The sequence below is a fragment of the Winogradskyella aurantiaca genome (assembly GCF_003362725.1).
In the GTDB taxonomy this organism is placed as follows: Bacteria; Bacteroidota; Bacteroidia; order Flavobacteriales; family Flavobacteriaceae; genus Winogradskyella_A; species Winogradskyella_A aurantiaca.
This window is the reverse complement of sequence record NZ_QKTV01000001.1, coordinates 288,358-403,700: the sequence shown is the minus strand read 5'-3', so window position 1 is coordinate 403,700 and position 115,343 is coordinate 288,358. Positions and strand designations below refer to the sequence as shown.

Here is a 115,343-nt window from a genome sequence, read left to right as displayed (position 1 = left end):
AGAGTTATTAAAATACGCTCATAATCTTTAACTTCGTAAAAAAGAAGTTTGATTATGAGCGCGATTTTATTACAAAACACTTTCCGTAAGTCCCCATTATTCCTATTATTTCTATGTTTAAGCACCTTGAGTTTTTCTCAAGAAAAGGTTATTAAAACGTATTATGACAACTATGCTAGTATCAATCAGGAAGCTATTTATGTACACCTTAACAAGTCTACTTTTATCCAAGGAGAAGACTTAGGATTTACAGCCTATGTATTCGATAAAAAAACAAAAGCACTTACCTCCTTTTCATCCAATTTATATCTAAGTATTGAAGACGCTAATCAAAAGCCCATTAAGCAAATGTTGCTTCATGTGGTTGATGGTGTGGCCTCCAATTCTGTGCAAATTGATAGCGCATTTTCAACTGGGACATACATACTAAAAGCCTATACCAACTGGTCATTGAATTTTAATGAGCAGGCTATTTATTCAGAGGCCTTTGACGTACTCAACCCAGATGAACAGGATTATGTAGAGACAGAACTAGTAGAAACAGAGCCTGACGCTCAATTTCTTCCGGAAGGAGGGCATTTATTAGCAGATGTCATTAATAAAGTTGGTGTGATTATTAAAGATCATAAAGGCTACGGCATTCCTTATGCCACTGGAGTTGTTTACGATAGTAATAACAAGGCCTTAACCGATTTTAAAGTAGATCGCATGGGAATTGGGCAATTTAGCTTTGTCCCTCAATCACAATCCAGCTATACCGTAAAAGTTAATTGCCTCAATGAGACCTTTAGCTATCCCATTACAGAACTCGTAGAAACAAATGGGATGGTATTATCCCTAAATAAGGTTAGAAAACGATTGATTGCTCAAATAGCTACCAATACAGAAAGTCAGCAATCTTTAGGAAATCAAACATTTCATTTAGCCGTGCACAATGGTGAATTTATAAAATTAGTAGATTTTAGTTTTGGTGCAGAGGCTTCCATATCCAAAGGCTTTGATTTACAGAATCTGCCACCTGGGGTCCTTGTTTTTACCATATTAAATTCAAGAAGAAAACCTATTGCCGAACGTTTATTCTTTAACTACAATGGATTAAAAATTAGGAAAAGCAGCGATTTAGTGGCCGAAAAAAACAAAGATTCGCTCCAATTACAATTGACATACAACACTATTAAACCCAATTTCTTTAATCATGTGAGCGTTTCTGTCTTACCTCAAAACACGCAAACCTATAACCGCCATAATAACATCGTTTCCTCCGTTTATCTGAGACCCTATGTAAAAGGATCTATCGAACGTGCTGACTATTATTTTAGAGATGTCACCCCAGCAAAAGAAGCAGAATTAGACAACTTATTATTAACTCAGGGATGGAGCAGCTTTGATTGGCAGGATATTTTTAAAGAAGAGCACCTGTTTCTAAATCGATATGAACAAGGTCTTGAAATTAATGGTAATGTCAACAGTAGTTTGAACAAGGGAGAGAAAACCTTCTTACTACATTCGGTTTCAGGTGACGAACCGCAACTTTATACAGTATCGGCTAATGAGACTAAATTCGTGGCCGAGAATATTTTTCCGGTGGGTACCAATACCATTCATTTTTCAGAAATCACCTCAACAGGAAATAAATCCTCTAATTTGTATTTACAGTCCTTCCCTAACAGTATTCCTAATGCAAAGGTAGAGACCAGAATGTTAGGCCCTAAGCCTTTGTATCAACTTAAGGAAGCACTCAATGACAATACCGTTCAACTCAATAACCCAGAAGATCTTCAGGAATTGGATGCGGTTGTTATTACCAGTAGAATTGAACGCAAACGTGTTAGACTTAAGAAATTACAAAAAGGCCGCTATGGCAATGTTAAGATAATCGATGACAATGCCCGCATCACTTTCAATACCATTGGGGAGTTTCTGAGGTATTACGGCTTATATGTTGACGAAGCCAATGGTGGATTTAGAGTGTATAATGGCTATTCATATGGTCTTCGTGGTAATACCTCGGCCAATATCAATACTATAAGCACAGACGCCTTTTCGGCAGACAACAACATTGATACAGGTACCCAACCCATTAACCCAGGTGATCGGAATAAAATTATGGCCATCTACCTTGATGGGTCCTTTATGCCAGAACCCGATATGTTACACCAGTTCCCACTACTATATATCGATTATGTAGAAATTAACCGCCGTGGATTTGGTGAAGGGTTTAGAGGAGCTGCTGGAGTCATAAAGATTTACTCCAATTGGGGCTCATCTATTGGAAGTCCCTATGATAATTCGGCGTCAGCGTATCAATTACCGCTTTCTTTTGCCAAAGAAAAACGCTTCTATGTACCCAAATATCGAAGTGAACGCGATGATTTCTATCAAGAATATGGGGTAGTAGATTGGAAACCAGATGCGCGAATTGAGAATAGTCAATTGGTATTCAACATCAAGAAACCAAAGGTCCCCGTGAAGCTATTTATTGAAGGGTATTTGGGCGATGGTTCCTTCATTTCTGAAATTAAAGAAGTTTCTAATTAGAAGTGACTTGATGTTAAAAATTGCCTACCACCCCATTTACAGGCATCCCTTACCTGATGGGCATCGATTTCCAATGGAGAAATACGAGCTCCTTCCTGAACAATTATTGCACGAAGGAACCTGTACCCAGGATAACTTTTTTGAACCTGAACGCCCAAATGACAAGTACATTCTAGCCGTTCATGATCCCGAGTATTACTATGATCTGGTTAATATTACTTTAGATCAAAGGGCAGCCCGTAAAATTGGTTTTCCTTTGAGCGAGGTTTTGGTAGAACGAGAGGTCATTATTGCAGATGGCACCATCAAAGCTTGTGAAGCGGCGCTCCAAAATGGCATTGCCATGAATATTGCCGGAGGCACACACCACGCTTATACCAACCGAGGGGAAGCATTTTGCTTACTAAACGATCAGGCCATTGGAGCGCGATATCTTCAACACAAGGGTTTAGCTGAAAAAATACTGATCGTTGATCTGGATGTACATCAGGGAAATGGCACTGCCGAAATCTTTCAAAACGATGCTTCTGTCTTTACCTTTTCAATGCACGGCCGCAGTAATTATCCGTTTAAAAAAGAGAAAAGCGACCTGGATATTGCCCTGGATAATGATACCGATGACATTACCTATTTGACCCAATTAAATGCCATACTACCACAACTCATAGAAGAACAACAACCAGATTTTATATTCTATCTCTGTGGTGTGGACGTAGTGGCATCGGATAAACTTGGGAAACTGGGACTTAGTCTGGAAGGTTGCAAGGCCAGAGACCGTTTTGTTCTGGAACTTTGTCATGAGCACCATATACCAGTGATGTGTAGCATGGGTGGAGGTTATTCTCCCGATATTAAAGTTATAGTAGAGGCCCATGCCAATACCTTTAGGTTGGCTCAGGAAATATTTTTTTAAGCAGAATTTCTACTGGCATTAATATTCCCAAAAAGTGAACGTGTGACCATTTTTTCAAACACTGCTATCTGCTCCTCATCTCTCGGCTGCTGTTTCTCAAGCTCCTGAAGCTGTTTAAGAGCATATTGCTGAATTGTGAGTAAGGGTAAAACAATGGATTCCCGTACTTGTATAGAGGCCTTGCCTACAGGTTCATTCTCCATAAGCTCCTTATAGCCTGTCAATTTTAGAATCAGACGCTTGGATGTTTCATACTCTTTATGAATCAACTTCCAGAAGGCCCCATATTCGGGGTCTTCGGCCATATACCTGGTGAGGTCAAAAAATGATTTGGTTAATGACATCATACTGTTTTCTATGAGGGTCTTAAAAAACTTAGACTGCTCGTATAGATGGGTCACCTTATCAAACTCACCTCGATCTTCAAACACTTTAAGCGCAGAACCTACCCCAAAGAAGCCAGGCACGTTTTGCTTTAATTGACTCCAGCTACCCACAAATGGGATGGCTCTTAAGTCGGAAAAAACGAGCTCATTAGATTTACCACGTTTGGAGGGTCGGCTTCCAATATTGGTCTTGGCATAATATTTAAGAGTACTCATTTGCTGTAAATAACCTAAAAATTTGGGGTGCTTCTTAAAGTCTACATAGGTCTGATAACTTAAATCTGCCAGCTCGTTCATGACGGCCTTGTCTTCCTCGGACATAGCCAGATTCATCTCATTATAGCGATTATTAATACCGGCACTAATCAGCTGTTCCATGTTGTATTGCGAGGACTCCTCAGTTCCAAAATTAGAACTAATAGTTTGACCCTGAATAGTCAATTGGATTTCCTTATCTGATATTGTTGGTCCAAGAGAGGCATAGAACTGATGGGTTTTACCACCGCCTCTTGCTGGTGGTCCACCGCGACCATCAAAGAAAATAACTTCAATACCATAAGCCCTTGACATTTCAGTCAAGGCTTCCTTTGCTTTAAAAATAGCCCAATTTGCCATCAGATAACCCCCATCTTTAGTACCATCGCTAAAGCCTAGCATTATGGTCTGTTGGTCCCCTCTGTTTTTTAGATGCTCGCGATAATGCGGGTTCTCATACAATTCTTGCATCACTTTTGGGGAGGCCTCTAAATCAGTTACCGTTTCAAATAAGGGTACCACATCTGCAGTCAGTTGATCTCCAAAGGCCAAAGTCTTCAGCATGGCATATAATTGCAGGACATTTAAAGTAGTCTGATTGTTACTTATAATGTATCGATTACAAGCCACTTCCCCATTGGTTTCCTGAATCTGCTTCATGGCTCTAATGGTTTCAGAAATATTCACAGCCATCTCATCCTTAAATTGTATGTCCTGAAGTGATCCCTGGATCGAGGCCAAATGTTGGAGCTGAGCATCCAGCTCCATTTCTAAGAAATTTTGAGGGAATACCGCACTACCCTGAGCGATAGATTCAGTAACCACAGCACGAAACATCTGATCGTGGACGCGACTGTCCTGACGAATGTCCAGACTAGCAAAATGGTATCCAAACAAACACAATTTGTTAAGCAAAGACGTTACTTCCTCCACATAAAGCGATTGGTGCTCATCAATGAGTATCTGACGTATGATCTTTAACTCTGAAATAAACTCCTCAAGCGATATATGCGGTAAGCTGGAACGTTCCTGAACCGTATTTACCAAGCGGTGGTTCAAGTCAATGATGCGCTCTCTAATACCTCTAAAGGTCAGTCGACGGCGAAGATCCTTAACATTTTTTATATACTTTTTTAAAATACTTTGTTTGAGTTTCTTGGCTACATCCAAAGTGATCTGCGGAGTTACAAATGGATTACCGTCCCTATCACCTCCTGGCCAGAAGCCAATATTAACGATGGAATTGTTAAGCGGTTCTTCTTCGAAAATATTCTGCTGAATGTAATCGTAAATCTTTCCAAAGGAATAGTAGAAGACGTTCTTGAGATACCAGATCAAATTAACAGCCTCATCATAGGGAGTTGGTTTGCGGTCTTTGAAAAAAGGAGTCTTACCCAATTGGGCTAACAACTTGTTGATTTCAGATAGATTGTCTTGTTCAACAGCTTTGGCAAGATCGGTTATGATACCAAGCACCGCACCAGGATAAAACTGCGTAGGGTGTGCCGTAAGTACAATACGCACATTAAACCCCTCCAACAACTCCTGTAACTGAGGGATTTTATTTTCGGCAACCGCCCGCTCTTTCAAGTTTCTAAGCGTACCCAATCCTTCCATATTATTTACAATAGGAAACGCTGCATCTTCAATGGCATCAAACAATACCACCTGCCGCTCTATGTACTGTATAAAACGAAAGAGCAAATTAATTTGACTTTTAGCCGAACGTCTGGCCTGGTACTTCATGAAAAAAGTTTGCACAATCTCCGTAGGGTCATCCCCAACCTCAAAACCCTTTTTACAGGTTTCATAAAACAGAGGCAATAAGGCCACAGTCTTGGATAAGGTGGCAAATGGTAAGGTCATAAATATGCCATTATACACCTGGTATTTCTGAAGTACATTGGTATTAAATCGGGTGAGCTTAGGTTGTATAGCCATAGACTGTGAATGTTTTAGCCTCATAAAATTACTAAACTGTTATTAGATTAAATCTGAATTAGCCTATTTAAAAGCTTATGAGTGCAACAATTAGCCATTTTGTATTTTTATGTACGTAAATTTGCGAAAAACACAAGCTATGTTGTCAAAAACAATTGAATCTGCATTAAATAAACAAATACGAATAGAGGCCGAATCTTCACAGGTATATTTGGCCATGGCCGTCTGGGCTGAGGTTAAAGGATTAGAAGGTATATCTAACTTTATGTACGACCAATCCGATGAGGAGCGGGAACACATGTTAAAGTTGGTGAAATTTATTAACGAACGTGGTGGACACGCTCATGTATCAGAATTAAACGCACCAAATGTGACCTTTAATTCCTTCCGGGAAATGTTCGAAAAACTTCTACAGCATGAGATCTTCGTTTCTGAAAGTATTAATGAGCTCGTACACATCACACTTCAGGAAAAAGACTATGCCACTCATAACTTTTTACAATGGTATGTCTCTGAACAAATTGAAGAAGAAGCCACAGCACGCACCATTCTGGATAAGATTAATATGATTGGTGATGACAAAGGTGGGTTGTACCTATTTGATCGTGACATTCAGCAACTCTCAGTAGTCAGTAGCGCGGCACCTGACCCTCAGGTTTAAATGTTAAAGTTTAATTAGATTAATTATAAATAACTATTTTTGCCCGTGTTATTCAGGTAAAACATGGGCAAAAAAAAGTGCGCTAAACTCAAGGACAAACGTATCAAAAAATTGGAGCTAAAAGGCCCGGACAGTTTAGGAAAAGTTAAATCTAAGTGCTGTAAAAAATACACTAAGGCAGAAAGCAAGCGTTGCAAAAAATGCCCTTGCTTTGATCTTCTCCAAAAAGTAGCCTAACCCGTTAGCTGTTCTGTAACTCCTATTACTTGGAGATTCTCATCAAGATATTTATAAAATTTCTGCCACGGTATTTTAAGTGTCATATAAAAGGTGGGTTTTGTATTGGCGCCTAAATCCAGTCCTGAGGCTCATATTAAAACGGCCTATGTAACTAAAGTTGTAGAAAATAGCAGCAAGGAACGCTCCAATACAACTTCTCTGAAATAAGGTGAGTATGTGTTTTTTTGTTCACTCAATCCTACACCTCAATACACGCTAATTGTTAAGTAGTACAACTCAAATAACTACTGAAAACCCTCCCTTTTGGAGGGTTTTTTTATTCAACTAAAAATCTTAATTGTTTTGTGGACAAAATTGAAACCCCCTAACGCAATTTTAGCCATTATACGTTATCTTTGAAACGATTAGATACACTAAACCGAATAATTATGCTATACCAATACTCAAAAAAAGCACATATTAACACCTACTTTGGCGCACCCATAGTCAGCATATTAATGACTATTGCGCTCTTAATACCCCTACAAAATACAGCGCAGGAACGTGGAGTGATGCGTCAAAGCATCCATACCCCAGCTTGTGTTTATAAATTTGATCCTAGCAAAGAGTTACGGCCAAGACGTGATGTCCCTGAAGAAATCAAGGCTAAAATTGCTAATAACGAAACCCCTTGTGCCACGTTTATAGTCAATTATATTGGTTTTGGTGGAAATCCTGAGGCTCAGGCGGCTTTTCAGTATGCCGTAGACATCTGGTCACACACCATTGAGTCGTCATGGGAAATAAGAATCAATGCTACGTTTGAAGATCTTGGGGGATCCTCAGGTGGATCCATAACTCTTGGGCAGGCCGGAACCAATGGTGTTTTTACCGATGGTGTAACTGCCGGAGTCGATCCCAACTTATGGTATCCACAGGCGCTTTATGAAAAGCTAACCGGTGAGGATACCAATGGTTTAACCATGGATTCTGTGGATATAAGTGCCAGTTTTAATTCCAATGCCGCCGTAAATTGGTATTATGGTACTGATGCCAACCCACCGGGTGGCCAAAGAGATTTTGTAAGCGTGGTACTCCATGAAATTGGCCATGGTCTAGGCTTTATAGGGTTTGCTTCTGTAGACACCAACGTTAATCCGTTTACAGGATCGGTATTCCTTGGGGCCAGACCCGGAGTTTATTCAAGTTTTATTGAAACTGGGGGCGGAACCGCCATTACAGACATTGCAGATGATTCTAATGCTATGTACAATGAATTAACAGGGAACGACCTGTTTTGTAACTCCCCTGAGACCGTTCTTGCCAACGGGGGGACTCCTGCAAAAATATATGCGCCTGGAAGTTTTAGTGGTGGATCCAGTTACAGTCATTGGGATGAAGGCACCTACGAAGGAGATGACGATAATAACCTGATGACCCCAAGTTACGACGGCCCTAATCACAATCCTGGAGACATTACCATCGCCTTCTTTGGAGACATGGGCTGGGGTCTGTGTGCTTCGTTAAGCACCGAAGAGTTTGTAGCTGATAATTTTGGTGTGAGCCCAGTGCCATTTACTAATGAACTTAAAATTAGAGTTCCTGCTAATGCGCGATTCGATCAATTAAACCTAAGGATCTATGACATTATGGGAAAACTAATTTATGAAAAAACTGAAGCCGCGCTTGATGGTATTATTGATCTAACTAATCTTGATGGCTTAGAATCCAATATGTATTTCTTACAAATAGAAAACTCCAATACCAATCAAATCATTACAAAGAAAATCATTAAAGGCTAAGTCCTTTAAACCATATTAAGCACTAACTAAATCTATTATCCTATGAAAACTACTAGTAGGAATTCTTTGAATCGACTCTTATGTTTCTCCTTGGCATTTGTCATGACCACTGCTTTAGGCTGGTCGCAATCAATTACGGTTGAAGGCCCTTATGACGTGCCGCATGCGGTGAGTCAACATCAGCTAAAAATCATTTCCAATCCGGCATCTGTACCCAGAAGCCCAGAATTGGTAGCAACCATGTCTGGTGCCCGCAGTGCCTGCTCGGATTTGAAAGTTACTTTTACCACAGCGTTTCCAGCAGGTGCCGATACAGCGTTTAATTTTGCCATGGAGATTTGGGAAAACTCCATTGAATCCACAGTGCCCATTAATATAAGTGTGGAGTTCACAAATTTAGCGAGCAGTCTTGTGGCCTTTACAGAACCCAACGGTTACTTTACCATATCAGGATCTGGAGTACCGGATACTTTGTATGCCAGAGCTTTGGCTGAGCAGATAACAGGATCCGAAATTGGAGGTACAGACTCTGTAGATATCCTAATTAGTTTTAATGACTCAATGGATTTTTATTACGGTACAGATGCCAATCCGCCTGTTGATGAGATTGACTTTGTAACCTTGGTATTGCATGAAATTGGTCATGGTCTAGGTTTTATTGGATTTGGAATTACGGATGGTACGGAAGGTTCCATTCGCGATTCTGGAACAGGTTTCCCATCCATCTATGATCGTTTTATAGAGAATGGATCGGGTGCTGCTATTTTAAGTTTTGCAGACCCATCAACCGACTTGCACACACAGTTAACAAGTGATAATTTGTTTAGCAATGGCACCAATGCCACAGCTGAAAATTCTGGAACCAAACCCAAAACATACAATCCAGGTACCTTTGATTTCTTTAAAAGTTACGACCATTGGGATTCTGCGGTTTTTCCGTCTGTGAACATTAATTCCTTAATGACTGAAACGGTATCCCCTGGTGAGGCTAACCATAATCCCGGGCCAGTAACCCTTGGCTTTTTTGAAGATATGGGTTGGGCCTTGTGTTCTACCTTAAGTACAGGATCAAACAATGATTTAGACGTAGCTCTAATAGAAAATCCGGTAAGAAATCGTTTGCAATTGCAAATTGGTAACAACCTACAGGGACTTACATTGGACACGGCTATTATTAATATGGCAGGACAAAGCGTTATGGAAGCTAAACAAGTAGCTTCAGGAAATCAACTAACCATTTCCGGACTATCGCGTTTAGAAGATGGGGTATACTTTGTACAGCTTACATCACCTTCTGGTGACCAAAGCACCATTAAATTTGTAAAACAGTAACTCATTTATAACAGAAAAAAAGCGGCTTAAAGCCGCTTTTTTTATTTACCTAACATCAATAGTTCGTTGCACACTACCTCGGTGACGTAGCGTTTTTCACCCTCCTTGGTTTCGTAACTTCTGGAGGTGAGCTTGCCTTCAATAGCCACTTCTTTACCCTTACCTACATACTTCTCCACAATTTCGGCGGTCTTTCCCCAGGCCACAATATTGTGCCATTGGGTATCCGTGATACGTTCTCCTTTAGCATTCTTGTAGCTCTCATTGGTAGCAATGGCAAATTTTGCCAGCATTTTACCCGAGTCTAAGGTGATGATTTCTGGTTCGTTTCCAAGGTTTCCAATCAACTGTACTTTGTTTCTTAGCGTGTTCATAATTTAAAATTTTAATGCCCTTTACAGGCGGGTTAAACAGTTAATACTACCGGTAGTTTTTACCGACAAGGCAAAGATGCGTTGGGTCAAAAAGCACAGTCGGTAGGTAGCTGTTTAATTTCATTTGTAATTATTTGTTGTCGTTTGTTGTTGCTTGAAAGGGGTGACTAAAATCCACTGCATCCTATGGTTTAACTAGAATACCGTGAGTTTCCAGACCTAAAAAAAGAATGTATCTTAGTAGGAAAAATATAACGTATATAAACACAATTGTGTTTATCAAATTGTTGTAACCAATATTGAAAAACGCCTATGGGAACTTGGGGAACAGGAATTTCTTCAAATGACGTTTATGAAGACATCAATTATGAATTCTTTGAATTATACAATCAAGGAATGGAAGTTTCTGCCATAACCGAAAAGTTAATTAAAGAAAATAAAGAATTAATTAACTCTCACGAAGACGAAAATAATTTTTGGATTACTATAGCAAAATCTCAATGGGAATGTAAAGCTCTTGACCCGAAAATCTACAGTCGAATTAAAGACATTGTGGAATCCGAAAAGGACATTGAATTATGGAAAGAACTTGACGCTTCGAAATCGGATTTGACCAAGCGAAGAAAAGTTTTAGTAGACTTTCTAAAAAAAATATCAATCGAAAAGAAAACCGCTCGAAAAAGAAAAGTAAAAAAATTAAGAGATGCTATTTTCGAAAAAGGAGATTGTTTAGCCTTTAGATTAAGTGATGGCGATTATTGTGGAGCATTTGTACTTGAATCAGAAAAAGAGTCTGAATTCGGACTTAATTTAATTGCAGTTACTGATATAAAAATGTCGGATAAACCTACCGCACAGGACTTTGAAAAAGCAAATATTCTGTTTGCACTTGAACAGCAAATCAGCAAAGAGTTCAAACCGAAAGAACAAATAAGTTGGTACTACGCACAACACTACAAAAACTCTGAAATAAACTTCGAAAAAGTTGGAAATTTAAAGGTAATACCGACTTATCGTTCAGATAAAGACAATCAGAGTTTCTCGAATTGGGATAATCTAAAATTATACCAAGACGATTATTATTCAGATTCGTACGAGTATAGAAGTGAAAAAAAAGTGAAACTAAATAAATTGAGAAAAAAATACTGGTTACAACAATGGCTATAATTCATTGTGGTATTGTACCACGCCAAAATAAAAGTATAAATCTACGGCTGATTTGCGAGCGGAATAATCCTGCGGATGATTCCACAACGAAATCATAGCCGAGACCGTTGGCAATAATGTCAGAAATGCGCAAAGGAATCATAATCTTAGTTTATTTAATTGCCTACCCAATATTTGGACAGAATATGGATTTACCCAAAGACTTAACTGAATTTCTAAAAGCAAAATCGGAATTGATTTACGACCACAAAACTGTGGAACCTGACTTTGTCGGAATTGTTGACTTTGACAAATTGGAACTCGGAAAAATATGGATTGAAGGAAATATTAGCGGAAAATCTTATTACGAAATCCCCTCAATTAATCTGACTGACCAATGCGAACATTTCGACCCTGCATACATCCTACTCTACTTGCCGAATGAAAAACTGTATGGCACTTGGGATTCTGACCATTGGAAACTTTATGTTTTCCCAAACACTAACTGGACTGACATAACCAACAATCCAGCGGACTATATAAATCAACAATGGAATCCGAAAAAAGAAATCGGAATTGAATTTGACCCGAAAACGAATTATAAAATGATTAATGGATGGCCATTCTAAGAGATTATAACAACTTGACTTTTGACCAATTATTTGACTTCGTTGCGGAAAGTCAAACTGCAACTGAAGTCGACAAAAAGATTGCTCAAAAAATCCTTGAAGCGGAAAGAGATTGGCGAACATCTTTTGACACATTAGATAGCTTTATTTCCGCGTTAGAAAAAACCGTTGGTGGAATAATAACTAAATCAAGTTTAAATAAACTTTCAAGACATTATAAACAGAACGTTTTACAAAATGCTTGGGAATTAGAAAGTATAAGTTATTTAAATGACATTTTTGACTTGACAAAAGAAAAGGATTTGAGGAATATTGTTGCTGAATTAACTGAAAAAATAAAATAAAAACACTATTGCCAACAATGGCTATAATTCAGCGTGGCTGGAGAACTAATATGAATACTAAAACAATACAAACGGCTGATTTTACTGCGGAATAGTTCTTACGAACGATTCCACGCCGAAATCATAGCCGAACCGTTGTACGCAATTAAAATAATGATTGGAAAATCAACAAATACCAAGATTAAACATATTCTCAAAGAGATTTCTAAAGCGTTGAATGAGACCCTTCATTGTGAGATCATTGATAATTCTCGGTTCGTATTTAAGGAACACTGGAATCACAGGCAATTCCCGAATGCATATGACCTTAAGATATATACTATTCCAAGTATATATTATAAATATTTCGAGTCAAAATATCTTTTTGAAAAAGAAACAAAAGAGCGTATCAACAAATCCACGGATTACATGATTGATTCAATTGATTGGATTTTAGATATGTCAAAACTTGAAGTAAATCAAATCGACGTTGTATTGGTCAAAACACAATGGGACGAAATAAATGAACTTCAAAAAAAATTAGTTGATTCATTGAAAAAGAGTGTTGACTCAGTTGACTACCAAAATATTGGAAATACATCAAGAACAATAATGGACAAACTGGCTCGTGAGGTTTTTATTAAAGAGAAGCACGTTCCAAATGATCCGAAAATAGAAGTTTATGATGGCAAATTCAAAAATCAACTAAACACATATGTGGCGACAGAATTAAAGGGAAAATCCAACAAAGAATTACGTAAAGTGGCAGAATCAAGTATTAATCTAGTTTCTGACTCAGTAGACGTAATGAATAAAACAACCCATAAATTAGATGCAGATAAAAGATTTGCGGAATTGTGTGTTATTAGTACAATTAATGTAATTAATGTCGTCAAAATAGTCTCTGACTCAGTCGACTCTTAATAAAAACTGCGTACAACAACACCTATAATGCATTGCTACTTTTTAGGTGATTTGATATTTATTCCTACATTTAATCAATAAACTAAAGCATGAACATTTGCGTAATGCAACGCGCTTCGCTACCGGTTAGAAAAACCAATAGCTGCGCAATTGGCGCTACGCTGCGTTGCCAACCGCAACGTCATCATAGCTAAACCGTTGTGTGTAATTAAAAACTAAATACTATATTTCAATATGGTTAAAAAATTATTTCATACACAAGAAAGTCGAATCCATACTTTGACTGAACCAATTCCATGTACAAGAGATGATGCTTGGCTTGGTGAGGGAATATACTTTTGGTATGAGTTATTTGATGCAGAATATTGGGGAAATACGGCTAAAAAAGCAACTGGATTTTATGAAATATATGAAAGTGATATTGATTTAGAAAATGTTCTTGATACAGTTTTTAATGAAGAACATTATCGTTTTTGGTTAAGACAATTGGAAAAAGTTGCTATGACTTTCATAAAGAAGACAAATGAAAAACCGACTCTTAAAGAATTAAATGATTACTTTAAAGAAAGAGGTACTTGGAATGAAGTATGTGGTATCTTATTTCAAGATTTACCCACAAACGATAGGCATTTGTTAGTTAAGCCTATTCAATACAAAAATAAAAAATTTACATTTGCTTACAGAAAGCGTATTCAGTTAGTTGTTTATGAAAACCAAATAATACGTACCTTTGCACTCCTAACAACAGAAGAGTGTATAAATCTAAATTAAGATGTTAGACTTAAGAAAATTAGAAGAGAAACTTGACAAAGCTCTTTCATTAGAAACTGAAGAGAGCTTGACTAATTGGCTAAAAGAGAAAAGACTCAAAAAATTTCTTTCATCTTTTGGTGAAGGTGAGTTATGTCAAATTTCAAATGAAGAATCAATAAAAGTTACAGTATCCAATTCGTTTAACTTTGAAATAGAAGTTAACTCATTTGACACTTCCTATAATCCAAAATTGGCTGCCTAACTTAATGGATATTAATAAACAAATAAAATTAAAGTTTCACGGTGTAGACTTTCCTGTAGTTAATTTTCAATCCGATAAAGTAAATCCAACAACAGAAGGAATGGACATTAAAATGAATTTTAATCCTAAGGTTCATTATCCAAAAGAGCATCCTGATTTTTTTAGAATTGTCCAAGAAATTAATTTAGAATCCGAAAAGAATTTTAGTTTATTTATTGTAGCGGTTGGAACTTTTGAATTAGGAAAAGATACCGATGATGCAACAAAAAAATCATTTGTTAATCTAAATGCCCCAGCTATAATGTTTCCTTATGTTCGCTCGTTCATTTCTACATTAACTGGGAATTTAGGAAATGTAATTGGCACTTTGACAATTCCACCACAACTTTTTCAAGGTGATTTGGAGGAAATAATTGATATTCCTCAAAACTAAAATAACTACACACAACAACGGCTATAATGCATAGCTACTCCCCCTCTAAGTTGGAGATTATTTCCTACATTTAGTCTTAAATAAATGCATGAACGTTGAGAACATGCAGCGCGCTCCGCTACCGGTTAGAAAACCAAAGCAGACCGGATTGGCGCTACGCTGCGCTGCTAACCGCAACGCATCATAGCCAAACCGTTATCTGCAAGCCAAAACTACTCTGATGAAACAAAACTTATGGATTCTATTTATTTTGATTTCGCTAAAAAGTATCGCTTGCACTTGCGCTCTTAAAACTCTGAGCGAATTACAGAAATTGGAAATCGAAAATGCCGAACTGATTTTTATTGGAGAAGTTATAGAGGTTAACAAAAGCAATTCGACCTTTAAAATCAAGGTCACTGAATCTCTGAATGCCGAGGATAACGAAGAATTGATCTATGCTGGGAAAAACTGGGAATATTGTCATCCCGTCATTACCGAAAAAGGTCAATGGATTATTTACGGAAATATAAAGGACGGAATTTTAAAATTGAATAGATGCGGACTGAGTAGAAGTTTTGCCAAACCTACTATTCATGCTATCCCCCCACCCTCTCCTGAATTATTGAGCTCATTAAACGAAAAAGAAAAAAAAGCTCTCTGGGACAAACTCAGAAAGGATAACTTAAAAAAAGGATTGACTGAGCTTGAAGCAGAAATAAAAGCGTTGAGAAGAATAAGGGACGAAAAATAAAAAGCCAGCAGATAACACCACCTATAATGCATTGCTAATTGCCTACTTCATATGAAATTTATTCCTACATTTAATCTATAAACTTAAGCATGAATATTTGCGTAATGCAACGCACTTCGCTACCGGTTAGAAATAACAAAGCAGACCGGAGTGGCGCTACGCTGCGTTGCCAACCGCAACGACACCATAGCTAAACCGTTGTGCTTCATTATAACCAACCGCTAACCAATGATAAAATTCTTTAGAAAAATTAGGCATAATTTACTTTCAGAAGGAAAAACTGGAAAGTACTTTAAATATGCCATTGGTGAAATCCTTCTCGTTATGATAGGCATTCTATTGGCCTTACAGGTAAACAACTGGAATAACAGCAGAATTGAGGATAATCGTGAACAAACGATTTTAAGGAATTTACATTCCGATTTTCGTGAAAATATTACCGAATTGAATAGAATTTATGAAGGCACAGAGGAATCGTATAAATCATCTGTAAGACTTCTAGAAATTGTTAAAGATAGCAGTCAATTAAAGCCCAAAGAGATAGAAGCTCTTCTTAATTCTATTATTAATGGTTTTTATTCCTTAGATCTAAATTCTGCCTCAGTAGATGAAATTATAAATACTGGTTCACTTAATATTATTAAAGATGTCGAGCTAAGGAAACGTATTTCCAATTGGTCATTTATAGTAGCAGATTCGGAAGATGATATTGAAATTTTCTACGATTATATGTTCAATTTTTTTATTCCTTCGTTAAATGACAAAACAACTTTAAGAAATATAGGCATTCCAAATTTCTTAATGAAACGACTTGACATTCCACAAGTCTCTCCTTCTAATTTCAAATTAGATCAAAACACTACATTAAGGACAGTCGAATTTGAAAATGAACTTTACAATAATGCTTTGAACCTTGTTTATATTTTGGATAATTATAAAAAAATAGAGGATTACCTACATGACACATTAAACCTCATTGAAAAAAATATTAAATGATCAAGTTCTTTAGAAAAATTAGACAAAATTTACTTTCAGAAGGTAAAACTGGAAAATATCTAAAATATGCTATTGGAGAGATTATTCTTGTTGTCTTTGGAATTTTAATTGCTCTTCAAATCAATAATTGGAATGAATCTAGAATAGATCGAATATCAGAACAAGCCATATTAAAGCAACTACAATCAGAATTCAAAAGTAATCTTAAGCAATTGGATGAAAAAATTGGAATTAGAAGCTATATAATGAATTCTACTATTCAATTGCTAAGTAATATAGATCACCCAGCCATCAGAAATGTTGATAGTGTAGAAATGCACATAGCAAAAACTATCCCTTATACTACCTTCGACCCGATAATAAATGATCTGGCAACCTCAGGAAATTTGAGATTGATTAGAAATGATAGCTTAAAGGCATTACTCTCTTTATGGACCAGTGAAATTGTGCAAGTTACAGAAGGTGAACAAACCTGGGCTAAGTACAGAAATGAAATTTACATTCCATTTTTAATAAAAAATTATCAGGTAAGATCACTTCGAAATAAAGCTATGCAAACTAATCTACTATATACATTCTTGATTAATCAGGAAAACAGGGCATCTGAAATAAAAGAAATAGGAAATTCAAAACACTTTGCTGATATTAATGTTCTTCTCGACAACCCTGATTATGAAGATCATCTGGTAAGGTGTATTGTAACAAATAGAAATACGCAACAGCAAGCATTTATTCTAAGAGATAGAATAACGCAGATATTGGATATTATAAATGAAGAAATAAAATAACGAAAGCACAACAATGGCTATAATTCATTGTGGTTTTGTGCCACACCAAAATTTAGGTATTAATCAACGGCTGACTTACCAGCGGACTCATCCGGCGGATGATTCCACAACGAAATCATAGCCGAGACCGTTGGCAATAAATCTTGAAAAACTGAATTAAAAAAATTGAATAAAAAGAGAAATCAAATATAATACGATGGTGACTTTGGCCAATTTGAATTGAAATCCCAACTTCCTCTGTCTGTCAAATGCACAAACATTAAAATGCAAAAAAAGCTCTTTATTACCTTGACCACCGAACTACTTGATATTAGAATTCGTATACCGATACAAAATCAAATCACAATTCATTATGTCAGTCTTAAATGGCTCATTTTAATAGTTCTATCTTATTCTTCAGGGATTAGTGTAAATGCGCAAACCCAACTCGACTCATTGCACGCAATATGGCAAGATAAAGCTCAAGTCGACTCGGTTCGTGCAAAAGCTTACTATAAATATATCTGGGAAGGATTTCTATACTCTAATCCAGATTCTGCCCTAGTTTTAGCAAAAAATCTCGTGGAATATGGGGAGGATCATAAATATCCAAAAGCCAAAAATTTTGGCTATAACATCCAAGGTATTATATATAAGAATAAAAGTGAGTATTCCAAAGCAATGGAATTTCAAGAAAAGAGTTTAGAGCTTTATAAAAAGCAAAATGACAAAAAAAATATTGCCAGTACGCTTCACAATATGGCAATTATTTACAGAAGAACTGGTAATAACACAAAAGCACTGAAGTGTTACAAACAAAGTATTGAAATTAACGAGGAGATTAATAATCAAAAAGGTATTGCTAATTCTCTTGCGGGTACTGGTGTGATTTATTCTATTCAAGGCAATTACCCAAAAGCAATCAATTGTTATAATAAGGGACTACGGATTAACGAACAGCTTGGAGATCAAAGTGGTGTTGCGGATTTTCAAATCAATATTGGTACGGTCTATTTTGACCAAGGTGACGATACTAAAGCCTTGGAGTATTTCAACAAAGGATTGAATTTTTATAAAGACCAAGGCAACCAATATAGGCTATCTGAAATCCTAAATAATATTGGACTTATATCGCAAAATCAAGGGGATTATGACCAAGCTTTGAACTATTTTAAACAAAGTAAGGCCATTAATGAGCAACTCGATGATAAAGCTGGTGTTGCGAACGACCTTAACTGTATAGGACTTGTTTACAATAATCTTGGTGATCATAAAAAGGCATTGGAGTATTACACTCAAAGCTTAAACATTCAAAAGACGATCAATGACAAAAATGGCATGGCTAGATCCAAAATAAATATAGGAGTGGTTTATCTTGCCCAAGACAACTTCTCTAAATCCATAAAAAACTGCCAAAAAGGGTACCAATTGGCCTTATCAATCAATGATCTTTTAGCGCAAAGAGATGCTTGTAAATGTCTGTATGATGCTTACAAAAAGACAAGTCAAGTAAATGAAGCTTTATTTTATTTGGAAAAAAGAAGACTGTTAGATGAAAGTCTTAATCTCAAAGAAACCGCAACAAAACTTCAACAAATGGAGTTTAAAAAAGAACAATTAGCGGACAGCTTGGAATTCTCAAAAAAGCAAGCGATCGATAAAATAAAATTAGAAAAATCAGAAAGCACCAAGGACGCATTGATCATAGGTGCTATTTTACTTATGCTTTTAGTTGGTGTTATTTATTATGGGTACCGACAAAAGCAAACGGCCAACAGGTACTTAAAAGAGCGCAATGCCTTTGAAATAGAGAATAAGAAAAAAGCCATGACCTTGTTTAGTCAGCAAGTATCTCCAGAGGTAGCTAAGGAGCTATTATCTGATTCTTACAAATCTGGAGCTAATAAATTACGAGCCTGTATCATGTTTCTTGACATAAGAAATTTTACGCCATTTTCTGAATCAAGAGATGCTGTAGAAATAAACCAGTATCAAAATGACGTTTTTGGATTTATGATTGATATTATTAGCGAGCATAATGGCATCATCAACCAGTTTATGGGTGATGGATTTTTAGCATCCTTTGGAGCACCAGCCTCCCCAGGGAATCATAGCCAAAATGCGGTTAATGCATCCTTAAAAATACTCAAAGAACTCGAGGAGCGATGTTTATCTGGTCAATTAATTGATACCAAAATTGGAATTGGATTACATACAGGAGAAATCGTAACGGGAAATGTGGGTACTGCTAAAAGAAGGCAATATTCAGTTACCGGAAATACGGTCATATTAGCATCGCGCATCGAGCAATTGAATAAGCAGTTTAAATCGGAATTGCTTTTATCTAAAGAAGTGCTTAATGATCTTAACGATATTGAAAACTACATTTTTGAATCGGTTGGTCCAATACAACTCAAAGGCCGATCGGAGCCTGTTGAAGTCATTAAATTGGTATCAACTTAGTTTCAATTATAAAATTTGAAATTCATTAATTTAGAGGTTTGTCTATTAAGCTTCAAAATGAAAATAAAATACTATTGCCAACAATGTATATAGGTCATTGAAACGACCTATATACCAGACCGTTAGCCTTAATTGAGAAAAAAACGATAAACTAATGATTGGGAAATGGAAATAAGGCATTTGACAAGAGAAAGAATTGATGATTTCTTCATGTATCTCAATGACCACATCTCTGATAATGGCAAAAGGAATTCTCCTTTATTTCTGCCAATTTCTAGAGAAAACTTGAGTTTATCGAATGAACTAATTCAAAGCTTTAAACGAGGACAATTTGTTTCAGTTAATAAGTTAGGCTGGAGACGTGTTTTAATTGCTGAGAACAAAAAGAACGATATAATTGGTCATATCGACATAAAATCGCATAACCAAAGTTATACGAACCATAGAGCTGTTATGGGAATGGGCGTGCATCGTGATTATAGAAGAGATGGTTTAGGAAAATTATTAATAGAAACAATGATCGGTTGGGTTCGAACAGAAACGGAAATAGAACGAATTGACTTATGGGTACTTTCGGGAAATAATCCAGCAATTAGGTTATATGTCAAATTAGGATTTGAAAAGGTTGGAGAAGTTGAAGACATGTTTAGAATTGATGGTGCTTCGCATGACTATATAATGATGACTAAGAAAATAGAATAAACTAAGGCTAACAATGTGTTTAGGCAATAGCGGTTCGGGTGTATACTTGAGCCGTTTTTGCATTTTTATAAGTAACTTGCTATCAGATAGCATGGTGGTGTATAATCCGCTACTTTTCATATACAATACCGTTCACAATAGATCCTCTTGGCTAAGACTCGGCAAAATTAAATATTACATAAAGTACTATTCATTTGTCGTATGTAATTCGCAAAAAACAACTACATTCACCGCTTTTGCCATGGCTAAGATCACGCGATCATGAACAAACTTATCTACTACTTGCTACTAATGCCAATATCGCGCTTACCATTGTCTGTTTTATATGGTATTTCTAATGGCTTGTACTCCACCATCTATGGAGTATTTGGGTATCGAAAGGCTGTGGTGAGAGAGAATCTGACACATTCATTCCCTACAAAATCAGAAGTTGAGATACGTGAAATTGAAAAATCCTTTTACCGGCACCTTTGTGACATCATTGTAGAAAGCATAAAGAACTTTACCATTTCTGAAGCAGCTTCCAAGAAACGGATGAAAATCGTTAATCCAGAATTGTTGGAACGTTATTTTAACGAAGGACAGAGTGTTATTTTGGTAGGTGGACACTACAACAATTGGGAGTTATTTGCACTGGCCATTTCTGGGCAAATCAAACACACTCCTATGGCGCTTTATTCTCCCTTAAAAAATAAGTTTTGGAACGAAAAGATTACAGCTAGCCGCTCCAAATATGGACTACATATGCTGCGAATTGATCCGATTCTTAAAAAAATGAAAACGCAAAAAGGAGAACAGTTTGCAGTGATTTTTGGAAGTGATCAGTCTCCAACAAAAACACAATTAGTACATTTTACGAGCTTTTTAAATCAAGAAACAGCCGTAGCTTACGGTGCTGAAAGAATGGCAAGGGAATTTGATATACCCATCATTGCAGGCTCAAATATAAAGGTGTCTCGGGGGCACTATAAAATAGTTTTTAAGCTTGTCTCAGATGACCATAGCAAATTTAAAAAAGGAGAAATTACCAGCGCCTTTACAAAGCACTTGGAAAAGGATATCATGACCGCTCCGCAATATTGGTTGTGGACTCATAGACGTTGGAAACGCCATAAGTCTGAACACAAGACTGATCGGATCATATAGTGTCCAAATTTTATGCTCTGTATTAGCGCTTAGATTTTGAAGTCAATCTCTTTCTTATTACTAACAAGGATTTAGACCGATATATAAAAGAATGACATTTGCTATAATACCGGCCATACCCCATTAGGTCGACGAAGCAAGTTCAAATAATTTCTTAGCTTTAAACATCAACCCACTTATACAACCCACAATAACTCAACAGGGGTATAGCGATAACAGTTGGATGTCTTTATAAATCCTACAATTTGCTAAATCATAAATAAAATGAAATTGTTATTAAGAATTAATACAATCAAAATTATGAGAGACCTATTTTTCCTTACTTTTTTAGCATTGTTTGTGACAGGATGTGGACAATCCTCGGATAAGAAAAAATCAATAGCGACAGGTCAAATTGAACAAAAGCAACCCAATATTTTACTCTTGGTAGGCGACGATATTGCCTTTGGAGATTTAGGAGCGTTTGGATCTGAAATACCTACTCCTAATATGAATCGCCTAGCTGATGCTGGAGTTCGTTTTTCAAACTTTCACGCCTCACCTGTATGCAGCGTTACGCGAGCCATGTTAATGACGGGGTGCAATAATATAGAGGTTGGATTAGGATCTTTTGACTATTCCTTTTATCCACCAACTAAAGGTGTCTCTGGATATGAGGGATACTTGACAGATAATACAGTAACTATAGCGCAATTACTAGAAGATGCGGGTTATGAAACGTATAAATCTGGAAAGTGGCACTTAGGTGGTGAAGCTGCCGGAGGTGTAGGTCCTCTTTCCTGGGGGTTTACTAAAGAATTTGGAATACTCTCAGGAGGGTCTAATCATTGGAACGATTTAGCAATGACGCCAGACTTCAGCGACCCTAACGGTTTGAATGTTAAAAGAAAAGAACATTTTACATTAAATGGAGAGCATTTTGATAGACCTGAAGGAGTGTATTCTGGTGAGTTATACACCGAGCATATGCTGAATTTTATCAAGGAAGGACATGCTAATAACAAACCCTGGTTTGCTTATATGGCATTTACAACTGCCCACTTCCCCATTCAGGCACCTGCTGATATGATAGATAAACACTACCAAAAGTATTTGGATTTGGGCTATGCAGGCCTTAAAAAAGCGAGATACGAAAGTTTAAAAAGTAAAGGATTAATTACTGAAACCGCGATTGAACCAGAGTTTAACGAGATAACTCATAAATGGGAAAGCTTATCAGATGAAGAGCAAAAAATACAAGCAAAAGTAATGGCGACGTATGCCGCTATGATTGAAGATCAAGACAATAGAACAGGACAGATTTTAGATTATCTAAAAGAATCTGGTCAATTAGATAATACCTTGGTAATTTATGTAACAGATAATGGACCAGAAGGATTTGAGGCAACACACCCAAGAACTGGTAATCCAGAAATGGCAAAATGGATTGAAACACAATTTGATCAAAGTTTTGAGGCAATTGGAACCGGAGACTCCGAACATACAATCGGTGTTTCATGGGCTAATGCTGCAACAGGAGGATTGCAATGGTGGAAATGGTTTATTGGTGAAGGTGGGATTCGTGTTCCTATGATGATTGTACCGCCTGGCGCATTTTCAGAGAATTATGACCGCTCTGGACAGATTTCAAATGCGGTCATGTCCGTTAAAGATTTACCTATGACTATTTTGGATTATGCAGGGGTTTCTCATCCAGGAACAACATATGAAGACCGTAATGTTGTAAAACCATCTGGTGTTACCGCAAGACCATTTTTAGAAGGTGATTCTGATATAGTAAGGTCTAACGACCAATGGTATGCTTTCGAGTTATTTGGTAATGGCTATTTAATGAAAGGAAATTATAAATTGATGAAAGTACGTGAAGGAATGTTTGGAGATGGTGAATGGCATCTGTACGATGTAGTAGCCGATCCCTCTGAAATGAACGCTTTAGAAGAAGATATGTCAGAAATGTTTGAAGAAATGAAGCAATTATATGCTGGTTACGCTAAAGAGAATAATATTATGGAAGTTGATGCAGCATGGAATCCATTTAAAGCCGCTAGCGAATAAGATGAAAAAGATCACAACATTTTTTTGCCTGACATTTGTTCTCTTCTCCTGCCAAAATCAAAATAAAGAGGCTAAAAAAGAAGTAACAGTACAGACCATTTCGGAGAAGGTTACAGCCTTAAACACTAAGCTTAATAATACGCTTGATGAAGCGTATATCATCAATTTAGACCATCATAAAATGGCTGAGGAAGAAGGTGTGTATACACCTCCAGCAATCGCTACAATTTTTTCGGATCCTAAAATAAATACTGAGCTTGTTAAACAAAACCCCTTAATTGGACTTGATTTACCATTTAAAGTTCTTTGTTATTCTGAAGCAGATACTACTAAAGTATCCTTTGCTTATACGTCAACAGATTTCATTTCAAAAAGGCATGGATTAAATAATAGCCTACTTGAACCCTATGATAAGAAACTTTCAAAAATAGTTTCAAGTGTCGATTCTTTGTTGATCTCAAGAACAAATACGGACTCGGTTAGTCTCGACTTTGGAATCATCAAAATACAATCAGACTATGATTTTAAGACTACCGTTACTAATTTAAAAGCTATAGTCAACGCCCAAAATGATACAAGATGGTTTGGTGAAATTGATTTCCATAAGGACGCAGCGGCACTCAACCAAGAAGTCAATCAGTCTACACTTCTCCTTTTTGGCGGTCCTGCTCCAGGCGGAAAGGCAATGATGACTACCCCTAAAATTGGCTTGGATGCTTTTTGTCAAAAGTTACTGGTTTATGAAAACGATCAAGGAGACATCTACATCGCATTTAATGATATAGTAGTATTTTCAGAATTGTACTATGGTACATCCACCAAACCGCAAAACCTGATAAATCAAAGACTCACCAAAACTTTTAAATCCGCTGTAAAAGAAGAAAACTAATGCCTATTGTGAGTTCGGAGAATAGCAATGTTTAAATACTCAGGAACCAAAGACAAATACCTCAGCAACACTGCCTAAACCAATCAAGTTTAAAGTGCTATTAAATTATGTGTACAAATACCAATTGCCTAATTTCATCGTGAGATTGGTCTTGTTATGTCTCCTGTCATCTTGTACAACCTTAACAGCACAGGCCATGCAAACCTCTAACCCTCAACAACTCGCAGAAGATATAGTTTCAAAAATACAAACAGACATAGACCCTGAGTTTGTTTATGATTACGAGCAATCCAGGTTTGTTCCACCAGCTGGTAAAACACTACTAATTATGGGGCAGACCGTTGAACGTATAACAGAATACATGGATCATTTTCAAAACCGACCAATTCCTGGAGGTTGGTCTGCTTATTGGGGAATTACTGAGTTTTTAGGCATTAAGGAAACACATAAAAACGAAACGGGATCTTCTCAAAACCACCAAATGCTAATCGACAACTTTCCTAATACGGTGATTCAAAGTGCCATGTGGATGGTAGGCAAATGGGATGTGGCTAAAAAAGCTGGCAATGGAGATTTTGACCGTGTTATAAAGAAATTTTGTGCCTGGGCTAAATCTACCAACAGACCCATTTACTTAAGAATTGGTTACGAATTTGACGGGCCCCATAACGAACTTGATCCCGAAGAGTATGTTAGGGCATACAGGCACATTGTAGATCTCATGCGTGCCAAAGGGGTAGAAAACGTGGCATTTGTATGGCATTCCTATGCCTCCAAACCATACAAGGACCATCCCGTATCAGCCTGGTATCCCGGGGATGATTATGTAGACTGGGTGGCTATTTCTGTATTCGGACATGCCTACGGTGGAGAAGATTTTGGCCCCTATTGTGACGATGTCCTAAAGTTTGCCAAGCAACACAAAAAACCTGTTATGATTGCTGAGTCCAATCCGATACACGGTATCGATAAAGAACAAAATGAGGTTTGGGACCAATGGTTTGTCAATTTTTTCACTTTTGCTTACCGCAAGAATATTAAAGCTATTAGCTTTATTAACGAAAACTGGCAACAAACAAAAATTCCCGGGATATCAGAGTGGAAAGACGGACGTCTCTATAACAACAAACAAGTTTCCGAAGCCTGGTTTAAAGAGACCAATAAAGAGCGTTATTTAAAGCAATCAGCAACGCTCTATCAACAGTTGGGATATGTGGAAGAATAATGGTCTTGCATCGCAAAGTACGAGTGATATTCCATTCAACAAGCTAAAATTGTTGATTCAAGTTTCAATTTGGTTGAATACCGCTTTTTGCATTTTTCAAATCCAACTTGCTCTATTTTGGACTTAAATTTAAAATCATGAAATTATATTTAAAAGGAAAAGGAAGCCTAGTCTATTTTGCCATTTTACTGTTTATCTCAGGGTTATTATGTGTTTCCTGCAAAGACGCTCCGGTTACTCCTTCAAACACGGAAACTGATTTGATACTGAAAATCAATGCCGTCCAGGAACAAATAATGGCCCAGGGAAATATAAGCCAACAAGAAGAACAGGCCCTGTTAGGATTGTGCAGTATTGTATCACATAATGACGGTTTGGCCAATCATTTAAATGATGAAAAACTATTGTTTAAAGATGTGGATCTTGTTCCCGTTTTTAAGGGTTGCAGAAACCTATCTAAAGAAGAAACAAAGACTTGCTTTATCAATGAAGTTTCAAGTTTTATCAATCAAGAGTTTAACCTGGAACTTATTAAAGAACTCAACCTTCCGGATCCAAAAGAAGTGGATGCCTTTTTTATCATTGATGCCACCGGAACCCTAGCTGGGATGAAAGTTAGGAATACAGAAGTAAGCATTCAAGGCGAAATCCTAAGGGTACTGCGAAAAATGCCGAGAATGGCCCCAGCCGTTAACAACGGCACCAACGTGTCTGTTTTATGTTCCTTTAAATTGTACTATAAAGATGCTATTGACCTTGAATTTGTTCATATTCCTGAATACCCCGAAGAATAAAGGCTTCATCATTAAAAGGAATTATTTTATCTTTAATTTAGATAGAAATTAGTGTAGACTCCATTCTACTTTTTGGTTAGTAGCTGTTATACACGAACATGTTATCCAATCCTTAGAATGACCTCATGAAAAAAAGAAAAATTACGGCAATGGTTTTTTTACTTATTGCAATTGCTTTAAGCCTTGCCTTTCTATTAAAGATTGAATTCTCTCAAGGGTATACAGCCTATTTTAAAAGAGCTTATTATAACCAATTTGGTCCCTTAGCTATAAGTATTGAATTGTTGTTTGCCGGGTATTACCTATTTGTTGGGCATCAAAAGACGAATTTTGCCCTGGCTCTTTTTGGGTTTACAGCCCTGCTAGATCCACTTTTTAATTTCATAGGTCTTTTTGATAGCCTTGTGCCCTTATACGCAACCATTCTATTAGCACTTTGTGGGATCCTATGTTTATGGTTGGCATTTACTAACACCTTTAAATTAGAGCGTCTATCTACTTTGGCCGCTATTCTTAGTGTTGTCTTAGGGGTGTTTATTGAATTGTTCTTCAATTACTTATAAGGAGCCTCTTCCAATAAGTTGAGCAACCTTATCCTAGAACTGCAGAACCAACACGTGGACCAAAAACCTTATCTTTAATGAAACCAAGCTCTAATGATCAAATTCTTTGGTTATCAAAACAGAATTTTGCAAAAGCAAAATCAAAGGTCTGGTAGACCTTTGGTTGAGATAGCCGCTCGCGGGCTTAACTTATTGACCAAACAGATTACATGCTAAAATTTTTTAGACGTATCCGCTACAATCTTATGAGTGAAAATAAAATAGGCAAGTACCTTAAATACGCCATCGGCGAAATCATACTCGTAGTTATTGGGATTCTAATTGCACTACAAATTAATACCTGGAACGAACAACAGAAAGATCTGGATCAGGAACAACTCATTTTAAAACAATTGAGAAGTGAATATATAAGTAACCTAGCCCAATTAGATGAGAAGATTCTCATGAGAAATGAAGGCACCGAAGCTTGTAATATTATCTTAAATCAAATTGATAATCCCGAGTCGATTAATGCTGAAGACTTTTATAAAGCTTATTGGCAAATAATCAGAGATCCCACATTTGACCCCATTAAAAATGATATTGTTGGATCAGAAAAATTGCGCCTCATTACTAATCAACAGTTAGTTAGATTATTATCAAATTGGTCTTCTGAAGTGTATCAAGTACAAGAACTGGAATTGGAATATAAAAAATACCGTACCGAGATCATTTTACCCTGTGCCAATAGGCTTGGCATTTCAAGAAATATTAATAATACACTGTGGAAAGACGGGTATACCCCTACGGAAGCTCTTGACAAAAAGTACAACTATAAGTTCACTATAAAACCCACCAAAAAGAACTTAAATTTGAAAGATGTCCTTGCAGATGTCGAGTTAGAAGGCATCATAAGTCAGATCATTACCTTTAATCAAGTGACCAATCTGCAATCTCAAACCTTACGAGGTAGAATAGAACGTATGCTCGAAATCATTGAACAAGAGATTAAATGACAAGGTTTAACAGATAAATTAGGTTTATTCTCATGAGTAGAAACAAATACGGTAATTACCTTCTCTATGCAATTGGGAAGTTACTACCCGTAGTAATTGGAATTTTCATGGTATCCATGTTGTTTTGTTCTTGCCATCAAAAACATGATGATTTCGAGTGGGTCTTTGTTAAAGGAGGTTCCTTTGAACAGGGGAAACACCAGTTTATTATAAGCCCCAAAGGAGATACCATATATGGATTCACAAGTCCCAATCGCATAGTAGAGCTAAGTGATTTTTACATTAGTAAATACGAAATTACCGTAGCACAGTTTCGGGCTTTTTGTGAGGCTACAGGTCGCAACATGCCAGACCCTCCCTTAGTCGACGCCTATGGAGAACCTGGCAATTAAATTTGGGAAGATGATAAACCCATGCTGGCCAATTGGGATGAAGCCAATGCCTTTGCCCAGTGGATGGGCGGTCGCCTGCCCACTGAGGCCAACAATGGTTATAATTACTCTAAAATCTGATTTACTTCCCTTGATTCAAAAACTAAAATATGGTCTAATTAAACTAAATTCTTGCCTGAATACCTGTTACTACTCCTGAGACTCTAACTCCACCTAAGGATGTATGGTGATAACCCAGATAAAAAGCCCATCTTTTCAAATGGTATTTGAGTTGATACTTGACCGTATTGATTTGGCTTGAATTTATAAATGACTGTTTATAAGCGAAAGATGCACTTATTGGATTTATAAGGTATACATCCAACCCAAGATTATAAGCAAAACCAAAGGTTTTTACCTCATTGCCAACATAAGTAGCGCCCATACCAAACCACCCCGTAAAAGATCGTTCCCTAAAACGATAATAATTCAACATTAATGAAGTGACGTCTAAATAATCAGTGCCACCCAGTTCATGTTCAAAAAAGCTTTGGTGACTCAAGTCAACACCTAAAATTGGGATGAAACGGTAGTTAAGACCTACCTCTAAAGAATTGGAAAAATTATCTAAAAGGTAATTAACATCAAGATTCACCAGGCTCCTTTTATCACCTTTCTCAAAGCCAAAATCATATTCTCCTTTCACATTATCAAAATAATAAGGATAAGGAGAAAAATAACGTGCTTTCATATCACCAAGGACAATCTTAAACGAAATTAGTAACAGTATTTCTGTAACAGCCTCCTTAAGAATATTCTCAGAATTACTCTCCGCCTCGGTTGCGCTATCATTTGTACTATTAGAATTACTATTACTAGATCTTGAAGATAGTTGTCCTTTTGCTTGACTTAATTTCCCTTGAGAAAAACCAATGGTAGGTATAACAATAATTAAGAAGATTAATTTTCTCATGGATACGTGTTTAGTAGTCTTTCTGTTGAAACAACTACCATGCCGAAAAATCCAATCCAACACGGTTCATGTATTTACATGAAAATATTAAAGTGTTCTTCTTCCTATCTATTTGCAAGAATACAAAGTGGCTAAACCGCTAATTACATAAAGAAAAGTCTTGAATAACTATCAAATTGCTATCCTTGACACTTTATCTTCAAAAATATTTGACTTTTATCCTTAATTTTAAGAGGGTTAAACTGCTCATCTCGATCATTAATTCTAATGCATATGAAAGTTACCGCTGAAAAAAACGAAAAAGTGGGAAATATGATCTTTGCCTCTATTTACCCGCATTATTGGAACAGGCTTGAAAAGAATGGCCGCACCAAGGAAGAATTTCATCAGGTATTGGAATGGTTTACTGGCTATGACGAGGCGACCATACAGAAACTTATGGATAACAAAGTCACCTTTAGAGAGTTTTTTGAAGGAGCCAAGATTCATCCTAACGAGTACATGATTAAAGGAGTCGTTTGTGGCTATCGCATAGAGGAAATTGAACCTGAATTTAAACTCTACAAACAATGCCGCCAAATGGAAAAGCTTATCGACGAATTGGCCAAGGGGCGTAAAATGGAAAAAATTTTACGTATAGAAAAATAACGCGGATAAAGCTATACTGAGCTAAAAATCGATGTGTTTAGAAAAGAACCGTAAACAGCTGCAACTATGAGTTACAGTATTCATCACGATCTGGAAATAAATGCCCATATCCGAGAAGTCTATGAGGCCGTTTGTGACCCAATTCATCTGATCAACTGGTGGCCCGAAAGGTGTACGGGCATTCCACGAACTGGTGAAGTCTATAATTTCCAGTTTACAGAAGCCTATAACTGGTTTGGAAAGGTCATAAGAGCCATTCCAAATGAAGCCTTTCACATTAAAATGACACAGTCTGATGAGTATTGGAATCCAACCTCTTTTGGGTTTGATCTAGAATCACATCAGAACAAGGTGCTTGTTAAATTCTGGCATGTGGGTTGGCCTGATTGTAATGCACATTTTAGGCGATCCTCGTTTTGCTGGGCCATCTTACTTCAAGGACTCAAAAACTATGTGGAAAAGGATTTAATTATACCTTTCAAAGAGCGGGAATGACGCAACCATCTGGTTTTCTCAGCATCTTTTAAGTACAACTAAATCATTATCAAAATGAAATATCTCATATTCGTCTTGGTTCTTACCTTCAGCGTTCTCTCATGTAATAATACCGTTCAATCGAGTCAAGAACCGGTTACAACCACACTCATTTCAAAAGGCGAACTCTATGGTAATGGCGCTGAAGGCATTTTAAGCAGTCAAAGAGTTATTAATGACACCAGCGCCTGGAATAGTCTACTGGATCAAATGAATTCGGTGAATACAGTATCCGATTCGTTCTCTGAAATCGACATAAACTTTTCTGAATTTACAGTCATCGCGGTGTTTGATGACATTAAGGGGAATGGAGGTTATGGCATTGACTTGGCGGTAAGTTCTACAAATGAAACTATTATAGTTGACGTTACCCATTTAAGTCCAGAGGGGAATGCCATTACCGTTATGACCCAACCCTATCATATAATCAAAATCCCTAAGGCCCTTCTACCGGTTGTGTTTAATTAAGGCCGTTTCTTTTAGGATAAATTCATATTGTATTAACTTTAGCTAAGGACAATAATTGCATTCTCATAACTATGCCAAGATTTGATCTTTTCAAGGGTCTAAGACTAATTGTAGTATTCTTTATAAGTACAACAGGAAACGCTCAGGACCGTTATTTTGATGCTCCGAAGGCCGAAAATGATGGCTGGGAAATAGCAGATGTTAGATCAATGGATCTTGACACTACAAGACTTTACCATTTCTTTTCCCAGGCCAAAGCCGGACCCAATAAATTACATAGTGCGCTTTTAGTTAAAGAGGGTACTCTGGTCATTGAAGAATATTTTAATGGACAGCAAGCCTCGGAACCTCATGACATGAGATCCGTATCTAAAAGTATAAGATCGCTTTTGTTAGGAATAGCAATTGATAAGGGTTATATAGACTCCATTGACGATCCCATCTCTGATTATTTGGGACCCTTACAAGCCCGTAAAAATCTGGACCCAAGAAAAAAAGAGATTACGATTAGACATTTAATTACCATGTCTACCGGCTGGGATTGCAATGACTGGGATCAATCCTCAAAAGGTCAGGAGGATCGCGTTTACAAAAAATCCAATTGGTTGCAATATACCTTAGATCTCCCCATGATCAACGATCCTGGAACTGTGTCTAACTACTGTTCTATGGGAGTCATTCTTATGAGTGAAATTATTAGTCAGGCTTCAGGCATGTCTATTGATACCTTCGCTCAAAAATACCTATTTAATCCTCTGGGAATCAATAACGTTCAATGGGGTCACACTAATGACAAACCCGTCATCGATTCTGGAAAGCGATTGTACATGACGTCGAGAGATCTTGCAAAAATTGGCCTCTTAGTACTACAAAATGGTCAATGGGATGGCCAACAGATAGTTTCTAGAGAATGGATTGAAGCATCGACTAGTTCGAAAACTAAAATCACAAATATGAACTACGGCTTTTTATGGTGGCAAATACCATTTAAACATGGAGACGCATTGTATTCATCCGTAGTAGCCACTGGAAATGGAGGGCAATACATTATGATTATCCCAAAGTTAGAGTTAGTGGCCGTATTTACAGGTAACGCTTACAATTCGCAGGAAGACAAATTACCATTCGCCATTGTGAAGGATGTCTTTATTCCAACATTTATGGAATAATACAATATACCAGCGAAAACTGGACACAAGGCATTCGTTATAAATTAGTACCTTAGAACTGCTAACATCCCAATAATTCTAAATTACCTTCAATGCCCTTAAAATATCTGTTCAGATTATTGCTATGCATTGTCTTTAGTATTAGTCTTTCAGCACAGGAAAAAGAAAGCTGGTTTAAGGAAAATTTTATAAGTAAAGAAGATGGTGCTGTAGATTTGAGTGTGTATCTGGATAATGCTGTGGGCATTATTCCTATGCCCATCATTATCACAGAACCCGCCGTGGGATTTGGGGGAGGACTATCACTCGTGTATTTTCACAGGCGTAAAAAAAATGCGCAAGGCGAGGTTCAAAAAGGACTCCCCCCAAGTTTATCTACTATAGCTGGAGCCTATACCGCCAATGGGACTTATGCTATATTAGGGGCCCATCAGGGGTCCTATCTCAATGATTTTTTACGCTACACCGGGGCTATTGGACATCCTAGTGTCAACCTTAAGTTTTTTGGAGATGCCTCCTTAGGTGCCAGAGCAGGACTGGACTTTAATTTGCAAGGTTTTTTAGTGTTTCAGGAATTTTTAACGCGTGTTAAGAAAGACTTGCCGCTATTTTTAGGATTCAACTATATCTACTTTGGCAATAAGGTAAAGTTTAATGTTGGCGATCGAGAAATCGATCCCGACCTGATTACCGATACCAATACTGCTGGAATTAATTTTGTGGCCGCCTTCGATCGTCGTGATAATATCTTTACCCCCAACCGCGGAGGCTTTGCGGCTATAGATTTTGGTATCCACGATCAAGCGCTAGGTGGGAGTAGAAACTATAATAACTTTGCCTTTAGAGGGTATTACTATCTCGATTTTATAAACCGGGTGGTTCTCGGGTTACGCTATAATTTTCATTACAAATGGGGAGATGTCCCCTTCTTTGAGTTGCCTTTTATAAATTTAAGAGGTATTCCCGCATTAAGATATCAGGGTAATATGGTCAATACTGCCGAAGTAGAAGCGCGGATTAATGTCTACAAACGTTGGAGTGTTATGGGGTTTGCTGGAACTGGAACGGCTACTGATAATTTTGCCGCTATTAATGCCGATTCTTTTAAAAGCATTATTGGTACTGGGTTTAGGTATGAGCTCGCCCGTGATTATGGCTTGCATATGGGGGTTGATTTTGCTTTTGGCCCTGAACAGTTTGCGTGGTACCTCACCTTTGGAAGTAATTGGTTCAGATGATACAAAAGCCCTTTAATTTGATTACACACAAAACTAGCAGAGCTTCATTCTCTCATGTTTTAACCTTAGTACTGCTTACTATAGTTTTTACAAGTCATAGTCAAGGCTTATTAGGAGGTGGAGGTGGCGAAGGTGACCGAATTGATGGCAAATTTAAGTTTCTACCACTCCCCTATGTGGATTATAACAGAGCTGTTGGAGTAACCCTTGGGGCCATACCAATGGCTATGATGAACCTATCTGAAAAAGACACCATTTCACCTTCGTCAACCGTGGGTCTGGTAGGGACTTACAGTGAAAATAAAACCTGGTTCCTCATGGGGTTTGGGGTGTTTTATTTGGATGAAGACAACTGGCGAATCAAAGCAGCCGGGGGGTATGGAGATGTGAACTACCAGTTTTATGCTGCCAATCCTATAGACCAGTGGTTCAACTATAATACCAATGCCGACTTTCTATATGTAAGTGTTCAAAAGCAGATTATACCAGATCTTTATGCTGGTTTAGGCTACATCTACACCACCTTTAAAACATCGACCGATTTTTTCGAACGTGAATTTACAACCCAATTACATGGAATTGTTATTGACGCTACATATGATAGACGTTCATCAGTTACCTATCCCAGAGATGGTTACTTTCTGCAGGGCCGATTCAGGACGTATCCCCAATTTGCGAATGATCAATACGATTCCAATCAAATGACTCTAGCCTATAACCATTATTTTCCTATGGTTGGTCGACGAGATGTCCTGGCTGCAAGGCTTTATTCAGGTTTGTCCTTTGGAGACGTTAGCTTTAATCAACAGTTTATTGTGGGTGGTACGGACATACGTGGCTATTCATTTGGGCAGTTTAGGGGTAAATCAGTAATTGCCGCACAAGGAGAATACCGTTGGAATTTTCACAAGCGTTTTGGTGCCGTTGGGTTTGCAGGATTAGCAACTGTTCTCGGATCCTTAAATGAATCAGACGAAGGACGACTACTGCCTGGAATTGGTACAGGTGTACGTTATGTGTTCCTTAAGGAAACACATTCAACTGTCGGGTTTGATGTAGCCGTTGGAGATGGAGACTGGGGTTTTTATTTTAGACTTTCAGAAGCATTTTAAATATGAAAAATACGCAAGCGAAAGAATGGAGGGACCGTTTACGATTTTTAGCTGATATTATTTTTGCAACCGCCATGACCTTGATGGTGCTCAATATTGAGGTTCCTCAATTTGGTCATATCGACAAAACCGGGGAACTGGCTAAGTTTCTTATTCAGCAATTGATGAGTATGGGATCATTTTTCATTATTTTTCTTGTAATAGCTGTTTATTGGATTAAACACTTAGAACATTTTAGTATGATTCCGTTTGTTAACCAGAATTTTATCTGGTTACAATTGATTTTTCTGGCGAGTATCTTACTCTTACCTTTCTGGAACGCCTATATAGAAGTGTTTTCAGAGAACGTTGCCATTAGGTTTTTTCTAAGTGTCAATATGCTCCTAGTTGGCGTTTTTTCCTATCTAAGCCTCAACTATGCCTCTAATACCAAACATCGACTATTACACTCAGAAGTAACAACTGAGGAATTGAAAGAGGCCAAAATGCAAATTCTAACCGAACCAATTATTGCTGCTTTAGCTGCAGGACTAGCCTTTATTGATGTGCTGTATTGGGATCTGGCCTTTATTCTAGTCCCTATATTATTTGCTTTAAGACGCCGATTGATCCCTATCAAATACTTTAGAAAAACCAAGTCTTGATTTTTTAATAGCTTTATAAAAGAGGAAACCAGTAATTCTATGCAGACATCAGCAGACAAATTATGCCCGGAATGTGGAGACAAGATTATAGGTCGCGTTGATAAGAAATTCTGTAGTGATGGCTGCCGAAACACCTACAATAATCGTCTAAACAAAGACAATCGCAATCTGGTTAGAAATACCAATAACCGTCTTCGCAAGAATTATAGAATCCTGGAAGCCTTAAATCCAGATCAAAAAACCAAGGTTTCGAGAGGAAGACTCATTGAGAAAGGATTTGATTTTAATTATATCACAAGTATCTACACTACCAAAGCTGGTACCGTCTATTATTTTGTATACAATCAAGGTTATCTACCCTTGGAAAATGATTATTATGCGCTAGTAAAGCGAGAAGATTAACTGCTCTTGGTACTGCTATTCCAATTAACTCCTTTGAGGTTCAAGGCCGCTTTTAAAATATCTTTTTGACTAATCTGTCCTACCAATTTTCCGCGCTCAACAATTGGAAATCGTCTTCGTTTGGAGTTAAGGAATTTATTGGCGGCATCAAATATGTCCATATTACCATCTATGGTTTCAACATCTCTAGCCATACGTTTTTCCACGTTATCGTATTCCAGAGGCATGTTGTAGTATCGACTTTCACTTAATTGTTTAAGGCAATCCCCCTCGGAGATAACCCCAATTAACTCTTTGTTCTCATTAACTACTGGCCCACCCGAAATTTTATATTTGATGATGGCTTGCACCACCTCTTGAATGGGCTGGTCTGGTTTAAAGGTAATTAGATTGGTAGTCATATAATCCCTCACCTTAAGTGGGGTAGCCGTCGTTACAGTCTGCTGCTGCTTTCTTGATCCCTGAAAACTCTTAATACCCATGATTTAGTTAATTTTGCGTGAACTTAAATTTAGATAAAATATTGCGCCTGAGCAAGTAAGGCTCCGGTACAAGCTTCAATTCCATAGAATTTGACGATGTCGGAGAAACAAATTAGCATCATAGGTTGTGGTTGGTTGGGATTACCATTAGCTAAAAAACTAGCATCCCATGGCTATAAGATAAAAGGTTCAACCACTTCTGTTTCTAAGCTTAAAAATCTTAAGGAGGCAGGTATCGAGCCCTACCATGTTCAACTGCATGCATCTAAAATAACTGGTGACATTGATGGGTTTTTACGGGATAGTACAATCGTCATTATTAACATACCACCAGGACTTAGAAAAAACCCCAATAAGGATCATGTATCCGAAATAAGTCGTTTACTTAAGGCTATTCAGAAGGCTTCCGTGAAACATATCCTTTATGTAAGTTCAATTTCAGTGTTTGAAGATGATACGGATTTTCCAGTGATAACAAATACTTCTACCCCCAATGGAACCTCCAATAGCGCCCAACAACTAATAGCTATAGAAAAGTCGGTCTTGGCGCTTTCCAGAACTAATACTTCTGTGCTTCGCTTTGCTGGGTTAATTGATGACCAGCGGCATCCAGGAAACCAGCTTGCGGGTAGGACTGGCCTTCTGAATCCCAAAGCCCCCTTAAACCTTATTCATAAAGAGGATTGTATAAACATAATTTTAAAAATTCTTGAAAAGAAGATTTGGGGGAAGGTATTAAATGCCTCATACCCATACCATCCAGCTAAAAAAGACTATTATACTGCTTACAGCGAGTCTAAAAACTTACCCCTTCCTTCCTATGACTATTCGCAGCCTTCAAAAGGTAAGGTGATTGACAGTTCAAAATTGGAACAGTTATTGCTTTTAAACATGCGCTATAGACCCTAGAAATTAACAGGTATTAGGACGCATATCTAATTAATTTTTATAGTTTTGGCCATTAAATTTTACGATCCATGAAAAAGCTATTTGTCGTCTTAGGAATCTTATTTTGTGCAGGACTTTCAGCACAAACCAATGCAGAATTAAAAGCGCATTACGAAAAGTATTATGAACTCATGAAAAGCCATGGGGATGTTCAAGGGGTTATTAATGCTCTCACGCATTTAGAAGCCCTAACCCCTAATCAAGCTACAAGGGACACCCTTGGTTATCTATATGTTACCGAAGGCCGTTTTATGCAGGCACTTAATGTGGTAGGTGTTGACAAAAACGCTACTGATTCTGACATCAATGTTGAAGTAAAAGCTTTGGCATTAAAAAATCTGAATCAAATTCAAATGGCGGTAGAGCAATATGAAATTCTGTTTGGAAGAACTCCAAATCCACAGCTGGCTTATGAAGTGGCTGACCTTATGGCTCAGACCGATAATCTTGGTGGTGCTAAAGCTAAAATAGACTACGGTTTATCTAATGTCACTGATGAAATGAAGCGTACCTTCTACGAAAGTCAGCAACCGTATCAGACGTCTTTAAAAGCTGCTTTTCTTTATTTAAAAGGTATTGTCTTATTTAAAGAAAATCCTAAATCAAATTTAGACCAGTCTCTTAAGCTTATCAATGAAGCTTTAACTATTGATCCAAATTTTAATCTCGCCAAACTATCACGTGAGGCCCTTGAAAATCAAAAAGCCCAGCAGGCGCAGCAAGGACAGAATTAAAAAAACCAATATTCATAAAAAAAGGCAACCCAAGGGTTGCCTTTTTTATTTCGTAAACTATTACCAAATTCTCACACGCTCTTCTGGCGGTAAGAACATGGCGTCCCCTTCTTTAATATCAAAAGCCTCATAGAAGGCATCCACATTTTTAAGAGGTTGCACCGCTCTTACCTGACCTGGTGAGTGCGGATCTGTCATGATCTGATTTCTTAAGGCATCATCGCGAGTCAAGGTTCTCCAAATGGTAGCCCAAGACATAAAGAAACGCTGCTCTGGCGTAAATCCATCGATATTCTCTGGACGTCCGTGTTCTTCAAAATACAATTGCAAACCATCATAGGCACCTAGAACACCACCAAGATCTCCAATATTTTCTCCTAAGGTAAATGGTCCGTTTACATAAACACTATCTAAAACTTCTATAGCAGAGTATTGATCCGCTAATGCTTTACCTCTTGCTTCAAATTCTTTTAAGTCTTCATCAGTCCACCAGTTTTTGACATTACCATTGGCATCAAAGCGCGCACCAGAATCGTCAAAAGCGTGGGAGATTTCATGACCAATAACGGCACCTATACCCCCATAATTAACCGCTTCATCCGCTGTATAATTGTAGAATGGTGGTTGTAAAATAGCTGCTGGAAAGACTATCTCGTTATTAATTGGATTAAAATACGCATTGACCGTTTGTGGAGACATTCCCCAGCGTTTTTTGTCAATTGGCTCGTTGATTTCACTTAAGTTTTCTTTCTCTGCCCAGGCTTGTACAGCAAGCATATTTTCAGCATAAGAATTGCCCTCTTTCACCATCATTTCTGAATAGTCTCTCCACTCATCTGGGTAAGCAATCTTTACAGTAAACTTATCCAGCTTTTCAATGGCCTTCAACTTAGTTTCAGGGCTCATCCAATCGAGTTTTTCAATACGGATCTGGAACGCTTTAATTACATTAGCAATCATTTCTTCCGCTTTTTCCTTGGCTTCTGGTGGAAACTTGGCCTGAACGTATAATTGTCCAATTGCTTCACCAACCGTACCATTGACAGTGCCTAAAGCACGTTCCTCAGCAGGTCTCATGGCCTTAGAACCATTAAGCGTTTTTCCATAAAACTCCCAGTTGGCCTTTTCAATCTCAGGAGTTAAATAAGCAGCAGCATCGTCTAAAGTTCTCCACGTCATTAAAGTTTTAATGTCTTCAATTGAGGTGGTGTTTAAAAACTCATTCATTGCCACCATATACTTTGGTTGCATAACCATAATGGTATCAATATCTTTCTCAATACCCATGTCATCCATCATTTTGGTCCAATTAATCGATGGTGCCATCTCCTGTAATTCAGAAACCTTCTTAGGGTTATTCATATTTCTAATATCCCTACTTTCAACCTTAGTAAAACGTGGTTCAGCTAATTGTGTTTCTAATTTCAAAACAACATCTGCGGCAGCTTTAGCATCAGCCTCCGAGTAATCAATAAACTGAAGCATTCTGGTAATATGCTCTTTGTATTTTTCACGGATTTCTTTGTTCTTATCATCCTGTTCCAAGTAATAATCTCTTTGAAGACCAAGTCCGCCTGGGGCTACCCAACAGGTATTCATAGTACTATTATTTAAATCCGGTCCTGCTCCGATACCAGCAAATGGTGCTGATACTGCCAAGTTGGTTGCTACAACAGTTTGCATATCCTCCACGGATTTAATACTGTTAATAGCCTCTAAATACGGCTTTAAAGGTGCAACTCCCGCTTCAGCGCGTGCCACCGTATCTAATTCAGATTCGAAAATGAGTAGTGCCTTCTTTTGATCGGAACCCTCAGTGTAGGTACCCAACTCTTTAGACGTATTAATAATTTCTAAAACATCGGCTCGTGTAGACTTACGCAATACTCCAAATCCACCCCAACGCGATTCGTCATCAGGAATGGTATTGGTCTTCATCCAAGTACCATTTACGTAATTGTAAAAATCATCCTTTGGACTCACAGAGTCGTCCATATTTTCCAGAATAATTCCTGGGATCTTTTCGGCCATAGCCGTTTCTGTTTTGGCTTCTTCCTTACAAGCGAGCAAGGTAAATACTGCCAATCCAGATAGCGCTAAAAAGCGACTGATATTGGTTTTCATCATGACTAATTGATTATTTCGAATTAATTCGGTTTTGTTATATGAAGACTCAGGTAACAAAAAGTTACAAGAATCCGGTTTTTTAACGTTTCTACTCAGGTCTTGAGACATCGTTAGCCTCAAACTCAAACTTCTTATTGATAACATAAATGAAATTAGACCAGGCAATAAAGACCTCTTTAATGGAAGTCAGTTGTTCGTTCTTGGGGATATTATCCAACGTTAAGTCATTCTGAAGCTTTAAAAACTTAGTCTCTACTACCACCAGGCGGGCCATGATGGCATCGGTAAAAAAAGGCTTGGTGACATTGAACTCACATTTTTGTAACGCATCCTTTACTTCCTGAATATCACTTTTAAAGAAAGTAAGATCCGCAGTTTTTAAATAGTCAACTGAGGAGGCCAATTCCTGAAAGCCAGTCCATTGCGAGATGGCCTGCTGAATTTCTGGATCCAGGGCATAATCTACATAGTCCAGACTATCAATATCCTTTTGAGTGATTCTAATTTCTTCCACTATTAAAACCTGCTCAACAGGTACTTCAACTTCCGCCTTTTCCCCGCAGGCCAAACAGATTAAGATTAATCCCAAAATACCAAAACTATTAACGGTTAACTGCCTCATAGACCTGTAAAGATAGTAGAATGAAGTGTTTAGAACAATGCCATTTATTAAGGTTACTAATATACAGCGGAATTAGTGCTAAATTCTTATTAAAAGCCTAGAAAATCGAATATTTTGTAATAATCTATGGAGATATTCTTAGTATTTTTGGAAATCCTTAAAATAGCAGAATGGCTTCAAAGATTTTAATTATTGGTGCTGGTGGTCAGATAGGTTCGGAATTAACCGCAGCCTTACGTGCCAAACACGGAGTGTCTAATGTAATTACCTCCGATATTAACGATCAAAATCAGGAAATGGTGCAATCCGGTCCCTTTGAGGTTGTTGATGCCAAGGATTATGATGCTATTAAAGCCTGTATTGATAAGTATGATATTGATACTGTCTATTTAATGGCAGCCTTATTGAGCGCCAGAGGGGAGAAATATCCTGAAAAAGCATGGAACCTAAATACAGAATCTTTGTTTCACGTGCTCAACCTTGCCAAAGCTGGAGTAATCAAACAGATTTTCTGGCCGTCGAGTATTGCCGTTTTTGGACCAAGTACCCCAAAAACCAATACCCCACAACATACAGTATGCGAGCCTACAACAGTGTACGGTATTACCAAACAAGTTGGAGAACGCTGGTGCCAATACTACCATGATCAATACGGCGTGGATGTGCGTAGCATTCGCTACCCAGGTATTATAAGCCATAAAACCATGCCTGGTGGTGGTACCACGGATTATGCAGTTGAGATCTACCATAAGGCTATCACGGAACGGGCTTATACCTCATTTTTATCGGAAGACACGATGTTGCCCATGATGTTTATGGATGATGCTATAAAGGCCACTATCCAAATCATGGAAGCCCCTGCAGCGTCCATTAAAGAGCGATCCTCTTACAATTTAGCTGCCTTAAGCTTTAATCCTAAGGATATTTACGAGTCCATTAAAAAGCACATCCCTGATTTTAAAATCTCTTATGCTCCTGATTTTAGACAAAGTATTGCTGATAGCTGGCCGTCGTCCATTGATGACTCTGTTGCAAGAGAAGATTGGGCTTGGCAACATGATTACGACCTGGAAGCTACTACCGAAGAAATGCTAAAACACCTAAGTCTTAAGTACGGAGTAGAAGTTGTCTAGTCTTAATGCAGTTTAGAGGACACTATAATATTCTTAAACACCTCGTCCGGTGCTTTTCCATTAGTTAGATTATGAAGCTTGCTATAGCAGCTGTAACTACGTTTGTTTAGTATGACCTTGGCATCACCAGAAAGGTACTTATTAATTAGCTCTTGTTCATTAATTCTTATCTCAAGAGCTATGATATTATTGATGAGCTGGAACTGTTCCACACTTAAATGAGGAACACCGCTGGCCTTTATTAGAGAGCTATAATATCTGGTGAATTTCATCAAAACAAAATTATCCACTAATATTATAGGTGGTTGCCAACATCTGTAGCAACTTAAAATAAGTCCCAAGTTTATATCAAAATTCACTTATTTTGTTGTGAATTTATAATCTATTTCTTACTTAATTTTGAGTGTAAATAATTTAGAGTTCAGAGGTTACATTTTCAATCCAGACAATAGAAAGCCTCGTATGGTGAATACAGAACAAAACTATTGGATAGGTATCGTTGGTCTTCTCTTCTGTTTTGCAATTCTTCAATTGAACAAAGACTATTGGGACATTTACTTGATTAGGATACTTTTTACTACTGTTGCTATTTTCTTCGTGATTTTCACGCTCTGGAATAAACTGGCTGGTATCAATAAAAAGAAACCAATGAAAGGGATACTTAAAGGTGTTCTCAAAATCAACTCAGAGCGAATCGAAATTGATAATCAGTCATACTCCCTCAAGGAAGTGCATGACTTAACTATTCAAATTAAAAGCTTTTCTGGACAATTACTGAACAAAGGTCATTCCCCTGGTCCAAAAAGGTCCAATGGAACTAGCAACAGCATTTCATTTAGAAGTAATGATATTAATATAGATAAGAGATTTTCCATTCAATCAGAACAAGACTATTATTTACTAAAGGATTTGAAGGATGAAATTCAAAAGAAAATCAGGTAACTAATTGAATTAAATGAAACTAACCGTTCTCACCTCAGCAATGCTGGTCTTATTTGCATATTGTGTTTTTGTGTTAGTGAGTAACTACAATCAACTTGCCGACAATGGTGGTTGGGGTTTAATATCTGTTGGTGGTTTAATTTTTATTTCTTTTGTTGGAATAGGACTGGATGTAATAATTGGTTTTATTGTAAAGAACAAAATGATGCAGAATATCTTTGGAGCTGTCATTGCTTTGGTCTTCTTGTATTGGCTTTGGCCACAACTCTAATTTTCTCTATTTTCCTAAATATGGTCACCTATTGAAAAATACGCCAGAAATAGACCGAAAATTGCAATTCGTGTTCTTTTCGTGTTCCTGTAAAAATATAAGACACTGATTAACAGTGTCTTATACTTACTTTCTGTCGGGATGACAGGATTTGAACCTGCGACCCCTAGCACCCCATGCTAGTACGCTACCGGACTGCGCCACATCCCGAAATAAGGGTTTCTGAAACAACAGTATCCCTAAAAGAGGTTGCAAATATAGAACAGTTTTTACAATCCTTTTCGTCTTTTATTAAAAGCAAAACCAAAAAAATAAACTCTAATATTAAGGTCTCTACCAGGTCCACCATTCAGCGCGGACTCCAAAATAATGACCAACACTTCGCGGACCCACTAATTCTAGAAATGGGGAATATTGGTTATCTCGAGCAAAATCATTATAAATTCCCATCGAATATATAAAGCGAAGATGGGGTCTGGACCAAACAGATCGTTCCTTTCTTAATGCCAATGTCGGCACAATAGAAATTTTACCCATACGATACCAGGGCTGTTCTCCATCCTGACGTTGAGAATAATGCACTTCTGTTTGGAGATGGAACAAATCTGAGAGATAGGTCACCCCTTTAAACCCCAACGTAAAATCCTGTTTAAAATTAAAGACCTCTCGCCCCAAATACGTTTCGGACAAGCCACGGCCATCTGCAGCGCCCTTACTGCGGTTATAAACTGCATATCCGTTTAGGCTAAACCGTCTAGAAAAATTAAAAAGAAAATGATCTGTAATGTGCCAGGAATAGGCGTTATTAAAATTTAAGGTTTCAAGATTCACAGCACCAAAGGTTTCCCATGTCCGCGATGATCCACCGTCACCACCATTGGCAATGCCACTACCGTATCTAACCGCAAATTGGTTAAAGGACCCCTCCTCAAATCCATTAAAGTTGTTTTGAAACCTTGCTCCAATAACAAATCCATTATCCCCCGGAGCTGATAAAATAATATTGTCAGGGTCTGTTGTCATTGTAGGGTCACCAATGTGGTGATACTCAGCAAGCAGTGACAATAACTGCCCATCTTTAAACCTAAAATCATGTTCCAGAATATAAACCTGACGGTTGCGTATTTCAAGACTTGGAGTACCAGACTTTATATTTAAATAGAAATAGGGAGGTACCGTTGCTGTGGTGTCAGTTGAGGCAATGTATAGAACAGCTGCTCTTGAATTCTTATACTCCACGCCAAATCCCTGCCCAGAATGATCATTGAATACCCAATAGTCTGCCATGTGAATGTCGGGGCCACGATATAATCGTGACCCAACCCAAATGTTAAGATCTTTGGTGATGACATTTTTGGCCTCGACATACATTTCTGGTAAGGCAATGGCCAACCCTTGCTCACCGCTCGTATTTGAATTTCCAAAAAGCGATCCACTTCGTGAAAAAACAGAGGCTCGAAGTTGAACATTTATTTGAAGGGAATCGGGTCCAGGATCCTTTGGAGTCATATGAAATGCCATTCCAGCCTCCAGATAATCTTGTTCTTCCATACGCCCACCAATACTACCCATATTGTTCAGATTTAAGCGCCTTCCGTCAATACCAGCCGCATCGGTTGTTCCACTAACACCAATACGCCCATAGGAACCAAATCCCACACCAAACCAGTCACGGTTAATAATATCTTGATATAAAATGTTTTCCTGAGCAATCCCAAAAAGAGATAGTAGACAAATAAGGTAGAAAAGGTGTTGTCTTTTTAAGATCAACGCAATGGAGTTTGATTCCTTTTAAAATTAGAAATAATAGTGCTATTTCCAAAATAGAATACCTCAGCCTCATATACCTAGTGCTGCAAATAGAACTATTATTTCTAATTTTAAAATGTCATCTGTCTGTCTTAAGAGAGGGTCTTAGCGATAGCCGTGCATTTCTGAAGGGTTTCTTTAATATCATTTATGGTAGTACGTGGATTAATCAAGCACATACGTAAGACCACCTGATTCTGCAAAACAGTTGTCACCAATAGTGCTTCTTTTGAAGCAATGATCCCTTCAGATATTTTTTGATTTAAGGCGTCCAATTCCTTTTCTGTATACTGCTTGTCTATGGGGTTGTATCTAAAATTAATGATTGCTAAAGTTGCTGGTGAAATCACTTCCCAGTTGGTACTAGCACGCAAAATAGTCTCCGTTTCTTCCGCCAAATCGATATTATAGGCTACAGCTTTTCTAAAAGCGTTTAGTCCAAAAGTCTTCATCGACATATAGAACTTTAATGCTCTAAAACGTCGGGTAAGCTGGATTCCGTGATCGTAAAAATTAATTTCTGATGTGTTGCCTTCTATATCCCTGAGGTACTCAGGTTTTTCGGTAAAGGTCTGGCTTAACCATTTGTGATTCCTTACTAAAAGACACCCCATTTCATATGGCTGATACAACCATTTATGAGGATCAATAGTTAAAGAATCGGCTTTTTCAATACCCTTTAAAGCCAAGGCGCCTGCCTTAGACAAAATAGCAGCACCGCCATAAGCCCCATCGATATGAAACCATAACTTCTCAGATTTACAAATTCGTGCTATATCATTTAATGGGTCTACTGTTCCGGTATTTGTGGTTCCTGCAGAGGCAATGATACAGAATGGTTGTAGTCCAGCCAAACGATCTCTGGCAATAGCATTCTTAAGTTTATTAATGGCCATTTTAAACTCCAGGTCTGTTGGTATAATGCGCACCTGTTCTTTTCTGAAGCCCAATACACGAATGGCCTTTATGTTGGAGGAATGCGCTTGATCTGACATATAAATCACAGCCTTTGAAAAGTCATCCCCACACATTTGACGCCGTGCCGTTACTAAAGCCGTTAAATTGGCCATAGAGCCACCACTTGTAAATAAGCCACCACCCTTCTTTGAAGGAAACTTAAAGAGTTTTAATAACCAGTTTAAGGTGACAATTTCTAATTCAGCCGCCGCTGGAGAGGCGGCCCAGCCTCCTGAAAAAATATTAAACCCTGTTGCTAACGTATCGGCCATAACACTCACATAATTACTAGGGCCCGGTACAAACGAATACGACTTTGGATGCGATACGATACTGGAATTTGGTAGTACCTTGTCCACCACAAAATCCATCACCTCCTTATAATTCATGGGCTCTTCTGGAGCCTCCGTTTTAAACAACGAATCCATTTCTTCCCGGGTTCCAAAGACTACAGGTTGTTTTTTAGTCTCTTCAATAAAATGTTCTACAATGGCGTCAATTACTTGATAACCATAGTCTTTCATTTCCTGGGCGTTAAGTTGGAGTTTATGTGAATTGTCCATAACATTGGGTTTAAAAACAAAAAACCCAGCGACATAGCTGGGTTTTTTTGCTCCCCCTCTTGGGCTCGAACCAAGGACCCTTTGATTAACAGTCAAATGCTCTAACCAACTGAGCTAAGGAGGAATTTTCGCGTTAGCGAGCGCAAATATAGGTTATTTTTTTATTCTCCACAATTTTAAAACTTGAATTTCTTCTAACTCCGTATGACTTTGTAGAGCCGTTAAATAGCAAAAAATAAAGGGTGCTTAAAAAACACCCCTTACTCCAATTAACACTTAGTTTGTAGTTAAGTCACTATCCCTCACAGCTCGTACACTCTTTCTTTTGCTTGAATTTCTGGGCTGCATTCATGCTGTGCTGATAGTATAGGGATTTTAGTCCCAACTTCCAGGCTGTGATGTGTATCTTATTGATATCCTTAACAGGCATGTCTGGATGAACAATTATGTTTACAGACTGTCCCTGATCAATGTGGTTTTGTCTGTTTGCTGCCTGATAAATGATATCCAATTGGTCAATTTCTGAATAGGTTTTGAAGACGTCCTTCTCAAGATCGGTTAAGAAGTCTAAATGTTGTACAGAACCATCGTGCTCGCGTATGCTTCTCCATACCTCTTGATTATTCTGGCCTTTTTCTTCTAATAAGTCTTCTAAATAAGAGTTCTTAATTGTTGTCTTTATCTTGGCAATATCCTTCACATAGATGTTGGACCAGATGGGCTCTATACCTTGAGACACCTGTCCTAAGATAAAAGCAGACGATGTAGTTGGAGCAATAGCATTTAAAGTAGCGTTGCGTCTCCCATAACCTTCCAATACTTTTGGCTCACCATAATCCTCAGCTAAGGATTCTGAAGCCTTATAAGAACGCTCTTTTATTGTTTTAAAAATTTCACTATTTAAATTAAATGCCTCTTGACTGTTGAAGGGTAGCATTTTAGATTGTAATAGCGAGTGCCATCCCAATACGCCCATACCCAAAGCTCTGTTCTCTTTAGCGAAATTATAGGCGCGTTCCATGAACATAAAGGTCTGACGATCTTCTCGGTCTGAAGAGTCTCTATAAGATTCTAGTTTCTCTAAGAATTCTGTTATTACGGCATCTAAGAAACAAACCATGGTTTCAACTGCATCTGTTTCCTTCCACTTATCATAATGTAATAAGTTGATGGACGATAAGACGCATACAAAAGACCACTCATCATTAGATGGCAGCATAATCTCTGTACATAAATTACTAGCGTGGATTGGTAATTTTTTATCTTGATATACATCCGCTGCATTGTTATTAGCATTGTCTCTAAAGAAAATGTAAGGATAACCCATTTCTCCACGGCTCTGTAGCACTTTAGCCCAAACAGAACGCTTTTCAACATCACCAGCTATCATTTCTTCCATCCAATCATTCGATACAGAGACCCCATGAGTAAGAGACTGGATTGGATTTCCTTCCGTTCCAATTTCTAGGAACTCTTCAATATCCGGATGATCAACAGGTAGATAAGGCGAAAAACGACCACGTCTCACAGAACCTTGACTCACCACATCTACCATAGATTCAAACAATTGCATGATATGCACAGCTCCAGAAGCTTGTCCGTTATTTTTAACAGGAGCACCACGATGACGTATTTTTCCGAAATAACCTGAAGTACCACCTCCAAGTTTGGACATCATGCCTACTTCAGATTGGGTATATAAAATATTACCCATATCATCATCAATATGCGATCCAAAGCAACTGATAGGTAAGCCACGTTCCTTTCCAAAATTAGACCAAACAGGAGATGCCAGGGAATAGAAGCCTCTGGACATGTAATCGTAAAACTTATCTGAAAATCCAGGCTTGTTTAATATAGCTTCGGCTCTGTCCGCTATCTCTCTTATACGCCCTTCTGGAGTGACCCCATCAACAAGATAGCCTGAGGCCAGAAACTGGCGACTGTACTCTGTTAACCAGGCGAACGGTTGATCCTTTAGGGCTTGTCTCTCTTGTAGTGTTTTTTTTCTAGCAGTTAGTAAATCTGATTGTGTACTACTTTGTTGTTCTTTGGATGTAATTAAGTTGGTTTCGCTCATAATTTAAAATAGGTCGTCACTGGTTATACTTTGGGTTCTTTTACTATAGTTAATGGATCGCTTAACGAAGAAATCACCATGCTTGGTGGCGATGATTTCATCATCAAACCACTCGGTTTGGGCCACAAGGGATTCGTCTATATCAAAAACTTTATCAATATCTATGCTTTCTAAAGAATTGTTGAATCTGTTCTTAATGAATTCATTGACAACGGCTTTAGGAAGAAAATCGATTTCACCAGCTTCAAAGATCCAATCTACCAATTGGCTTTCGGCCTCAAATGCTTCCTTACAGATGTTCTGAATCATCACCTCATAATTGGCATCAAACCAATCTGGGTTTTCATCTTTAATAATCTTGATAATGTCGATACCAAAATCACCGTGAATTTGCTCTTCTTTAGATGTCGCTTCTACGACATTAGAGATACCTTTAAGTACATTCTTATGCTTGTTAAAGGCCATGATAATTAGGAACTGAGAAAATAACGATACGTGCTCAATGAATAATGAGAATAATAAAATGGATTCAGCATATTCCTTGTTATCATCACTTTTGGCATTCTTTAATGCTGTTTCTAAATACTGCACCCGTTTCATGATAACAGGCTTCTTCTTTAATGCCTTGAATTCTCCATTCAATCCTAAGATTTCTAATAAGTGTGAATAAGCATCGTGATGTCTTACTTCGCTTTCGGCAAAGGTGGCACCTACAGATCCAATCTCTGGCTTTGGCATACGTCCATAAATGTCTCCCCAGAACGATTTTACGGCCACTTCTATTTGAGAAATAGCCAGCATGGTATTTTTAATAGCACTACGCTCTACTTCCGATAACCCTGTCTTAAAATCCTGAATATCGCTAGTAAAATTAAACTCCGTATGAATCCAATACGAATGTCTTATAGCTGGTACATATTCATAAAGTTGTGGATACTCATATGGCTTCAAATTCACACGTTTTTCAAAGATATTGGTCTGACGCTTCCGCGCTTGCTCATCTCTGTAAAGAATGTATGCTTTGGCAACGTCGAGAAAGGAACTTGCCATCAATGCATTTTCAACTTCATCCTGAACAAATTCAACAGTTGGAACGAAGCTATTATCTTTCTCTTTTTGAGCTAATAAAGCCTTATAAACTTGATTAGAAATTTTTTCTGCATCCTCGAGTCCACCATGCTCAAGAGCCGTCATCGCCTTCAATACAGCGTTAGTTATCTTGCTGATTTCAAAGGGTTTAGTCGTAAAATCGCGTTTTACTATATATTGTACATCCATAAAAAAGGTAGAATTTTTTCTATCTAAGAGAGTTATAAAAATCCCATTTTCTTTAACTCAATTTTAAGGAGTAGGAGCATCTTTGTTCACAAAATTATCAACAGGACTTAGGCCTTTTAAACACAGGAAATTTTGATATTCTAGCGCCAAAAACAGGTGATTTGTTGTTAATTGACATTAAAAATTAATGTAACCAAAACGTTAATTCAACATCAAATTGGAGAAAAAAAGACCGATTTTGAATTCAAAATCGGCCCCCGTTATTGAGAATATTTTATGTCCTAGATTCTAATTGGACAAAGCTTTAAAAATATCATTCCCATTGGCAAAAAGTACCAAGGCTATCAGGATGAAAAAGCCAATGATTTGAGCCCGTTCCAAAAACTGCTCACTAGGTTTTTTACCAGAAACTATTTCAAAGAGCAGGAACATCACATGGCCACCATCCAGAGCAGGAATTGGTAACAAATTGAGAACTGCTAACATAATGGACAGAAACGCTGTTAACCTCCAGAACGACTCCCAGCTCCAATAATCTGGAAACACATCATAAATAGCTTTAAATCCTCCCAGACCTTTGTAAGCCCCTGTACTCGGATTAAAAATAGCTTTTAACTGATCGAAATAACCAACAACCTCATCCACAAACTTTTCTGCTCCGCCTGCAAAACTGCCAAAAAAAGTATACTCTTTGCGGGTCACCCCAATATAGCCCAGCTCCTCAAAACGTTTTTCGGAAACAGCAGGGTAGACTCCAATTTTACCTTCGGCATCTACTTTAAGATCACGAACGATTTTCTCATTGTCTCTTAAAAGTGATACACTTACCGTCTGATTTTTATAACCCTCAAGGGTAGGTGCTACCTGATCGTAATACCGCACAGGCTGCCCATTAACAGCTAATAACACATCGCCTTGTTTAAGATCTACAGAACTATTCTGTAGGGTATCATTAGCACTGTCTACCATAAATGGAAAACGCATTAGAAAAAGGCTTTTTCTGTTTTTTCTAGATGATAATTGACCTAAAAAATCTTCAGGTAAATCAATATTCACTTCCTCATTATTACGTTCGACCGTGAACTGCTCAGCAGATATCAAACTGCGGATTACCTGAGAGTGGGTTTCTAAAGGCTCACCATTAACAGCAAGCACTTTATCTCCTGTTTGAAAGCCCAACTCCTGCATTAATGGATTCTCTATAAGATAGCCATCTTTAAAGCCTTCAAGGGTATAATCTTTATCCCCGTAGGTAAATGAAATACCGACAAAAATGAAATAGGCCAGAATAAAATTAACCGTTACGCCCCCAAGCATAATAATAAGCCGTTGCCAAGCTGGTTTCGACCTAAATTCCCAGGGTTGTGGGGGCTGTGCCATTTGCTCTTTATCCATACTCTCATCAATCATTCCTGCAATTTTCACATAGCCTCCAAGAGGCAACCACCCTATTCCATATACGGTCTCACCTATTTTCTTTTTAAAGAGTGAAAATTTGACATCAAAAAAGAGGTAAAACTTTTCAACTTTTGTTTTAAAAAGCTTGGCCGGAATAAAATGACCCAACTCATGTAAAACAATAAGTAATGATAAACTCAGTAAAAACTGAGATATTTTTATAACAAATTCCATTGGATAGTTTTCAATTTTTCAAACCACAAAAGTAACCTTTTAAAGACATTGAAAAAATATTTGTCCTAGGCTTAGGGGTTTATTTAACATGCAATTATAATTCCAGATAGTGCTACCCGAGTTATTAAACTCTTTTAACGGATTTTCCTTCCAAAAAAGAGCACTCCACCGTAACTTTGCAAACGATAGTTTAAGTGGAAATCTTATGTCGCTTCTCAGCTTTTTTAAGGGGTACAAAAAATTTGGAATTGCCTTTGGTATTCTGTGTGTCATCATCATTCTGGTTATCTTCAATGTGCTGAATGTTCAAAAGCCCTTACCTATTTATCAACCTACGATGGTAAGTGAAGAACTTGTTGATTCAAGCATTCAGTACCAACGTAAATATCATAAGATTGCCGACTTCTCGTTAGTCAATCAAAACGGTGAAATTGTTACACAAGACACCTATAAAAACAAAATCTATGTGGCAGACTTCTTCTTTACCACCTGCCAAACCATATGTCCTATTATGACGGATCATATGTATGAGATCCAAAAAGAAATAGTTGGCGATGATGAGGTTATGTTGTTATCCCATTCAGTCACACCAAAAATTGATAGTGTGGCTAGGCTCAAACAATATGCTCGGGAAAAGGGAGTAATCGACCGAAAATGGAATTTAGTAACGGGAGATAAAAAACAAATTTATAATCTGGCTAGAAAGAGCTATCTGGCGGTAAAAAGCGATGGCAATGGAGATGCTTTTGATATGATTCACACCGAAAATTTCATGCTTATTGATAAGCAACGGCAGATACGAGGGTTTTATGACGGCACTAATCCTGAAGAAATTCAAAGACTCTTAAAGGATATTGCCATTCTTAAAAAAGAATCTTAAAATTCGAGCTTAAGTTTTTAGCACTGAAGGTTTTCAACTATTTTTACTTCTTTAAATCTATTCTAAATAAGCTTTTGACCTTAGCAGACCTAAAACGTGGACAAGTGGCCATTATTAAAGATGTGTCATCCCCATATATTCCTTTAAAATTACTCGAAATGGGTTGTCTGCCCGGTAATCAAGCTCGACTCATGATGGTGGCACCTTTTTCCGATCCACTTTACCTTAATATCAACGATACACACCTGGCAATACGAAAGGAAACCGCTGTGCATATTCAAATTGAACTATCCAATGAGTAAACAAATAAAGGTAGCACTTATTGGAAATCCCAATACTGGAAAAACGTCCGTATTTAATTCCTTAACTGGACTTAATCAGCAGGTTGGAAACTATCCTGGAATAACTGTTGAACGCAAAGCCGGTGTTTGCAAATTACCAAAAGGAGTTAAAGCACACATTTTAGATCTTCCTGGTACTTACAGCCTTAACGCATCCTCCCTGGACGAAAGTGTGGTCATTGAACTTTTGCTAAATGCCAATGACAAAGATTATCCGGACGTGGCTGTCGTAGTTACGGATGTAGAGAATCTGAAACGAAACTTGCTGTTATTTACCCAGATTAAAGACCTGAATATCCCTAGTATACTGGTTATAAACATGTCTGACAGAATGCGCAAAAAAGGAATTTCTCTTGATATTGAGCATTTAGAAGCTGAGTTAAAAACAAAAGTCGCTTTAACTAGCACACGCAAGAATGAAGGGATAGATCTGCTGAAGAACCTTATAAGTAATTATAAATCATTGTCAACGGATGCCTGTTTAGACATTAGTCAAATTGAATCCTCTTATTTTGGTAATCTACAGCGCATTTTCCCTAATCAACAACTGTACAAATTATGGTTGGTGATCACACAGGATGTCAACTTTGGTCAGGTCACCAAGAAAAAAATTGATGCGCTTTCAGATTTTAAAGTCAAATCTGATACCAAGTTGAAGCGCCTTCAACAAAAAGAAACTATTAAGCGCTATCAGTTTATAAATGCGGTACTCAAAAAAGGAAAAACGGTTGATCTCAATGCTGCGACTGATTTACGAATTAAATTGGATCGCATTCTTACACATAAGGTTTGGGGCTATGTGATTTTCTTCAGCTTGTTAATGCTCATATTTCAGGCCATTTATGATTGGGCGCAATATCCTATGGACTTTATTGACGAGACCTTTGCTGCCCTGAGTGAACTTGTTAAAACGACGCTACCTGCAGGAGTTTTTACAGACCTTATAGCGGAAGGTATTATTCCTGGATTAGGTGGGGTAGTTATCTTTATTCCTCAAATTGCTTTCTTATTCTTATTTATTGCCATTCTGGAAGAGAGTGGTTATATGAGTCGGGTGGTGTTCTTAATGGACAAACTCATGCGCCGTTTTGGACTCAGTGGAAAAAGTGTGGTTCCATTAATTTCAGGAACCGCTTGTGCTATTCCAGCCGTCATGGCTACAAGAAATATTGAAGGTTGGAAAGAACGTCTTATCACGATTCTGGTAACCCCGTTTACCACTTGCTCCGCCCGTTTACCGGTATACCTCATTATTATTGCTCTGGTGATACCAGAGGGCAGTTTTTTAGGATTAAGTTATCAGGCTTTAATGTTAATGTTCTTGTATCTTTTAGGATTTGGAATGGCAGTCGGATCTGCTTACATCTTACATAAAGTCCTAAAGATTAGAAGTAAAAGTTTCTTTTTAATTGAAATGCCGGACTACAAAGTTCCGCAGTTTAAGAATGTTGGCATTACCGTTGTAGAAAAAACCAAAGCCTTTGTTTTTGGAGCAGGACAGATTATCCTGGCAATTTCAATTATTCTGTGGTTTCTAGCTTCTTATGGGCCTGGAGACGACTTTAATAAAGCAGAGGAGATCGTTACAGAAAATTTATCCTCCTTAGAATTATCCGAAGAAGAACTTAATCAAAGAATTGCCTCTTACCAATTAGAACACTCTTACATAGGTATCGCCGGACGCAGTATTGAACCGGTGATACAACCATTAGGATACGATTGGAAAATTGGCATAGCAATCATCACCTCCTTTGCTGCGCGAGAAGTTTTCGTCGGAACTCTAGCTACCATTTACAGTGTGGAAAGCGAGGAAGGCGAACCCATTAAAGAAAAAATGCGTGGTGAACGTAATGCGAAACTTGGAGTGCCCCGATACAATCTGGCTTCTGGAATGTCTCTATTGTTATTTTATGCCTTTGCTATGCAATGTATGAGTACTCTAGCTATAGTTAAGCGTGAAACCAACTCATGGAAGTGGCCTATGTATCAATTAGTGGTCATGACTTCAATTGCGTATCTTGCAGCACTAATAGCTTATCAAACGCTGATCTAAATGAATGATATAATTCAAAATATTCTGGTTTTTACAAGCGTAGGTATTGCTGTTTACTTCCTACTTAAAAAATTTGTAATACCAGCTAAGGCTACTAAATCATGTGGTCACGATGATTGTGGATGTCATTAAATTTCTAACCCAGACCTACATCCAAAGTCATCATAATAATAAATCCCCCGATAAAGCCTAAGGTAGCTATATCTGTATATTTATCGCGTTGAGTTTCGGGTATCACCTCTTCAACCACTACAAAAATCATAGCACCAGCTGCGAAAGCGAGAGCATAAGGTAACATAGGTTCAAAGAAGGTTACCGCCACTGCGCCCAAAACCGCTGCAATGGGTTCAACAATAGCCGATAATTGACCATACCAGAAGCATTTGAATTTATTGACACCTTGCCGTCTAAGGGGCATAGAAACAGCAAGACCTTCAGGAAAGTTCTGAATACCAATTCCTAAGGCAAGTGCCACAGCACCGCCAATAGTAGCTTCGGGAATACCTGCTGCTACTCCCCCAAAAAGTACACCTACCGCCAAACCTTCCGGTATATTATGTAACGTAATAGCCAGGACCAAAAGGGTCGTACGATGCCAGGGGGTTTTAACACCTTCTTTTTCGGATTCTTTGAAGTTTATATGCAAATGAGGAAGTACTTTATCCAGACCAAATATGAAAAGTGCGCCCAATGCAAAGCCTATAACAGAGGGTACCACTTTAGCAAAACCTTCACCTTCACTCATTTCAATTCCAGGAGATAGCAAACTCCAAAAGCTAGCAGCCACCATAACGCCTCCTGTAAAACCAAGCATTCCATCAAGAAGTGCTCTGTTCATTCCCTTGAAGAAGAACACCAAAGATGCACCTGCAGCGGTTAATACCCAGGTAAATAATGATGCGTATAAAGCCCCTAAAATGGGGTCGATGGACTCAAAATAACTAATAATGCTATCCATTAGTATTTGGTATTATAAATCAATAAATATTTTGACAAATATAATTATATTTTTAGTACTGTCTAAACCTTTAAAAACTATAATAAAATCAAGGTATTTAGAAATTGTTTTTTATTTTTAAGTTCAAAACAAACGAGTCTTATGAAAAAATTAATTATTCCCGTATTTGCAGTTCTTTTATTAACTCTTACAGGATGCTCCAGTGTTAAAGTTCTTGATGCCTGGAAAAGCGATAACATCACTGATATGAAGAGTAACAAATTTCTGATTGTTGCTAGAACTGAAAACAAACAAGCACGAATTGCCCTAGAAAATGAAATTGTTGACGTGATGACCGCCTCAGGTTATAACGCTGAAGCAAGTTTTACATCATTTACGTCATTTAGTCCAGACGACAAATCGGATCAGGACAGTGCCAAGTTGCAACAACTTTTAGATTCTAAAGGATATAATGGAGTTGTTTTAACTGCAGTAAAAGACTATAGAGAAGAGCAACGTACTACTACTTCTGGAGGTTATTATGCAGGTGGTAGTTATATGGGCTATTATCCAAGATATTATGGTGGTTTTTATGACTATTATTACCATCCTTATGCTTACTCAAGTTATGGAACATATGTACCTTCATCATCAACCACATCTATCGCCCAGATTTATGTGCTTGAAACTACAATTTATGATTTAACTAAATCTGGTGACGAGCAATTAGTGGCCGTTGTAACCTCTGAATTAGATAATCCTTCAAATGTTTCTAACGTTTCTAAAGATTTGGTAAAGAAAATTGGGAAAGCACTTGACTAAATGTAAGTCAAACTATTGTATAACAAAAAGCAGCTTAAACAGCTGCTTTTTTTATTTAAATCCACGTTTGTTTTGAATGTATTCGTAGGCCTCTTGAACCCGTCGAAACTTCTCCTCTGCTCCTTTTTGATGTTCTGGTCCCAAGTGTGATACGCGATCTGGGTGGTATTTCTTTACCATTACCCTATAGGCCCTTTTCACCTCTGAATCTGAAGCGGATTCTTCAATTTCCAAAATCTTATAGGCATTGCGTTTCTCGCTGTAAAACATGGCCTTGATACTCTCAAAGTCTTTTTGACCAATGCCTAAATAACCTGAAATGGTATTAATGGTTTTCAATTCATCTTCAGACACATGACCGTCAGCCTTAGCAATTCCAAACAGGAAGTGAAGCAATTGCAAGCGCGAGGCGTGATCCATCATTTGTTTGATCTGCAAGCTTACTTGCCGCTTAGATACCTTTTGTTTACTAACTTGCTTAAAAAGTTCAAATGCATGATTAGCACGTTCTTTCCCGTACATGTTTAGAAACTGTTGGCGTACAAATTCCAGTTCACGTTCATCCTGCTGCCCATCTGCCTTTATAACAATTGACGCCAGAATTAATAGACTTACTTCAAAATCTCCTGATTGTGTTTTAGGCCGTTGCTCTTGATAAGGATGTGGTCGCCGTTTGGATCTGGATGATCGTCGTTGCGATGGCCTGGGCCCTATTTTAGGCTGACTATCAGAAAAACCATCCACAAGACTCCCTAAAGCCATACCAATAATAGCACCAATTGGTCCACCAAACGACCAGCCTAAAGCTGCCCCAATCCACTTTGTAAAACTCATTACTATCTATAGATTTTTTGAATGCTTAAATATACTATTAGTTAGTGTATGGCTGCGGGCATTTGTTACACAATTGGTATCTTTGCAGCAGTTTAAAAATTAAAAAAATAAACATATGTATCCAGCAGAATTAGTAAAACCAATGCGTGAAGATTTGACCAATGTTGGTTTTGAAGAATTACATTCAGCAGATGCCGTTGATTCTGCCATTTCTAAAGAAGGAACAACACTTGTGGTTGTTAATTCGGTATGTGGTTGCGCCGCAAGAAATGCCAGACCGGGAGCGAGTATGAGCCTTCAGAATGCTAAAACACCAGATAATCTGGTCACTGTTTTTGCAGGTGTAGATAGAGAAGCAACTGATAAAGCCAGAGAATATATGATCCCATTTCCTCCAAGCTCACCAAGTATGGCCTTGTTTAAAGATGGAGAGTTAGTTCATATGTTAGAACGTCATCATATTGAAGGACGTCCGGCAGAAATGATTGCTGAGAATCTTATGGATGCTTACAACGAGCATTGCTAAATCTTAAAGCGGATTTGACTTTATAAAACCACGATTTTTATCGTGGTTTTTTAATTTTGCCCCATGCTTAAATTACTGTCTTATCCACTGACGCTTTTATACTTTATAAGCTTTGGCTTATCTCTTGTGGTATTTCACCCCATTCAATGGGTTTGTTTTAACGTTTTTGGATATAAAGCTCATAAGATTAGTGTGGACTGGTTGCAGTTCTTTATTATGCGCAGTCTAAATATTCTTGGCACACGTTTCAGTTTTAATAATCCTCATGACATTCCAGTGGGGGTCCCCTTAATATTGGTAGCCAATCATCAAAGTATGTATGATATTCCCCCAATTATTTGGCACCTTAGAAAACATCATGTCAAGTTTATCAGCAAGAAAGAACTTGGAAAAGGCATCCCCAGTGTATCCTACAATCTTAGGCATGGAGGATCCGTTATGATTGATCGTAAAGACGCCGTAGGGTCTATAAAAGCTATTGAAGAATTCGCGCATACCATTAGCGCTAAAAACTGGGCAGCTGTTATTTTCCCCGAGGGAACCCGGAGCAGAGACGGAAAGCCCAAAGCCTTTAAAACCAAAGGTTTGAAAACCATGATCCAAAATGTTCCGGATGGTCTAATCGTTCCCATAACAATTAATAATTCGTGGAGACTTCTGCAATACGGACAATTCCCTTTGGGATTAGGTGCACATTTGAAATTTGAAGTGCACATGCCCATTGCTATTTCAAGTATCAGTGATATTGATGCAACCGTTGAAGAAGTAGAGACAACGGTGACTTCCAAACTCATTGCCAATGAATAATTTGATAGCGGAAACATCAATCTTTGTAAAATCGGTGTTACGCGATGCGGAAGGGGGACATGATTGGTTTCATACAGAACGTGTTTATAAAAATGCGCTGTTAATCGCCCAATCCGAACCTGTTGACCAAACTATCGTAGAATTGGCGGCCTTGCTTCATGACATTGCCGATTCTAAATTTCATAATGGGGATGAGACTATTGGGCCCCGTATGGCCAGGGAATTTCTGTTCAGTAAAAATGTAGATTCTGTAATTATAGAACATGTCGTCAACATTGTGGAGCACATGTCTTTTAAAAACAGTCTTGATTCTAATCAGCGGTTTACCAGTAAGGAAATGGAAGTTGTTCAGGATGCGGACCGACTGGATGCCATTGGTGCTATTGGTATTGCCCGTTGTTTTAATTTTGGCGGTTTTAAAAACAGAGCTCTTTACAATCCAGAGGTTCCGCCCCACCTCAACATGAGTAAAGAGGAATACAAAACAGCTAAGGGACCTACCATTAACCATTTCTACGAAAAGCTCTTACTACTTAAGGACCAAATGAATACCAAAACTGCTCAGCGATTGGCAGCCTCAAGACATCAGTTTATGTTGGACTATCTAGATCAGTTTTATAAGGAATGGGAGGGTTTACGCTAAAACGACCTTATTGCACAATCATCTTTAATTCCGAGCGGTACTTAGAGGCGCTCTTTCCAGTAAACTCTTTAAATAGTTTATTAAAATGTGAGAAGTTATTAAAACCGCACTCAAAGGCCACATCGGCAATACTCATGTTGCTTTCCGATAAAAGCTTTGTGGCGTGTACAACGCGGTATTCATTCACTAATTTAGTAAAGGTTTTTCCAGTGGTCTTCTTAAAGTAACGACAAAAGGCCGGTACCGTCATATTAGCTTTATCTGATATTTCTTCTAAGGAAATCTGACGTTGGAAATTATCGTTGATATGCCTGTATACAACCTCCATTTTAGAACTGTCTTGCTGCTCCGTTTCCACCACATAACCATCTACATTTAATAAAATATAATCTTTTGTTTTAGCTAGATCCTCTAATATTTCGAGGAGGAGGAGGATGCGTTCCAATCCTTTTAGCTCAGGTAGTTTTTGAATTTTGGGTCCTACACTTTTTTTGACGGCGACTCCAAACAGAATTCCTTTTTTCGCCCGTTCAAGCAATTTGTTGATATTCTTCATTTCAGGGATATTGAAAAAAATATCACCTAAAAAGTCTGGTAGAAACTGCACCAGGGTTTCAGAACCATTAACGGTTAAACGGTCGGTAAACCCATTGTGCGGAAGATTGGATCCTAACAAGAGTAACTGACTGTTATTAAAATACGACAAATGATTACCAATATGCCGCTTGCCGCGGCCCTTGTCTACATAAACCAATTCTATTTCCGGGTGAAAATGCCAGAAGGGCTTCACCGGCCCTGGGTAGGCCTTATTCTTTCTTACAAAGATAGAACTACCAAACTCCGGACTTATCTTTTCTAAAGTCGGTCTTTTTTGATTCATAGCATTTTATCTTATGCAAAATTACTCCTATTGGTCGTAACAATCTATATAAAATTACCCCGTTTATATGCTATTTTAACTTTACATTAATTTAACATGGCTTATTAAGGTAATTTAGCATATAAATTGGTCAAATCTGATGTTTTCCATGGTAAATACCTGATATACTTTTGTATCGTAATCATTAAACACGTATGTACAATGAAAACACTTAACAAAACAACCCTAGTAGTAGCACTAATGTTTGGAACTTTAGCCAGCTACGCCGTTAGTAATGTAGAAACTGCCCCAACAGCACTTTCTAACGATGCCACTCTAATTAAAGAGGTAAAAAGAGGTTATCTACTATCAATTAAAGATTATACTGGAACAACTATATATACAGAAACTGTTAGCACTTTTAACACCAGTTATGATCTTACCAAATTAGAAGATGGCCTTTATACGCTCGAATTAGCCAAGGATTTTGAAATTAAATCACAGCAATTTGTTGTAGCATCAGAGGAAGTGACCTTTTTAAAGAACACTAAAAAGTCTGTTTACAAACCTGTATTTAGATTCGAAAATTCCCGAATGCTTATTTCTCAATTGGCACTCGATAAAGAGAGTACGCTAGACATTAAAATTTTCTTTGAGAATGATTTGATTCACCACGAATCGGTGAGCGGAAATGCGATCTTAAACAGAGTTTACAATTTAAAAGAAAACCTTCCTGGTCGTTACAAGGTAGTAATGAAGGCTAATGGAAGAACATACAAAAGAAATTTTAAGATCTAAGTTTAGTTAATTTAGTTAATTTTATTTGCGATGGATGATGTGGGCCTTCGGGCCCACTTTCCAATTAAGCCAATCGTTGTAGGCTATTTTGATACCCCAATTATGTTTATAACAACATCAATTATCATGAAAACACAAGAACAAAAGTCACGTTTTTCATTAGAATTACTGAAGTATCCACTTTTTGTATTCCTAATGATTATCGGAAGTCCTTTTTATCTGGTTCATAAACTAGTTCAGTGGACTTCTGTTAAAACAGATAAAGCGACTAACACAGTAGAAGTTGCTTTAAATTAACAACTAACTCAAATTGTATAAATTGAAAGAGGTGGACCAAAAAGGTTCGCCTTTTTCTTTTCAGAACAGTCTCAATTGACCACTTGGACAGGGATCAAATAAATCTTTACTGAGAGTGGGAAGCGATTTGTTTTTGAAATAACGGGCCTTGGCAATGGTCATCAAATTATTAATTTGCTCAGCTACAGGACCTTCACCACGCATACGAACTTTAAATCGCGACTCATTTAAGGAGTTACCATGACAGGCCTTTATTTGGTTGAGTACCTTATTGGCCTTATCTGGCATTGCTTTATAGATCCAATCCGTAAAAATTTCACCAACAGCACCATTTAATCTAACAATGGTATGCCCTACTCCCAATGCACCATGTTCGGACACCGCTTTAGCCATCTTGAGAATCTCATGACTGTTAATACCAGGAATGATGGGTGCTAGCATAACACGAACAGGAATACCGTGCTCACTTAAGGTTTTAATGGTCTTTAGTCTCCTGTTCACACTTGCAGTTCGAGGCTCTAATACGCGTCTGGTTTTTTCATCTATGGTGGTTACCGAGAAGTTCACAACCACGAGATTGTGCTTGGCCAATTCCTTGAGTATGTCTAAATCACGTAAAATAAGAGCATTCTTAGTAATAATACCCACTGGATGCTTGTACTTCAACATCATTTCTAAACAACGCCGCGTAAGTTTGAATTTGCGTTCGGCAGGCTGGTAACAATCTGTATTCCCAGAAAGTACAATCGTTCGAGGCGACCAATTTTTTCTAGTAATAAAGGTCTCAAGAAGCTTATGGGCATTCTGTTTTATCATAATTTGCCGCTCAAAATCAACACCTGCTGAAAAACCCCAGTATTCATGACTATTACGGGCATAACAGTAAATACAACCATGTTCACAACCCTGATAAGGATTAAGAGAATACGCCATCCCAACATCGGGGCTAGTAATCTTGTTAACTATGGATTTTGGATATACAGTGAGATAATTGGTCTTCTGATCGTCGACCTCCTCTTCAGATTTAGCGCAGTGTTCCAAGAAGTCAGCACGCCGTTCATGAATCAGTTTATCAAACCGGTTCCTGGTGTTAATTTGGGCACCTCTTCCTTTTAAATTTAGGGCATCATTCACTATCACAAGGTACGATCTTACCTGTAGTAATGATAGCTACAGAATGTAGTATTTATTTTCCTGGGAAATCTGCTTTGCGCTTTTCAAGAAAGGCTGTAGTGCCCTCCTTAAAGTCTTCGGTACCAAAGCAGGCACCAAAGGCTTCCACTTCTACCTCAAAACCATTAACACCATCTGTGTAGTTAGCATTAACAGCCTCAATAGCCTTTGCAATAGCTACTGACGAATTACGCATAATTTTCTGAGCAATTTCCTTACAAGCATCTAGTAATTCTTCTTGAGCCTTAACATGATTAACCAAACCGTATTGTAAGGCCTGATTGGCGTCTATCATCCCAGCGGTCATTATCATTTCCATGGCCCGTCCTTTACCAACTAATTGAGGCAGTCTTTGAGTACCACCATAACCAGGTATAACCCCTAAAGACACCTCTGGCAGTCCCATCTTGGCATTATTGCTTGCCACTCTAAAATGGCAAGCCATGGCCAATTCCAATCCACCACCCAAGGCAAAGCCATTGACAGCTGCAATAGTAGGAGTGCCTAAATTCTGGATATAATCAAATAATAGTTCTTGTCCTTTTGCCGCAAGCCTAGACCCCTGAGATACATCAAAATCCGAGAACTCACTAATATCTGCACCGGCTACAAAGGCTTTTTCACCAGAACCCGTGACAATGATCACCTTGGTCTCATGCTCTTCATCAGCTATAGTCAAGGCTGTATGCAGCTCCTGAATGGTATCTCTGTTAAGTGCATTTAACTTTTTTGGTCTGTTGATGGTGATAGTTGTAACTCCGTTATCAAACTCTGATAAGATATTTTGGTAAGACATAGTAAGGTGTTATTGCGACGATTGTTCCATTGGAAAGGACACCACAAATTCGGTTCCTTTCCCTAATTCTGAAGTAAAGGTAATACTTCCATCAAAGGTTTCCACAATATTTTTAACCATGGCCAGCCCTAATCCCATACCACTGGTTTTTGTTGTGAATTTTGGTTCAAAAATCATATCCCTGGTGTCTTCGTCGATACCTGAACCATTATCTTTTACACTGATAAAGACCTGTTGGTCCTTGTTAGACACACTAACTTTTATCCACGGCATGTGCGATCCACCTGGCATGGACTGAATACTGTTTTTTACAAGATTCGTCACCACACGTATCAACTGGGTCCTATCAAATTTGGCAATTATGGAAGTGCTATCAGACTCAAAACTTATATAGGCCTCATTAAAAATATCAAGTGCTAGTTTAACAATCTTGACCACATTTAGCTCTTCACTCTTCTGAGCTGGCATCTTTGCAAAGTTTGAAAAAGCAGAAGCAATAGAGCTCATGGTATCAATTTGCTGAATTAGTGTATTGCTATACTCTTTTACCTTTTGATCCACATCAGGATCCTTAGCATCGAATTTTCTCTGAAAGCTTTGAACGCTAAGGCGCATAGGGGTTAGTGGGTTTTTTATCTCATGAGCCACTTGCTTAGCCATCTCTCTCCAAGCCTGTTCACGTTCACTCGTAGCAAGTTTTACAGCGCTAGCTTCCAATTCTTCTATCATACCATTATAGGATTTAACCAATGACATAATTTCTGAACTGGCAGAGTCTATATCGATTTTAGTATTGCGTTTCTCCAGCTGAAATTCATCCATTTTATCACCAATGGTTTTTAGGGATCTGGTGATGTATTTAGAAATGAAATAGGCCAGTACAATGGCGGCCAGAATCATGATAATGTAGGCATAACTTAGGCGCAACATGAACTGATTTAGTTCCTTATTAAAGAAATCATCATTTTCTAGATAAGGTAAATTCAAGATAGCTAGGTTCTTGAATTTCTCATCTGTAATATAGGAGTAGGACGATTGGAATACCTGTCCATTCAAACTGTTTTTCTCAACATAGCGGTGATCCACTGTGTTGGCAATCTTCTCAAGAATATTTGGGTCAAGTGGTTTTTGAGACCTCCGTCTTGCCAACTGGGCTTTGGAAGATTTTAATAAGTTTCCGTCTAGATCGTACAGGTTAATTTGAAGCCTGTGAATGGCCGCTATTTCAAAGATCTCATCTTTAAAGATAAGCGGAATATTCTCAGTGGTTACGGGATAAGTAGTCTCCTTAATGGTGTAATTAATACTTTCCTTTATGTTGCTTTCCTTTCTACCTAAACGCTCACGATGATAATCCTGAGCTTGTTCATTGTATTGATAAATAGTTACCGCCGCTATTAATACCGATGCAAGCAGCACCAATACAATCATGGCGACAAAAATTCTAGCTCTTAAAGAAAGTTTTTTTAACTGCATGTGGCTAGTTTAGGCTCAAGACCGCATAAAAATCAGACCATTTTAGGCATCGGGGTTTTTAGCCCTAATATTTTTATAAACGCGGTAACCTAGCATGATTAAAATTCCAAGTACCACTAGACCAATGATACCGAAAATCCAATTTAGACTACTCTTTAAAATTACTAAGAAGACAACAGCAAATAAAATGAAAGTAGCCCCTTCATTCCACAAACGCATAAAACTTGAAGACTTTTTCACGATATCATTCTGCAACTGTTTATAATACACATGCGTCTGATATTGATAAGCATACAAGAGCAAAACAAATAATAGTTTGACGTGCATCCATCCAAAAGACAACCAACTAGGCATGAGTACCAACAACCATATTGCAAAAATAGTGGCCAAAATAGAAGAAGGCCAGGTGATAATGTACCAAAGTCGCTTTGCCATAAGTTTCAATTGTCTTCCTAGTATTTCCTTCTCTGGAGAAGGCTTCTGCGAGGCTTCAATTTGGTAAACAAAGAGACGAGGAATGTAAAACAACCCAGCGAACCAGGTTGTTACAAATATCAAATGCAATGCTTTTATGTAGTTGTATAATTCCATTCTACTCTTCTACAAAGAGGTAATTCAGTTGTTTTGAATTGAAGGCGGCATTAAATACTTTTACCTCATCATTCAAGATGCGATTAAAGTCATCTAGTTCTTTTCTAATTTTTCCAGTGAGTTCATTTTTTACTGCTATATCTTGATCCGTTGGTGGAAAATCCCCCATACTTACTAATGAATTTAGATGACCCAATTTATTAGTAAGGCGGATTGGGAAATTCAATGGATCCTGTCCACTTCTGTTTTGAGTCTGGTACAAGGCTTTTTCAATTTCTGAGAGTTGTTCCTGAAGCCCTTTAGCTTTTTCAACCAAATCCTTCACGCTCTCATCGTCTTTATATTGTGCTTGAAATGCCTTTAACTGTTTATTTATGGCTCTTATCTTTTTGATAGATTTATGAGCTTCGTCCATTGTTGCATTAACGTCCTTGATAAAGTCAAACTGCTTTTGCATATCTGCTAAAGAACTTTCAGCCCTAGGATCAGCTAGAACAGTAAAAGGCTGTGACACCTCATCATCATTAACTTTTAAACTCACCTTATATGTCCCTGGAATGGCTCTTGGGCCCTCTAAACTTGCCCACCAAAGAATCATTCCTGGTAATCGTTCAGCCCCATCATAAGTCATGTTCCAAACAAACATATTGGCCCCCTCAGAAACCTTTAGCATGTTCTTTTTATCCGTATTAGAGAAAGTCTTAATTGTATCCCCCTTAGTATCAAAATACGTCAGCGACACTTTATCTCCTTCTTCTATCTTATTAATATTAAAATAGGTCATAACACCATTTGGATGGTTAGTCCCTGTAGTTTTACTTCCCTTTCTGCTACCACCACGCATACGATAGGTATCCTTTGGCTTAAATAAGATCATATCTGATTTCTCAGCATCGAATAACTGATGTATAACCGTCAAATCGTCAATCATCCAAAGGCTACGTCCCTGAGTTGCTACAATAAGGTTATTATCTTTAATCGTCAAATCTGTAATTGGAACAATAGGTAAGTTCAATTGAAAGGGTTTCCAATTCTTACCATCATCAAAAGAAATGTACATTCCTGTTTCTGTTCCCGCATAAAGCAATCCTTGGCGTTTAGGATCTTCTCTTACAACCCTTGTAAAGTGCTCTTCAGGAATTCCATTGGTAATTTTGGTCCAGGATTTTCCATAATTGGTAGTCTTATACAAATACGGAGCAAAATCCCCCGTTTTATAAAGGGTTCCTGCTATGTAACAGGTGCCTTCATCAAAAGCACTTGGTTCAATACTATTGATCATCATCCATTCCGGCATCCCTTTTGGAGTAACATTCTCCCAGCTGGCGCCACCATTTTGAGAGACATGTACCAATCCATCATCGCTACCCACCCATAGTAGGCCCTCTTTTAAAGAAGACTCTTGAGCCGCAAAAATGGTACAGTAATACTCAACCGAGGTGTTGTCTTGTGTAATTGGTCCTCCAGATGATTTTAATTTTTCGGGATCGTTGCGCGTTAAATCAGGACTGATGATTTCCCAGGATTGCCCTTCGTTTTCAGTAACATGAACATGTTGTGAAAAGGTATACAAACGATCTGGGTTGTGTTTTGAAAAAATAATTGGGAAGTTCCACTGGAAACGGTATTTCATTCCTTCGGCCCCATGCCCCATAGGATTATCGGGCCATACATTAACAGCTCTTACCGTTCCCGTTTTATGATTGACACGCGTCAGGAAACCATCATAACTGCCCCCATAAACTATATCATTATTCTCAGGGTCTACAGCAATATGGGCCGACTCCCCTCCTGCTGTACTCTCCCAGTCGTCTTCAGATATGGAATACCCATCTGTTCTATGAGGAATTCTAATTGTTGAATTGTCTTGCTGTGCTACATAAATACGGTATGGGAATGCATTGTCTGTGGTTACACGATAAAACTGTGATGTTGGCTGATTGTGATAGGTACTCCAGGTTTGCGCACCATCATAAGTCACCTGCGCACCACCGTCGTCTCCAATAATCATTCGATTTGGATCTTCTGGGGCAATCCATAAATCGTGATGGTCTCCATGCGGAGCTCTGTAATTACCAAAGGTTTTTCCACCATCCGTACTCTTGTGATAACTCACATTTAACACGTAAACTGTATTGACGTCCTTCGTATCTGCATAAACGCGAGTATAGTACCAGGCACGCTGGCGCAACTTTCGTTCACTATTAACTTGACTCCAACTCTCTCCTCCATCATTACTGCGATAGAGACCTCCTTGATCCTTATTTTCTACAATGGCCCAAACTCGCTGATTGTTAACTGGGGATACTGAAACCCCAATAATTCCCAATATTCCTTTTGGAAAGCCTTTATTTGTTGAAATTTCAGTCCAGGTTTCACCACTATCGGTACTTTTCCATAGGGCAGAACCCTCGCCACCAGAACTTAAACTATATGGAGTTCTTTGAACGCGCCAAGTGGAAGCGTAAAGCACTCTTGGGTTGCTTGGATCCAATTGTAAATCCACAACACCGGACTGGTCGTTGACAAAAAGTGTCTGCTTCCAGGTTTTTCCACCATCGGTACTTTTATAAATGCCACGTTCATTGGATGCTTTATATATATTCCCCATTACCCCAGCATAAACAATGTTATGGTCATTAGGATCAATGGCTATTCTTGGAATATGTCTGGAAGTTTTAAGTCCTGCTTCAGTCCAGGACTTACCAGCATCAACACTTTTCCAAACACCATATCCTGAGGATACATTTCCTCGGACTGTCTTTTCTCCTCCGCCCACATAAATAACATTCGGATCATTTTTTGAAACCGTTATAGACCCTATACTGCCGCCAAAAAATCCATCAGAAATATTCTCCCATTGACGGCCTCCATTTGTGGTTTTCCATATGCCGCCACCAGCAGCCCCAAAATAATAGAGATTTGGTTGGTTAGGTACACCGGTTACTGCAGCAGATCTCCCCCCTCTAAAGGGACCTACCAATCGGTATTCCAATGCAGCATAATCAGATTCATCAATAGATTGTGCATACAAGTTGGTATTGAATAATGACAGAAAAGCCATCATTATCAAGGAATAAGCATATTTCATTTGAAAAATTGTTGGTTAAAGAGCCTTAAAAATAAGGATAAATCATGATTCCTGCTCTTTAGGCAGCAGTTTTAACTTTACTTCACGATGTAAGAAATAGGCAGTCACAATAGTCGCAAGAACATCGGCAACAGGAAAGGACATCCAAACCCCAAGTTCGCCATAAAATAAGGGAAGAATAAAAATTAGCGGAATAAAAAAGAAGCCTTGTCTGGTTAAGGTTAATAAAAGAGCAGGGGTAGCTTTTCCAACCGCTTGAAAATAAGCTGCTCCAATAAGTTGTGTGGCTATTATAGGAGTTGCTGCGAAGACCCACCGCATGGCTTTTGGTGTTTCCCGCATGACATCAGCATCAGTTGTAAAGACGCTTGTTATCGTCTCAGGAAATACCATTAAAAAAACAAAAACAACAGCGGCAAGAACTGATGAATAGATTATAGCTGTACTGATACTTTTACGAACTCTTAAATATTTTTCGGCCCCATAATTATAGCTAGCGATTGGCAAAAACCCTTGTGTTATTCCATATACTGGGAACAATGCAAACATGAGCATTCGCCCAACAATAGCATAGGCGGTTACAGAAGTTTCTCCACCAAAATCAAATAAAATATTGTTCATTAAGAGATAGGTGATACTCACTGTGGCCTGACGAGCCAGAGTTACAAAACCAAGTGCGCCAATTTCCTTCACGATAGGTAATCGTAATTTAAATAAGCAGTCTTTTAGCTGCATCTCGGAGTTCTTTGATACAAAAAACCAAATGATGTATGCCAAACAGAGGAAGTACGACCCAGTTGTAGCCCAAGCTGCCCCATACATTCCAAAATCTAATAGATTGATGAAAACATAATCAAGAACCAGATTTCCTACAGAAGGAATCATCATGGCATACATGGCAAATTTAGGCTTCCCTTCAGCCCTTATTACAGTATTTCCCATCATACAGAGTGCCAGAAAGGGCACTCCATAAAGAACAATTAAATAGTAAATTCTTGCCGGTTCATAAATAGCCCCCTTACCCCCAAAAGCTGGGATGATAGCATCGGAAAAGATAATTCCCGGTACAATCATAGAGAAGGTGAGCAGAAGGGTAAGCGAGATTTGGTTTCCAAAGGTTTTTAATGCCTTTGTACGATCATTGGCACCTAAGGCTCTCGAAATAATAGACGATCCACCTATACCAATAGCCATACCTAGACCAGCAATAAAAAAGGATACTGGAAGCACTACATTGATGGCAGCTATGGCTACCGGACCAATCCAATTACCCACAAAGATGGTATCCACCAGTATGTTAAGAGACATGACCAGTATACCGATAGAAGCTGGTACGGCCTGTTTCACCAATAATTTTCCGATGGGTTGCTCTCCTAACTCTTGGGAGGATACTTTGGCCATTAAGTGCTACATTTCTTCAACCGTCGCAGCTTGACTACTTGGGCTTTGTTTGGGATTTAGGGCCCATTCATTAATCATATTAGCCAGAACTTGTGCAAAGTCTTTTCGATCATTCAAACAAGGAATCACGGTAAATTCTTTACCACCAACTTCATGGAAAATTTCTTCACCTTCCATGGCTATTTCTTCCAAGGTTTCCAAACAATCGCTAACAAAAGCCGGGGTTACTATAGTCATTTTTTTAATGCCTTCTTTACCCATACGTTCAATGGTTCTGTCCGTATATGGTTTTAACCAGGGATCAAATCCTAATCGGGATTGAAAGGTGGTTGAATACGTACCATTTTTTAAACCGAGTTGTTTCGCCACATTGACAGTGGTGATTTCACATTGATGACGGTAGCAAAATTCATGCTGAGGACTTCTTTTTTTGAAGCAGCATTTACCATTCATTTTGCAATTACCATTGGATATATCACTCTTTCTAATATGACGTTCTGGAACCCCATGATAGCTAAACAGTATGTGCTCATAATCCAATCCTTCGAGCTTTTCGGCAATACTTCTGGATAATACTTCAATGTAATCTGGTCTTTTATAAAAGGCAGGAGTGCGTTCAATACTTAATTTCGGGAAAAACTCTGCTACCAGTTCATCTACCTTCACATCAATCGTCTCTGTAGTGGCCATTGCAAATTGCGGATATAATGGAATGGTTTTTACATGCGTACAGCCTTGATCTACCAATTCCTGGAGGCCTTGTTTAATGGTCATACTTCCATAACGCATAGCTAAGGCCACTGGATAATTAACCTGCTCACGGACCTTATCAAGCAATCGTTCAGATAAAACAATCAAAGGAGATCCCTCTTTCCACCAAATCTTTTTGTAAGCCTTTGCCGAGGCTTTCGGACGGGTGTTTAGTATAATTCCTTTTACCAATAAGGTACGTGCCCAAAGAGGAACATCAATAACACGCGGGTCCATCAAAAATTCATCAAGATAGGTTTTAACATCCTTAGGCTCTGGACTATCAGGGGATCCTAAATTAACAAGTAATACTCCTTTTTTCATTTTCTTTATGAGACTATGCCTCTCTTTTCTTTTAGCAATTTTTCAAAAAACAAAAATACAACCTATCCCTCATTAAGTTAGTCCTGTTTTAATGACATTTAACAATAGCCCTATAGCTTTTAACTAGTTGAAGCCATAATGTACTTCTTTGGCGTCGTGCCGTATTTCTTTTTAAAGGCCGCTATAAAATGGCTAGCCGTGCTGTAGCCCACTTTAAAACCCACCTCATTCACATTATATTCACCAGAATCCAACAACTTACGCGCCACCTCCATTTTATAATCGAGCAAAAAACCGTAAACCGTATCTCCATAAATTTGTTTAAACCCTTCCTTGAGTTTCTTTAAACTTAACCCTATCGAATCTGAAAGCTCTTGTAATGATGGTGGTTCTGCCATACGCGCTATTATGATATCCTTAGCTTTTTTAAGTTTGGCAACATTCTCTTCGTCCACTAAGAAAGGACATTGTTCGATATTAGCGTCCTTGTCGCGATTAAAGAATAAGCTTAGAAGTTCATAGGCCTTCCCTTTAAAATACAGTGGTTTTATAGATTCGTTCAGATTAAAACTTAGTAGTTGGTTTAAGACAACAGCCATAGAGGGATTAATAAGATCATCCTTGTAGTATTTCTTAGATCGGTTCTCAGCTGTTAAAAACGAGACATAATTGGCATCCTGTGAAAACAAGCTATGGAATTTATCAATTGAAATAATAAGAGAAACCAACCATGATTGCGGCTGCACTTCTAGATGAATAGGCAAATCGCGTTGTGGGTTATACAGTAATAACGATCTATCTTCAACGATTTTCAGGACATAATTACCGTTGTTAAATATAAAATCTGCCGAGCCTTTAACACAAAAATGAAATTGAATATAACTGCTGTCAATGTCCCGTTCAATTACCCCAATGGAGTTTAAATCGTTTTTGTAGGTTAGCACTGAAAAGCCATTTTCCAGTGATATTTCATCAAAAGACCCTTTAGCGACACTTTTTTCCATATTTATTTCTTTTTCAAAATTGCTTTTATTTAGAATGGTTCTAAACAAATAGTCTTGAAACACCTAATTTCACTTCAAAAATATGACATTTGTCATCTTTTTTGAAAAAAGAAATCTCAAAAACCACAAACGACACTAAAAGTTCTTTTAGCGTTATTTTTTTATTATCAACAAAATTACTTTTGCCTTGTTAATTTCTCCGTCAGGTAAACGAGTAAATGCAACACCTAAGCACACATTTTTATGCTATTGGCTTGAGCTATAAAAAAGCTGATGCCGAAATAAGAGGTCATTTTAGTTTGGATGATTCCAGAAAAGAAGCACTTCTTTCTCATGCCAAGACCAATGGTATTGAAAGTCTTATTATTATTTCAACTTGCAATCGCACTGAGCTTTATGGATTTGCCGAACACCCTTACCAACTGATTCATTTATTGTGTGAACATACCAAAGGAACGGTAGAGGAGTTTCAGGAAGTGGCCTACATTTACAAAAACAGAGAGGCCATTGCCCATATGTTTAAAGTTGGATCGGGACTTGACAGTCAAATTCTAGGTGACTTTGAAATTATTAGTCAGATAAAAGCTAGTGCTCGAAGATCCAAATCTCATGGTCTTTTGAACTCTTATGGCGAGCGTCTTGTAAATTCAGTAATTCGTGCTAGCAAGCGTATTAAAACTGAGACTGAACTTTCTTCTGGAGCCACATCAGTTTCTTTTGCTTCTGTGCAGTATATCATGAATAAGGTTGAGAACATTTCTGAAAAGAACATACTGTTATTTGGTACTGGAAAAATCGGGCGGAATACTTGTGAGAACCTTGTAAAACACACTAAGAACTCTCATATTACTTTAATTAACCGTACCAAAGACAAAGCCTTAGAAGTAGCTGGTAAGTTTAACCTGATTGTTAAAGATTTTGACGAACTGGAAGAAGAAATATCTAAAACAGATATTCTTATTGTTGCCACAGGTGCTTTAAATCCAACGGTGCACAAGGCAATTTTGAACATAAGCCGCCCTTTGTTGATTTTGGACCTATCCATCCCAAAGAATGTTAACACCAACGTCACTGATCATGCAGATGTGAGTTTGGTACACATGGATGATTTAGCAAAAATCACGGACGATACTCTGGAAAAGCGAAAGGAGTTTATTCCTGCAGCAGAGCAAATTATTGCTGAAATTACTGATGAGTTTGTTGCATGGTTAGATACTTTAAAATTTGTCCCCACCATTCAGGCCATTAAGCACAAGCTGAACGACCTTAAAAATTCTGAGCTGAATACACTTCGTAAGAAGAATCCAGATTTTAATGAAGACCAGGCCGAATTAGTAACGTCCAATATTATTCAAAAAATCACCAACCAGTTTGCGCATCATCTTAAAGAAGATAGCAATACTGTTGACGAAAGTCTGGAATTGATCAAGAAGATTTTCCAGCTAGAAGAATCCCTATAACATGTCAAAAATTATTCGCATTGGCACCAGAGACAGCCAGTTGGCTATGTGGCAGGCCAAAACGGTACAATCTCAGCTTGAACATTTAGGCTATAAAACCCAATTGGTACCTGTAAAATCTACTGGAGATATTGTTCTCGATAAACCGCTTTATGAATTAGGCATCACTGGTATTTTTACAAAGACATTGGACATTGCCATGCTCAATGAAGATATTGATATTGCTGTTCATTCTTTAAAAGACGTTCCAACGGCCTTACCTAAAGGTATTGTTCAGGCTGCAGTCCTTAAGCGCGGAAACGTTAATGACACATTGGTGTTTAAAGACAATGAAGAATTTATGTCTGCCAAGAGTGCCGTTATTGCTACAGGTAGTTTAAGACGAAGAGCGCAGTGGTTAAATCGCTATCCCACACATTCAGTTGTAGGACTTAGAGGCAATGTTAATTCTCGCCTACAAAAATTGGAAGACAACAATTGGAATGGAGCCATCTTTGCAGCTGCAGGCATTGGGCGCTTAGGTCTTACACCTAAAAACAGTATTAAGCTGGATTGGATGATTCCTGCCCCAGCTCAAGGCGCGGTTATGATAGCAGCATTAGAAAAAGATCAAGACATCCTGGATATTTGCTCTGAAATTAATGATGCTGATACCGAATTGTGCACAAGCATAGAACGGGAATTCCTCCGTTTATTAGAAGGAGGCTGCACAGCTCCAATTGGTGCCTTAGCAAAAATCAAGAATGAGGAGGTTCACTTTAAAGGCATCTTATTAAGTAAAGACGGCAGTAAAAAGATTGAGGTGTCACGTGTTAAAGCATTAGGCAAGCACGATGATATAGCTGCATTTTGTTCTGAGTTTATAATTAATCGTGGAGGTAAAACTTTGATTGATCAAACAGAACGAAAGAATAAACAACCCAACATCTACTCTACCAAAAAGTTGACTCAGGACCAATTAGGTCTCTTTTGGAATGACGCCGTTGTTAAAAGTAATGATGCTATTCAAATAAAGCTGAATCGTCTACCAAAAACCATTATCGCTAACCCCCTTGAGCATGTCATCATCACGAGCAAAAACGCCGTTGAATCTTTGATGCAGAGTTTCGATCCAGATGAGCTAAACTTCAAAAATATTTATTGTGTTGGTAGACGTACCAGGCGCCTTGTAGAAGCTAAAATTGGTCCTGTAGTTCATACCGAGCCAAATGCCAAAGCTCTTGCTGATTATCTTATTTCAAATTTAAAAGGACAATCAGCTACATATTTCTGTAGTGATTTACGATTGGATACCTTGCCTGATCAACTTAAGAAAAACAGTGTTGAACTGTCCGAAATTGTGGCGTACGAAACCAAATATAATTCAGATGCACTTGAGGCACCTGTTAAAGGAATACTGTTTTACAGCCCTTCGACCGTAGATAGTTATTTGAAGCAAAATAAAGCTCACGGAGTTGCTTTTTGTATTGGTGAAACCACAGCAAAAACAGCGAGGCAACATTTTGAGAATGTGTTAGTCGCCAAAGTTCCAACTGTGGAGAGCGTTATAGAATTGGTAAATGATTACATGATAACAGCATGATTAAAAACGATTTATATCTAAGAGCTTTAAAAGGAGACACCGCTGAACGCCCACCAGTATGGATGATGCGTCAAGCCGGTCGATACTTACCAGAATTTATGGCCATTAAAGAAAAGTACGACTTCTTTACAAGATGTCGTACCCCAGAATTGGCAAGTGAGATCACCGTACAACCGATTAGAAGGTATGGAATGGATGCTGCCATATTATTTTCTGATATTCTGGTAATTCCTCAAGCCATGAACATCGAGGTAGAGATGAAACCTAACTTTGGTCCATATTTACCCAGTCCTATTAGATCCTCTGAAGATGTAAAAAACGTCATCATTCCAGATATTGATGATAGTTTAGGTTACGTTATGGATGCTATTAAAGCCACTAAAGAACTGCTTAATAATGACATCCCGTTAATAGGATTCGCTGGCTCACCATGGACCATCCTCTGTTATTGTGTTCAAGGTCAAGGCAGTAAAAACTTTGACAAGGCTAAGCAGTTTTGTTTTACCAATCCTGTAGCGGCCCACGAACTCCTACAAAAAATAACCGATACGACCATTGCCTATTTAAAAGCTAAAGTTGCTGCAGGGTGTAATGCGGTCCAGATTTTTGATTCTTGGGGAGGAATGTTGTCACCTGTAGATTATCAGGAATTCTCTTGGCAGTATATCAATCAGATCATAGAAGCCTTAAAAGATGAGGCCCCAGTGATAGCTTTTGGGAAAGGATGTTGGTTTGCCTTAGAAGATATGTCTAGATCCAATGCTGCTGCATTGGGAATTGACTGGACTTGTTCCCCAGAATTTGCACGTCAGTTAACCGGAGGTAAGATTACCTTACAGGGGAATTTTGATCCTTCCAGACTACTATCCCCGCCAAAAGTAATCAAGCAAATGGTTACTGAAATGATTGATGCCTTTGGAAAAGACAAATACATTGTAAATTTAGGTCACGGTATATTACCAAATATCCCATTAGATAACGCCAAGGCTTTTATTGACGCTGTAAAGGAATACAATGTTTAAAGGACTTCAAGAATACACAGAAAGTCTCACTCTTATATCAAAACTTGGATTGTGGAAATATTTTACAATCCCCATAATAATTAGTGTCTTCATTGCTACCACAATTGCAATTTCAGCCTATGGCCTATCAGATAATTTAGGTTCTTGGATTTCTGAGATTTGGGGGTGGGATTGGGGTAAATCTGCTTTTACTACCTTTTCTACAATCATGAGTGCCATCATTATTCTAGCCATTGGGCTTATAATTTTCAAGCACGTTGTCATGGCCCTGTCGGCACCTTTTATGAGTCCTGTGTCCGAAAAAATTGAATCGCACCTAACTGGTAGATCTAATAGCACCAGCAGACAAACCAATTTCATGTCGCAACTTTGGCGAGGTATTAGAATAAATGGACGCAACTTGATTTTAGAGCTCTTAATCACAATTCCTATTCTATTACTTAAACTAATACCTATAGTCAATATTTTTTCTACAGCACTATTGTTTCTAGTCCAAGCATATTACGCTGGCTTTGGAAATATGGACTACACCTTAGAACGGCATCTGACCTACCGTGATAGTATTAAATTTGTACGTAAAAACAGAGCTGTTGCGGTTGGAAATGGCATTGGCTTTCTTTTGCTACTATTAGTGCCTTTTGTCGGGGTTTTAATGGTTCTTCCCTTTTCGGTTACTGCTGCTTCAGTGTCTACAGTTCGATTACTGAATAATAAGCCCGTCGATGCAAGATAATCCAGACATAGAAATAGCCCTCCTTAAGGATACTGATGCTTGGAAAATTTGCAACTTCATTGTTTCAAATGAAGAGCGATTTAGAAAGTACTTGCCTGTGACTGTGGCACAGAATTTAGACCCCACTCTCTCTCGTATTTTTGTAGACGCCAAACTCAAAGGCATTCAAAAACAAGAGGAGTTTTTATATACAATTAAAACAAACCCTTCGAGATTACTGATAGGTCTGGTATATCTAAAGAATATTGATCTGGATAAAAAACAAGCCGAATTTGCCTATGCCATGGACTACCGTTATACAGGCAAGGGTATTATTAGCTTCACTATCAAAAGATTAATTAAGGATTTCCAAAAAGAAATCGGTATTAAAACGTTTCAGATTATAGTCAACGAGGAGAATAAAGGGAGTATAAGAGTTGCAGAAAAATGCCAGTTCAAATGGATAAAAACCCTCCCAAAGGTATTTGAACCCCCTGGTAAGCCTGCAATGGATATGGAATTATACGAACTAGAATTACCTTAAGAAACATGTTAAAAGATCAATTTTACAATTACATTCAAGATCTTCAAGATCGTATAACCAGCTCTCTAGAAACATTAGATGGAACTGCCAGGTTTAAAGAAGATATCTGGAAACGTGCAGAAGGGGGTGGTGGTCGCACACGTGTTATAGAAAATGGAGGTGTATTTGAAAAAGGAGGCGTTAATATATCGGCAGTTCATGGAGAATTACCTAAATCCATGCAACAGCATTTTGGAGTGTCTGAAGCTGATTTTTTTGCCTGTGGGTTAAGTTTGGTGCTGCATCCCAAGAACCCAATGGTACCAACGGTTCATGCGAATTGGCGCTATTTTGAAATGTACAATAAAGACGGGGAAATAGTTGACCAGTGGTTCGGTGGGGGACAAGATTTAACCCCGTATTACTTGTTTGACGAAGATGCGATCCACTTTCACAGTATCTGTAAAAATGCCTGTGACCTTCATGATAAAGACTTCTATTCTAAATATAAGTCGCGCTGCGATGCGTATTTCTGGAATGCACACCGAAATGAAGCCCGGGGTGTAGGCGGCTTGTTTTTTGATTATTGTAAAGCATCTGAACACATGTCCATGAATCAATGGTACGACTTTGTTACCGAAGTTGGCAATAGTTTCTTAGATGCCTACGTACCCATTGTGGAGCAGCGTAAAGATCTCGAGTATTCTAAAGAACAACGTGACTGGCAGGAAATTAGACGTGGAAGGTACGTGGAATTTAATTTGGTTCATGATAAGGGTACCTTGTTTGGCCTTAAAACAAACGGGCGTATTGAAAGTATTTTAATGAGTCTACCTCCTCATGCACAATGGGTGTATGACCATTACCCAAAGGCTGGCAGTGAGGAAGAAAGACTGATTGAAGTTCTAAAAAAACCAAAGAATTGGGTTTAAGGATTAAAATATCATTAATCCTTTTAGGCTTCAGCTTTTTTTTGAGTTTTGGACAAGTTGAAGTTAAAGGTGCTTCTGAAAACGATAGTTTGGTTCGTAAAATTTATTTCCCCAATAAAATTACACTAAGAGCCTATTTTATAAGCACCTCCAACACGTTCAATTTTTCAGATAAAAATCAAGGCATTGATTTTACACTTATTCCTAACAAACAGAATCAACTGGGTTTTTCCGCTGCGTTCAGATCGATTATTATTTCGTATTCATTTGCTCCAAAATTTCTCACTGAAAACAGGGACAACCAAAACTCAGAATTGCAAAATCTTAATTTGCGCACCTTTTTAGGGCAGTGGATGGTGAACTTCCAACTTTATAAAGAGAAAGGCTTTTTTATTGATGTTCCAGAACTAGATATAAATGAGTATTTCCCCAATTTTAAAACACGAAAAACAGGTGGAACGCTTTCTTATATTCTGAATAAGGATTTCTCATTTCGGGCTATTGTATCGCAGGATGAAAAACAGTTGGTGAGTGCGGGGAGTTTTATCCCTAATTTTTTCTTTTATTACACCGACTATGAGTTAAAAAGTGAAGGTATCAATGAGGATATTTATTCCTATGACATGGCTCTGGCACCAGCTTACTACTATAATTTTGTGCCTTCAAAAAACATTCTTCTTTCCGCTGGAGGCTCTGCAGGATTAGGACTTAACATTACTAAATCTGATGATGAATCTCTAAGTTCTTTATTAACTGAATTGAACTTTAGAGCCTCTGTTGTTTACGACAAAAACAATTTTTACCTAGGAGCCCATTACAGCTACTTAATATTAAACCATAATTTCGATCGTAGCACGTATGTTCAGGACGATATTCCGTATCTTCAGGTTTTTATTGGCTATCGTTTTAAAGCTCCAAGATTTATGGTAAAAACAGGCGATGACTTCAACAAAAAATTAGGTTTATAAATACATCTTATATGTTTCCGATTCGACGAAATAGACGATTACGATCCAATTCAGTTATTCGCGGTCTTGTTAGAGAGACCATTATTACAGCCAATGATTTTCTAGTCCCCTTATTCATTGTAGAAGGCTCTGGTGTAAAAGATGAAATCCCATCCATGCCTAACTACTACCGATACTCTTTGGACCTTTTAAAAACCGAAGTTCTGGATCTTTGGAATCTTGGCCTTCGTTCTGTATTACTCTTTGTGAAGGTGGACGATAATTTAAAAGATAACAAGGGAACTGAGGCTTTAAACCCTAATGGTCTAATGCAGCGCGCTGTTAAGTTAATTAAGGATACCTGTCCTGATATGTTGGTCATGACTGATGTTGCCCTGGACCCTTTTTCTTCTTTTGGTCATGATGGTATTGTTGAAAATGGTAAAATTATCAACGATGCAACAGTTGAGGTACTTGCAGAAATGAGTATTTCTCATGCTGAAGCTGGAGCGAATTTTGTAGCACCAAGCGATATGATGGACGGTAGAATCCTTGCCATAAGAGAGGTTTTGGACCAGTCCAATTTTGTTGACACTGGAATTATGAGTTATTCGGCCAAATACGCATCTGCCTATTATGGACCATTTAGAGATGCCTTAGATTCCGCCCCTGTTAACGTAACAGATGTTCCAAAAGACAAGAAGACCTACCAAATGGATTTTGCCAATAGAGATGAGGCCTTAAGAGAAACTGAAATGGATATTGATGAAGGAGCAGATATAGTAATGGTAAAACCGGGCTTGTGTTATCTTGACATCGTTTCATCAATTAAACAAAGTTTTGACGTTCCAGTTAGCGTTTATCAGGTGTCTGGCGAGTATGCTATGCTAAAGGCTGCAGCTGAAAAAGGCTGGTTAGAACACGATGCTGTTATGATGGAACAGTTAATTGCTATTAAAAGAGCTGGGGCGGATATCATCGCTTCTTACTTCGCTAAAGATGCAGTTCGATTATTACATTCTTAATAGAATTCGTTAAATTTTTAAGAGTCCTCTGTAAGGAAACCATTGTTTTTAGACTATTCCTAAAAGCAAAAAGCAATGATGATCAAATTTTCAAGGGTTCTTTTCCTATTACTTATCGTCACTTCCTGCATCGGGGAAGACGTGATTGACGACTTTATAGAAGCTGAGCTTCGTATCCTAAATCCAGTAGAAGAAGTTAGTCTATCAGAAGACTACCAATTTAATGTTACTTATTTCAATAATGTTGGGGAGCCTGATAATACTGTAAACGTTAGTTGGTCATCATCTGACCTAAGTATTGCAACCATTTCATCTTCTGGTTTGCTGACGCCGCTCGCGGTTGGTCAAGTTTCTATCACTGCAGCGGTAAGCACACAAAATGATAATATTCAAGAGACGTTTAATATTAATATAGTAGAAGGTGAGACCACTTCAATGCCAGTAACAGAACAGAAATCGGGTACTATTAGAACTACAAGCAGCTACCTTCTTGAAGGTTCGTTTACACTAATTGAAACTCAAAGTGGAGAAGATCTGATTCTTGAAATCGATGATGATTATCGGGCATCAACAGCGCTTCCTGGGCTTTATTTATACTTGTCTAATAATCCAAATTCCATTGGAAGTGCCTATGAAGTTGGCGCTGTAGAAACCTTTAATGGTTCGCACAATTACAGTATTCCAAATACCGGAATAAATGATTATAGTTATTTGCTTTACTGGTGCAAACCTTTTAATGTGAAGGTTGGTGACGGTGAAATATTAGACGACTAAATCCAATTCAATTTATTACTATGAGAAAGCAACATACATTCGTATACATAGCATTCCTATGCCTTAGTCTTAACTCTAGCTATGGGCAATGGACCAAGCCTAAGGGTAAAGGCTATTATAAACTATCCGCCTGGTATTTAAAAACCGATCAACATTTTACAGATACTGGAAATATTGATCCTAATGCCACTCGTACCTATTTTAATACCAATTTTTTTGGGGAATATGGTATCACCGACAAGCTCAATGTCATGGCTTATGTCCCATTCTTTGCCCGTACTGCACAAAACGCTATCGTTTCTGGAACAACAGGAGAAGTTATTAGACCTGGTGAGGCAGTGAATTCAATTGGGGATATTGATGTTGGCTTCATCTACAGACTCTGGAGACAGAAAAGTTGGTCACTGTCAGCTACCTTGAAACTTGGGCTTCCAACTGGTGAAGATGCTGGCGGTTCTGATGGAAGTTTCCAGACAGGTGATGGCGAATTCAATCAATTATTGCAACTAAATATTGGTACGTCATTTAAAATTGGAAACCTCAACTCCTACGGTAAAGCGTATGCCGGATTTAACAATAGAACCAATGGTTTTTCAGATGAATTTAAAACAGGGGCAGAAATTGGATCCAATATTATAAAGCAAAAATTATGGCTGATTGTTAAAACAGATCTGAACTCTTCCTTAAGAAATGGTACAAGATCCGCTGAAAACGCTCAAGGGAATATCTTTGCTAATAATGTAGAATACCTCAACTTAGGCGGTGAGCTAGCCTATTACATTTCTAATAAGGTTGGGATTTCTTTTAACTATACGTCAGCCTTATTTGGTAGAATCATAGCAGCGAATCCATCAATTACAGGAGGGGTGTTCTTAGTGGTGCGATAACACAAGATTATTTGCCCATTTTTTTAACTTAGCTGAAACATATTCCGAGTTAATGGGCTTATTAATCTTTTATGCAGTTATTTCAATTTTCTTTTCCTTCTTATGTTCCATTCTCGAAGCGGTTCTTCTGAGTGTTACACCAACCTTTATCAACTTAAAAAAGAGTGAGGGAAAGGCTTATGCCGCAGATCTTGAAGTCTTAAAAAATGATGTAGACCGTCCCTTAATTGCCATTCTCACTCTTAACACCATAGCCCATACGGTTGGTGCTATTCTTGTGGGAGTTCAGGCAAAAGTAGCCTATGCAGAGTTATATGGGGCAACCCCAAGGAATTTGTTTGGAATAAAATTTACCGAAGATGTCATGGTGGGTTTGGTTTCAACGGTTATGACCATTTTAATACTGGTGGCTTCAGAAATAATTCCTAAAACCATAGGAGCCACTTACTGGAAACAGCTAGCTAATTTTACTACTAAGGCACTGAAGATTCTTATCTTTCCATTACGAATAACCGGTGTTTTATGGTTACTGCAGCTGACCACTAAATTAATTGGTGGCAAAGGTCATGGGTCCGTTTTATCGCGAGAGAGTTTTGTAGCCATGGCGGAAATAGCTCAGGAAGAAGGAGTGGTTGAGGCCAGTGAAAGTAAAGTGATCAAGAACTTGTTAACCTTTAAAGAGGTGGAGGCTAAGGACGTTATGACTCCTAGAACCGTAATGAAGACGGAAAACGAAACCATGGATATCGAATCCTTTTTTAAGGCCAATTCTAACATTCGTTTTTCCAGAATTCCTATATATAACGAGGATCCTGACAATATTACGGGACTGGTTCTTAAAGATGATGTTTTTAAAGAAATGGCCTTTGGCAACGGAAAGAAGCTATTGGCTGACGTCAAGAGACCCATTATTATAGTTAATCGCAGTTTATCTATTCCTGTTTTATTTGAAAAACTCGTGGAAAGTCGCAATCATATGGCATTAGTTGTTGACGAATACGGCTCGGTTAGTGGTTTGGTAACCATGGAAGACGTTATTGAAACACTCCTTGGCATGGAAATAATGGACGAGAGTGATAATGTTTCTGACCTTCAGGTTCTGGCGCGCAAAAGCTGGGAAGAACGTGCTAAACGCCTTGGAATATTAGATCAAGATTCAACTGAATAACATGGATTATTGGGCTATTGAAACCCCTATAGGTTGGGCAGAGCTCCATGGGGATACCAATGGACTTAGTGTCATTAAAATAGTGGATGAGCAACCTGAGGTCTCAGGTTCAATACCCGAGGCCTTGATTGAAGTAAGCATTCAGTTAAAAGATTATTTTAATAACAATAGAACCAGCTTCGATCTTTCCATCAATCCTGATGGCACCTCATTTGAGAAGCGTGTTTGGCAAGAGCTCTCTAAAATTCCTTTTGGTAAAACACTGTCCTATTTAGAGCTATCAAAAAAATTAGGGAATTCAAAAGCCATCAGAGCGGTAGCAAGGGCTAATGGGAAAAATCCCTTGTGGGTTGTGATTCCTTGTCATAGAGTCATTGGAAGTGATGGCAGTCTTACAGGATATGCTGGAGGATTACACAGAAAGGAATGGTTACTAAGACATGAAGGAGCAATAAAGCAACAATCCTTATTTTAGTAGAACTAATTTTCAGTAAACCCATCAATACAGATTATGAAAGTACTTAAGTCAATTGTTAAATGGTTAATTGGAATTATCGCAGTTGTGGTAATTCTGGCTTATATGTTTGATTATGATTACATTTTAAAAGGGGTTAGAGTGGTCTACTTTACAGGACACTCTTCTGCCTTTATTGATGACTATCCCTATTTTGAAAATGACACAATATATAAAGGAACAGAAACTGATGTTTGGCCTTTAGATCCCGATTATAATAAGGCTACTCTTACTAACAGGCTAATAGATACGAATAGTGAATTTGGAACAGTAGCCTACATGATTATTAAAAACGATAGTATTTATTATGAGTGGTACGCCGAAGGGTATAGCAAAGGATCAAAGACCAATTCCTTTTCGATGGCCAAGAGTATTACCTCCTCCTTAATGGCTAAAGCTGTTATGGATGGCTATATTAAGGGGTTGGACCAGCCCATCAGTGATTTTATTCCACAATACGAAGGTGCTAAAACCACCGTTGGTGATCTAGCGTCTATGGCTTCTGGTCTGGACTGGGTAGAACATTATACCAGTCCTTTTTCAATTACCGCAAGGGCCAATTATGATGACGACCTTGCTGAAGTCATCTTAAATCAGGAAGTAGTTAATGAGCCTGGTCAAGAATTTGAATACTTAAGCGGCAGCACCCAACTCTTGGGAATGGTTATCCAGGAAGCCACTGGTAAATCGCTAGCCAGCTACCTATCTGAAAGTTTCTGGCAACCCATGGGAGCCTCACAGAATGCTCTCTGGCAATTGGATGATAAAGAGAATCGTCTGGCCAAGGCCTTTTGTTGTATTTCAAGCAATGCCAGGGATTTTGCCAGGTTTGGCAAACTGTATAAAGATAATGGTGTCTGGGATGGGAAGCGAATACTTGATTCAAGTTATGTAGCCAAGGCCACAACCTCAAGATTTGAAGGTGAGCCCTACGGTTATGGCTTTTGGATTAGTGACTATATGGACAAGCACATTTTTGCCATGCGTGGTATTTTGGGGCAGTATGTTATTACGATTCCCGAGGACAACCTCATCGTTGTAAGGTTGGGGCACCATCGCAGTACAAATGTTGTTAATTCCTTTCCTGAAGACTTTTATATCTACATCGATGAGGCCTATAAAATGATAGAATAATGCTGAAAAACCTCAAACTTGAAAACATTCTTTTTCTGGATATCGAAACTGTTCCAGAAGCCGAATTTTTTTCTGAATTGGATGAGGTTACACAAGAACTGTGGGAGACAAAATCACGGTTTCAGCGCAAAGAAGCGTTTACGGCTGAAGAGTTTTACGATCGTGCCGGCATATGGGCAGAATTTGGCAAGATCATTTGTATTTCTGTGGGCTATTTTCATTTTTCTGGGGATATTAGATCCTTTCGTGTTACATCCTTCTATGGTGATGAAGTGAAGCTTCTAAAAGAATTTAAAAATCTAGTGATTTCCCATTTTAGTCAGGCAAGACACCTGTTATGCGCTCATAACGGGAAAGAATTCGATTTCCCCTATATCGCCAGACGTATGATTATCCACGGGATAGAATTACCCTATAAGCTTAATTTATTTGGGAAAAAACCATGGGAAGTACCTCATTTAGACACTTTGGAACTTTGGAAGTTTGGTGATTATAAAAACTACACCTCATTAAAACTTCTGACCAATGTTCTAGGAATTCCGTCTCCAAAAGAAGATATCGACGGAAGTGAAGTCTACGGAACTTTCTACAAAGAAAAAGACTTGGATCGTATCATTAAATATTGCGAGCGTGATACTGTCGCTGTAGCCCAGATTATACTTAAGTTTAAAGGTGATGTGCTTTTGAATGAGGATGAGATAAAAATCCAATAAAAAAAAGCTCAGATTAATTAATCTGAGCTTTTTTTTGCAGATTATTTATTGTTTTAATTAACGATTATCTTCTTGAATTCTTTCATCCCGTTTGAGGACTCAATAGACATTATATAGACACCAGAACTGAGTTGTGATATATCCATATTCTTTTCAAAGATTGAATTAGTCAACTTATTCCACTTCTGGATAATCATGGCCTTTCCACTTAAATCAAAAATACTGATAGAAACATCTACCGGTTCTTCTTCTATATCGATACCTAAACTTACAGTAATATCGGTTTTTGCAGGTTGTGGATAGATACTTAAATCACCTTCAAATGCAAAATCATCTCCTTCCTCAAGCGTTCCCGTTTCAATTATTGGACCCTTAACATTGGTCGAGCTATTAGCATCAGCCGTTATAACCACAGCATCAATATAAATCTGATCACCATTACCAGATGCGTCACACTGGAACCTAAATTGAGCATTTGACGGGAAATTGTATGTGTTACTATCAAGAGTCACTGTGGCCGTATAAAAGGTGTTGTTATTTATATTGACACCTCTTGCATAAGTAGCGACAGTTGTCCAGGACGATCCATCATAATACCTTAACCAGAAGTCCTCATTATTCTCCATACTATACACGTAAAACTCAAATTTCACATCAACAGTTGAATATGAGCTTAAGTCAAACACTTCTGAAGTCATAGAAGATCTTACACCTGAATTGTCTCGAATTCTAATGGAAAAATTCCCTTCAGCAGAGCGTGACCCCGAATATCTTGCGCAATCTCCACCGCCATCGGCCCAATTGTCCCATCCAGTTTCAAAGTAACCCTCGTGCAATACTACTGGGCCTGACGAAGCATCCTCAACATTTACCACACGGCTTACCGTAGTGGCTGCATTACCAGCAGCGTCGCTGACATCATAGTTCAGTATATAGGTACCCGCAGTAGACGTGTCTACTGACCCTGTTACCACGATACTAGAGGTTAAATCACCATCAATATTATCTATTGCTGTAGCACCAGCATCTGTATACGCGTCACCTACCTGAATAGTTACTGGAGATACTCCACTTAGGGTTATGACTGGCGGTACAGTATCCGCCAATACCTCAACAGTTCTTACAACTTGATTCGCTGCATTACCACTACTATCACTTACGTTATAGCTAATGTTATAGGTGCCTGCAACATTTTCATTTACAGATCCACTAATTTGAATACTTGAGGATAGATCACCATCGAAATTATCTGTAGCAGTAGCCCCTAATTCTATATACGCTTCACCTAAATTCAGTGTTATGCTCGCTGGGCCGTTTAAACTTATCACAGGTTTAGTTGTATCTGGCAATACATTAACAGTCCGTGATGTTTGTGCTTGATTTCCTGCTGCATCGGAGACCGAATAGGTTAAATCATAAGAACCAACTGCACTCGTATTAACGGTTCCTGTAATCTGTATGGCCCCCGATAAGTCCCCATCAATATTATCTGTGGCTGTAGCACCGAATTCTGTATAAGATTCTCCTAGTTCTAAATCTATGGTGCTAGGACCGTTTAACGTAATTACTGGAGCTTCCGTGTCTGGACCTGATCCTTCAATAATAACTGTATAGTCTTCTACTTCACCATACGTAAATTGCTGACATGCCGATGGGATCGCATTATAACTCATACTTACCCTCATAGTTGTAGCGACTTCACTGGCTGATTCAGGAACTATAAAACTTCCTGAAACAGGGGTGGCTTGAGTAGGAGATTGCGAAAATACCTGTTCATTGGCATCCGTAAAATCACCATCTTTATTAAAATCAATCCAAACAGAATAGCCTTCATTATACAAAGTTCCTGTCCAAGTAGGGGTAATAGATATGGTATATTGAGTTCCCTTAGTCAACACCGTAGAAACAGAGGTGAAATCTGAATAAAATTGGGCGCCGGAGTTGTTATTTATGGTGTTTAACTGCACATTACTAATATATTCATCATTCACATTTGAACTCTGTGATGTACAATACACGATTGGAGTGTCTTCCGTAGTTATAGTTACCTCATTACTGGACTCAGAAGTATTGTCCTCTGCATCTAAAGCCACTACATAAAAAGTGTATTGGGTATTGGCATTAAGCCCTGTAACAGAAGTGCTTGTATTTGAAGTAGTCTCAATTTCCACAGAATTATTAAAGACTTTGTAGCTAACCACCCCAACATTATCAGTGGAAGCAGTCCAATTTAAATCAACCGAAGTATCTGTGATATTTGAAGCTGCCAGGCTCGTAGGTGCAGTAGGAGCGGTGGTATCAGGCGCATCGGTTGTAATCGTTTCAACGTTACTTGGTGTGGATTCATTTCCAGAAGCATCTCTAGCCACAATAGTATAGTCATAGGACGTATTTGGGCTTAGGCCAGTCACGTTGTAGGTATTGATTTGTCCATTAACAACAGCTATCTCAGTGCCATCTTGACGAACACCATATTCTGCCACGGCTACGTTATCTGTTGACGGAGACCAATCTAAAGTAGCTGTGGATTGTGTAATCTCTGAAGCTACTAAGCTAGTTGGTGCCGTAGGTGCCTCCGTATCTGGTACAGTTGTATCTGTAAATTTACCAGTAAACACACCCCTCCCATAGGTAGATGCAATAACCTTATTGTCGCTGTCGTCTCCACTAACATCCCAATAATCAAAGGCAGTAACACTAACATCAGACATTCCGTTATAAGCCTGGGCCCAACTTGGCTCACTATCATTAAAGTTTGAAGTAGACCAAACGCCTAATTGTGTTGCTAAAATGGCCTCATTGTTATTCAATGGATTTAATAAGAAATCCCTAACAGGGATATCGGGAAGGTTACCTTCCTTATTATTCCAAGTAGAACCACCGTTGGAGGAAGACCAAACGCTAGTTACACCATAATTGTGAATTGTCACAATAATATCGTTAGCTGTAGCTCCAAATCGGACAGATGAAACCGACCCCAAGAATGGAGTATTAATGGTTGTCCATGTTGCTGAATTGTTAGAAACATTAGTCAATCTAAGTAATCCACCAGTTGCTGTTCCGACATACCAAGTATTTTGTTGAAATGGCGAAGCCCTAAATGCTGTGGGCTTGGATGAAAGGGCATTATTACTTAAAGTTCCACTGCTATTAGAGGCCACATTTATACTTCTAATGGATATCGAGGATCCCGAACTATTGTTGGATAATAATCGGTTGGCATCACTATCATATCCCATTTGATTAACAAAATCCCCCGTACTCTGACTACTAGATAAGGTAGTTGCACCGCCATCTATGCGTCCCTGACCATTCCAAGGAAGGTTAAACCTATAAATAACATTATAAACATAGGTGGCAATCATGTAATCACCATCCTTATCAACGAAGGTATAGAAGCCGTCACCATCACTTAACTCCTCTGAGCTATTAATTCCAGGTGACGTATTACCATCTCTAAACGCTTGAGTCCCATTATCCTGAGCACCAGCAGAGAAAATACCGTTGGTATCTCCATTTCCATCTGGTCCTATGCCAGCTTTTACAAACTGTGTAACATTATAACCGTTATTACGTGCTCCAATCACACCTCCTGCGTTTCCAGAATAATAGATACCCCCATCGTTTCCTATGACCATTCGAGAAGACGAATTGTTGCCAAATGCAATAGCATGCTGGTCTGCATGAACGTATTGATAACCAAATCCTCCGTACCAATGAGACAGTTGACTCCATGAAGAACCACTATTTGTGGATTTAAACAAGTCGATACCTCCAACATAGACAATGTCATCATTAAAAGGATCAGCCTCTATGACTAAATCGTAAAAAGCCTGTCCTCTACAGAAATCGTTGGCCGCAATATTAGGGTCTGCATCATTAGGAAGACTTGTTGATGAGATACTTCCAAAAGCATTGTTAGTTACATAAATATGTAAAGGGCTGCTGACTCCTTGAGTAAGGGCATACAATTTATTTGGATCAGAAGCAGAAGCTTCCAGTTCTACTCTATTGGAATCTGTTAAGGGTGAGGCCGCTGCTTCGGTCCAATTAGATCCATTATTAGTGCTATAAACCTTACCGCCAGCCCCACCAATTCCTGGTGTGGAAATGGATCCCATCCAAAGCGTGTTGTTAGCCGAAATTTCAAAATCGTTAGGAATAATATAGTAAGTGCTTCCACTGAAACTATACTGCATGTTACTAGTTTCTATTCTGCTCCAACTAGAACCCCCATTTGTGGAACGGTAAAGCCCTGCGGTCTGAAGTCCTAGCCAATTTGTAGGGCTAGAAGAATCTCCATATACATGAGCACCAACCCCAACGAATATTTCTGTGGTCCCATTATTATCCCAAGCAATGATATCGTTTACATAGAAAATTCCATCCAAAAACAAGTTGGCACTATTGAAATTGATGTCACCTGAGGCAGCAGATGGAATATTTACTGAAGTCCAGCTATTTCCCCCATCGGTTGATTTATAAACCCCATTACCTACAACATCACCAGCAGTGTACTGCTCTCCTGTCCCTAAATACCAAATGTTAGAATTATTTGGATCTACTGTTAAAGAAGTAACTGCTAGGTTCCCTGGTACATTTTGAACTCGGGTCCATGAAGAATTTGAATTACTAATATTGCTATTCTTCCATAATCCCCCACTGACACCACCAGCAAACACTGTATTATTGCTAGGGTCATTGGGGTCAAAGAACACTACTCTTGATCGACCTCCTACATTATTCGGTCCGCGTTCTTCCCAAGCATTTGTCAATTCACCAGGATTGCGTTGGTTAGTCCGTTCTAAAGCTAGTTGTTCGCGTAATAAAGTAATATTTCCATCGTTTAATCTTCCTGTTGCAGGATCCATTGTAAGCTCCCACATCTGTTCAAAATATTTATCTGGTGGTAAGCCCTGCAATTTACGCTCGCTTTTATCCCATTGCAGACTTTCTTTAAATGGACTGTTATCAAGATGAGATTGGTGAAGACTCCGTTGTTCTTCCAGACTAAGACCCTTGTTGGAATCCGCCTTGTTAATGTGTAATTTTGAGAAAACTAGGTATACGGAAATAGCGCATAGCATCGCTATACCGCGGATAAGATTTCTTTTCATGAGGTTGGTATTTAAAGTTAATGTTTACGAAACTTAAATGATCCCAATTTTTTATGTAAAATTAACATAATTTTTTAAATGATTCGCAAATATTCTGGTTATTAACTGATAAATTATTAACATACTTTTCGTTTCCTGAGGATTTATATTTTTTAAAATAATGACTAATTCAAAATTATTAGAGGTTAAGAATTTGAGTATCAATACCATACAAAAGGATCGTAAATGTTTGCTTTCAGATATTTCATTTACTGTTAGCAAAAATGAGATTGTAGGTGTGGTTGGTGAAAGTGGTTCTGGCAAATCTTTAACCGCATTGTCCATTATGGGATTGCTTGCACCTGGACAACTAGCGATTTCAGGGGGGGCTATTAGTTTTGAAAATAGGCAATTGACATCGTTGTCAATTAAAGAACTAATGTCTATTCGAGGTAATAACATAGGTATGATCTTCCAAGAACCTATGAGTGCCTTAAACCCGTCCATGCGGTGCGGGGCACAAGTAGAAGAAATTTTAAAAACTCATACAGATTTATCAACAAGTCAATTAAAGTTAGAGGTGCTATCCTTATTTGATAGAACCAAATTGCCAAATCCCGATCGTATCTATGAAGCATATCCTCACGAGATATCGGGCGGACAGAAACAACGGGTGATGATTGCCATGGCCATTGCTTGTTCTCCAAAACTCTTAATTGCGGATGAACCGACAACTGCTCTGGATGTCACCGTACAGAAAGAAATAATTGAGTTATTAAAGGAATTACAAAGAGATACCCAAATGAGTATTCTGTTTATTTCGCATGATTTAGCCCTGGTATCTGAATTTGCGGACCGAGTGCTGGTCATGTACAAAGGAGAAATAATTGAATCTGGAACCAGTCTAGAAATTTTTACCAACCCTAAGCATCCCTATACTAGAGCATTAATTATGGCAAGGCCAAAAACAGGTGAACGACTTAAACGACTGCCTACTGTCACAAGCATATTAAACGAAAGTTATACTTCACAAGAAGTTACCCTTAAAGAACGTCAAAACCAACACAAGACTATTTATGAAAACCCTCCAATTTTGGAGGTTAGAGATGTCTCCAAATACTATTATTCAACACTCGGGTTGTTTTCGAAACCAAGTATTTTCAAAGCGGTTGATCAGGTTAGTTTTAAAGTCTATCCCGGTGAAACTCTTGGGTTGGTTGGAGAATCTGGTTGTGGTAAGTCTACTTTAAGCAACGCCATCATGCTTCTAGACAAACCTTCTAATGGAGCCGTTTATTTTAATGGAACCGATATCACTAAATTATCTAAATCTGAAATTAGGGCCCTACGCAAAGACATTCAAATCATATTTCAAGATCCTTTTGCATCCTTAAATCCAAGACTAAACGTTGAAAAGACCATCACAGAACCCATGCTGGTTCATGGTATTGGAACCAATACAACTGATCGAATCTCCAGCGCTATCGAAATTCTGGAGCGAGTGGGGCTTTCGAGAACAGACTTAAAAAAATATCCCCATGAGTTTTCAGGTGGTCAACGACAACGTATTGGAATTGCACGTGCAATTGCCCTAAAGCCAAAACTGATTATTTGTGATGAATCCGTTTCTGCTCTTGATATTTCAGTGCAAGCTCAAGTGCTTAATTTGCTTAATGAACTAAAAGAAGAATTCAATTTCACCTATATTTTTATTTCGCACGACCTTAACGTAGTGAACTATATGTCGGACCAGCTTTTAGTTATGAAATCTGGAGAAATCGAAGAATCCGGTGAAGCAGACAGTATTTATAGAAACCCTAAAAAAGATTATACCAAAAAATTAATTCATGCTATTCCCAAAGGATTATAGCATGAATAATTTCTTAGTTAAAGTAAAAACGCCAGAAATAAATTGAGACGTATGTCTTAATTTCTCATTCAAACGTTTTTCAAAAGTAGGTTCTGGTAGATTTGAATTCGTTTTCATAAGTGGTCGTTCATGGTAGATTTGGTACAAATTTTAAGTTAAGTTCATGATAAATTTGGTCGATTATCTGAACAAATTTGGGATTGCTAATATGAAGATAAAATTCAATTAATCAGTTAATATGCATTATTTATCGATGAAATGCATATTATTTTAACTTTTATTCTGATTTTTCTTACTTTGTGAAGTCTGTTGGTCGAAGTATTTTTTAAAGTGTCATTTCAGGAATGTCTCCTTCAACAATCAAATGTCCCGCTGTGGCCTTTTTAATCATCTCAACACTAACTCCAGGTGCCCGTTCTAGTAGTTTAAACCCCTGATCTGTCACCTCTATAACAGCTAGGTTTGTGACAATCTTTTTAACGCAGCTGACCCCTGTCAATGGTAAGGAACAATTAGGCAATAATTTAGATTCCCCTGCTCTGTTCGTATGCATCATGGCTACTATTATATTTTCTGCACTAGCCACTAAATCCATTGCACCTCCCATACCTTTTACCATCTTTCCTGGGATCTTCCAGTTAGCAATATCCCCATTCTCGGCAACTTCCATAGCTCCAAGAATGGTAAGATCTACATGCTGACCACGTATCATTGAAAAACTAGTGGCTGAATCAAAAAAAGACGCTCCGGGTAAGGTTGTTATCGTTTGTTTTCCTGCGTTAATCACATCAGGATCTTCTTCACCCTCATAAGGGAAGGGTCCCATCCCTAAAACCCCATTCTCACTTTGAAACTCAACTTCAATATCTTCTCTTACATAGTTGGCAACCAAGGTGGGTATACCAATTCCCAAATTGACATAATAGCCATCCTGAACCTCTTGGGCTATCCGCTTTGCAATTCCATTCTTATCTAACATAAACTTGAGTACTTTAATTAATCTCTAGAGCGAACTGTACGCTGTTCGATTCGTTTTTCATAATGTGCACCTTTAAAAATTCGTTGCACAAAAATCCCAGGAATGTGAATCTGATTAGGATCTAAAGCTCCAACGGGATGTAGTTCTTCAACCTCAGCTACCGTTATTTTTGCCGCACCACACATGTTAGCGTTAAAATTTCTGGCTGAACCCTTAAAGATTAGGTTACCCGCTTCATCACCTTTCCATGCCTTTACAAAGGCAAAATCTGCCTTAAACGCATATTCCATTAAATGCATCTTTCCATTAAAATCTCTGCTTTCTTTACCTTTTGCCACCTCGGTCCCATAACCAGCTGGTGTAAAAAAAGCAGGAATACCAGCCTGAGCAGCACGGCAGCGCTCTGCTAAGGTCCCCTGTGGAATTAGATCCACTTCCAATTCTCCACTTAGCATTTGACGTTCAAACTCATCGTTCTCCCCTACATATGAGGAAATCATCTTCTTAATTTGTTTTTGTTGAAGAAGTAGCCCAAGTCCAAAATCGTCAACGCCTGCATTGTTAGAAATACAGGTTAATCCAGAAATACCAAGATTAACCAGTTCAGCAATCGCGTTTTCAGCAATACCACTTAATCCAAAGCCACCAAACATAAAAGTCATGTTATCATCAACCCCTTGTAGTGCTTGGGATACAGTGGCTACTTTTTTACTTATCATTTCGGGTGATTTTAATCTCCGAAAATTACGAAATCAAGAGCGTTTTTTCTACAAATGAAGTAATAAATACAAGGCTACATATTAGAAGAAATCGATGTCGTCTTCCTGCTCCTCTTTAGGTTTCTCATCCTCTAAAAGTTCCTCGTCAACAAGGTCACAATCAACCTTTATAGATAATTCTAAAGGTGCTTCAAAGGCTTCTTTTGAAATATTAAGTTCTTCGTCTTCATAACAGGCTTTCATATACAAGGCCCAAATTGGCAATGCCATAGAAGCCCCCTGACCATACGTAATCGACTTAAAATGAACAGACCGATCCTCAGCACCAACCCAAACACCTGTAACAAGATTTGGCACCATTCCCATAAACCAACCATCACTATGGTTTTGAGTGGTTCCGGTTTTACCGGCTATGGGATTATCAAACTCATAGGGATATCCCGTAATAATTTCTTTATAAACAGCTTGTTCCCCAGCACTCTTATGACGTAAACGAACACCCGATCCTGACTGTGTAACTCCTTCCATTAACTTTACCGTGACATAGGCCGCCTCTTCACTTAACACATCACGATTCTCGGGTTGTACCTGATATAAAATTGTTCCATTCTTATCCTCGATACGCATCACCATCACAGGTTTTGTGTAAATCCCTTTATTGGCAAAAGTAGAATAGGCTGCTACCATTTCATAAACACTCAAATCTGGAGTCCCTAACGCAATTGCTGGCACTGGTAAAATGTCCTGTTCAACACCAAGTCTTTTAGCCATATTAACAACAGGCTGCGGGCCAATCATATTCATAATCCTGGCTGTTATAGTATTGGTTGAATTGGCAAGGGCATCCTTTAATGTTTGAAAACCATCGTAATTGCCATTGGAATTTTTGGTGGTCCATGGTTCCGGATTCCCGTACTTATACGCCTCTATAGTTATTGGAGTTTTTGGGAGTGAGTCGCATGGAGATAGCTGCAGCTGATCAATGGCGGTAGCGTAAACGAAGGGTTTAAATGTAGAACCAACTTGACGCTTACCTTGTTTTACCATATCGTATTGAAAGTGCTTATAATTCATTCCTCCGACCCAGGCTTTTACATGACCGGATTGTGGATCCATTGACATAAGACCGGGACGTAAAAACTTCTTATAATAACGCATGGAATCCATTGGAGTCATGACCGTATCTATTTCGTGGACCATTCCATCCTTCCACGAAAATATGCGCATCTCTGTAGGCTCGGTAAACGATTTTTCAATTTCTTCATCACTTTTTCCAAGGTCGTATTTCATATGACGACGTCTCTCAGACCTACGCATTCCCAAGCGCATTACTTGATCAATTTCCTCTCGTTCCAACTCACTAAAAGGGGTTGTAGGGTTTCGTAGGGTGGTGTTCTGATGATCAAACTCGGCCTGAAGTCTCGGCATGTGCTGTGCCACTGCTTCTTCGGCATAGGCCTGCATTCTGGAATCTATGGTTGTGTATATTTTAAGACCATCATTATACAAGCTGTATTTACCTCCATCTGGTTTGGGGTTTTCTGCTATCCATTCTTTCATAAACCTGTCCAGATAAGCTCTAAAGTAAGTGGCCAATCCCGTTTTATGAGATTCAGGATTGTAGTTAATATCTAAATCTGTAGTCTTAAGAGAATCTTTAAGTTGTTCGGTTATAAACTCGTACTTAGACATTTGTGATAACACAACATTTCGTCTGTCAAGTGTCATTTCCGGGCGTCTTCTAGGGTTAAAAAGAGACGAATTCTTGAACATCCCTACCAACATTGCCGACTCTTTAATATCAAGATCCTGAGGCTCTTTTCCAAAGTAAATGCGAGCTGCTGACCGAATACCATCTGCATTATTACCAAAATCATAAATATTGAAATACATGGCAATAATCTCCTCTTTAGTATACTGACGTTCTAGACGTATGGCAATCACCCATTCTTTAACCTTCTGAAAGGCCCTTTCAAACTTATTTCTTGATACTTGTTTTGTGAAGAGTTGTTTCGCCAATTGTTGCGAAATAGTACTAGCTCCACCTCCACTTCCTGCTTTCATTATAGCCCGAAGCGTTCCCCTGGCATCAATTCCCGAATGCTCATAATACCTAACATCTTCAGTTGCAATTAAGGCATCCACTAAATGTTGCGGGAGATCTTCATAAGGAACAGGAGTGCGATTATCATTGAAATAAAACTTGGCTAAGGTCTTACCATCGGAAGAAATAACTTCGGAAGCCAAATTGGTTTGAGGATTTTCTAATACTGTGTAATCTGGCATTTCACCTAGAAACCCCCATGAGGCTAGCATAAAAATCAAGAATACCCCTAGGATACCCGAAGCAAATACAATCCAAAACAATCGAACGTATTTGATGAAATTTTGTGTGTTCTCCTGAGCCTTCTTCTTTGTCATATTAGTCCTTCTGTTCAATTCTAAATCCTACATCTGTAACGCCTTCCAGAAACAAATCCCCATCAACAGATCCGTTTTTTCTCATGGCGTGTTGAATTCCGAGCGTATAGTCTCCGGACTCTTCAAACACAAACGATTCCATATGTCCTTTGTACCACAATTTATTTTCTTTAATATCGGAGAACCCTGACCCCAATAATTCGCCATTTGGTGCCGCCATACGATATTCTAATGTATCTCTTATGGTTTTCCCGTGTGGGAATGTCAAGGTGGTGATTAGGTAAAGATTATTGTAAGGGTACTCATGCGTATTCCTTAAATTGACAAATAGGTTATAGGAATTAAGTGTGTCCGGGGCTTGAAACTGAAATTGAATAATCGAATCTTTATGCCAACGTTTATCCGTGGATTGATAAGCATCAAAAACCTGTTTATTGTCGCAAGAAAAACAAACTACTAGCAGTGTTACAAGGAGCACTGCATTACTTATTCTTGGCATTGTTTCTAGGATTGCGATTCTTCTTTCGTTTATTGTTTTTACGTTTACGGCGTTGTTTTGGATTATCAAACCTAGTAAGGCTATCCTGACCAACAACGTTTTCAAAGACCACTTTAGTATCTGGAAGTGCTTCAGACACGAACATTTCAAGGCTTTGAACTGGTTTTCCTTTTTTGTTCACAGCGATGATTTCTTTAACCTTATCTGTAGACAATTCAAACCAATTCATCCATTCGCCTTCATAGGCATACCACATGAGTCCTTTGAAAATATCGGTCTTCTGACAAACGGCCAGACCTTTTTCGGTTTTTAACTTTAAATCGGTCTTAGGAAACTCATTTAAGGCATCTAAGTAGGTGTCTAATTCGTAATTCAAACAACACTTTAACTTCCCGCATTGCCCTGCCAATTTAAGTGGATTTAAGGATAATTGCTGGTAGCGTGCCGCCGATGTACTGACGCTTCTAAAATCTGTTAGCCAAGTAGAACAACATAATTCTCGGCCACAGGATCCAATACCACCAAGACGGGCTGCTTCTTGTCTAAAGCCTATTTGACGCATTTCTATACGTGTCCTAAACTCTCTTGCAAACACTTTAATCAGCTCCCTAAAATCAACACGCTCTTCAGCTGTATAAAAAAAGGTAGCCTTAGAACCATCCCCCTGATATTCTATATCCGAGATCTTCATTTTAAGATTTAGATCAATGGCGAACTGTCGCGCCTTGACCTTCATATCCTCTTCCTTGTCGCGACACTTTACCCAGACATCAATATCTTTTTGTGACGCTTTGCGGTAAATTTTCATGATATCCTCATCATCCAGAGAAACTTTTTTACGTTTCATCTGAACTCTTACTAATTCTCCAGTAAGGGTTACCATGCCTATGTCGTGACCATTTTTAGCCTGGGTCGCCACAACATCTCCAATAGAGAGGGATAGGTTTTCGGAATTTATATAGTACTGCTTTCTGCCATTTTTAAATCGGACCTCCACTCCCTTAAAAGCTTCTTGTCCGCCCGGAAGCGACATGTTTGATAACCAATCAAAAACGGTGAGTTTATTACAGCTATCGGTACCACAGGTACCATTATTTTTGCATCCTTTAGGCTGGCCATCTTTAGCAGTTGAACAACTGGTACAAGCCATATATCTTCAAAATTTTCAGAGTTCATCTCTGAAATTCAATATTACATTCAATTAAAAAGTAAAGATAAAACTATTTAGGAATAAACAGTGTAGAATTGAGAAGCTACTAATCCGTGCTCGAGTTTTCATCTACCGCAGGCATTTTTTCTTCGATATTTCTTAGGTTTTTTGAAACTTTGAGATGATCAGCCCTTCCTTTTTTAAAGATATCATTACTATTCCCCTGACCCTTTCGTAACGCCTTTTGCTCTTCATAAGGGAGTCTGTTAATATCCATGCAAGTTGTGGAACAACAATTTTCCATTTCGGCCTTACACTCGTCACATTGAATGAATAACAAATGGCAAGCCTCATTAGCGCAGTTGGTATGTGTGTCACAAGGCTTACCACACTGGTGGCACTGTGCAATTATATCATCTGAAATACGCTCGGATCGCCTTTCATCAAACACAAAGTTTTTCCCAATGAATTTATTTTCAAGACCTTGTTCCTCAATCTGTCTTACGTAGTTGATGATACCACCTTCCAACTGAAATACCTTTTTAAAGCCCTGATGTTTGTAATAAGCACTCGCCTTCTCACAACGGATTCCTCCGGTACAATACATAACGATGTTCTTGTCCTCTTTATGAGGTTCTAGATCTTCTGCAATTAAATCCAGTGACTCTCTAAAAGTATCCACATCCGGAGTCATAGCATTCTTAAATTGACCTATTTCACTTTCGTAATGGTTGCGCATATCCACCAAAATGGTATTCTCATCCTCGATGAGGTCATTGAAACGCTCAGCATTAACATGGACCCCTTTATTGGTAACATCAAAGGTCTCATCATTTAAGCCATCGGCCAGAATCTTATGACGTACCTTAATCTTAAGTTTTAAGAAGGAATAGTTGTCTTGCTCAAGGGCAATATTTAATCTCACATTTTCAAGAAAGGTAATGCTATCGAGATGTGCTTTGAAGGCATTAAAGTTGTCAGCCGGTAGCGATAACTGAGCGTTAATTCCTTCGTTTGCCACATAAATTCTCCCCAAAACATGTAGTTCGTCCCAGGCCAGAAATAAGTGGTTTCTAAAAATCTGTGGATTGCCAATTTTGGCATAAGTATAGAAAGAGATAGTAAGACGGTCTTTACCTGCCTTAGTAATAAGTTCTTCTCTTTCTTTAGCGCTTAGTGAATTGTACAGTTGCATGCTATACTAATTATTAAGGTTAAAGAATGTCCTTTAAATTATGGGCACAAAGGTATCATATTTAAGCGGTTAGAAAGGATTGTGCAATAAAAAAAGCACCTCAAAATAAAATTAAGGTGCTTTTTTGTAGCCTAACTCGTTAAATATTTGTGCTAAAATCTAAATACGCTCACTAGCTACTATGGGCTTATCAATAGATCTCTTTTTCACTATTGGACCACCGAATGTGCACGATTTCTGATGTTTTTAAACCATTTAAACATCCTACGAAATCAAAATTTATTCATTGCTTTTTTTATTAGATGTGAAAACTCCAAAATGGTTGCGTCTGGAATTAAAAAAAGTAAAATAAATGGTATTTTTGATGTTCTACTAATTCAGAAAAGACAGATTAATGAGCAGCGAAAAAGATGCCAAATTAAAGGCGCTAAAACTTACACTTGACAAACTAGATAAGGCTTACGGTAAAGGAACCGTTATGAAAATGAGTGATCAATCCGTTATTGATGTAGACACTATTTCGTCCGGATCCTTAGGATTGGATATTGCCCTTGGAGTGGGCGGCTATCCAAGAGGTCGTGTTATTGAAATTTACGGTCCTGAATCTTCAGGAAAGACGACATTGACCTTGCATGCTATAGCCGAAGCGCAAAAAAGTGGTGGTATAGCCGCCTTTATAGATGCAGAACATGCTTTCGACAGGTTTTATGCCGAAAAATTAGGAGTTGATCTGGACAACTTAATTATCTCTCAGCCAGATAACGGAGAACAAGCATTAGAAATTGCCGATAATCTTGTACGCTCTGGAGCCATTGACATCATCGTTGTTGATTCTGTTGCTGCTCTAACTCCAAAAAGTGAGATAGAAGGAGAAATGGGAGATTCTAAAATGGGCCTTCATGCCCGTTTGATGTCACAAGCCTTGAGAAAACTTACGGGCTCTATTAGCAAGACTAATTGCACCATGATCTTTATTAATCAGCTACGCGAAAAGATTGGTGTTATGTTCGGGAATCCAGAGACCACAACCGGTGGTAATGCCTTAAAATTCTATGCTTCTGTAAGGATTGATATCAGACGTTCGACTCAGATTAAAGATACAGATAGCAATGTAACCGGAAATAAAACCCGTGTTAAGATTGTTAAGAATAAGGTGGCACCTCCATTTAGAACTGCAGAATTTGACATTATGTATGGAGAAGGGATATCTAAAGTTGGTGAGATATTGGACATCGCTGTAGCGCATGACATCATTAAAAAGAGTGGTTCATGGTTTAGCTATGATGATACCAAGTTAGGCCAGGGGCGTGACGCCGTAAAGGGATTAATAAAAGATAACCCGGAACTGATGGAGGAACTTGAAGAAAAAGTGAGGACCGCAGTTTCATCATAATATTAAAAAAATCCTGATAATTCAGGATTTTTTGCTTTTAAGACGCAACCATTTTAGAATTTATACATCTACTAAATGCTAATTGGGAATCTATGAGAAGATTGGTATTTCTGATAGTGATATCAGTTTTCATTTCTGCTTGCAGTAATGACATTGATAGTACCCCAGACTTCTATCTTGAAGTGTTGCCTGTTAAGGAAGTGGTTTTGCCTACTGAATTTTCAAAAGGGCAATCTTATGAAATTGAAGTAACGTATATCGCACCAAATAGCTGCTATACGTTCAGTGATTTCTCATTTCAAGGTAACAATCAAGAACGAACCGTAGGCGTTGTAAATTCAGTTGATTTAACTGATAATTGCAATGATGTTCCTGAAGAAGTTAGAGTTAGTTTTGATTTTACTGTTGATGGAACAGGATCATTTGTGTTTAAATTCTATCAAGGTCTGGGTTACACCGGAAACAATGAATTTTACACCGTAGAGGTTCCAATAATAGAATAAATCAACTAATCCCAATAGTAATGTGAGTTTAAAACAGCTCATAGAAAATTGTAAAAGAAATGATACCAAAGCACAGGGTCAGCTCTATCAGCTATACGCAAGTAAGCTGTTTACACTCTGTCTTAAGTATTCAAAAAATTATGCGGACGCAGAAGATAATTTGCAAGATGCGTTTATAACTATTTTCAAGAAAATAGATCAGTATAATTTTAAAGGTTCTTTTGAAGGTTGGATGAAGCGTATAGCAGTTAATACTGCTTTACAACGTTATCGCGGGACAGCGGTGTTTGACATTGTAAAAGAGGAAAATATTTCTTCTGTCAGTGTTGAAATTGAAGATGAATCGCTCTTTAATGTGGATTTTCTTTTGCAGTTAATCCAGGAACTCCCCGATAGATACAGACTCGTATTTAATTTATACGCTTTAGATGGGTACACCCACAAAGAGATCGCCGGTCTTTTAGAGATCAGTGAAGGAACCTCAAAATCTAATTTGGCAAGAGCCAGGTTGATTTTAAAACAAAAGATTGAAAACTATAAAGCATCAAGGAATTCACATTCCTTATAGCAATGAGTGAAAAGAAGGACATAGATAGACTGTTTCAGGAAAAGTTCAAAGATTTTGAACAAAGTCCTAGTCCGGAAATGTGGAATAGGATTGAACAAGAACTGAATAAGGATAAAAAGAAGAGACGCGTTATTCCTATTTGGTGGCGCGTTGGTGGTGTTGCTGCCATGCTCTTATTATTTTTAACCGCAGGTATAAATTGGTTGACATCCTCTGAAACTTCCAATACTAGCACCCCAGTAATAGTAGATACTGAAAATTCTGCGATCCCAAAAGAAGACAGTGAATCCCCAGATTCTACTTTCGATATAAATACGGATGCCACAACCCCAAAGGTTGCTGTTGAGGAAACCAATACAGGTCAACCCAACGGACCTGAAGCTTCCAATTCTGGCTTAGAGGCCTCATCTGAAAATGAGAAAGTGACCAACATTGAAAAAGGATCGTCAAAATCTATTACCAATGGGGAATCTAAAACAACTTTGGTGGCTTCTCAAGAATACAATACCCCAGATAACGGAAGTAGCTATAGTTCTGATTCCAAAGAGCCTAGTAACGCTGCTATCAAGACTGATGTATTGCAAAATGGCCTAGTAACATCTGACGAGGTTATTATTACAGCAGCAATAAAACCCGAAGAAGCACAGAAAGAAGATATAATTGAAAAAGAAGAATTAACCCAGAGTCAAACCATTGAAGAAGCGATTGCCGAAGCAGAAGCCTTAAAAGATGCTCCCGTGGCTAAAGAAGCCTTACCCCAGCGTTGGAGTGTTTCTCCTGTAGTGGCGCCCGTTTATTCAATGGCACTTGGCGAAGGATCTACAATTCACAGTCAATTCAATGAAAATTCTAAATCCAGCGATGTCACCGTTAGTTATGGAGTTGGAGCAAGTTATGCAGTTTCCAATCGATTAAAAGTTAGAGCCGGATTAAACAGAGTAGATTTTACCAATACCACTAATGAGGTTATGGCCTTCAATTCTGTTGTTAATTCATTAGAGCCTCCTTCTGAACTGGCATTAGCAACAGTAGTACTAAATTCAGATTCCAATGTCTACTTAATGAGTGCTAGCCCTTTATTAAAAGGGGCTTCTGCCAATAGCATGGCCAACATGGAAGAGGATCTAGGGCAATTAGTACTGGATTATGGTTATGTAGAACTTCCGGTAGCTCTTGAATACCGCGTTTTAGACAAAAAATTTGGTGTCAATTTAGTTGGTGGATTTAGTACCTTCTTTTTAAACAACAATCAGGTATCTACCATTTTTAGTGGCGAAAGAGAAGTCATTGGTCAATCCAGTAATTTAAATAGTACCAGTTACAGTGCCAATTTTGGAATTGGATTTGATTATGGAATTACAAAACAATTAAATGTGATGCTTGAACCGACGTTGAAGTATCAATTCAATACTTTCAATAGAACATTTGGAAATGTACAACCTATGTTTATTGGAGTATATACAGGATTAAATTTTAAGTTTTAGGTTTTTCGTTAGTTAGATTAGTTATTGCACACCACCTAAGCAATGATGAATGCAATGACTGTAGCAAGGTCCTCTCACAGAGGACCTTTTTTATTGTGCTGACGTCAATGATTCGAGGATCCTATTTCTCGATTTGTCCTTAAGCGCTTTAGTCATGGCTAACTCCATTCCAGAGGTTACAATTGGCTGCTGGATCTGTGCTCTCATCCTTCCTGGCCCTCCACTAAAAAAAGTATATGAGAAACGCTTTTTATTATCATAAAACACCAATGGAACTACTGGTATTTGATGATTAATTGCTAAGCGAAAGGCACCATCCTTAAAGTCATCTAATAGTATGGTCTCATCTGGCACCCCTCCTTCTGGGAAAATACAAATACTCAAGCCTCGATTGAGACGCTCTTGAGCACTGTGAAATACCGCCTGTCGGCTTTTTACGTCGGAACGGTCCACTAAAATGCAGGTCCGTTTATAGAAAAACCCAAAAAGTGGAATGGACGCTAATTCCTTCTTCCCCACAAAAACAAATGGATTTTTAACTGAAACCAGCATCATCATAATATCTGCCATGGACGTATGGTTGGCAATAAACATGTAACTTTTATGACTATCTAAAGTAGTTTCTGTTTTTATCCGATACCTAAAGCCCATCCCAATTAGTATGAACTTTGCCCAAAAACGAGCCAACTTAAAAAAGAAACCATACCATTCCTTTTTAGAAATAGATATCAACAGTAACGGAAATAACACAATAATTGGAATGGCCACTAATATGTAAAACCATACGCGGTACAAAATCCAAAACAGATACTTAAATATCATTCAAGACAAGCATTAAAGGTTTCAAAGATATAATTGTTTAATTTTAGGACACTACTAACTAAAATTATATTCATATGAGTTTATTGTATTCTATTATTATTGGTGCTATTGCCGGATGGTTAGCTGGAAAGATTATGAAAGGTGGAGGTTTTGGCCTATTATTAAACGTAATTCTTGGTATTGTTGGGGGGCTTGTAGGTAACTGGGTATTTGGCCTCCTTGGCATATCGGTATCCGACGGTATCATTGGAGATCTTCTAACTGGTGGAATTGGAGCAATTATTATTTTGTTTATAGCAGGATTATTTAAAAAGTAACTTTTTTGAGATGCAAAGGAAGCGGCGCCTTTGCCGCTTTTTTTATTGTAATCTTATCAATAAATTTGCCACTAAATTAAACTCAAATGGCGCGCATCTTAACGGGAATTCAAAGTACTGGAACCCCTCATTTAGGAAACATTTTAGGAGCAATATTACCAGCAATTAAGATGTCTCAAGAACCAGAAAATGATTCCTTTCTTTTTATTGCAGACTTGCATTCACTGACCCAAATTAAAGATGCGGAAACCCTTAGGAATAATACCTATTCCACAGCAGCGACTTGGCTTGCCTTTGGCCTTGATATTGAGAAAACGGTTTTTTATAGACAAAGCGATATTCCACAGGTGACAGAGTTAACCTGGTACCTAAGTTGTTTTTTTCCATACCAACGATTAACGCTTGCCCACAGCTTTAAAGATAAAGCCGATCGCCTTTCAGATGTCAATTCAGGATTGTTTACGTACCCCATGCTTATGGCCGCTGATATTCTACTCTACGATTCTGAGATAATACCTGTTGGAAAAGATCAGGAACAACACATCGAAATGACAAGAGATGTAGCTAGTAGATTTCATGCTAAAATGGGAGATACGTTTGTAATTCCGAGAGCAGATGTGCAAAAAGAAACCATGTTAATCCCTGGTACGGATGGTGAAAAAATGAGCAAGAGTAAGGGTAATATTATTAATATTTTTCTCCCCGAAAAACAGCTACGAAAACAAATCATGTCTATTAAGACAGATAGTACACCACTTGAAGATCCTAAAGATTGGAAAACTTGTAATTGTTTTGCACTATACCGCCTGCTCGCTCCAGAAGATGCTGTTGAAGAAATGAAAACTAACTACGAACAAGGTGGTTATGGTTATGGTCATGCCAAACAAGCACTTTTTGAACTAGTTCTTAGTGTTTTTGAAGAACCTCGTGCACTTTATTCCCATTACATGAACAACTTAGATGAAATTGATATGGCTTTATCAAAGGGAGCTGAAAAAGCATCAAAAGTCGCCAATTCAGTCTTATCAAGGGTGAGAGATAAAGTAGGTTATTAGTTAGTCTAATTAATAAGCTTCTTACTAATACTGAGGTCCCCATTCAAACTTATAAGGGTGATATAAACCCCTCTTGAGAAGTTAAAGTCTGTTTGTATCGTAGTACTGTTAGTCTCTGGTTCATACTCCATCACACGCTTCCCTGTCATATCGTATACCTGTACCTTATCTATTACTATAGAGGATTGTACATGCAGGATATCATCCTTGATATAGGCAATGGTTTCTGTAGTATCAACGTCTTTAGTACTTAGCTGATTGGCATTATATCGCAGTACAAATCTATCTTCATAAGTACCTTCATCAATTGTAATGGTTGCTGGTGCTTCTTTTAAATTGTAGGTAAGACCAGTGAGTAAGTCTTCCAGAATAATCGGTAAGTCTTCTTCCATTAATGCCTCTCCATCCAGCTTATCGATTCCTATAGTGTATTCACCCGTTGCTGGAATCTGTACACCTAAGTTAACCACATCCGTATCATCAAATGGTAATGGCCTTCCCTGTATAACCATTCTCCCCTGTTCAAATGGTGAATAGATGGCCAACTCATTAGGCCCCTTATTTAAGAACGCTTCATACAATCTGTCCATCCCTGTTGTAGCACCATCTAAATAGCCAATTAAAGTAGAAGCCGATTGATCATTAGCATCTACAATACCCAACCAAACACGCTCCTTTTCAGGCTCGGGTTCTGGGCTAGCATTACCACCACTGGTACGATAGAAATCAGTATTATCCAATACGCTATCTGACACCCCGTAACGCATGGTATTTCTAAATTCTATATTTCCTTCTGACGCCCCATCATCTACTTTTACAAAAAATCCTTGTCCCGCGGCAATATTACCACTAAACGTACGAGATGGTACTGATCCAACAGCATTATAAGTAATAAAGGAATCAGCATAACTGTATACAAAGTCCTGATAGTAAGGGCTTGGATTGCTGCTGGATAAAGCCCCTGAACGGCTCCAGATATACACCGCACCCGTCAACCTACTATTGGCGGGATGGGTTAAGAATTTCTCCGCACTTATTGCTGAAGGATAGGGATTACCCACTAAATTCCAATGCTTATCTCCTGTATCCTGTGCACCAACAGATTTAGCAAGAAACCGAGTTACTAATCCATTATTAGGGACTCCTTTATAATCCACTGTAAAATCAACTGCTGATGGGACCCTGGCTATATAACCGCGCCCCATATCCATGGCACCCGTGTAAGAAATCCAGTCACCATCTGTACCATTAGCGTTCACAGCCCTTACATCCCATAAAAAACTGCGATCGTTGGGTATGTCACTTAAGTCAAAATCCGCTACCGGTGAAGACCAGTATATGTAATCATACAACTTCAAATTACTCGTGGTACGCTTCATGTCGATCTCGCCAGTATTGTCATTGGTAGAAACATCGTTGATCTGAACCAGACTAGCATTATTTTCTAACACAAACGTACCAGCAGGGACAGCAGGGATAGGAGTTCCATCAATATCTGTAGAAGCAGGGATCTCATCCTCTACAGTAAATCCATCAAAAACTTTAAGGCTATAACCTGAAGGTATCACAACATCACTCCCAGCAGATACCGTACAATCACAACCCTCTAAATCCACAGATTCATTGTAGTCTTCATCAAATCTTAAACTACGTTCTTTATCCTCTACGGCAATTTCACCTGGTCCTGATCCATAACCTACTGGTAATTGCCAAGATGACCCATTCCAGAATGCTGGTGTCCCTCCTTCATTAAGTGTCACCGGTACAATTACAGCCCCGTAGGTGTTGGAAACTATTACCCTATATGTTCCCAGGTCTGACGAACTCACTCCATTGAACTCAAGATCTTCATCAATTTCACCTGCTAATTCAGAGTTATATTTATACCACTGGTAAGACAGAGCTTCATCTGCCGTTGGAATATATCCAGAATTATTTTCTTCTCCATCGATTGTAATACCAACCTCAAACGAGATTATGTTTGAGCTCGGAAGTTCGCAAACGTAACGAGAGGGAGGTCTACTGGAAATAAAAGGAGATCTAATGGCGAAAGCTGATTTATTATAAGCCATAAATGCCAAATCGGCCTTTCCACCAGCAGACATATTAATATTATTGATATCTGCTATATTGGTGGCATCAATAGCAAATTCTTCAAGTTTAAAGGCCATCATCCTTAAAGGTCTTGTAGCGTTGTCACCCAGCGCCTTATTTCCAGGAACCGCAACATCAAAGCTCACATTCTGTTGGTACCTGTAAAAATCCCAATTATTGGTTGCTAATGGTTCATTTTGAGATTGGTTTTCTTCAATGTAAAGCCTTATCGGGCGACCAACTACGTTCCCATTGATATCCGCATAATAGTAGATATCCCAGGCCCCGGCTTGAGCAATCTGGGTTAGAACTAAATCTGGTATTTCATTTCCTAATGCTCCAACCTGACCATTGCCAGAAAAAAATCGTACGGTGTTGTTTTGATTAAGATTGGTTATTCCTGTCCCCAATTCTAATCCGTTAACCCCATCAATTAGAGTGTCGTATATCAAAAGGTTGTTTAAGTCAGAGTAATTTGAAGCAGGAGTTCCATCACTTTCAGGGCTGCCCGACAAGCCATCTGATGAATCGGCAGCTGCTAAATAATGACCAGAATTTGTAGTCCCCTCAACCCCATTCGTCGAATAGGCTTTATATTCCTGAGAGACGAATGTAATTGCATTATCAGTTAAAAGTTGGTCATCAACTCCTGTTGAATAAGTTACCCCTTTATACGTAAATGCTAAAAGTTCGTGCTTATCATCAACAATATCAGTTTTGCTAGAAAACCTAGAAAACCCATTCATATTAGTAAAAATCTCTGTAATCTGATCAACCGGATTTGTAGCACTACCTGTTTTTCTATGAACGCGTATGGTAGGTGCAATAAAATCAAAAGTTACAGAGGTTGAAGAACCATTAAATGTTAAGACTCTTCCTAGTCGGTCATTTGAAGCGCTATTAAATGGATTAATATCTTCCGACGCGTCATTAGCCCTACTAGTTTCATTAATCTCAAATGTAATGGTTTCGGAGTTTACAAATGTCTCGTTATCAATGGCAATCCCATTTATAATCAAGTTGTTTTCCATACCGGGGGTAAACCCTGTTCCCGTAATAGTAACTTTTGATTCCCAAGTAACCCTCGTTGGCTCAACATTTAAAATGGTTTGAGCACAAACAAATGACATCTCAAATGAAAATAGTGTCAAAAGTATGACTAAGTTGATTGACTTCAAATTGAACATTAGTGCGGTCTAGCTATGTAAATTGTTAAATGTCAGCTAGCAAAGGTCGATATTCATCAAAATAGACGAAAACAATTCAGTTAATCGACAAAAATAATCGCCATATGAGTTTAATCCGAGGAGAAATAGATATCTCCAGGATGTAGCATATGGCTATTATTTTAATTTTATTGTTTTCTAATTGATGAGCTTCTTACTAATATTGATTTCTCCGTTCAAACTTATCAGGGTGATATAAACCCCTCTTGAGAAGTTAAAGTCTGTTTGTATTATAGTTCTGTTGGTCTCTGGTTCGTATTCCATTACCCGCTTCCCTGTCATATCGTATACCTGTACTTTATCTATTACCATAGAGGATTGTACATGCAGGATATCATCCTTGATATAAGCTATGGTTTCTGTAGTATCAACGTCTTTAGTACTTAGCTGATTGGCATTGTATCGCAGTACAAATCTATCTTCATAAGCACCTTCATCAATTGTAATGGTCGCTGGTGCTTCTTTTAAATTATAGGTAAGACCAGTGAGTAAGTCTTCTAAAATAATTGGCAGATCTTCTTCCATTAATGCCTCACCGTCTAACTTATCAATTCCTATAGTGTATTCACCCGTTGCTGGAATCTGTACACCTAAGTTAACCACATCTGTATCATCAAATGGTAATGGTCTTCCCTGTATAACCATTCTCCCCTGTTCAAAAGGTGAGTAGATTGCCAATTCATTAGGTCCTTTGTTTAAAAACGCTTCGTACAATCTGTCCATCCCTGTTGTAGCACCATCTATATAACCAATTAGGGTAGAGGCCGATTGATCATTAGCATCTACAATACTCAACCAAACACGCTCCTTTTCAGGCTCTGGCTCTGGAGTGGTATTACCCTCACTGGTACGATAAAACTCAGTGTTATCCAGGACACTATCTGATACCCCAGAACGCATGGTATTTCTAAATTCTACATTGCCTGGTAACACCCCATCAGCGACCTTTACAAAAAACCCCTGTCCTGCGGCAATATTACCACTAAAGCTATCTGCCGGCACAGATCCAACTGAATTGTAGGTGATAAAGGAATCGGCATAATTATATCCAAAATCCTGATAGTAAGGACTTTGATTAGTGCTGGATAAGGCTCCTGAACGGCTCCAGATATACACCGCACCAGTTAACATACTATTGGCGGGGTGGGTTAAGAATTTCTCGGCACTTATCGCCGAAGGATAGGGATTACCCACTAAATTCCAATGCTTGTCCCCAACATCCTGAGAACCGACTGAAGTTAAAGCAGGCTGAAGTATTCTACCGTTATTAGGCACCCCTTTATAATCCACCGTAAAATCGGCAGCAGACGGAACTCTAGCTATATACCCACGACCCATATCCATGGCACCCGTATAATAATTCCAGTTACCATCCGTACCATTGGCATTCACAGCCCTTACATCCCATAAATAACTGCGATCATTGGGTATGTCACTCAGCTCAAAATCCGCTACCGGTGAAGACCAATAGATGTAATCGTACAGCTTTAAATTACTCGTGGTACGCTTCATATCGATCTCGCCCACATTGCTATTAACGTCCGTATCTTTGGTTTGAATTAAACTTGCCCCATCGTTAATAATTAACTGACCTGCTGGTGTCATGGCTCCTGTTGGATTACCATCGTCATCCAATTCGGGGGTTGCCGGGCCAATACTTAACTGACCATACAATCGTAAGGCTTTTTGATTGGTGATTTCAACTGTTTTCCCCGAAGGAATAACACAGTCACAGCCCACCACATCAGAGCCATTAATAATAACATCTTCTTGCCAGATCAATCGCCGGTCTTCATCGGCAACAACCGTAATCCCAGAACCAGGGTTAGGTGTTCCTTCGGCTACGTACCCACTTGGAAAATTCCACTGGGTACCATCCCAGATAGCAGGTACTCCCCCTTCTTCAATGGGCACCGTAACAATCGTGGTACCATAATCGTTACTGATTCTAATTCTGTAGAGCCCTAACTCTTCAACACCTACATCAGTAACCGTATAACTTGAAATAGCATTCTCTCCGGAGGGAGATATGATAGGAGCAGTTGAGGGAGAAACATCAGAATCTGTTTGAATCAATGTATTAAAACGGAACCACTCAAACGTAAGTCTTTCTTTCTCTAATTCGTCGGAATCCCCAAAAGAAAAACCACCATCAACACTTGCTGCAACTGTAAAAGCCACATCAATATTACTAGGAACTTCACAGATGGACCGTCCACTAGGCCTAACCCTAACCTCAGGAGATCGAATTTGAAAAGTAGCTCCATTATAAGCTAGAAACGGAATATCAGCGGTTCCGCCAGCACCAGCATTAATATTTTCTATACTTGTGATATCAAATGCCGGGTTGACATTATCACCTATTCCAAAATCAGATAATTTAAAGGCAATCAACCGCATTGGGCGTTGCTGCGCATTCCCATAAATGCGTTCAATAGGTTCTGCATCATTAAAGCTTACTCCTGGAAAGGTTACACGATACTGATCGTTCTGCCAGTGCGATAAAGGTGGGTTATGTGCATCGCTATTGTTAATGCGAATGCTAATGGGGCGTCCAACAATATTACCCAATTCATCTGAATAATAATAAACATCTGTACCCCCGGCTTCCGCCATATTGGGTATTAATAAGTCGGGGACCTCATCCGCGGCGTTACCCACTTCACCATTTCCACTAAAGAATTGTATTTCAGTAGTTTGATTTAAATTGTTAATTCCTGAACCGATGTTAAGCCCGTTCTTCCCGTCAACCAAGACGTCAAACATAGATAAGCTTCTTATATTTGCAAAAGCTGGTTCATAATCTTCATCATTAGGGTCAATATTAGGAGCGCTTCGAAATTCCACTGTACCCTCTAATTCCTTACCATCCACATATTCACCAGTGAAAATATGATGCTGCTTTACAGTGGTATTTTGCACCCCATTAGTAGAGTAAGCTTTAAATCGTGTACGATCGTATTGGCCCGGTATTGGATCTCCACTACCGTCCACGATCTCACTTCCTAGAAACTCTTCTAACAGATCATTATCGGCTCCAGTGGCATAGACTATACCATCATATTTAAATCCGAGTAAATCATGGTAATTATCGGGTATAATTGGGTTATCTGGTCTCTCACTAGCCGGTTGATTACTGTAGGTCCCCCATGACGATCTCCAGGCAATTGGCGTATCTTCAAAATTACTAAAGGTCATGTAGTCAATTGTCCCATTAAAGGTAGCTGCTCCACTAACCTCTGAACCAGCGATATTGCCATTGGACTTTCCAACAAAACCGGCATTACCTCCTGACCATTCTCTAAAAGAATCATATCCTAGATAATTTGAGGCTGCTGTTATTGTATTTGAATAGTCTATACTACCGTCATCATCTTCATCCCACTCAATGGTCAGTTGTCCACTTGTCAGCAAGCCTTGTCTAGGCTCCAAGGTCACTAATAGCCTTCCGTTCTTACCAGCAAACGTCGAAGCAGGTAATACAAGTCTTGCACAACCATTAGCAGTTACAGTACGCCCGTCACCCCCTCTGGCTACAAAATCACCTGAACTGTTGAATCCAATAAACATTCCACGTCCCCGACCACCAGCTTCTACTAAAATTCCTGTTGGGACGGCTGGAAACTGAAGTCCAAAAAACTCCCATCGTCCAAAAGTTCCAGAATTAAAATCACCTCTATTAAAGGCATCTCCTTGTTCGTATCGTTTTAAGCCACCATAATCAGTGTATATTTCTTCTACTCTATTAGGTGCTAGAATTCGTCCGTCAATAATATTTGCTGGGGCACTTGAAACGGCGTGAATCATAGCCGTTGGTGCGATATAGGTAATATCTACGGGTTGATTAGAGATCTCAACGTCAATTAAACCAGAACCCAAATCAACCTGCAATTGTCTTGTCAGATCCTCTGGAGCAACTGCCGTTGCCGGAGTATTAGTTGTCACATTACTTCTTCCTATGATAAAAAACATTCTGGTCCCATCGGCACTCACCGACTTGCTGCCAGCATCCATGCCCCCGCCATTATCAAATCTTATAGTATTAGCTATGGCCTGAGTAAAATCAGTTCCTTCAATCGTAATAGTAGAACCATTGGTTACTCTCGTAGGGTACACATCTGTAATTGTTTGCGCCCATACATTTATAGCCATACTATGGCTAAGTAATATCGCAAGAGTAATGAGAGTGGTACTTTTAAAAAATGACACAGACGACTTAAAGACTTGAGGGGTAGTCATTTTTATCTCCGTAGGTAGAGTGTGTTTTTTCATGACTTTTAAGTAGTTGATTAATAGCGTGCTAGCAAAGTTATGCAATGATGAGTCCCAGCACTTAATAATCAAGGCATACTGCGTAGATTTTCGTTTAATTACGATGTTGAATTAACCACAAATCACGTCATCGTTATTTTTGGTAGCTTATGGAGTACGTTTTGCATTTATATTAATTGAAATTGCTTGCCTGGAAGCGGCCTAACAACTCCTTTTAGTTCCATATTCAACAAAATACCTGCTAGCTTAAATGTTGGAATATTGCACTTAATTGCAATGACGTCTAGTTGTTCCTTATCTTGATTCTTGAGAAAGTTAAAAACTACCCTTTCCTCAGGGTTCAATTCAACAAACATCTTTTTTTGAATGCTCGGTTTTTGCTCTGGCTCTAATTGCCAGCCTAAAATGTAGGGCACATCCAGGGGGTTGGAAAGCAAATGAGCTTGCTGCGTTTTAATGAGGTTATTACATCCTTTGCTTTGATTGTCCGAAGCTCTTCCTGGTAATGCAAAAACGTCTCTGTCATAAGAATTAGCAATATCTGCTGTTACTAAACTGCCCCCTTTTTCTGCAGATTCAATAACTATAGTTGCCTCTGATAGGCCAGCAATAATGCGGTTTCGTTTTAAGAAGTTATTGCGATCAAATACGTCGGTACTCCAAAAATCTGTAAAGAACCCCCCATGATTTTCGACAGCATTGACATATTTACTATGCGCTTTAGGGTAGATCTGGTTTAATCCATGAGCGAGGCAACCTATCGTTTGTAAATTATGGTTTAAAGCAGCCTTTTGAGCAGCAATATCGATTCCGTAGGCGAATCCTGAAACAATAACTGGATTATATGGAAGGAGCATTTCAACCAGTTCATCACAAAAAGCCAAGCCGTAGTTTGTTGCTTTTCTGGATCCAACTATACTAATAATACGCTTGTTTTCAAGATTAATATGTCCTTTGGAAAATAATAGTGCCGGTCCGTCAATACAGTGTTTTAAATTACGTGGGTAGTTGTCCTCCAAAAAGTAGTGCACTCGGACCTTTTCATCTTTAATAAATCTAAGTTCCAATTCAGCAGCATCAAAATGTACTTGATCATGAAGCCCCTGAAGTGCAAACTGTCCTATGCCATTTATCTTGGACAGTATTTTTCTTTTTTCTTTAAAAACCGCTTCGGCTGATCCACAATGAGCAATCAATTTCTTGGCGATGGTAGATCCAATATTTGGAACATTTTGAAGCGCCAATACTGCCAGAAGCTCATTTTCTGTCATAATAAATCAATGATAATCAACTAAATGTACATCTTTTTTCGGCTGTTAATAACTAAGAACAACATGATTTTAGTGTGATTTAAAAATTTATAACTTTGTTTTACTATGCCATTGGAGACCTACATAAGCGATTTACTATACCGCTACGATTGTGTTATCATCCCTGAGTTTGGGGCGTTTTTAACAAAGCGTATCTCAGCCCAAATTGATACAGAGAACCATTTGTTTTTACCACCATCAAAGGTGTTGTCCTTTAATTCGCAGTTGCAGCACAACGACGGTTTATTATGCAATTATGTAGCCGAACTTGAGAAGATCCCATATGAACAAGCGCTTGGCCTGATTTCCGATGCAGTTTCAAGGTTTAAGAAACATATTGCAGAGCAAAAGACTCTTGAGTTTAAAAATATTGGCGCTTTAGTTTTAGATGCCTCTGGATCTTTGGTATTTGAACCTAATGCCTCTATTAATTACCTGACTTCTAGTTTTGGTTTATCTGATGTGGCCATAAACGCCATTGAACGCCAAGCCATTAAAGAAGTAGAAGTCATAAAAGAAAGCGCTGCTCCAGTTCTGGCGCATCCAAGTGGTGAGCGTCGAAGAAACTGGATTGGCTATGCAGCTGCTGCAGTTGTAGTCCTTGGGTTAACGGGCTTTGGCGGGCTTAAGTATCATGAGAAAAATGTCAACGCACACAATCTTATGGTTCAGGATGAAGCTAATAAAGTAGTTGAGTCGAAAGTGCAAGAGGCTACTTTTGTGATATCAAATCCGCTACCAAGTGCCCTATTAGAGATTGAAAAGCAAACTGGTAATTTTCATATTGTAGCTGGTGCTTTTCGTGTGGAAGCCAACTCTGATAAAAAGGTAAAACAACTAAAAGCACTTGGGTATAAAGCACGTAAAATTGGGGTCAATAGATATGGACTTCATGAAGTAGTTTATTCCAGTTATTCGTCTCGCCAAGAAGCTCAACAGGCCCTTAGAACAATTAGAATTAATCACAATCCTGAAGCCTGGTTACTCATTAAAAAAATAGACTAATTCCTCTCCTGTTATAAATCTTAAAACTAAATTTCGACTAACTTTGTCGTGAATTTTGATTTATGGAAGGAAAAACGGCATTTCAATCTAAAACCATTGTTACAGACTTGGTTTTACCCAGTGAAACCAATCCCATTAATAATCTGTTTGGAGGAGAACTTCTGGCCCGTATGGACAGAGCAGCAAGTATTGCGGCAAGAAGACATTCCAGAC

General features: G+C 38.4%; 103 protein-coding genes, 2 tRNA genes and 1 pseudogene (1 of these 106 running past the window's edge). 70 read left to right on the top strand and 36 right to left on the bottom strand.

Annotated elements, in window-relative coordinates:
* Nucleotides 1-54: 54 nt before the first annotated feature.
* Nucleotides 55-2,538 carry a hypothetical protein gene (locus DN064_RS01905; protein WP_157962201.1) on the top strand — a complete coding sequence of 828 codons (2,484 nt, stop codon included), beginning with the start codon at nt 55-57 and terminating at the stop codon, nt 2,536-2,538.
* A 10-nt stretch (nt 2,539-2,548) separates the two neighbouring features.
* A complete protein-coding gene (locus DN064_RS01900) occupies nt 2,549-3,451 on the top strand; it encodes a histone deacetylase family protein (protein ID WP_115461358.1) in 903 nt (300 codons plus the stop codon).
* Here DN064_RS01900 and DN064_RS01895 read toward each other — a convergent pair.
* Nucleotides 3,448-6,033, bottom strand: coding sequence for a phosphoenolpyruvate carboxylase (locus DN064_RS01895; RefSeq protein WP_115460912.1), 2,586 nt, complete (start codon nt 6,031-6,033; stop codon nt 3,448-3,450). The genes DN064_RS01900 and DN064_RS01895 overlap by 4 nt on opposite strands.
* A 139-nt stretch (nt 6,034-6,172) precedes the next feature.
* On the opposite strand from DN064_RS01895, the gene DN064_RS01890 reads away from it, so the two are divergent.
* The 3 genes from DN064_RS01890 to DN064_RS01880 all read left to right on the top strand — a co-directional run bounded on the left by DN064_RS01890 (nt 6,173) and on the right by DN064_RS01880 (nt 10,047).
* Complete coding sequence (locus tag DN064_RS01890; RefSeq protein ID WP_115460911.1) at nt 6,173-6,694, top strand: ferritin; 522 nt, start codon at nt 6,173-6,175, stop codon at nt 6,692-6,694.
* Nucleotides 6,695-7,362: 668 nt separating this feature from the next.
* The gene (locus DN064_RS01885; protein WP_115460910.1) at nt 7,363-8,715 is read left to right on the top strand and encodes a T9SS type A sorting domain-containing protein; all 1,353 of its coding nucleotides are present in this window, start codon (nt 7,363-7,365) and stop codon (nt 8,713-8,715) included.
* A gap of 42 nt (nt 8,716-8,757) precedes the next feature.
* Nucleotides 8,758-10,047: a T9SS type A sorting domain-containing protein gene (locus DN064_RS01880; protein ID WP_115460909.1), complete on the top strand. Its 1,290-nt coding sequence runs from the start codon at nt 8,758-8,760 to the stop codon at nt 10,045-10,047.
* 41 nt (nt 10,048-10,088) lie between these two features.
* Here the strand turns inward: DN064_RS01880 and DN064_RS01875 are convergent, their stop codons facing one another.
* Nucleotides 10,089-10,421 (bottom strand): single-stranded DNA-binding protein, encoded by a 333-nt coding sequence (locus tag DN064_RS01875; protein WP_115460908.1) that lies wholly within the window; start codon nt 10,419-10,421, stop codon nt 10,089-10,091.
* A 312-nt stretch (nt 10,422-10,733) separates the two neighbouring features.
* Here DN064_RS01875 and DN064_RS01870 point away from each other — a divergent pair, with 312 nt between their 5' ends.
* From DN064_RS01870 to DN064_RS14255, 20 genes and pseudogenes are all read left to right on the top strand, one after another.
* Complete coding sequence (locus tag DN064_RS01870; RefSeq protein ID WP_115460907.1) at nt 10,734-11,588, top strand: hypothetical protein; 855 nt, start codon at nt 10,734-10,736, stop codon at nt 11,586-11,588.
* A gap of 125 nt (nt 11,589-11,713) precedes the next feature.
* The gene (locus DN064_RS01865) at nt 11,714-12,196 is read left to right on the top strand and encodes a hypothetical protein (protein ID WP_157962200.1); all 483 of its coding nucleotides are present in this window, start codon (nt 11,714-11,716) and stop codon (nt 12,194-12,196) included.
* Complete coding sequence (locus tag DN064_RS01860) at nt 12,184-12,540, top strand: hypothetical protein (RefSeq protein ID WP_115460905.1); 357 nt, start codon at nt 12,184-12,186, stop codon at nt 12,538-12,540. Before DN064_RS01865 ends, DN064_RS01860 begins: the two co-directional genes overlap by 13 nt.
* A 153-nt stretch (nt 12,541-12,693) precedes the next feature.
* On the top strand, nt 12,694-13,443 hold the full coding sequence (locus DN064_RS01855) for a hypothetical protein (protein WP_115460904.1): 750 nt from the start codon (nt 12,694-12,696) through the stop codon (nt 13,441-13,443).
* A 234-nt stretch (nt 13,444-13,677) separates the two neighbouring features.
* Complete coding sequence (locus tag DN064_RS01850) at nt 13,678-14,214, top strand: hypothetical protein (protein ID WP_115460903.1); 537 nt, start codon at nt 13,678-13,680, stop codon at nt 14,212-14,214.
* Between the two features lies 1 nt (nt 14,215).
* Entirely contained in the window at nt 14,216-14,458 is a 243-nt protein-coding gene (locus DN064_RS01845) for a hypothetical protein (protein ID WP_115460902.1), read from the top strand.
* A gap of 4 nt (nt 14,459-14,462) precedes the next feature.
* Nucleotides 14,463-14,891 carry a protein-export chaperone SecB gene (locus DN064_RS01840; protein ID WP_115460901.1) on the top strand — a complete coding sequence of 143 codons (429 nt, stop codon included), beginning with the start codon at nt 14,463-14,465 and terminating at the stop codon, nt 14,889-14,891.
* Nucleotides 14,892-15,111: 220 nt separating this feature from the next.
* Nucleotides 15,112-15,624 (top strand): hypothetical protein, encoded by a 513-nt coding sequence (locus DN064_RS01835; RefSeq protein WP_115460900.1) that lies wholly within the window; start codon nt 15,112-15,114, stop codon nt 15,622-15,624.
* Nucleotides 15,625-15,852: 228 nt separating this feature from the next.
* Complete coding sequence (locus DN064_RS01830; protein WP_115460899.1) at nt 15,853-16,620, top strand: DUF6090 family protein; 768 nt, start codon at nt 15,853-15,855, stop codon at nt 16,618-16,620.
* A complete protein-coding gene (locus DN064_RS01825; protein ID WP_115460898.1) occupies nt 16,617-17,408 on the top strand; it encodes a DUF6090 family protein in 792 nt (263 codons plus the stop codon). Before DN064_RS01830 ends, DN064_RS01825 begins: the two co-directional genes overlap by 4 nt.
* Nucleotides 17,409-17,672: 264 nt before the next feature.
* Complete coding sequence (locus DN064_RS01820) at nt 17,673-19,850, top strand: tetratricopeptide repeat protein (RefSeq protein ID WP_115460897.1); 2,178 nt, start codon at nt 17,673-17,675, stop codon at nt 19,848-19,850.
* Nucleotides 19,851-20,015: 165 nt separating this feature from the next.
* Complete coding sequence (locus tag DN064_RS01815) at nt 20,016-20,552, top strand: GNAT family N-acetyltransferase (RefSeq protein WP_115460896.1); 537 nt, start codon at nt 20,016-20,018, stop codon at nt 20,550-20,552.
* A gap of 261 nt (nt 20,553-20,813) precedes the next feature.
* Nucleotides 20,814-21,698, top strand: a complete 885-nt coding sequence (locus tag DN064_RS01810; protein ID WP_115460895.1) for a lysophospholipid acyltransferase family protein — start codon at nt 20,814-20,816, stop codon at nt 21,696-21,698.
* A gap of 300 nt (nt 21,699-21,998) precedes the next feature.
* Nucleotides 21,999-23,753 (top strand): arylsulfatase, encoded by a 1,755-nt coding sequence (locus DN064_RS01805; RefSeq protein WP_157962199.1) that lies wholly within the window; start codon nt 21,999-22,001, stop codon nt 23,751-23,753.
* 1 nt (nt 23,754) lies between these two features.
* Complete coding sequence (locus tag DN064_RS01800; RefSeq protein WP_198659389.1) at nt 23,755-24,642, top strand: DUF302 domain-containing protein; 888 nt, start codon at nt 23,755-23,757, stop codon at nt 24,640-24,642.
* Nucleotides 24,643-24,838: 196 nt separating this feature from the next.
* On the top strand, nt 24,839-25,867 hold the full coding sequence (locus tag DN064_RS01795) for a glycoside hydrolase family 26 protein (protein ID WP_115460892.1): 1,029 nt from the start codon (nt 24,839-24,841) through the stop codon (nt 25,865-25,867).
* A 137-nt stretch (nt 25,868-26,004) separates the two neighbouring features.
* Nucleotides 26,005-26,661 (top strand): hypothetical protein, encoded by a 657-nt coding sequence (locus tag DN064_RS01790; RefSeq protein WP_115461357.1) that lies wholly within the window; start codon nt 26,005-26,007, stop codon nt 26,659-26,661.
* 125 nt (nt 26,662-26,786) lie between these two features.
* Nucleotides 26,787-27,224, top strand: a complete 438-nt coding sequence (locus DN064_RS01785) for a hypothetical protein (RefSeq protein WP_115460891.1) — start codon at nt 26,787-26,789, stop codon at nt 27,222-27,224.
* Nucleotides 27,225-27,433: 209 nt separating this feature from the next.
* Nucleotides 27,434-28,219 (top strand): DUF6090 family protein, encoded by a 786-nt coding sequence (locus DN064_RS01780; RefSeq protein WP_157962198.1) that lies wholly within the window; start codon nt 27,434-27,436, stop codon nt 28,217-28,219.
* A 32-nt stretch (nt 28,220-28,251) separates the two neighbouring features.
* Nucleotides 28,252-28,731, top strand: a pseudogene (locus tag DN064_RS14255) (formylglycine-generating enzyme family protein).
* A 43-nt stretch (nt 28,732-28,774) separates the two neighbouring features.
* Here DN064_RS14255 and DN064_RS01765 read toward each other — a convergent pair.
* Entirely contained in the window at nt 28,775-29,563 is a 789-nt protein-coding gene (locus DN064_RS01765; RefSeq protein WP_115460887.1) for a hypothetical protein, read from the bottom strand.
* Between the two features lie 273 nt (nt 29,564-29,836).
* On the opposite strand from DN064_RS01765, the gene DN064_RS01760 reads away from it, so the two are divergent.
* The 8 genes from DN064_RS01760 to DN064_RS01725 all read left to right on the top strand — a co-directional run bounded on the left by DN064_RS01760 (nt 29,837) and on the right by DN064_RS01725 (nt 35,778).
* A complete protein-coding gene (locus DN064_RS01760; protein WP_115460886.1) occupies nt 29,837-30,211 on the top strand; it encodes a DUF2200 domain-containing protein in 375 nt (124 codons plus the stop codon).
* A gap of 66 nt (nt 30,212-30,277) precedes the next feature.
* Nucleotides 30,278-30,706 carry an SRPBCC family protein gene (locus tag DN064_RS01755; protein ID WP_115460885.1) on the top strand — a complete coding sequence of 143 codons (429 nt, stop codon included), beginning with the start codon at nt 30,278-30,280 and terminating at the stop codon, nt 30,704-30,706.
* A gap of 54 nt (nt 30,707-30,760) precedes the next feature.
* Nucleotides 30,761-31,213, top strand: coding sequence for a protease complex subunit PrcB family protein (locus DN064_RS01750; RefSeq protein ID WP_115460884.1), 453 nt, complete (start codon nt 30,761-30,763; stop codon nt 31,211-31,213).
* A 71-nt stretch (nt 31,214-31,284) separates the two neighbouring features.
* Complete coding sequence (locus tag DN064_RS01745) at nt 31,285-32,382, top strand: serine hydrolase domain-containing protein (protein WP_115460883.1); 1,098 nt, start codon at nt 31,285-31,287, stop codon at nt 32,380-32,382.
* 92 nt (nt 32,383-32,474) lie between these two features.
* A complete protein-coding gene (locus DN064_RS01740) occupies nt 32,475-33,620 on the top strand; it encodes a BamA/TamA family outer membrane protein (RefSeq protein WP_115460882.1) in 1,146 nt (381 codons plus the stop codon).
* 17 nt (nt 33,621-33,637) lie between these two features.
* Entirely contained in the window at nt 33,638-34,732 is a 1,095-nt protein-coding gene (locus tag DN064_RS01735; RefSeq protein ID WP_157962197.1) for a BamA/TamA family outer membrane protein, read from the top strand.
* A gap of 2 nt (nt 34,733-34,734) precedes the next feature.
* Entirely contained in the window at nt 34,735-35,376 is a 642-nt protein-coding gene (locus DN064_RS01730) for a TMEM175 family protein (protein ID WP_115460880.1), read from the top strand.
* Between the two features lie 39 nt (nt 35,377-35,415).
* Nucleotides 35,416-35,778, top strand: coding sequence for a hypothetical protein (locus DN064_RS01725; protein WP_115460879.1), 363 nt, complete (start codon nt 35,416-35,418; stop codon nt 35,776-35,778).
* Here DN064_RS01725 and DN064_RS01720 read toward each other — a convergent pair.
* Nucleotides 35,775-36,260 carry a CBS domain-containing protein gene (locus tag DN064_RS01720; protein WP_115460878.1) on the bottom strand — a complete coding sequence of 162 codons (486 nt, stop codon included), beginning with the start codon at nt 36,258-36,260 and terminating at the stop codon, nt 35,775-35,777. The genes DN064_RS01725 and DN064_RS01720 overlap by 4 nt on opposite strands.
* 96 nt (nt 36,261-36,356) lie before the next feature.
* On the opposite strand from DN064_RS01720, the gene DN064_RS01715 reads away from it, so the two are divergent.
* Together DN064_RS01715 and DN064_RS01710 are read left to right on the top strand one after the other, a co-directional pair.
* Nucleotides 36,357-37,169, top strand: a complete 813-nt coding sequence (locus tag DN064_RS01715; protein WP_115460877.1) for an NAD(P)H-binding protein — start codon at nt 36,357-36,359, stop codon at nt 37,167-37,169.
* 68 nt (nt 37,170-37,237) lie between these two features.
* A complete protein-coding gene (locus tag DN064_RS01710; RefSeq protein ID WP_115460876.1) occupies nt 37,238-37,942 on the top strand; it encodes a tetratricopeptide repeat protein in 705 nt (234 codons plus the stop codon).
* 60 nt (nt 37,943-38,002) lie between these two features.
* Here DN064_RS01710 and DN064_RS01705 read toward each other — a convergent pair whose 3' ends face one another.
* The gene (locus DN064_RS01705; RefSeq protein WP_115461356.1) at nt 38,003-40,066 is read right to left on the bottom strand and encodes a M13 family metallopeptidase; all 2,064 of its coding nucleotides are present in this window, start codon (nt 40,064-40,066) and stop codon (nt 38,003-38,005) included.
* A 91-nt stretch (nt 40,067-40,157) separates the two neighbouring features.
* A complete protein-coding gene (locus DN064_RS01700) occupies nt 40,158-40,691 on the bottom strand; it encodes a hypothetical protein (RefSeq protein ID WP_115460875.1) in 534 nt (177 codons plus the stop codon).
* 170 nt (nt 40,692-40,861) lie between these two features.
* On the opposite strand from DN064_RS01700, the gene DN064_RS01695 reads away from it, so the two are divergent.
* Complete coding sequence (locus DN064_RS01695) at nt 40,862-41,824, top strand: NAD-dependent epimerase/dehydratase family protein (RefSeq protein WP_115460874.1); 963 nt, start codon at nt 40,862-40,864, stop codon at nt 41,822-41,824.
* Between the two features lie 2 nt (nt 41,825-41,826).
* Here DN064_RS01695 and DN064_RS01690 read toward each other — a convergent pair whose 3' ends face one another.
* Nucleotides 41,827-42,096 (bottom strand): hypothetical protein, encoded by a 270-nt coding sequence (locus DN064_RS01690; protein ID WP_115460873.1) that lies wholly within the window; start codon nt 42,094-42,096, stop codon nt 41,827-41,829.
* A gap of 127 nt (nt 42,097-42,223) precedes the next feature.
* Between DN064_RS01690 and DN064_RS01685 the strand changes: the two genes are divergently transcribed.
* On the top strand, nt 42,224-42,766 hold the full coding sequence (locus tag DN064_RS01685) for a hypothetical protein (RefSeq protein ID WP_115460872.1): 543 nt from the start codon (nt 42,224-42,226) through the stop codon (nt 42,764-42,766).
* Nucleotides 42,767-42,779: 13 nt separating this feature from the next.
* A complete protein-coding gene (locus DN064_RS01680) occupies nt 42,780-43,037 on the top strand; it encodes a hypothetical protein (RefSeq protein ID WP_115460871.1) in 258 nt (85 codons plus the stop codon).
* A 136-nt stretch (nt 43,038-43,173) separates the two neighbouring features.
* On the opposite strand, the gene DN064_RS01675 is transcribed toward DN064_RS01680, so the two are convergent.
* The 7 genes from DN064_RS01675 to rseP form a co-directional block, all read right to left on the bottom strand.
* Nucleotides 43,174-43,247, bottom strand: a tRNA-Pro gene (locus DN064_RS01675).
* Nucleotides 43,248-43,370: 123 nt separating this feature from the next.
* Nucleotides 43,371-44,807 carry a carbohydrate porin gene (locus tag DN064_RS01670; protein ID WP_157962196.1) on the bottom strand — a complete coding sequence of 479 codons (1,437 nt, stop codon included), beginning with the start codon at nt 44,805-44,807 and terminating at the stop codon, nt 43,371-43,373.
* Nucleotides 44,808-44,938: 131 nt separating this feature from the next.
* On the bottom strand, nt 44,939-46,366 hold the full coding sequence (locus DN064_RS01665; protein WP_115460869.1) for a pyridoxal phosphate-dependent decarboxylase family protein: 1,428 nt from the start codon (nt 46,364-46,366) through the stop codon (nt 44,939-44,941).
* A 50-nt stretch (nt 46,367-46,416) separates the two neighbouring features.
* A tRNA-Asn gene (locus DN064_RS01660) sits at nt 46,417-46,490 on the bottom strand.
* A gap of 171 nt (nt 46,491-46,661) precedes the next feature.
* Nucleotides 46,662-48,446, bottom strand: coding sequence for a ribonucleoside-diphosphate reductase subunit alpha (locus tag DN064_RS01655; protein ID WP_115460868.1), 1,785 nt, complete (start codon nt 48,444-48,446; stop codon nt 46,662-46,664).
* Between the two features lie 3 nt (nt 48,447-48,449).
* Nucleotides 48,450-49,724: a ribonucleotide-diphosphate reductase subunit beta gene (locus DN064_RS01650; protein WP_115460867.1), complete on the bottom strand. Its 1,275-nt coding sequence runs from the start codon at nt 49,722-49,724 to the stop codon at nt 48,450-48,452.
* 288 nt (nt 49,725-50,012) lie between these two features.
* Nucleotides 50,013-51,356, bottom strand: a complete 1,344-nt coding sequence (rseP, locus tag DN064_RS01645; RefSeq protein ID WP_115460866.1) for an RIP metalloprotease RseP — start codon at nt 51,354-51,356, stop codon at nt 50,013-50,015.
* Between the two features lie 205 nt (nt 51,357-51,561).
* Between rseP and DN064_RS01640 the strand changes: the two genes are divergently transcribed.
* The 3 genes from DN064_RS01640 to feoB all read left to right on the top strand — a co-directional run bounded on the left by DN064_RS01640 (nt 51,562) and on the right by feoB (nt 54,630).
* Nucleotides 51,562-52,236 (top strand): SCO family protein, encoded by a 675-nt coding sequence (locus tag DN064_RS01640; RefSeq protein WP_115460865.1) that lies wholly within the window; start codon nt 51,562-51,564, stop codon nt 52,234-52,236.
* A 74-nt stretch (nt 52,237-52,310) separates the two neighbouring features.
* Nucleotides 52,311-52,538: a FeoA family protein gene (locus tag DN064_RS01635; protein ID WP_115460864.1), complete on the top strand. Its 228-nt coding sequence runs from the start codon at nt 52,311-52,313 to the stop codon at nt 52,536-52,538.
* The gene (feoB, locus tag DN064_RS01630) at nt 52,531-54,630 is read left to right on the top strand and encodes a ferrous iron transport protein B (protein ID WP_115460863.1); all 2,100 of its coding nucleotides are present in this window, start codon (nt 52,531-52,533) and stop codon (nt 54,628-54,630) included. Before DN064_RS01635 ends, feoB begins: the two co-directional genes overlap by 8 nt.
* Before the next feature lie 136 nt (nt 54,631-54,766).
* On the opposite strand, the gene DN064_RS01620 is transcribed toward feoB, so the two are convergent.
* Nucleotides 54,767-55,588 (bottom strand): ZIP family metal transporter, encoded by an 822-nt coding sequence (locus DN064_RS01620; protein WP_115460861.1) that lies wholly within the window; start codon nt 55,586-55,588, stop codon nt 54,767-54,769.
* Between the two features lie 141 nt (nt 55,589-55,729).
* Between DN064_RS01620 and DN064_RS01615 the strand changes: the two genes are divergently transcribed.
* Entirely contained in the window at nt 55,730-56,389 is a 660-nt protein-coding gene (locus DN064_RS01615) for a hypothetical protein (protein WP_115460860.1), read from the top strand.
* A 51-nt stretch (nt 56,390-56,440) separates the two neighbouring features.
* On the opposite strand, the gene DN064_RS01610 is transcribed toward DN064_RS01615, so the two are convergent.
* A complete protein-coding gene (locus tag DN064_RS01610; protein ID WP_115460859.1) occupies nt 56,441-57,223 on the bottom strand; it encodes a TerB family tellurite resistance protein in 783 nt (260 codons plus the stop codon).
* 115 nt (nt 57,224-57,338) lie between these two features.
* Here DN064_RS01610 and DN064_RS01605 point away from each other — a divergent pair, with 115 nt between their 5' ends.
* The 3 genes from DN064_RS01605 to DN064_RS01595 all read left to right on the top strand — a co-directional run bounded on the left by DN064_RS01605 (nt 57,339) and on the right by DN064_RS01595 (nt 59,199).
* Nucleotides 57,339-57,749 (top strand): BrxA/BrxB family bacilliredoxin, encoded by a 411-nt coding sequence (locus tag DN064_RS01605; RefSeq protein ID WP_115460858.1) that lies wholly within the window; start codon nt 57,339-57,341, stop codon nt 57,747-57,749.
* Nucleotides 57,750-57,812: 63 nt separating this feature from the next.
* A complete protein-coding gene (locus tag DN064_RS01600) occupies nt 57,813-58,556 on the top strand; it encodes a lysophospholipid acyltransferase family protein (RefSeq protein ID WP_115460857.1) in 744 nt (247 codons plus the stop codon).
* On the top strand, nt 58,549-59,199 hold the full coding sequence (locus DN064_RS01595) for an HD domain-containing protein (protein ID WP_115460856.1): 651 nt from the start codon (nt 58,549-58,551) through the stop codon (nt 59,197-59,199). Before DN064_RS01600 ends, DN064_RS01595 begins: the two co-directional genes overlap by 8 nt.
* Before the next feature lie 7 nt (nt 59,200-59,206).
* Here the strand turns inward: DN064_RS01595 and DN064_RS01590 are convergent, their stop codons facing one another.
* On the bottom strand, nt 59,207-60,079 hold the full coding sequence (locus DN064_RS01590) for an AraC family transcriptional regulator (protein ID WP_115460855.1): 873 nt from the start codon (nt 60,077-60,079) through the stop codon (nt 59,207-59,209).
* Between the two features lie 201 nt (nt 60,080-60,280).
* Between DN064_RS01590 and DN064_RS01585 the strand changes: the two genes are divergently transcribed.
* A complete protein-coding gene (locus DN064_RS01585) occupies nt 60,281-60,856 on the top strand; it encodes a hypothetical protein (protein WP_115460854.1) in 576 nt (191 codons plus the stop codon).
* Nucleotides 60,857-60,886: 30 nt separating this feature from the next.
* Nucleotides 60,887-61,153: a hypothetical protein gene (locus DN064_RS01580; protein WP_115460853.1), complete on the top strand. Its 267-nt coding sequence runs from the start codon at nt 60,887-60,889 to the stop codon at nt 61,151-61,153.
* A 60-nt stretch (nt 61,154-61,213) separates the two neighbouring features.
* Here the strand turns inward: DN064_RS01580 and DN064_RS01575 are convergent, their stop codons facing one another.
* From DN064_RS01575 to DN064_RS01540, 8 genes are all read right to left on the bottom strand, one after another.
* Nucleotides 61,214-62,287, bottom strand: coding sequence for a PA0069 family radical SAM protein (locus DN064_RS01575; RefSeq protein ID WP_115460852.1), 1,074 nt, complete (start codon nt 62,285-62,287; stop codon nt 61,214-61,216).
* A gap of 52 nt (nt 62,288-62,339) precedes the next feature.
* Complete coding sequence (locus DN064_RS01570) at nt 62,340-63,122, bottom strand: enoyl-CoA hydratase/isomerase family protein (RefSeq protein ID WP_115460851.1); 783 nt, start codon at nt 63,120-63,122, stop codon at nt 62,340-62,342.
* Nucleotides 63,123-63,131: 9 nt separating this feature from the next.
* Nucleotides 63,132-64,598, bottom strand: a complete 1,467-nt coding sequence (locus tag DN064_RS01565; RefSeq protein ID WP_198659388.1) for a sensor histidine kinase — start codon at nt 64,596-64,598, stop codon at nt 63,132-63,134.
* Between the two features lie 42 nt (nt 64,599-64,640).
* Nucleotides 64,641-65,189 carry a CopD family protein gene (locus tag DN064_RS01560; protein ID WP_115460850.1) on the bottom strand — a complete coding sequence of 183 codons (549 nt, stop codon included), beginning with the start codon at nt 65,187-65,189 and terminating at the stop codon, nt 64,641-64,643.
* A gap of 1 nt (nt 65,190) precedes the next feature.
* Nucleotides 65,191-68,280: a VPS10 domain-containing protein gene (locus DN064_RS01555; RefSeq protein WP_115460849.1), complete on the bottom strand. Its 3,090-nt coding sequence runs from the start codon at nt 68,278-68,280 to the stop codon at nt 65,191-65,193.
* A 42-nt stretch (nt 68,281-68,322) separates the two neighbouring features.
* Complete coding sequence (locus DN064_RS01550; RefSeq protein ID WP_115460848.1) at nt 68,323-69,681, bottom strand: MATE family efflux transporter; 1,359 nt, start codon at nt 69,679-69,681, stop codon at nt 68,323-68,325.
* A 6-nt stretch (nt 69,682-69,687) separates the two neighbouring features.
* Nucleotides 69,688-70,755 carry a ferrochelatase gene (gene hemH / locus DN064_RS01545; RefSeq protein WP_115460847.1) on the bottom strand — a complete coding sequence of 356 codons (1,068 nt, stop codon included), beginning with the start codon at nt 70,753-70,755 and terminating at the stop codon, nt 69,688-69,690.
* A gap of 119 nt (nt 70,756-70,874) precedes the next feature.
* Complete coding sequence (locus tag DN064_RS01540; protein WP_115461354.1) at nt 70,875-71,759, bottom strand: AraC family transcriptional regulator; 885 nt, start codon at nt 71,757-71,759, stop codon at nt 70,875-70,877.
* A gap of 218 nt (nt 71,760-71,977) precedes the next feature.
* Here DN064_RS01540 and hemA point away from each other — a divergent pair, with 218 nt between their 5' ends.
* From hemA to DN064_RS01470, 14 genes are all read left to right on the top strand, one after another.
* Nucleotides 71,978-73,219 (top strand): glutamyl-tRNA reductase, encoded by a 1,242-nt coding sequence (gene hemA, locus DN064_RS01535; protein WP_115460846.1) that lies wholly within the window; start codon nt 71,978-71,980, stop codon nt 73,217-73,219.
* A 1-nt stretch (nt 73,220) separates the two neighbouring features.
* A complete protein-coding gene (gene hemC / locus DN064_RS01530; RefSeq protein ID WP_115460845.1) occupies nt 73,221-74,801 on the top strand; it encodes a hydroxymethylbilane synthase in 1,581 nt (526 codons plus the stop codon).
* On the top strand, nt 74,798-75,823 hold the full coding sequence (gene hemE / locus DN064_RS01525; protein ID WP_115460844.1) for a uroporphyrinogen decarboxylase: 1,026 nt from the start codon (nt 74,798-74,800) through the stop codon (nt 75,821-75,823). The genes hemC and hemE overlap by 4 nt, the downstream gene beginning before the upstream one ends.
* Nucleotides 75,816-76,556: an EI24 domain-containing protein gene (locus tag DN064_RS01520; RefSeq protein WP_115460843.1), complete on the top strand. Its 741-nt coding sequence runs from the start codon at nt 75,816-75,818 to the stop codon at nt 76,554-76,556. Before hemE ends, DN064_RS01520 begins: the two co-directional genes overlap by 8 nt.
* Nucleotides 76,546-77,079 (top strand): GNAT family N-acetyltransferase, encoded by a 534-nt coding sequence (locus DN064_RS01515; protein ID WP_115460842.1) that lies wholly within the window; start codon nt 76,546-76,548, stop codon nt 77,077-77,079. The genes DN064_RS01520 and DN064_RS01515 overlap by 11 nt, the downstream gene beginning before the upstream one ends.
* Before the next feature lie 5 nt (nt 77,080-77,084).
* On the top strand, nt 77,085-77,990 hold the full coding sequence (gene hemF / locus DN064_RS01510; protein WP_115460841.1) for an oxygen-dependent coproporphyrinogen oxidase: 906 nt from the start codon (nt 77,085-77,087) through the stop codon (nt 77,988-77,990).
* Nucleotides 77,991-78,031: 41 nt separating this feature from the next.
* A complete protein-coding gene (locus tag DN064_RS01505; RefSeq protein WP_157962195.1) occupies nt 78,032-78,958 on the top strand; it encodes a DUF4421 family protein in 927 nt (308 codons plus the stop codon).
* An 11-nt stretch (nt 78,959-78,969) separates the two neighbouring features.
* Nucleotides 78,970-79,962 (top strand): porphobilinogen synthase, encoded by a 993-nt coding sequence (gene hemB / locus DN064_RS01500; RefSeq protein WP_115460839.1) that lies wholly within the window; start codon nt 78,970-78,972, stop codon nt 79,960-79,962.
* Between the two features lie 75 nt (nt 79,963-80,037).
* Nucleotides 80,038-80,736 (top strand): Ig-like domain-containing protein, encoded by a 699-nt coding sequence (locus DN064_RS01495; protein ID WP_115460838.1) that lies wholly within the window; start codon nt 80,038-80,040, stop codon nt 80,734-80,736.
* A 20-nt stretch (nt 80,737-80,756) separates the two neighbouring features.
* On the top strand, nt 80,757-81,623 hold the full coding sequence (locus tag DN064_RS01490; RefSeq protein WP_115460837.1) for a hypothetical protein: 867 nt from the start codon (nt 80,757-80,759) through the stop codon (nt 81,621-81,623).
* A 52-nt stretch (nt 81,624-81,675) separates the two neighbouring features.
* On the top strand, nt 81,676-82,791 hold the full coding sequence (locus DN064_RS01485) for a CNNM domain-containing protein (RefSeq protein WP_115460836.1): 1,116 nt from the start codon (nt 81,676-81,678) through the stop codon (nt 82,789-82,791).
* A 1-nt stretch (nt 82,792) separates the two neighbouring features.
* Nucleotides 82,793-83,266, top strand: coding sequence for a methylated-DNA--[protein]-cysteine S-methyltransferase (locus DN064_RS01480; protein WP_115460835.1), 474 nt, complete (start codon nt 82,793-82,795; stop codon nt 83,264-83,266).
* A gap of 36 nt (nt 83,267-83,302) precedes the next feature.
* Complete coding sequence (locus DN064_RS01475; protein ID WP_115460834.1) at nt 83,303-84,439, top strand: serine hydrolase domain-containing protein; 1,137 nt, start codon at nt 83,303-83,305, stop codon at nt 84,437-84,439.
* Nucleotides 84,439-85,152 carry a 3'-5' exonuclease gene (locus tag DN064_RS01470; RefSeq protein ID WP_115460833.1) on the top strand — a complete coding sequence of 238 codons (714 nt, stop codon included), beginning with the start codon at nt 84,439-84,441 and terminating at the stop codon, nt 85,150-85,152. Before DN064_RS01475 ends, DN064_RS01470 begins: the two co-directional genes overlap by 1 nt.
* Before the next feature lie 53 nt (nt 85,153-85,205).
* Here DN064_RS01470 and DN064_RS01465 read toward each other — a convergent pair whose 3' ends face one another.
* Entirely contained in the window at nt 85,206-90,269 is a 5,064-nt protein-coding gene (locus DN064_RS01465) for an immunoglobulin-like domain-containing protein (RefSeq protein ID WP_115460832.1), read from the bottom strand.
* 160 nt (nt 90,270-90,429) lie between these two features.
* Here DN064_RS01465 and DN064_RS01460 point away from each other — a divergent pair, with 160 nt between their 5' ends.
* Nucleotides 90,430-92,118, top strand: a complete 1,689-nt coding sequence (locus tag DN064_RS01460) for an ABC transporter ATP-binding protein (RefSeq protein ID WP_115460831.1) — start codon at nt 90,430-90,432, stop codon at nt 92,116-92,118.
* A gap of 325 nt (nt 92,119-92,443) precedes the next feature.
* Here the strand turns inward: DN064_RS01460 and DN064_RS01455 are convergent, their stop codons facing one another.
* From DN064_RS01455 to trhO, 6 genes are all read right to left on the bottom strand, one after another.
* Entirely contained in the window at nt 92,444-93,097 is a 654-nt protein-coding gene (locus DN064_RS01455; protein WP_115460830.1) for a CoA transferase subunit B, read from the bottom strand.
* Between the two features lie 17 nt (nt 93,098-93,114).
* A complete protein-coding gene (locus tag DN064_RS01450) occupies nt 93,115-93,816 on the bottom strand; it encodes a CoA transferase subunit A (RefSeq protein WP_115460829.1) in 702 nt (233 codons plus the stop codon).
* An 81-nt stretch (nt 93,817-93,897) separates the two neighbouring features.
* A complete protein-coding gene (locus DN064_RS01445; RefSeq protein ID WP_115460828.1) occupies nt 93,898-96,237 on the bottom strand; it encodes a penicillin-binding protein 1A in 2,340 nt (779 codons plus the stop codon).
* 1 nt (nt 96,238) lies between these two features.
* On the bottom strand, nt 96,239-96,736 hold the full coding sequence (locus tag DN064_RS01440) for a gliding motility lipoprotein GldH (RefSeq protein WP_115460827.1): 498 nt from the start codon (nt 96,734-96,736) through the stop codon (nt 96,239-96,241).
* Nucleotides 96,720-97,886 carry a PSP1 domain-containing protein gene (locus DN064_RS01435; RefSeq protein ID WP_115460826.1) on the bottom strand — a complete coding sequence of 389 codons (1,167 nt, stop codon included), beginning with the start codon at nt 97,884-97,886 and terminating at the stop codon, nt 96,720-96,722. Before DN064_RS01435 ends, DN064_RS01440 begins: the two co-directional genes overlap by 17 nt.
* A 106-nt stretch (nt 97,887-97,992) precedes the next feature.
* Entirely contained in the window at nt 97,993-99,081 is a 1,089-nt protein-coding gene (gene trhO, locus DN064_RS01430) for an oxygen-dependent tRNA uridine(34) hydroxylase TrhO (RefSeq protein WP_115460825.1), read from the bottom strand.
* Nucleotides 99,082-99,475: 394 nt separating this feature from the next.
* Between trhO and recA the strand changes: the two genes are divergently transcribed.
* The 4 genes from recA to DN064_RS01410 all read left to right on the top strand — a co-directional run bounded on the left by recA (nt 99,476) and on the right by DN064_RS01410 (nt 103,029).
* Nucleotides 99,476-100,474, top strand: coding sequence for a recombinase RecA (gene recA / locus DN064_RS01425; RefSeq protein ID WP_115460824.1), 999 nt, complete (start codon nt 99,476-99,478; stop codon nt 100,472-100,474).
* 92 nt (nt 100,475-100,566) lie between these two features.
* Entirely contained in the window at nt 100,567-100,977 is a 411-nt protein-coding gene (locus tag DN064_RS01420; RefSeq protein WP_115460823.1) for a hypothetical protein, read from the top strand.
* A gap of 22 nt (nt 100,978-100,999) precedes the next feature.
* On the top strand, nt 101,000-101,545 hold the full coding sequence (locus tag DN064_RS01415; protein ID WP_115460822.1) for an RNA polymerase sigma factor: 546 nt from the start codon (nt 101,000-101,002) through the stop codon (nt 101,543-101,545).
* A 2-nt stretch (nt 101,546-101,547) separates the two neighbouring features.
* A complete protein-coding gene (locus DN064_RS01410) occupies nt 101,548-103,029 on the top strand; it encodes a hypothetical protein (protein ID WP_115460821.1) in 1,482 nt (493 codons plus the stop codon).
* 90 nt (nt 103,030-103,119) lie between these two features.
* Here DN064_RS01410 and DN064_RS01405 read toward each other — a convergent pair whose 3' ends face one another.
* Entirely contained in the window at nt 103,120-103,851 is a 732-nt protein-coding gene (locus DN064_RS01405) for a lysophospholipid acyltransferase family protein (RefSeq protein WP_115460820.1), read from the bottom strand.
* A 74-nt stretch (nt 103,852-103,925) separates the two neighbouring features.
* Between DN064_RS01405 and DN064_RS01400 the strand changes: the two genes are divergently transcribed.
* Both DN064_RS01400 and trpS read left to right on the top strand, forming a co-directional pair.
* On the top strand, nt 103,926-104,168 hold the full coding sequence (locus tag DN064_RS01400; protein ID WP_115460819.1) for a GlsB/YeaQ/YmgE family stress response membrane protein: 243 nt from the start codon (nt 103,926-103,928) through the stop codon (nt 104,166-104,168).
* Between the two features lie 86 nt (nt 104,169-104,254).
* Nucleotides 104,255-105,223: a tryptophan--tRNA ligase gene (gene trpS, locus DN064_RS01395; protein WP_115460818.1), complete on the top strand. Its 969-nt coding sequence runs from the start codon at nt 104,255-104,257 to the stop codon at nt 105,221-105,223.
* 5 nt (nt 105,224-105,228) lie between these two features.
* Here trpS and DN064_RS01390 read toward each other — a convergent pair whose 3' ends face one another.
* The 3 genes from DN064_RS01390 to dprA form a co-directional block, all read right to left on the bottom strand.
* On the bottom strand, nt 105,229-108,504 hold the full coding sequence (locus tag DN064_RS01390; protein ID WP_115460817.1) for a T9SS type A sorting domain-containing protein: 3,276 nt from the start codon (nt 108,502-108,504) through the stop codon (nt 105,229-105,231).
* A 177-nt stretch (nt 108,505-108,681) separates the two neighbouring features.
* Nucleotides 108,682-112,815, bottom strand: a complete 4,134-nt coding sequence (locus DN064_RS01385) for a hypothetical protein (RefSeq protein ID WP_157962194.1) — start codon at nt 112,813-112,815, stop codon at nt 108,682-108,684.
* Between the two features lie 167 nt (nt 112,816-112,982).
* Nucleotides 112,983-114,086 (bottom strand): DNA-processing protein DprA, encoded by a 1,104-nt coding sequence (gene dprA, locus DN064_RS01380; RefSeq protein ID WP_115460815.1) that lies wholly within the window; start codon nt 114,084-114,086, stop codon nt 112,983-112,985.
* A gap of 105 nt (nt 114,087-114,191) precedes the next feature.
* Between dprA and DN064_RS01375 the strand changes: the two genes are divergently transcribed.
* Both DN064_RS01375 and DN064_RS01370 read left to right on the top strand, forming a co-directional pair.
* Complete coding sequence (locus tag DN064_RS01375) at nt 114,192-115,130, top strand: HU domain-containing protein (RefSeq protein WP_115460814.1); 939 nt, start codon at nt 114,192-114,194, stop codon at nt 115,128-115,130.
* Between the two features lie 62 nt (nt 115,131-115,192).
* A protein-coding gene (locus DN064_RS01370) for an acyl-CoA thioesterase (protein WP_115460813.1) crosses the window boundary here: on the top strand, nt 115,193-115,343 show its beginning. Its footprint extends 365 nt past the window's final position; only the first 151 of its 516 coding nucleotides appear in the window; the start codon lies at nt 115,193-115,195; the stop codon falls past the right edge of the window.

Coding starts and splice junctions, on each gene's coding strand:
- DN064_RS01905 (WP_157962201.1), top strand. CDS start 55: ATGAGCGCGATTTTATTACAAAACACTTTCCGTAAGTCCCCATTATTC.
- DN064_RS01900 (WP_115461358.1), top strand. CDS start 2,549: ATGTTAAAAATTGCCTACCACCCCATTTACAGGCATCCCTTACCTGAT.
- DN064_RS01895 (WP_115460912.1), bottom strand. CDS start 6,033: ATGGCTATACAACCTAAGCTCACCCGATTTAATACCAATGTACTTCAG.
- DN064_RS01890 (WP_115460911.1), top strand. CDS start 6,173: ATGTTGTCAAAAACAATTGAATCTGCATTAAATAAACAAATACGAATA.
- DN064_RS01885 (WP_115460910.1), top strand. CDS start 7,363: ATGCTATACCAATACTCAAAAAAAGCACATATTAACACCTACTTTGGC.
- DN064_RS01880 (WP_115460909.1), top strand. CDS start 8,758: ATGAAAACTACTAGTAGGAATTCTTTGAATCGACTCTTATGTTTCTCC.
- DN064_RS01875 (WP_115460908.1), bottom strand. CDS start 10,421: ATGAACACGCTAAGAAACAAAGTACAGTTGATTGGAAACCTTGGAAAC.
- DN064_RS01870 (WP_115460907.1), top strand. CDS start 10,734: ATGGGAACTTGGGGAACAGGAATTTCTTCAAATGACGTTTATGAAGAC.
- DN064_RS01865 (WP_157962200.1), top strand. CDS start 11,714: ATGCGCAAAGGAATCATAATCTTAGTTTATTTAATTGCCTACCCAATA.
- DN064_RS01860 (WP_115460905.1), top strand. CDS start 12,184: ATGGCCATTCTAAGAGATTATAACAACTTGACTTTTGACCAATTATTT.
- DN064_RS01855 (WP_115460904.1), top strand. CDS start 12,694: ATGATTGGAAAATCAACAAATACCAAGATTAAACATATTCTCAAAGAG.
- DN064_RS01850 (WP_115460903.1), top strand. CDS start 13,678: ATGGTTAAAAAATTATTTCATACACAAGAAAGTCGAATCCATACTTTG.
- DN064_RS01845 (WP_115460902.1), top strand. CDS start 14,216: ATGTTAGACTTAAGAAAATTAGAAGAGAAACTTGACAAAGCTCTTTCA.
- DN064_RS01840 (WP_115460901.1), top strand. CDS start 14,463: ATGGATATTAATAAACAAATAAAATTAAAGTTTCACGGTGTAGACTTT.
- DN064_RS01835 (WP_115460900.1), top strand. CDS start 15,112: ATGAAACAAAACTTATGGATTCTATTTATTTTGATTTCGCTAAAAAGT.
- DN064_RS01830 (WP_115460899.1), top strand. CDS start 15,853: ATGATAAAATTCTTTAGAAAAATTAGGCATAATTTACTTTCAGAAGGA.
- DN064_RS01825 (WP_115460898.1), top strand. CDS start 16,617: ATGATCAAGTTCTTTAGAAAAATTAGACAAAATTTACTTTCAGAAGGT.
- DN064_RS01820 (WP_115460897.1), top strand. CDS start 17,673: ATGCAAAAAAAGCTCTTTATTACCTTGACCACCGAACTACTTGATATT.
- DN064_RS01815 (WP_115460896.1), top strand. CDS start 20,016: ATGGAAATAAGGCATTTGACAAGAGAAAGAATTGATGATTTCTTCATG.
- DN064_RS01810 (WP_115460895.1), top strand. CDS start 20,814: ATGAACAAACTTATCTACTACTTGCTACTAATGCCAATATCGCGCTTA.
- DN064_RS01805 (WP_157962199.1), top strand. CDS start 21,999: ATGAGAGACCTATTTTTCCTTACTTTTTTAGCATTGTTTGTGACAGGA.
- DN064_RS01800 (WP_198659389.1), top strand. CDS start 23,755: ATGAAAAAGATCACAACATTTTTTTGCCTGACATTTGTTCTCTTCTCC.
- DN064_RS01795 (WP_115460892.1), top strand. CDS start 24,839: ATGCAAACCTCTAACCCTCAACAACTCGCAGAAGATATAGTTTCAAAA.
- DN064_RS01790 (WP_115461357.1), top strand. CDS start 26,005: ATGAAATTATATTTAAAAGGAAAAGGAAGCCTAGTCTATTTTGCCATT.
- DN064_RS01785 (WP_115460891.1), top strand. CDS start 26,787: ATGAAAAAAAGAAAAATTACGGCAATGGTTTTTTTACTTATTGCAATT.
- DN064_RS01780 (WP_157962198.1), top strand. CDS start 27,434: ATGCTAAAATTTTTTAGACGTATCCGCTACAATCTTATGAGTGAAAAT.
- DN064_RS01765 (WP_115460887.1), bottom strand. CDS start 29,563: ATGAGAAAATTAATCTTCTTAATTATTGTTATACCTACCATTGGTTTT.
- DN064_RS01760 (WP_115460886.1), top strand. CDS start 29,837: ATGAAAGTTACCGCTGAAAAAAACGAAAAAGTGGGAAATATGATCTTT.
- DN064_RS01755 (WP_115460885.1), top strand. CDS start 30,278: ATGAGTTACAGTATTCATCACGATCTGGAAATAAATGCCCATATCCGA.
- DN064_RS01750 (WP_115460884.1), top strand. CDS start 30,761: ATGAAATATCTCATATTCGTCTTGGTTCTTACCTTCAGCGTTCTCTCA.
- DN064_RS01745 (WP_115460883.1), top strand. CDS start 31,285: ATGCCAAGATTTGATCTTTTCAAGGGTCTAAGACTAATTGTAGTATTC.
- DN064_RS01740 (WP_115460882.1), top strand. CDS start 32,475: ATGCCCTTAAAATATCTGTTCAGATTATTGCTATGCATTGTCTTTAGT.
- DN064_RS01730 (WP_115460880.1), top strand. CDS start 34,735: ATGAAAAATACGCAAGCGAAAGAATGGAGGGACCGTTTACGATTTTTA.
- DN064_RS01725 (WP_115460879.1), top strand. CDS start 35,416: ATGCAGACATCAGCAGACAAATTATGCCCGGAATGTGGAGACAAGATT.
- DN064_RS01720 (WP_115460878.1), bottom strand. CDS start 36,260: ATGGGTATTAAGAGTTTTCAGGGATCAAGAAAGCAGCAGCAGACTGTA.
- DN064_RS01715 (WP_115460877.1), top strand. CDS start 36,357: ATGTCGGAGAAACAAATTAGCATCATAGGTTGTGGTTGGTTGGGATTA.
- DN064_RS01710 (WP_115460876.1), top strand. CDS start 37,238: ATGAAAAAGCTATTTGTCGTCTTAGGAATCTTATTTTGTGCAGGACTT.
- DN064_RS01705 (WP_115461356.1), bottom strand. CDS start 40,066: ATGAAAACCAATATCAGTCGCTTTTTAGCGCTATCTGGATTGGCAGTA.
- DN064_RS01700 (WP_115460875.1), bottom strand. CDS start 40,691: ATGAGGCAGTTAACCGTTAATAGTTTTGGTATTTTGGGATTAATCTTA.
- DN064_RS01695 (WP_115460874.1), top strand. CDS start 40,862: ATGGCTTCAAAGATTTTAATTATTGGTGCTGGTGGTCAGATAGGTTCG.
- DN064_RS01690 (WP_115460873.1), bottom strand. CDS start 42,096: ATGAAATTCACCAGATATTATAGCTCTCTAATAAAGGCCAGCGGTGTT.
- DN064_RS01680 (WP_115460871.1), top strand. CDS start 42,780: ATGAAACTAACCGTTCTCACCTCAGCAATGCTGGTCTTATTTGCATAT.
- DN064_RS01665 (WP_115460869.1), bottom strand. CDS start 46,366: ATGGACAATTCACATAAACTCCAACTTAACGCCCAGGAAATGAAAGAC.
- DN064_RS01655 (WP_115460868.1), bottom strand. CDS start 48,446: ATGAGCGAAACCAACTTAATTACATCCAAAGAACAACAAAGTAGTACA.
- DN064_RS01650 (WP_115460867.1), bottom strand. CDS start 49,724: ATGGATGTACAATATATAGTAAAACGCGATTTTACGACTAAACCCTTT.
- rseP (WP_115460866.1), bottom strand. CDS start 51,356: ATGGAATTTGTTATAAAAATATCTCAGTTTTTACTGAGTTTATCATTA.
- DN064_RS01640 (WP_115460865.1), top strand. CDS start 51,562: ATGTCGCTTCTCAGCTTTTTTAAGGGGTACAAAAAATTTGGAATTGCC.
- feoB (WP_115460863.1), top strand. CDS start 52,531: ATGAGTAAACAAATAAAGGTAGCACTTATTGGAAATCCCAATACTGGA.
- DN064_RS01620 (WP_115460861.1), bottom strand. CDS start 55,588: ATGGATAGCATTATTAGTTATTTTGAGTCCATCGACCCCATTTTAGGG.
- DN064_RS01615 (WP_115460860.1), top strand. CDS start 55,730: ATGAAAAAATTAATTATTCCCGTATTTGCAGTTCTTTTATTAACTCTT.
- DN064_RS01610 (WP_115460859.1), bottom strand. CDS start 57,223: ATGAGTTTTACAAAGTGGATTGGGGCAGCTTTAGGCTGGTCGTTTGGT.
- DN064_RS01605 (WP_115460858.1), top strand. CDS start 57,339: ATGTATCCAGCAGAATTAGTAAAACCAATGCGTGAAGATTTGACCAAT.
- DN064_RS01600 (WP_115460857.1), top strand. CDS start 57,813: ATGCTTAAATTACTGTCTTATCCACTGACGCTTTTATACTTTATAAGC.
- DN064_RS01595 (WP_115460856.1), top strand. CDS start 58,549: ATGAATAATTTGATAGCGGAAACATCAATCTTTGTAAAATCGGTGTTA.
- DN064_RS01590 (WP_115460855.1), bottom strand. CDS start 60,079: ATGAATCAAAAAAGACCGACTTTAGAAAAGATAAGTCCGGAGTTTGGT.
- DN064_RS01585 (WP_115460854.1), top strand. CDS start 60,281: ATGAAAACACTTAACAAAACAACCCTAGTAGTAGCACTAATGTTTGGA.
- DN064_RS01580 (WP_115460853.1), top strand. CDS start 60,887: ATGGATGATGTGGGCCTTCGGGCCCACTTTCCAATTAAGCCAATCGTT.
- DN064_RS01570 (WP_115460851.1), bottom strand. CDS start 63,122: ATGTCTTACCAAAATATCTTATCAGAGTTTGATAACGGAGTTACAACT.
- DN064_RS01565 (WP_198659388.1), bottom strand. CDS start 64,598: ATGCAGTTAAAAAAACTTTCTTTAAGAGCTAGAATTTTTGTCGCCATG.
- DN064_RS01560 (WP_115460850.1), bottom strand. CDS start 65,189: ATGGAATTATACAACTACATAAAAGCATTGCATTTGATATTTGTAACA.
- DN064_RS01555 (WP_115460849.1), bottom strand. CDS start 68,280: ATGAAATATGCTTATTCCTTGATAATGATGGCTTTTCTGTCATTATTC.
- DN064_RS01550 (WP_115460848.1), bottom strand. CDS start 69,681: ATGGCCAAAGTATCCTCCCAAGAGTTAGGAGAGCAACCCATCGGAAAA.
- hemH (WP_115460847.1), bottom strand. CDS start 70,755: ATGAAAAAAGGAGTATTACTTGTTAATTTAGGATCCCCTGATAGTCCA.
- DN064_RS01540 (WP_115461354.1), bottom strand. CDS start 71,759: ATGGAAAAAAGTGTCGCTAAAGGGTCTTTTGATGAAATATCACTGGAA.
- hemA (WP_115460846.1), top strand. CDS start 71,978: ATGCAACACCTAAGCACACATTTTTATGCTATTGGCTTGAGCTATAAA.
- hemC (WP_115460845.1), top strand. CDS start 73,221: ATGTCAAAAATTATTCGCATTGGCACCAGAGACAGCCAGTTGGCTATG.
- hemE (WP_115460844.1), top strand. CDS start 74,798: ATGATTAAAAACGATTTATATCTAAGAGCTTTAAAAGGAGACACCGCT.
- DN064_RS01520 (WP_115460843.1), top strand. CDS start 75,816: ATGTTTAAAGGACTTCAAGAATACACAGAAAGTCTCACTCTTATATCA.
- DN064_RS01515 (WP_115460842.1), top strand. CDS start 76,546: ATGCAAGATAATCCAGACATAGAAATAGCCCTCCTTAAGGATACTGAT.
- hemF (WP_115460841.1), top strand. CDS start 77,085: ATGTTAAAAGATCAATTTTACAATTACATTCAAGATCTTCAAGATCGT.
- hemB (WP_115460839.1), top strand. CDS start 78,970: ATGTTTCCGATTCGACGAAATAGACGATTACGATCCAATTCAGTTATT.
- DN064_RS01495 (WP_115460838.1), top strand. CDS start 80,038: ATGATGATCAAATTTTCAAGGGTTCTTTTCCTATTACTTATCGTCACT.
- DN064_RS01490 (WP_115460837.1), top strand. CDS start 80,757: ATGAGAAAGCAACATACATTCGTATACATAGCATTCCTATGCCTTAGT.
- DN064_RS01485 (WP_115460836.1), top strand. CDS start 81,676: ATGGGCTTATTAATCTTTTATGCAGTTATTTCAATTTTCTTTTCCTTC.
- DN064_RS01480 (WP_115460835.1), top strand. CDS start 82,793: ATGGATTATTGGGCTATTGAAACCCCTATAGGTTGGGCAGAGCTCCAT.
- DN064_RS01475 (WP_115460834.1), top strand. CDS start 83,303: ATGAAAGTACTTAAGTCAATTGTTAAATGGTTAATTGGAATTATCGCA.
- DN064_RS01470 (WP_115460833.1), top strand. CDS start 84,439: ATGCTGAAAAACCTCAAACTTGAAAACATTCTTTTTCTGGATATCGAA.
- DN064_RS01465 (WP_115460832.1), bottom strand. CDS start 90,269: ATGAAAAGAAATCTTATCCGCGGTATAGCGATGCTATGCGCTATTTCC.
- DN064_RS01460 (WP_115460831.1), top strand. CDS start 90,430: ATGACTAATTCAAAATTATTAGAGGTTAAGAATTTGAGTATCAATACC.
- DN064_RS01455 (WP_115460830.1), bottom strand. CDS start 93,097: ATGTTAGATAAGAATGGAATTGCAAAGCGGATAGCCCAAGAGGTTCAG.
- DN064_RS01450 (WP_115460829.1), bottom strand. CDS start 93,816: ATGATAAGTAAAAAAGTAGCCACTGTATCCCAAGCACTACAAGGGGTT.
- DN064_RS01445 (WP_115460828.1), bottom strand. CDS start 96,237: ATGACAAAGAAGAAGGCTCAGGAGAACACACAAAATTTCATCAAATAC.
- DN064_RS01440 (WP_115460827.1), bottom strand. CDS start 96,736: ATGCCAAGAATAAGTAATGCAGTGCTCCTTGTAACACTGCTAGTAGTT.
- DN064_RS01435 (WP_115460826.1), bottom strand. CDS start 97,886: ATGGCTTGTACCAGTTGTTCAACTGCTAAAGATGGCCAGCCTAAAGGA.
- trhO (WP_115460825.1), bottom strand. CDS start 99,081: ATGCAACTGTACAATTCACTAAGCGCTAAAGAAAGAGAAGAACTTATT.
- recA (WP_115460824.1), top strand. CDS start 99,476: ATGAGCAGCGAAAAAGATGCCAAATTAAAGGCGCTAAAACTTACACTT.
- DN064_RS01420 (WP_115460823.1), top strand. CDS start 100,567: ATGAGAAGATTGGTATTTCTGATAGTGATATCAGTTTTCATTTCTGCT.
- DN064_RS01410 (WP_115460821.1), top strand. CDS start 101,548: ATGAGTGAAAAGAAGGACATAGATAGACTGTTTCAGGAAAAGTTCAAA.
- DN064_RS01405 (WP_115460820.1), bottom strand. CDS start 103,851: ATGATATTTAAGTATCTGTTTTGGATTTTGTACCGCGTATGGTTTTAC.
- DN064_RS01400 (WP_115460819.1), top strand. CDS start 103,926: ATGAGTTTATTGTATTCTATTATTATTGGTGCTATTGCCGGATGGTTA.
- trpS (WP_115460818.1), top strand. CDS start 104,255: ATGGCGCGCATCTTAACGGGAATTCAAAGTACTGGAACCCCTCATTTA.
- DN064_RS01390 (WP_115460817.1), bottom strand. CDS start 108,504: ATGTTCAATTTGAAGTCAATCAACTTAGTCATACTTTTGACACTATTT.
- DN064_RS01385 (WP_157962194.1), bottom strand. CDS start 112,815: ATGAAAAAACACACTCTACCTACGGAGATAAAAATGACTACCCCTCAA.
- dprA (WP_115460815.1), bottom strand. CDS start 114,086: ATGACAGAAAATGAGCTTCTGGCAGTATTGGCGCTTCAAAATGTTCCA.
- DN064_RS01375 (WP_115460814.1), top strand. CDS start 114,192: ATGCCATTGGAGACCTACATAAGCGATTTACTATACCGCTACGATTGT.